This window comes from Fictibacillus nanhaiensis (assembly GCF_023715445.1).
Taxonomy (GTDB): domain Bacteria; phylum Bacillota; class Bacilli; order Bacillales; family Fictibacillaceae; genus Fictibacillus; species Fictibacillus nanhaiensis_D.
In genome coordinates this window covers 1-115343 of sequence record NZ_JAMBOD010000001.1, presented here as the reverse complement: position 1 = coordinate 115343, position 115343 = coordinate 1, and the positions used below count along the sequence as shown (strand labels likewise).

135 protein-coding genes, 1 tRNA gene, 1 other RNA gene and 1 pseudogene (1 of these 138 running past the window's edge) are annotated in these 115343 nt (G+C 35.7%); 25 read left to right on the top strand and 113 right to left on the bottom strand.

Annotation, left to right across the window (positions count from 1 at the left end; translation table 11 throughout):
- The 3 genes from M3196_RS00685 to M3196_RS00675 form a co-directional block, all read right to left on the bottom strand.
- Positions 1-777: the 5' portion of a CvfB family protein gene (locus tag M3196_RS00685; protein ID WP_251320345.1), read on the bottom strand. The gene continues 84 nt to the left of window position 1, outside the view; 777 of the gene's 861 nt are visible here — the first part of the coding sequence; its start codon is at positions 775-777; its stop codon lies beyond the left edge, outside the window.
- 80 nt (positions 778-857) lie between these two features.
- A complete protein-coding gene (locus M3196_RS00680) occupies positions 858-1007 on the bottom strand; it encodes a YycC family protein (RefSeq protein WP_251320344.1) in 150 nt (49 codons plus the stop codon).
- Positions 1008-1064: 57 nt separating this feature from the next.
- Entirely contained in the window at positions 1065-2753 is a 1689-nt protein-coding gene (locus tag M3196_RS00675; protein ID WP_251320343.1) for a formate--tetrahydrofolate ligase, read from the bottom strand.
- A gap of 166 nt (positions 2754-2919) precedes the next feature.
- On the opposite strand from M3196_RS00675, the gene M3196_RS00670 reads away from it, so the two are divergent.
- Complete coding sequence (locus M3196_RS00670) at positions 2920-3249, top strand: 2Fe-2S iron-sulfur cluster-binding protein (RefSeq protein WP_251320342.1); 330 nt, start codon at positions 2920-2922, stop codon at positions 3247-3249.
- Between the two features lie 171 nt (positions 3250-3420).
- On the opposite strand, the gene M3196_RS00665 is transcribed toward M3196_RS00670, so the two are convergent.
- From M3196_RS00665 to M3196_RS00655, 3 genes are read right to left on the bottom strand one after another with little or no spacing between them, the layout of a single operon-like run.
- On the bottom strand, positions 3421-4065 hold the full coding sequence (locus M3196_RS00665) for an HD domain-containing protein (protein WP_251320341.1): 645 nt from the start codon (positions 4063-4065) through the stop codon (positions 3421-3423).
- A gap of 3 nt (positions 4066-4068) precedes the next feature.
- Positions 4069-4368, bottom strand: coding sequence for a DUF6123 family protein (locus M3196_RS00660; RefSeq protein WP_251320340.1), 300 nt, complete (start codon positions 4366-4368; stop codon positions 4069-4071).
- A 52-nt stretch (positions 4369-4420) separates the two neighbouring features.
- A complete protein-coding gene (locus M3196_RS00655; RefSeq protein ID WP_251320339.1) occupies positions 4421-5089 on the bottom strand; it encodes a reverse transcriptase-like protein in 669 nt (222 codons plus the stop codon).
- Positions 5090-5162: 73 nt separating this feature from the next.
- On the opposite strand from M3196_RS00655, the gene M3196_RS00650 reads away from it, so the two are divergent.
- The gene (locus tag M3196_RS00650) at positions 5163-5564 is read left to right on the top strand and encodes a reverse transcriptase-like protein (RefSeq protein WP_251320338.1); all 402 of its coding nucleotides are present in this window, start codon (positions 5163-5165) and stop codon (positions 5562-5564) included.
- The gene (locus tag M3196_RS00645; RefSeq protein ID WP_251320337.1) at positions 5561-6490 is read left to right on the top strand and encodes a DMT family transporter; all 930 of its coding nucleotides are present in this window, start codon (positions 5561-5563) and stop codon (positions 6488-6490) included. The genes M3196_RS00650 and M3196_RS00645 overlap by 4 nt, the downstream gene beginning before the upstream one ends.
- Here the strand turns inward: M3196_RS00645 and M3196_RS00640 are convergent.
- The 3 genes from M3196_RS00640 to M3196_RS00630 all read right to left on the bottom strand — a co-directional run bounded on the left by M3196_RS00640 (position 6487) and on the right by M3196_RS00630 (position 7811).
- Entirely contained in the window at positions 6487-7374 is an 888-nt protein-coding gene (locus M3196_RS00640; RefSeq protein WP_276531188.1) for a 5'-3' exonuclease, read from the bottom strand. The genes M3196_RS00645 and M3196_RS00640 overlap by 4 nt on opposite strands.
- Before the next feature lie 82 nt (positions 7375-7456).
- Positions 7457-7641: non-coding RNA, 6S RNA (gene ssrS / locus M3196_RS00635), on the bottom strand.
- A gap of 29 nt (positions 7642-7670) precedes the next feature.
- Positions 7671-7811: a hypothetical protein gene (locus M3196_RS00630; protein ID WP_251320336.1), complete on the bottom strand. Its 141-nt coding sequence runs from the start codon at positions 7809-7811 to the stop codon at positions 7671-7673.
- A gap of 104 nt (positions 7812-7915) precedes the next feature.
- Here M3196_RS00630 and M3196_RS00625 point away from each other — a divergent pair, with 104 nt between their 5' ends.
- On the top strand, positions 7916-8164 hold the full coding sequence (locus tag M3196_RS00625) for a DNA alkylation repair protein (RefSeq protein WP_251320335.1): 249 nt from the start codon (positions 7916-7918) through the stop codon (positions 8162-8164).
- 33 nt (positions 8165-8197) lie between these two features.
- On the opposite strand, the gene M3196_RS00620 is transcribed toward M3196_RS00625, so the two are convergent.
- From M3196_RS00620 to M3196_RS00555, 14 genes are all read right to left on the bottom strand, one after another.
- A complete protein-coding gene (locus M3196_RS00620; RefSeq protein WP_251320334.1) occupies positions 8198-9652 on the bottom strand; it encodes a hypothetical protein in 1455 nt (484 codons plus the stop codon).
- A 33-nt stretch (positions 9653-9685) separates the two neighbouring features.
- On the bottom strand, positions 9686-11128 hold the full coding sequence (locus M3196_RS00615; RefSeq protein WP_251320333.1) for a hypothetical protein: 1443 nt from the start codon (positions 11126-11128) through the stop codon (positions 9686-9688).
- 125 nt (positions 11129-11253) lie between these two features.
- On the bottom strand, positions 11254-12561 hold the full coding sequence (gene gabT / locus M3196_RS00610; RefSeq protein ID WP_251320332.1) for a 4-aminobutyrate--2-oxoglutarate transaminase: 1308 nt from the start codon (positions 12559-12561) through the stop codon (positions 11254-11256).
- On the bottom strand, positions 12558-13820 hold the full coding sequence (locus M3196_RS00605; RefSeq protein ID WP_251320331.1) for a peptidase: 1263 nt from the start codon (positions 13818-13820) through the stop codon (positions 12558-12560). Before M3196_RS00605 ends, gabT begins: the two co-directional genes overlap by 4 nt.
- 20 nt (positions 13821-13840) lie before the next feature.
- On the bottom strand, positions 13841-14503 hold the full coding sequence (locus M3196_RS00600) for a 3-oxoacid CoA-transferase subunit B (RefSeq protein ID WP_251320330.1): 663 nt from the start codon (positions 14501-14503) through the stop codon (positions 13841-13843).
- Positions 14446-15177: a CoA transferase subunit A gene (locus M3196_RS00595; protein WP_251320329.1), complete on the bottom strand. Its 732-nt coding sequence runs from the start codon at positions 15175-15177 to the stop codon at positions 14446-14448. The genes M3196_RS00600 and M3196_RS00595 overlap by 58 nt, the downstream gene beginning before the upstream one ends.
- A 14-nt stretch (positions 15178-15191) precedes the next feature.
- Positions 15192-16559 (bottom strand): aspartate aminotransferase family protein, encoded by a 1368-nt coding sequence (locus M3196_RS00590; RefSeq protein WP_251320328.1) that lies wholly within the window; start codon positions 16557-16559, stop codon positions 15192-15194.
- A gap of 75 nt (positions 16560-16634) precedes the next feature.
- On the bottom strand, positions 16635-16907 hold the full coding sequence (locus M3196_RS00585) for a YokU family protein (protein WP_251320327.1): 273 nt from the start codon (positions 16905-16907) through the stop codon (positions 16635-16637).
- 14 nt (positions 16908-16921) lie between these two features.
- A complete protein-coding gene (gene ablA / locus M3196_RS00580) occupies positions 16922-18349 on the bottom strand; it encodes a lysine 2,3-aminomutase (RefSeq protein WP_251320326.1) in 1428 nt (475 codons plus the stop codon).
- 168 nt (positions 18350-18517) lie between these two features.
- Complete coding sequence (locus tag M3196_RS00575) at positions 18518-19918, bottom strand: sigma-54 interaction domain-containing protein (protein WP_251320325.1); 1401 nt, start codon at positions 19916-19918, stop codon at positions 18518-18520.
- 58 nt (positions 19919-19976) lie between these two features.
- Positions 19977-20837 carry a putative beta-lysine N-acetyltransferase gene (ablB, locus tag M3196_RS00570; RefSeq protein WP_251320324.1) on the bottom strand — a complete coding sequence of 287 codons (861 nt, stop codon included), beginning with the start codon at positions 20835-20837 and terminating at the stop codon, positions 19977-19979.
- A 100-nt stretch (positions 20838-20937) separates the two neighbouring features.
- Positions 20938-21534 (bottom strand): trimeric intracellular cation channel family protein, encoded by a 597-nt coding sequence (locus tag M3196_RS00565; protein WP_251320323.1) that lies wholly within the window; start codon positions 21532-21534, stop codon positions 20938-20940.
- A gap of 73 nt (positions 21535-21607) precedes the next feature.
- Positions 21608-22438 carry a PHP domain-containing protein gene (locus tag M3196_RS00560; protein ID WP_251320322.1) on the bottom strand — a complete coding sequence of 277 codons (831 nt, stop codon included), beginning with the start codon at positions 22436-22438 and terminating at the stop codon, positions 21608-21610.
- A gap of 49 nt (positions 22439-22487) precedes the next feature.
- On the bottom strand, positions 22488-23327 hold the full coding sequence (locus M3196_RS00555; protein WP_251320321.1) for a sulfurtransferase: 840 nt from the start codon (positions 23325-23327) through the stop codon (positions 22488-22490).
- Between the two features lie 94 nt (positions 23328-23421).
- Between M3196_RS00555 and zwf the strand changes: the two genes are divergently transcribed.
- Positions 23422-24921 carry a glucose-6-phosphate dehydrogenase gene (zwf, locus tag M3196_RS00550; protein ID WP_251320320.1) on the top strand — a complete coding sequence of 500 codons (1500 nt, stop codon included), beginning with the start codon at positions 23422-23424 and terminating at the stop codon, positions 24919-24921.
- Between the two features lie 4 nt (positions 24922-24925).
- Positions 24926-25537: a cyclase family protein gene (locus tag M3196_RS00545; RefSeq protein WP_251320319.1), complete on the top strand. Its 612-nt coding sequence runs from the start codon at positions 24926-24928 to the stop codon at positions 25535-25537.
- Between the two features lie 42 nt (positions 25538-25579).
- Here the strand turns inward: M3196_RS00545 and M3196_RS00540 are convergent, their stop codons facing one another.
- Positions 25580-26839, bottom strand: a complete 1260-nt coding sequence (locus M3196_RS00540) for an MFS transporter (RefSeq protein ID WP_251320318.1) — start codon at positions 26837-26839, stop codon at positions 25580-25582.
- A 172-nt stretch (positions 26840-27011) separates the two neighbouring features.
- Here M3196_RS00540 and M3196_RS00535 point away from each other — a divergent pair, with 172 nt between their 5' ends.
- Entirely contained in the window at positions 27012-28169 is a 1158-nt protein-coding gene (locus M3196_RS00535) for an aminotransferase A (protein WP_251320317.1), read from the top strand.
- 128 nt (positions 28170-28297) lie between these two features.
- Positions 28298-29749 carry a UDP-N-acetylmuramoyl-L-alanyl-D-glutamate--2,6-diaminopimelate ligase gene (locus M3196_RS00530; RefSeq protein ID WP_251320316.1) on the top strand — a complete coding sequence of 484 codons (1452 nt, stop codon included), beginning with the start codon at positions 28298-28300 and terminating at the stop codon, positions 29747-29749.
- A 46-nt stretch (positions 29750-29795) separates the two neighbouring features.
- Here the strand turns inward: M3196_RS00530 and M3196_RS00525 are convergent, their stop codons facing one another.
- From M3196_RS00525 to M3196_RS00510, 4 genes are all read right to left on the bottom strand, one after another.
- Entirely contained in the window at positions 29796-33332 is a 3537-nt protein-coding gene (locus M3196_RS00525) for a dynamin family protein (protein ID WP_251320315.1), read from the bottom strand.
- 106 nt (positions 33333-33438) lie between these two features.
- The gene (locus M3196_RS00520; protein WP_251320314.1) at positions 33439-33990 is read right to left on the bottom strand and encodes a GNAT family N-acetyltransferase; all 552 of its coding nucleotides are present in this window, start codon (positions 33988-33990) and stop codon (positions 33439-33441) included.
- 60 nt (positions 33991-34050) lie between these two features.
- A complete protein-coding gene (locus M3196_RS00515) occupies positions 34051-34551 on the bottom strand; it encodes a metallophosphoesterase family protein (RefSeq protein ID WP_251320313.1) in 501 nt (166 codons plus the stop codon).
- A 75-nt stretch (positions 34552-34626) separates the two neighbouring features.
- Positions 34627-36159, bottom strand: a complete 1533-nt coding sequence (locus tag M3196_RS00510) for a DEAD/DEAH box helicase (protein WP_276531187.1) — start codon at positions 36157-36159, stop codon at positions 34627-34629.
- Positions 36160-36651: 492 nt separating this feature from the next.
- On the opposite strand from M3196_RS00510, the gene M3196_RS00505 reads away from it, so the two are divergent.
- The gene (locus tag M3196_RS00505) at positions 36652-38061 is read left to right on the top strand and encodes a Na+/H+ antiporter NhaC family protein (RefSeq protein WP_251320312.1); all 1410 of its coding nucleotides are present in this window, start codon (positions 36652-36654) and stop codon (positions 38059-38061) included.
- Positions 38062-38072: 11 nt separating this feature from the next.
- Here the strand turns inward: M3196_RS00505 and M3196_RS00500 are convergent, their stop codons facing one another.
- Both M3196_RS00500 and asd read right to left on the bottom strand, forming a co-directional pair.
- Positions 38073-38699 (bottom strand): uracil-DNA glycosylase family protein, encoded by a 627-nt coding sequence (locus M3196_RS00500; RefSeq protein WP_251320311.1) that lies wholly within the window; start codon positions 38697-38699, stop codon positions 38073-38075.
- 50 nt (positions 38700-38749) lie between these two features.
- Complete coding sequence (gene asd / locus M3196_RS00495) at positions 38750-39607, bottom strand: archaetidylserine decarboxylase (RefSeq protein WP_251320310.1); 858 nt, start codon at positions 39605-39607, stop codon at positions 38750-38752.
- A gap of 148 nt (positions 39608-39755) precedes the next feature.
- Between asd and M3196_RS00490 the strand changes: the two genes are divergently transcribed.
- Positions 39756-40052: a HesB/YadR/YfhF family protein gene (locus M3196_RS00490; protein ID WP_251320309.1), complete on the top strand. Its 297-nt coding sequence runs from the start codon at positions 39756-39758 to the stop codon at positions 40050-40052.
- Between the two features lie 4 nt (positions 40053-40056).
- Here M3196_RS00490 and M3196_RS00485 read toward each other — a convergent pair whose 3' ends face one another.
- The 5 genes from M3196_RS00485 to M3196_RS00465 all read right to left on the bottom strand — a co-directional run bounded on the left by M3196_RS00485 (position 40057) and on the right by M3196_RS00465 (position 41922).
- Positions 40057-40353 (bottom strand): hypothetical protein, encoded by a 297-nt coding sequence (locus M3196_RS00485; RefSeq protein ID WP_251320308.1) that lies wholly within the window; start codon positions 40351-40353, stop codon positions 40057-40059.
- On the bottom strand, positions 40353-40775 hold the full coding sequence (locus M3196_RS00480) for an acyl-CoA thioesterase (RefSeq protein ID WP_251320307.1): 423 nt from the start codon (positions 40773-40775) through the stop codon (positions 40353-40355). The genes M3196_RS00485 and M3196_RS00480 overlap by 1 nt, the downstream gene beginning before the upstream one ends.
- 85 nt (positions 40776-40860) lie before the next feature.
- A complete protein-coding gene (gene tlp / locus M3196_RS00475) occupies positions 40861-41097 on the bottom strand; it encodes a small acid-soluble spore protein Tlp (protein WP_251320306.1) in 237 nt (78 codons plus the stop codon).
- A 66-nt stretch (positions 41098-41163) separates the two neighbouring features.
- Positions 41164-41673, bottom strand: a complete 510-nt coding sequence (locus M3196_RS00470) for a hypothetical protein (protein ID WP_251320305.1) — start codon at positions 41671-41673, stop codon at positions 41164-41166.
- 105 nt (positions 41674-41778) lie between these two features.
- Positions 41779-41922, bottom strand: a complete 144-nt coding sequence (locus tag M3196_RS00465) for an acid-soluble spore protein N (RefSeq protein WP_251320304.1) — start codon at positions 41920-41922, stop codon at positions 41779-41781.
- A gap of 148 nt (positions 41923-42070) precedes the next feature.
- Between M3196_RS00465 and M3196_RS00460 the strand changes: the two genes are divergently transcribed.
- Positions 42071-42199, top strand: a complete 129-nt coding sequence (locus M3196_RS00460; protein WP_251320303.1) for an FbpB family small basic protein — start codon at positions 42071-42073, stop codon at positions 42197-42199.
- A gap of 41 nt (positions 42200-42240) precedes the next feature.
- On the opposite strand, the gene acnA is transcribed toward M3196_RS00460, so the two are convergent.
- Complete coding sequence (gene acnA / locus M3196_RS00455) at positions 42241-44967, bottom strand: aconitate hydratase AcnA (RefSeq protein ID WP_251320302.1); 2727 nt, start codon at positions 44965-44967, stop codon at positions 42241-42243.
- Between the two features lie 284 nt (positions 44968-45251).
- On the opposite strand from acnA, the gene M3196_RS00450 reads away from it, so the two are divergent.
- A complete protein-coding gene (locus M3196_RS00450; protein ID WP_251320301.1) occupies positions 45252-45440 on the top strand; it encodes a DUF378 domain-containing protein in 189 nt (62 codons plus the stop codon).
- A gap of 80 nt (positions 45441-45520) precedes the next feature.
- Positions 45521-45691, top strand: a complete 171-nt coding sequence (gene sspO / locus M3196_RS00445) for a small acid-soluble spore protein O (protein ID WP_188402550.1) — start codon at positions 45521-45523, stop codon at positions 45689-45691.
- Here sspO and M3196_RS00440 read toward each other — a convergent pair.
- The gene (locus M3196_RS00440; protein WP_251320300.1) at positions 45688-45945 is read right to left on the bottom strand and encodes a hypothetical protein; all 258 of its coding nucleotides are present in this window, start codon (positions 45943-45945) and stop codon (positions 45688-45690) included. The two genes, sspO and M3196_RS00440, sit on opposite strands and share 4 nt — an antisense overlap.
- 77 nt (positions 45946-46022) lie before the next feature.
- On the opposite strand from M3196_RS00440, the gene M3196_RS00435 reads away from it, so the two are divergent.
- On the top strand, positions 46023-46163 hold the full coding sequence (locus M3196_RS00435) for a small acid-soluble spore protein P (protein WP_251320299.1): 141 nt from the start codon (positions 46023-46025) through the stop codon (positions 46161-46163).
- A gap of 78 nt (positions 46164-46241) precedes the next feature.
- Here M3196_RS00435 and selA read toward each other — a convergent pair whose 3' ends face one another.
- Both selA and M3196_RS00425 read right to left on the bottom strand, forming a co-directional pair.
- Complete coding sequence (selA, locus tag M3196_RS00430; protein ID WP_251320298.1) at positions 46242-47624, bottom strand: L-seryl-tRNA(Sec) selenium transferase; 1383 nt, start codon at positions 47622-47624, stop codon at positions 46242-46244.
- A 55-nt stretch (positions 47625-47679) separates the two neighbouring features.
- Positions 47680-47916, bottom strand: a complete 237-nt coding sequence (locus tag M3196_RS00425) for an Rdx family protein (RefSeq protein ID WP_338082915.1) — start codon at positions 47914-47916, stop codon at positions 47680-47682.
- 93 nt (positions 47917-48009) lie between these two features.
- Between M3196_RS00425 and selD the strand changes: the two genes are divergently transcribed.
- The gene (gene selD, locus M3196_RS00420) at positions 48010-49065 is read left to right on the top strand and encodes a selenide, water dikinase SelD (RefSeq protein ID WP_251320297.1); all 1056 of its coding nucleotides are present in this window, start codon (positions 48010-48012) and stop codon (positions 49063-49065) included.
- Positions 49066-49089: 24 nt separating this feature from the next.
- Here selD and phnC read toward each other — a convergent pair whose 3' ends face one another.
- The 5 genes from phnC to selB are packed head-to-tail and all read right to left on the bottom strand — an operon-like array spanning position 49090 to position 54411.
- Positions 49090-49827 carry a phosphonate ABC transporter ATP-binding protein gene (gene phnC, locus M3196_RS00415; protein WP_251320296.1) on the bottom strand — a complete coding sequence of 246 codons (738 nt, stop codon included), beginning with the start codon at positions 49825-49827 and terminating at the stop codon, positions 49090-49092.
- An 8-nt stretch (positions 49828-49835) separates the two neighbouring features.
- Positions 49836-50594, bottom strand: coding sequence for a phosphonate ABC transporter, permease protein PhnE (gene phnE / locus M3196_RS00410; RefSeq protein ID WP_251320295.1), 759 nt, complete (start codon positions 50592-50594; stop codon positions 49836-49838).
- Between the two features lie 9 nt (positions 50595-50603).
- Complete coding sequence (phnD, locus tag M3196_RS00405; RefSeq protein WP_251320294.1) at positions 50604-51497, bottom strand: phosphate/phosphite/phosphonate ABC transporter substrate-binding protein; 894 nt, start codon at positions 51495-51497, stop codon at positions 50604-50606.
- Between the two features lie 13 nt (positions 51498-51510).
- A complete protein-coding gene (locus tag M3196_RS00400; RefSeq protein ID WP_251320293.1) occupies positions 51511-52518 on the bottom strand; it encodes a glycosyltransferase in 1008 nt (335 codons plus the stop codon).
- Positions 52519-52521: 3 nt separating this feature from the next.
- Positions 52522-54411 (bottom strand): selenocysteine-specific translation elongation factor, encoded by a 1890-nt coding sequence (selB, locus tag M3196_RS00395; RefSeq protein ID WP_251320292.1) that lies wholly within the window; start codon positions 54409-54411, stop codon positions 52522-52524.
- A gap of 714 nt (positions 54412-55125) precedes the next feature.
- Here selB and M3196_RS00390 point away from each other — a divergent pair.
- Positions 55126-56112, top strand: coding sequence for a tyrosine-type recombinase/integrase (locus tag M3196_RS00390; protein ID WP_251320291.1), 987 nt, complete (start codon positions 55126-55128; stop codon positions 56110-56112).
- A gap of 31 nt (positions 56113-56143) precedes the next feature.
- On the opposite strand, the gene M3196_RS00385 is transcribed toward M3196_RS00390, so the two are convergent.
- Both M3196_RS00385 and M3196_RS00380 read right to left on the bottom strand, forming a co-directional pair.
- Entirely contained in the window at positions 56144-57769 is a 1626-nt protein-coding gene (locus tag M3196_RS00385) for a hypothetical protein (protein WP_251320290.1), read from the bottom strand.
- Positions 57770-57820: 51 nt separating this feature from the next.
- The gene (locus tag M3196_RS00380; protein WP_251320289.1) at positions 57821-58633 is read right to left on the bottom strand and encodes a hypothetical protein; all 813 of its coding nucleotides are present in this window, start codon (positions 58631-58633) and stop codon (positions 57821-57823) included.
- A 223-nt stretch (positions 58634-58856) separates the two neighbouring features.
- Here M3196_RS00380 and M3196_RS00375 point away from each other — a divergent pair, with 223 nt between their 5' ends.
- The gene (locus M3196_RS00375; RefSeq protein WP_251320288.1) at positions 58857-59084 is read left to right on the top strand and encodes a hypothetical protein; all 228 of its coding nucleotides are present in this window, start codon (positions 58857-58859) and stop codon (positions 59082-59084) included.
- 101 nt (positions 59085-59185) lie between these two features.
- On the opposite strand, the gene M3196_RS00370 is transcribed toward M3196_RS00375, so the two are convergent.
- The 12 genes from M3196_RS00370 to M3196_RS00315 all read right to left on the bottom strand — a co-directional run bounded on the left by M3196_RS00370 (position 59186) and on the right by M3196_RS00315 (position 70531).
- Positions 59186-59779 carry a hypothetical protein gene (locus M3196_RS00370; RefSeq protein ID WP_251320287.1) on the bottom strand — a complete coding sequence of 198 codons (594 nt, stop codon included), beginning with the start codon at positions 59777-59779 and terminating at the stop codon, positions 59186-59188.
- Positions 59780-59808: 29 nt separating this feature from the next.
- Positions 59809-60051 (bottom strand): hypothetical protein, encoded by a 243-nt coding sequence (locus M3196_RS00365; protein ID WP_251320286.1) that lies wholly within the window; start codon positions 60049-60051, stop codon positions 59809-59811.
- Positions 60052-60100: 49 nt separating this feature from the next.
- On the bottom strand, positions 60101-60409 hold the full coding sequence (locus tag M3196_RS00360; RefSeq protein WP_251320285.1) for a hypothetical protein: 309 nt from the start codon (positions 60407-60409) through the stop codon (positions 60101-60103).
- Positions 60410-60562: 153 nt separating this feature from the next.
- The gene (locus tag M3196_RS00355) at positions 60563-60844 is read right to left on the bottom strand and encodes a hypothetical protein (protein WP_251320284.1); all 282 of its coding nucleotides are present in this window, start codon (positions 60842-60844) and stop codon (positions 60563-60565) included.
- Positions 60822-61043 (bottom strand): hypothetical protein, encoded by a 222-nt coding sequence (locus tag M3196_RS00350; RefSeq protein WP_251320283.1) that lies wholly within the window; start codon positions 61041-61043, stop codon positions 60822-60824. Before M3196_RS00350 ends, M3196_RS00355 begins: the two co-directional genes overlap by 23 nt.
- A gap of 377 nt (positions 61044-61420) precedes the next feature.
- On the bottom strand, positions 61421-66580 hold the full coding sequence (locus tag M3196_RS00345; protein ID WP_251320282.1) for a phage tail tape measure protein: 5160 nt from the start codon (positions 66578-66580) through the stop codon (positions 61421-61423).
- Positions 66577-66864 carry a hypothetical protein gene (locus tag M3196_RS00340; RefSeq protein ID WP_251320281.1) on the bottom strand — a complete coding sequence of 96 codons (288 nt, stop codon included), beginning with the start codon at positions 66862-66864 and terminating at the stop codon, positions 66577-66579. Before M3196_RS00340 ends, M3196_RS00345 begins: the two co-directional genes overlap by 4 nt.
- A gap of 143 nt (positions 66865-67007) precedes the next feature.
- On the bottom strand, positions 67008-67730 hold the full coding sequence (locus M3196_RS00335; RefSeq protein ID WP_251320280.1) for a DUF6710 family protein: 723 nt from the start codon (positions 67728-67730) through the stop codon (positions 67008-67010).
- On the bottom strand, positions 67715-67981 hold the full coding sequence (locus tag M3196_RS00330) for a hypothetical protein (protein WP_251320279.1): 267 nt from the start codon (positions 67979-67981) through the stop codon (positions 67715-67717). The genes M3196_RS00335 and M3196_RS00330 overlap by 16 nt, the downstream gene beginning before the upstream one ends.
- 153 nt (positions 67982-68134) lie before the next feature.
- Entirely contained in the window at positions 68135-68341 is a 207-nt protein-coding gene (locus M3196_RS00325; protein ID WP_251320278.1) for a hypothetical protein, read from the bottom strand.
- Positions 68342-68642: 301 nt separating this feature from the next.
- Entirely contained in the window at positions 68643-69479 is an 837-nt protein-coding gene (locus M3196_RS00320) for a hypothetical protein (RefSeq protein WP_251320277.1), read from the bottom strand.
- A gap of 188 nt (positions 69480-69667) precedes the next feature.
- A complete protein-coding gene (locus tag M3196_RS00315; RefSeq protein WP_251320276.1) occupies positions 69668-70531 on the bottom strand; it encodes a hypothetical protein in 864 nt (287 codons plus the stop codon).
- A gap of 1308 nt (positions 70532-71839) precedes the next feature.
- Between M3196_RS00315 and M3196_RS00310 the strand changes: the two genes are divergently transcribed.
- Entirely contained in the window at positions 71840-72709 is an 870-nt protein-coding gene (locus M3196_RS00310) for a PIN domain-containing protein (RefSeq protein WP_251320275.1), read from the top strand.
- A gap of 62 nt (positions 72710-72771) precedes the next feature.
- On the opposite strand, the gene M3196_RS00305 is transcribed toward M3196_RS00310, so the two are convergent.
- Positions 72772-72954 carry a hypothetical protein gene (locus M3196_RS00305; RefSeq protein ID WP_251320274.1) on the bottom strand — a complete coding sequence of 61 codons (183 nt, stop codon included), beginning with the start codon at positions 72952-72954 and terminating at the stop codon, positions 72772-72774.
- Between the two features lie 133 nt (positions 72955-73087).
- Here M3196_RS00305 and M3196_RS00300 point away from each other — a divergent pair, with 133 nt between their 5' ends.
- Positions 73088-73948: a TIR domain-containing protein gene (locus tag M3196_RS00300; protein WP_251320273.1), complete on the top strand. Its 861-nt coding sequence runs from the start codon at positions 73088-73090 to the stop codon at positions 73946-73948.
- A gap of 45 nt (positions 73949-73993) precedes the next feature.
- Complete coding sequence (locus tag M3196_RS00295; protein WP_251320272.1) at positions 73994-74176, top strand: hypothetical protein; 183 nt, start codon at positions 73994-73996, stop codon at positions 74174-74176.
- A 53-nt stretch (positions 74177-74229) separates the two neighbouring features.
- Here M3196_RS00295 and M3196_RS00290 read toward each other — a convergent pair whose 3' ends face one another.
- Together M3196_RS00290 and mutT are read right to left on the bottom strand one after the other, a co-directional pair.
- Positions 74230-75069 (bottom strand): HNH endonuclease, encoded by an 840-nt coding sequence (locus M3196_RS00290; RefSeq protein ID WP_251320271.1) that lies wholly within the window; start codon positions 75067-75069, stop codon positions 74230-74232.
- Positions 75053-75451 (bottom strand): 8-oxo-dGTP diphosphatase MutT, encoded by a 399-nt coding sequence (gene mutT, locus M3196_RS00285; protein WP_251320270.1) that lies wholly within the window; start codon positions 75449-75451, stop codon positions 75053-75055. Before mutT ends, M3196_RS00290 begins: the two co-directional genes overlap by 17 nt.
- 177 nt (positions 75452-75628) lie before the next feature.
- Between mutT and M3196_RS00280 the strand changes: the two genes are divergently transcribed.
- Positions 75629-75725 (top strand) — tRNA-Sec (locus M3196_RS00280).
- Between the two features lie 26 nt (positions 75726-75751).
- A complete protein-coding gene (locus M3196_RS00275) occupies positions 75752-76177 on the top strand; it encodes a DUF2621 domain-containing protein (protein ID WP_276531185.1) in 426 nt (141 codons plus the stop codon).
- Between the two features lie 36 nt (positions 76178-76213).
- Here M3196_RS00275 and M3196_RS00270 read toward each other — a convergent pair whose 3' ends face one another.
- From M3196_RS00270 to M3196_RS00230, 9 genes and pseudogenes are all read right to left on the bottom strand, one after another.
- On the bottom strand, positions 76214-76678 hold the full coding sequence (locus M3196_RS00270) for a CcdC family protein (RefSeq protein ID WP_251320269.1): 465 nt from the start codon (positions 76676-76678) through the stop codon (positions 76214-76216).
- Positions 76679-76680: 2 nt separating this feature from the next.
- Complete coding sequence (locus M3196_RS00265) at positions 76681-77136, bottom strand: Na(+)/H(+) antiporter subunit B (RefSeq protein ID WP_251320268.1); 456 nt, start codon at positions 77134-77136, stop codon at positions 76681-76683.
- A 27-nt stretch (positions 77137-77163) separates the two neighbouring features.
- Entirely contained in the window at positions 77164-77874 is a 711-nt protein-coding gene (locus tag M3196_RS00260) for a cytochrome c biogenesis CcdA family protein (RefSeq protein ID WP_251320267.1), read from the bottom strand.
- A 106-nt stretch (positions 77875-77980) separates the two neighbouring features.
- A complete protein-coding gene (locus M3196_RS00255; protein WP_251320266.1) occupies positions 77981-78844 on the bottom strand; it encodes a M15 family metallopeptidase in 864 nt (287 codons plus the stop codon).
- A gap of 145 nt (positions 78845-78989) precedes the next feature.
- Complete coding sequence (locus tag M3196_RS00250) at positions 78990-80801, bottom strand: ABC transporter ATP-binding protein (RefSeq protein ID WP_425310961.1); 1812 nt, start codon at positions 80799-80801, stop codon at positions 78990-78992.
- The gene (locus tag M3196_RS00245) at positions 80798-82549 is read right to left on the bottom strand and encodes an ABC transporter transmembrane domain-containing protein (RefSeq protein ID WP_251320265.1); all 1752 of its coding nucleotides are present in this window, start codon (positions 82547-82549) and stop codon (positions 80798-80800) included. The genes M3196_RS00250 and M3196_RS00245 overlap by 4 nt, the downstream gene beginning before the upstream one ends.
- A gap of 106 nt (positions 82550-82655) precedes the next feature.
- Positions 82656-83711 carry a tRNA 2-selenouridine(34) synthase MnmH gene (gene mnmH, locus M3196_RS00240; protein WP_251320264.1) on the bottom strand — a complete coding sequence of 352 codons (1056 nt, stop codon included), beginning with the start codon at positions 83709-83711 and terminating at the stop codon, positions 82656-82658.
- Between the two features lie 90 nt (positions 83712-83801).
- A pseudogene (locus M3196_RS00235) lies at positions 83802-83882 on the bottom strand (YneF family protein); the annotation flags it as partial.
- 115 nt (positions 83883-83997) lie between these two features.
- A complete protein-coding gene (locus M3196_RS00230) occupies positions 83998-84213 on the bottom strand; it encodes a hypothetical protein (RefSeq protein ID WP_251320263.1) in 216 nt (71 codons plus the stop codon).
- Positions 84214-84392: 179 nt separating this feature from the next.
- Here M3196_RS00230 and M3196_RS00225 point away from each other — a divergent pair, with 179 nt between their 5' ends.
- Positions 84393-84620, top strand: a complete 228-nt coding sequence (locus tag M3196_RS00225; protein ID WP_251320262.1) for a helix-turn-helix domain-containing protein — start codon at positions 84393-84395, stop codon at positions 84618-84620.
- A 185-nt stretch (positions 84621-84805) separates the two neighbouring features.
- Here the strand turns inward: M3196_RS00225 and M3196_RS00220 are convergent, their stop codons facing one another.
- The 5 genes from M3196_RS00220 to M3196_RS00200 all read right to left on the bottom strand — a co-directional run bounded on the left by M3196_RS00220 (position 84806) and on the right by M3196_RS00200 (position 87649).
- Positions 84806-85444, bottom strand: a complete 639-nt coding sequence (locus M3196_RS00220; RefSeq protein ID WP_251320261.1) for a hypothetical protein — start codon at positions 85442-85444, stop codon at positions 84806-84808.
- A gap of 282 nt (positions 85445-85726) precedes the next feature.
- Complete coding sequence (locus tag M3196_RS00215) at positions 85727-86224, bottom strand: hypothetical protein (protein ID WP_251320260.1); 498 nt, start codon at positions 86222-86224, stop codon at positions 85727-85729.
- 105 nt (positions 86225-86329) lie between these two features.
- Positions 86330-86986: a DUF2845 domain-containing protein gene (locus M3196_RS00210; protein WP_251320259.1), complete on the bottom strand. Its 657-nt coding sequence runs from the start codon at positions 86984-86986 to the stop codon at positions 86330-86332.
- A 138-nt stretch (positions 86987-87124) separates the two neighbouring features.
- Positions 87125-87319 carry a hypothetical protein gene (locus tag M3196_RS00205; protein WP_251320258.1) on the bottom strand — a complete coding sequence of 65 codons (195 nt, stop codon included), beginning with the start codon at positions 87317-87319 and terminating at the stop codon, positions 87125-87127.
- A gap of 12 nt (positions 87320-87331) precedes the next feature.
- On the bottom strand, positions 87332-87649 hold the full coding sequence (locus M3196_RS00200) for a hypothetical protein (protein WP_251320257.1): 318 nt from the start codon (positions 87647-87649) through the stop codon (positions 87332-87334).
- A gap of 165 nt (positions 87650-87814) precedes the next feature.
- Here M3196_RS00200 and M3196_RS00195 point away from each other — a divergent pair, with 165 nt between their 5' ends.
- Entirely contained in the window at positions 87815-88099 is a 285-nt protein-coding gene (locus M3196_RS00195; RefSeq protein ID WP_251320256.1) for a hypothetical protein, read from the top strand.
- Positions 88100-88173: 74 nt separating this feature from the next.
- Complete coding sequence (locus M3196_RS00190) at positions 88174-88386, top strand: hypothetical protein (RefSeq protein ID WP_251320255.1); 213 nt, start codon at positions 88174-88176, stop codon at positions 88384-88386.
- 12 nt (positions 88387-88398) lie between these two features.
- On the opposite strand, the gene M3196_RS00185 is transcribed toward M3196_RS00190, so the two are convergent.
- The 38 genes from M3196_RS00185 to M3196_RS00005 form a co-directional block, all read right to left on the bottom strand.
- Positions 88399-88659 carry a hypothetical protein gene (locus M3196_RS00185; protein WP_251320254.1) on the bottom strand — a complete coding sequence of 87 codons (261 nt, stop codon included), beginning with the start codon at positions 88657-88659 and terminating at the stop codon, positions 88399-88401.
- A gap of 5 nt (positions 88660-88664) precedes the next feature.
- Entirely contained in the window at positions 88665-89201 is a 537-nt protein-coding gene (locus M3196_RS00180; protein ID WP_251320253.1) for a hypothetical protein, read from the bottom strand.
- Positions 89202-89299: 98 nt separating this feature from the next.
- A complete protein-coding gene (locus tag M3196_RS00175; protein WP_251320252.1) occupies positions 89300-90112 on the bottom strand; it encodes a peptidoglycan recognition protein family protein in 813 nt (270 codons plus the stop codon).
- Positions 90112-90516 carry a phage holin family protein gene (locus M3196_RS00170; RefSeq protein ID WP_251320251.1) on the bottom strand — a complete coding sequence of 135 codons (405 nt, stop codon included), beginning with the start codon at positions 90514-90516 and terminating at the stop codon, positions 90112-90114. The genes M3196_RS00175 and M3196_RS00170 overlap by 1 nt, the downstream gene beginning before the upstream one ends.
- A 90-nt stretch (positions 90517-90606) precedes the next feature.
- On the bottom strand, positions 90607-90837 hold the full coding sequence (locus tag M3196_RS00165; protein ID WP_251320250.1) for a hypothetical protein: 231 nt from the start codon (positions 90835-90837) through the stop codon (positions 90607-90609).
- 15 nt (positions 90838-90852) lie between these two features.
- Positions 90853-91248, bottom strand: coding sequence for a hypothetical protein (locus M3196_RS00160; protein WP_251320249.1), 396 nt, complete (start codon positions 91246-91248; stop codon positions 90853-90855).
- A gap of 12 nt (positions 91249-91260) precedes the next feature.
- The gene (locus M3196_RS00155; RefSeq protein ID WP_251320248.1) at positions 91261-92370 is read right to left on the bottom strand and encodes a hypothetical protein; all 1110 of its coding nucleotides are present in this window, start codon (positions 92368-92370) and stop codon (positions 91261-91263) included.
- Positions 92371-92409: 39 nt separating this feature from the next.
- The gene (locus tag M3196_RS00150) at positions 92410-92946 is read right to left on the bottom strand and encodes a putative phage tail protein (protein ID WP_251320247.1); all 537 of its coding nucleotides are present in this window, start codon (positions 92944-92946) and stop codon (positions 92410-92412) included.
- Positions 92936-93970, bottom strand: a complete 1035-nt coding sequence (locus tag M3196_RS00145) for a baseplate J/gp47 family protein (RefSeq protein WP_251320246.1) — start codon at positions 93968-93970, stop codon at positions 92936-92938. Before M3196_RS00145 ends, M3196_RS00150 begins: the two co-directional genes overlap by 11 nt.
- On the bottom strand, positions 93971-94390 hold the full coding sequence (locus tag M3196_RS00140; RefSeq protein WP_251320245.1) for a DUF2634 domain-containing protein: 420 nt from the start codon (positions 94388-94390) through the stop codon (positions 93971-93973).
- Entirely contained in the window at positions 94387-94641 is a 255-nt protein-coding gene (locus tag M3196_RS00135; protein WP_251320244.1) for a DUF2577 family protein, read from the bottom strand. The genes M3196_RS00140 and M3196_RS00135 overlap by 4 nt, the downstream gene beginning before the upstream one ends.
- Entirely contained in the window at positions 94641-95558 is a 918-nt protein-coding gene (locus M3196_RS00130; protein WP_251320243.1) for an XkdQ/YqbQ family protein, read from the bottom strand. Before M3196_RS00130 ends, M3196_RS00135 begins: the two co-directional genes overlap by 1 nt.
- Complete coding sequence (locus tag M3196_RS00125) at positions 95555-96175, bottom strand: LysM peptidoglycan-binding domain-containing protein (RefSeq protein WP_251320242.1); 621 nt, start codon at positions 96173-96175, stop codon at positions 95555-95557. Before M3196_RS00125 ends, M3196_RS00130 begins: the two co-directional genes overlap by 4 nt.
- On the bottom strand, positions 96176-97861 hold the full coding sequence (locus M3196_RS00120) for a hypothetical protein (RefSeq protein WP_251320241.1): 1686 nt from the start codon (positions 97859-97861) through the stop codon (positions 96176-96178).
- Between the two features lie 18 nt (positions 97862-97879).
- Positions 97880-98026 (bottom strand): hypothetical protein, encoded by a 147-nt coding sequence (locus tag M3196_RS00115; RefSeq protein ID WP_251320240.1) that lies wholly within the window; start codon positions 98024-98026, stop codon positions 97880-97882.
- Between the two features lie 14 nt (positions 98027-98040).
- On the bottom strand, positions 98041-98427 hold the full coding sequence (locus M3196_RS00110; RefSeq protein ID WP_251320239.1) for a phage tail assembly chaperone: 387 nt from the start codon (positions 98425-98427) through the stop codon (positions 98041-98043).
- Between the two features lie 3 nt (positions 98428-98430).
- Positions 98431-98868 (bottom strand): phage tail tube protein, encoded by a 438-nt coding sequence (locus M3196_RS00105; RefSeq protein ID WP_251320238.1) that lies wholly within the window; start codon positions 98866-98868, stop codon positions 98431-98433.
- 15 nt (positions 98869-98883) lie between these two features.
- Complete coding sequence (locus M3196_RS00100) at positions 98884-99948, bottom strand: phage tail sheath subtilisin-like domain-containing protein (RefSeq protein ID WP_251320237.1); 1065 nt, start codon at positions 99946-99948, stop codon at positions 98884-98886.
- Positions 99948-100367: a phage tail terminator family protein gene (locus tag M3196_RS00095; RefSeq protein ID WP_251320236.1), complete on the bottom strand. Its 420-nt coding sequence runs from the start codon at positions 100365-100367 to the stop codon at positions 99948-99950. The genes M3196_RS00100 and M3196_RS00095 overlap by 1 nt, the downstream gene beginning before the upstream one ends.
- A complete protein-coding gene (locus M3196_RS00090) occupies positions 100364-100789 on the bottom strand; it encodes an HK97 gp10 family phage protein (protein ID WP_251320235.1) in 426 nt (141 codons plus the stop codon). Before M3196_RS00090 ends, M3196_RS00095 begins: the two co-directional genes overlap by 4 nt.
- Positions 100789-101373: a hypothetical protein gene (locus M3196_RS00085; RefSeq protein WP_251320234.1), complete on the bottom strand. Its 585-nt coding sequence runs from the start codon at positions 101371-101373 to the stop codon at positions 100789-100791. The genes M3196_RS00090 and M3196_RS00085 overlap by 1 nt, the downstream gene beginning before the upstream one ends.
- A complete protein-coding gene (locus M3196_RS00080) occupies positions 101370-101639 on the bottom strand; it encodes a head-tail connector protein (RefSeq protein WP_251320233.1) in 270 nt (89 codons plus the stop codon). The genes M3196_RS00085 and M3196_RS00080 overlap by 4 nt, the downstream gene beginning before the upstream one ends.
- Before the next feature lie 17 nt (positions 101640-101656).
- Positions 101657-102763, bottom strand: coding sequence for a phage major capsid protein (locus M3196_RS00075; RefSeq protein ID WP_251320232.1), 1107 nt, complete (start codon positions 102761-102763; stop codon positions 101657-101659).
- A gap of 46 nt (positions 102764-102809) precedes the next feature.
- Positions 102810-103397: an HK97 family phage prohead protease gene (locus M3196_RS00070; RefSeq protein WP_251320231.1), complete on the bottom strand. Its 588-nt coding sequence runs from the start codon at positions 103395-103397 to the stop codon at positions 102810-102812.
- Positions 103397-104638: a phage portal protein gene (locus tag M3196_RS00065; protein ID WP_251320230.1), complete on the bottom strand. Its 1242-nt coding sequence runs from the start codon at positions 104636-104638 to the stop codon at positions 103397-103399. The genes M3196_RS00070 and M3196_RS00065 overlap by 1 nt, the downstream gene beginning before the upstream one ends.
- A gap of 188 nt (positions 104639-104826) precedes the next feature.
- Complete coding sequence (locus M3196_RS00060; RefSeq protein WP_251320229.1) at positions 104827-106410, bottom strand: terminase large subunit; 1584 nt, start codon at positions 106408-106410, stop codon at positions 104827-104829.
- A complete protein-coding gene (locus M3196_RS00055; protein ID WP_251320228.1) occupies positions 106407-106793 on the bottom strand; it encodes a P27 family phage terminase small subunit in 387 nt (128 codons plus the stop codon). Before M3196_RS00055 ends, M3196_RS00060 begins: the two co-directional genes overlap by 4 nt.
- Before the next feature lie 132 nt (positions 106794-106925).
- Positions 106926-107327, bottom strand: a complete 402-nt coding sequence (locus tag M3196_RS00050; protein WP_251320227.1) for an HNH endonuclease — start codon at positions 107325-107327, stop codon at positions 106926-106928.
- Positions 107299-107532 carry a hypothetical protein gene (locus M3196_RS00045; RefSeq protein ID WP_251320226.1) on the bottom strand — a complete coding sequence of 78 codons (234 nt, stop codon included), beginning with the start codon at positions 107530-107532 and terminating at the stop codon, positions 107299-107301. The genes M3196_RS00050 and M3196_RS00045 overlap by 29 nt, the downstream gene beginning before the upstream one ends.
- 54 nt (positions 107533-107586) lie before the next feature.
- A complete protein-coding gene (locus tag M3196_RS00040; protein ID WP_251320225.1) occupies positions 107587-107769 on the bottom strand; it encodes a hypothetical protein in 183 nt (60 codons plus the stop codon).
- A 73-nt stretch (positions 107770-107842) separates the two neighbouring features.
- Complete coding sequence (locus tag M3196_RS00035) at positions 107843-108559, bottom strand: hypothetical protein (protein ID WP_251320224.1); 717 nt, start codon at positions 108557-108559, stop codon at positions 107843-107845.
- Between the two features lie 75 nt (positions 108560-108634).
- Positions 108635-109108, bottom strand: a complete 474-nt coding sequence (locus M3196_RS00030) for a hypothetical protein (protein WP_251320223.1) — start codon at positions 109106-109108, stop codon at positions 108635-108637.
- A 33-nt stretch (positions 109109-109141) separates the two neighbouring features.
- Positions 109142-109552 carry a hypothetical protein gene (locus M3196_RS00025; protein ID WP_251320222.1) on the bottom strand — a complete coding sequence of 137 codons (411 nt, stop codon included), beginning with the start codon at positions 109550-109552 and terminating at the stop codon, positions 109142-109144.
- Between the two features lie 212 nt (positions 109553-109764).
- Entirely contained in the window at positions 109765-110214 is a 450-nt protein-coding gene (locus M3196_RS00020) for a type II toxin-antitoxin system PemK/MazF family toxin (RefSeq protein WP_338082932.1), read from the bottom strand.
- Between the two features lie 210 nt (positions 110215-110424).
- A complete protein-coding gene (locus M3196_RS22160) occupies positions 110425-110616 on the bottom strand; it encodes a DUF5659 domain-containing protein (protein WP_425310960.1) in 192 nt (63 codons plus the stop codon).
- Positions 110531-111283, bottom strand: a complete 753-nt coding sequence (locus M3196_RS00015) for an HNH endonuclease (protein WP_251320220.1) — start codon at positions 111281-111283, stop codon at positions 110531-110533. Before M3196_RS00015 ends, M3196_RS22160 begins: the two co-directional genes overlap by 86 nt.
- Before the next feature lie 249 nt (positions 111284-111532).
- Positions 111533-114145, bottom strand: a complete 2613-nt coding sequence (locus M3196_RS00010) for a hypothetical protein (protein ID WP_251320219.1) — start codon at positions 114143-114145, stop codon at positions 111533-111535.
- Between the two features lie 265 nt (positions 114146-114410).
- The gene (locus tag M3196_RS00005) at positions 114411-115178 is read right to left on the bottom strand and encodes a hypothetical protein (protein ID WP_251320218.1); all 768 of its coding nucleotides are present in this window, start codon (positions 115176-115178) and stop codon (positions 114411-114413) included.
- Between the last annotated feature and the right edge of the window lie 165 nt (positions 115179-115343).

The window sequence follows — 115343 nt, the reverse complement described above, 5'->3', positions numbered from 1 at the left end:
TTTACTCATCTGAAATGTTTCTTTTATTTCCTCTGGAGATGATTTATCAGTCAAAGGCATCTGGCCTTTATTCTCACGTAAATATTGATAGATCCGTTCTGAATCTTCAACATAAGCAACTTCTTTTCTAGCTTTCATAGATAAATTAATTCTTCCATCTTCCCTGACGAATGCAACCCTTGCTCCTAATTTTTGACCAAGACGTGGCTTGACCTTTAATTCGTCGTTATGAATAAACCCTATATGCTGTTCTTCAGTAAAAACCAGTGCACCAGATTCATTTATCTTGTAAACATAACCAGACGTCTGCTTGTTAAAAGCTTCTTCAGTTGCGGTTTCTGCTTGTTCAACCATCTCTTCTTCTGTAGCTAAGTCAGCAAAGAGACGTCCTTTCTTATCAAGCTTCATCCCTGAATATAATTTATCGCCAATATGCGGCCACTCATCCCATGAATCAGGAAGATCATCTTTTGATAAAAGAAGATCCTTTTTGATTCCGATATGCAAAAATACACCTAACTTATGATTTACACCTGCAACTTCAAGCCAGGCTAGTGAATCAAGTCTTACTTTAGGAATCGTCTCAGTAGCAGCCAGTCTTCCTTCATGATCTTGATACAGGAAAACCTCTGCACTGTCTCCTTCTGCGTATTTGCCTTTCGCTTCTGCTTTGTGCAATAGTACTTCTTTCCCATCTTCAAGATCTAACACATAGCCCAGATCTGAATCTCTTTTAACTTTTAAAGTGTACACTAAACCAGGTTTTTTTGAATCCATATTTTCATTCCTTTTCTGTATAAATCAATTAAGAAAAAAAGAAAAACCTACATAGTAGGTTTTCGCCTTCTTGTTCTTATTTATTCATCTTTATTTTCTTTCTTTGCTTCAAGCTCCATGAGTTTTTTGACTAGAATATGCTGTGGCATGTGCATTAGCTGCTCAAGCGGTACATTTAATTCTTTTGCTAATTTAACTGCAGTTTCAGCAGATAATTGTAATGGTTTCATATGTTTTCCTCCAACATAAAGTATAACAGATGAAAATCCGATCTAAACATTTGCTGTTTAGAAAAGACCTACTGCTTTACCGTCTTCTGAAACATCCATGTTATTGGCAGCAGGTACTTTCGGGAGTCCAGGCATCGTCATCACGTCACCTGTAAGTGCAACAATAAAACCAGCTCCAATAGAAGGTTTTAATTCGCGTATCGTTATTGTAAAGTTTTCGGGGCGGCCCAGTTTTTTAGGGTCATCAGAAAACGAATATTGTGTTTTTGCCATACAAATAGGAAGGTTGTCCCATCCGAACTCAGTAAATTGTTTCATTTGCTTTAATGCTTTAGGTGAAAACTGTACTTCGCCAGCTCCGTATACATTTTTGCAGATGGTTTCAATTTTTTCTGAAATCGATAAGTCTAGTTCATATAATGGTTTGTACTCATTTTTCTCGTTCTCTATAGCCTCTAATACTCTGTTTGCCAGCCCTTCTCCGCCTTCTCCGCCTTTAGCCCAAACATCTGCTTCTTCAGCAGCAACACCTTTTTTGCTGCACCAATCTTTAATAAAGGCGATTTCTTCTTCAGTGTCTGTAACGAATTTATTGATCGCTACAACTACTGGTACTCCAAAATGCTTTAAGGTTTCCAAGTGTTTCTCAAGGTTAGGCATTCCTTTTCCAAGTGCAGCTACATCTGGTGTTTTGAGATATTCTTTTGCCAATCCACCATGCATCTTAAGTGCTCGAACTGTTGCAACGATTACAACTGCACTTGGAGTAATTCCTGCGTATCTTGCTTTAATGTCCAAAAACTTTTCAGCACCTAAATCAGCTCCGAACCCAGCTTCTGTTACTACCATCTCACCTAGTTTAGACGCAAGTTTAGTAGCGATTACACTGTTGCAGCCATGTGCAATATTGGCAAAAGGACCGCCATGAACAAGTGCAGGTGTATTTTCAAGTGTTTGAACAATATTAGGACGGATTGCATCTTTTAAGAGCAGGGTCAATGCACCTTGGGCATTTAAATCCCCAGCTGTTATTGGTTCGTTATCATAATCAAAAGCAACTACCATTTTTGATAATCGATGCTTTAAATCTTCAAGGTCATTTGCTAAACAGAAGATTGCCATGATTTCTGATGCAACAGTAATGTCAAATCCATCTTCACGCGGTACGCCTTGTACAGGTCCGCCTAAACCGATAACAATCTTTCTCAGCGCACGGTCATTCATATCCAGGGCACGTTTCCAAACAATACGGCGAGGATCGATATTTAATGCGTTTCCTTGATGAATATGATTATCAATAAGTGCAGCTAAAGCATTATTAGCTGTCGTTATTGCATGCAGATCCCCTGTGAAATGAAGGTTAATGTCCTCCATAGGCATTATTTGAGAGTATCCTCCTCCGGCTGCCCCTCCTTTAATTCCCATGCTAGGTCCTAATGAAGGTTCACGTAAAGCGATAATCGTTTTCTTTCCAACACGATTAAGTGCTTGACCAAGTCCGACAGTAACGGTAGATTTGCCTTCTCCGGCTGGTGTTGGACTTATAGCTGTAACTAAGACTACTTTTCCTTCTTCTATATTTTGCAGCTTTTGAAATAAATCTAATGATAGTTTTCCTTTATATCTTCCGTAAGGTTCCCAATCATCCTCATCAATTCCCAGTTGTCCTACAATCTCTTCAATTCGCAGCATTTTAGCTGATTGGGCAATCTCGATATCACTTTTAAACGTAACCTTTTCTAGCATGCTGATTTAACCCTCCAAATGTAAAATTGTCTCCACTCTCTATTGTATATGAAAGAAGTATGTGATGCGATTAGTTTTTCTATTACAACTTGTACCCGTTTATTTTACTTATGTATAGGTTAACGTATAATAAGAATGGAAAGATATTCTAAGAGGAGGCAGCTTAATGGCGAAAATTGATGTGCAAGGATTTGGAACGTATAACATTGAGAACGGAAAAAAACTCGTATTAGCACTTGAAGACAACGGTATTGATATTCTTCACCGCTGTGGAGGAAAAGCGAGATGCACAACTTGCCGTGTTGAAGTTTTATCAGGAGATTTAGGACCTATTGGAGATAAGGAAGCAAATATTATTGAAACAAAAGGTTTATCAGGGAACGTAAGACTATCATGCCAAATCTGTGTTAGCTCTGATGCATCTATTAAACCGGTTCTTACAGTCAGTTCAGAAGGATTAGATGCTGGTCCGCGGCCAACTGATGAATGTGAATAAAAAAAGGGGCCGATAGCGGGCCCTTTTTTCTATGTAAGTCCTTTGTGGTAAATTTTTGTGGAATTATGTTCATTTTTCGTGGGATTAACTGAGATTCATGAGATTAAACCCCATGGAGGTATTCCTTAAAAAGTCTCCCGCACCGAAACTTTGTTATTTTTTTTGTGAATATTATTTTTCCCCTTCCCACTCACTAAAAAACTGATCTAAAAAGCTCTCTAAGAATGCATGACGTTCATCCGCAAGCTTTTTTGCATAGGAAGTATTCATTGTATCTTTTAATTTTAATAATTTTTCATAAAAGTGGTTTATTGCAGTACTCTTTTCATTTCGGTACTCATCTTTTGTCATTTTTTCTCGAACAGGGATTTCAGGGTCATACATCAATTGCCCTTTTGCCCCAGAATAGGCAAAAGTTCTACCAATTCCGATAGCACCAATAGCATCCAGACGGTCGGCGTCTTGAACGACCTTCCCTTCTAGCGAATTCATACCAGACTGAATTCCGCCCTTGAATGACATAGTACTTATAATGTTAAGAATATGTGTTATGTATTCATTTTCAACGGATAAAGACTCCAACCATTGCTTTACTTCTTGAACCCCTTTTTCTTCAGATCCAGCTATTTTTTCATCTGCAATATCATGCAGCAATGCCGCCATTACACAAATGAAATAATCAGCACCTTCTTGCTCGGCGATACTTTCCGCCAGCTTTTTTACACGATAGATATGGTACCAGTCATGACCGCTGCTATCGTTTTTTAATTTTTCTTTTACAAATTCCTCTGTTTTATCTATCATTAATTGGCTCATCTATTACCCCGCTGTATAAGAGTGACTGTTTTCTCTGATTGATTGAAGACGATCAAGTAAATCATATGCACGTTTCTTAGAACGGACATTTTCTTTTACAAAAGACTCAAGCAAAGCAATAAAATAACTTCCATCAAATGATAACTGTTTGATCAGCGTTACTTCTAAAGCAATTTTAACCTGAGATTCTGTTGCCTCCGTATAATGTTTTCCAAAATCAATGAAATGAAGATCCCCATCAGAAAGGCGGAATCCTTTAGAAGCTAACAATGCAACGTAATCTTCTAAAATACTTTCTTCCATTTTATCTTCAACCCCAAAATCAAAAGATTCTAGTAAATTGTACCAGTTATAATCAGAAATTATCAACGACTTCTTTTTTGGCTTTGATTATTTTTCCATTTAACGCCTGATTAACGAGATGGTCTGCTTCTTTGTTTTCATTCCTGCCGATCCATTCGTAAACAGGTTCAATCTGAAGCTTCTTAAAAAGTGTTTCGATTTTGTCTCCCCAGTTCTGGAGGTTTGATTCATAACAAGGCCATTCACCCTTCATTTGTTCAATGACAACTTTAGAATCACCATGGAATACTACTTGCTCATAGTGGACCCCGAGCTCCTCCAGTTCTTTTGCTGCAATCCATAATGCTGCATATTCCGCTTCGTTATTGGATTCGATGTTTGTAAAACTGGCATTTTTCTTAAGCCGGTATTTTAAGCCGTTTTGTGAAAAGAAAATAATGACCCCTTGCCCGCTTGAACCAGATTCAGATTTGAACCCTCCGTCAAAATAAACACTGATCTCTTTAGGTTCTTCCTTTTTTACTTCCGTAAGCTTTAACAATTCTTTTTTATTCCATGTTACACCCTTGCTGTCTATAAAGGTTAACTCAAAGATCCTTCCTGTTTTTTCAAGATCATTTGCAGTAAAAAGAGCTTCATTTAATGAAACAGGATCGGAAACAAAACGAATTTTCAATTGTGATTTTGGATGTTTGTACATATATTCTATGGAGAAGTTCATAGCAATCTCCTTTTTGTTTTATTTAAAGTGCATTATAATACGAATATAAAATTATATAGAGGAGAGTCTCCAATTGATTGAAGTCTACATAGACGGTGCTAGTGCGGGTGACCCCGGCTTATCAGGTGCAGGAGTATATGTGAAAGTCGGTGACGGTACAACACACTCTTATCGTTTCCCAATAGGTAGCATGTCTAACCATGAAGCAGAGTTTCATGCTCTAATTCATGGACTCGAACTATGTATTGAAAACAACTGGCGAATCGTTTCTTTTCGAACAGATTCACAGGCCGTAGAAAGTGCTGTTGATAAAAGATACGCCAAAGATAAAAGGTATACTTCTATGTTAGAAAAAGCTTTATCTTTAGCGGATCAGCTCGATCTATTCTTTATAAAGTGGATACCATCAAAACAAAATAAAGCTGCGGATGAACTAGCAAGGCAAGCCATCCAGTTGAATCGAGGTCTAAAATGATAAAAAAACCATGGTTTGCTGATTTTAATTTAGTGCTCGTTGCATTTGTCTGGGGAACAACGTTTGTTATCGTTCAAAAAGCCATAGCTTTCCTTGAACCTTATTCCTTTAATACCATACGTTTTTCCTTAGCCGCAGTTATATTATTATTCATCATCTACTTTTTTAAGCGTACATCGTTCAATGGCTTTAAAAATAAAAATCTGTTAAAAAGCGGTTCAATCCTCGGATTTTGGCTGTTCTTAGGGTATGGATTCCAAACCGTAGGACTTTTGTATACCACTTCTTCTAAAGCAGGATTTATTACAGGGCTAAGTGTTGTCCTTGTACCTCTCTTAAGTTTTATGTTCTTAAAACAAAAACTTAACTGGCAGATCGGATTAAGTTCATTCATTGCTGTAATCGGTCTTTACCTGCTGACCATTCATAATAGCTTTTCATTGAATATCGGTGATGGTTATGTACTGCTCTGTGCATTTTCATTTGCATTGCATATTGTTTTTACTGGCAAATTCGCTAAATCATTCGATGCATTGTGTCTGACCGTTGTACAGCTTATTACCGTTTCATTGTTAAGCTTTATCACAGCGCTTTTTACGGAAAATTGGAAAGAGATATTCGCCGCAAATATGGTTTTTAAGCCTGAAGTGATTACTGCACTACTAATCACCTCATTATTTGCAACTGCATTGGCTTTTTTAGCTCAAACTTATTTCCAATCCTTCACAACACCTGCAAGGGTAGCCTTAATATTTGCTATGGAGCCTGTATTTGCTGCTATCACTGCATTCATTGTACAAGGTGAAATACTAGGGACTAAAGCGCTGACTGGTTGTATTTTGATTTTGTTCGGAATGATTTTATCAGAGATAAAATACAGTGATCTGTTATTTAAACGTAAACAAAAAGAGTGGGATGTTCGTTAACCCACTCTTATTTGTATTTCCAGATCCATTAGAGCTTCTCTCACTGATTCTTTATTAAGAATATATCTGCATTCTTCTAGATCTCTTTCGATAAGATCAGGCACATCAGTAAAAATCGTGCACAGGTCTTTACTTAGTACAGCCATCTCTCTTCCTGCTTCAAGCTTCTTTAAATAACGCTTAAATTTAGGGTCAAGATTTTCAAAGTTCTCATATATCTGTTCAACTGCTCCATATTGCTGTATCAAAGGCAAGGCGGCTTTATCACCAACTCCAGCCACACCTGGTATATTATCACTTTTATCACCTAATAGAGCTTTTACATCAATCCATTGAGCAGGTGTAATTCCATACTCTTCTTGAAAATGATTTAACGTATATTTTAACTCGTCGCGCTTTACAGAAATCAACTGTGACGTTTTTTCGCATAAAAGCTGTAAAAGATCCCGATCATTGCTGTAAATAATACATTCCCCGTCTCTTTCAATACGCCATCGGTTTACCAATGTTCCGATGATGTCATCTGCTTCATATCTAGGGATTGTCAGCTGGGTAATGCCAATCGTATTAAAAAGTTCAACAAGTGTTTCATATTGTTGAATCAATGGTTCGGGCAACTCGTTCCTTGTTCCTTTATAATCAGCAAATTTTTCACGTCTAAGGGTTTCATCACGCTTCACATCCCATGCAACGGCAAGATGGGTAGGCTCATGTTCTCTTACAAGCATTAATAATTTTTGTATCGTTACACGGATAGCATTTGTAAACTGTCCTTTTGAGTTCCTTGGCAAGTCATGCATCTCCTTGCCATATGCTGTAGCAAAATAACATCTGCTAAGCAGGTTGAAACCATCGATCAAAAGTAATACTTCTTTCTTCTCCATTCCAATATCCCCCGGTACTAAATGTTATGTTATGAAAAAAGCGCATTTTACAGTGATGTAAAATGCGCTTGTTGTCGGTTTAAGTAAATCCGCTCTGCCGTGACTTTATATGCCTTTGGAACCTGATCTCTCAGGTGGGTATCCGCAGCTGCCGTTACAGCCTTCCAAGTCGAACGCAAGGCTTGACTGCCTGACAGATCATGTTGGATTCCCGTTATTAGCACATAGGTTAAAGACATGGAAAAGCCACTAACATCGCAGATTTTTATTATACTCTGTTTTGATTTAGAAGTAAATTACTTTGTTTTTTTGCCGTGATGCATTTTTTGAACTTCCAACTCAGCATAAGAAGCAAATTCTGTTTGGTTTTCTGCTCCATTTTCTTTTACATTGTTGTTTCGCTGTGCATTTGCATTACCTTTTTTCTGTCTGCCCATGTTTTATCCCTCCTTGTACTTACTATGGCTAAATCTTAAAAAAATAAAACTTACATAATTTTTCCTTAACTGGTTAGCCTATTTACAAAAAGGGAGGTCTAATCATGGCAAATCCTTATCTATGCCCCAATTGTAAAACAAACCGAACACGTTTCAATGTGATTGAGCAGCACCCTGTTGCTGTTAAACTCGATCCTTCAACAGGTGATGTTGTCCAGCAATATGAAGATGATCAGCTGGATATGTTCCATCTTCCTTACAAAGGTTCCGAAAGATTGATTCAATGCGGGGCTTGCGGAATTGTGGGCGAAGAAGAGATGTACATTAAACGTGCTCAAAGCAATCCAAGATAGTAAAAGTAAAAAGACTGCCATACCTAGGCAGTCTTACTTGTTTGATTTATCTTTCAGTGCAGGAGAGTTTAATGGAACAGTTACTGATTTAGTTAATGGTTCAATTTTGGTTAAGTGTGAAAGAGTGATAGTAAGGTCATCTTTTGGTAAACCATTATAAAAATAAATTAAGAAAGAAGATTTCTCATCTTGATATATTTGAGTAATATCATAGTCTTCCAGCTGATTACCTGAAGAATCCTTAACAGAGACAAGGTTTCTCACATATCTGTCATCATCATGCCCATGACTGAAATGATAACCTGGCCTAGGATAAAAAAAGAAATGCTCTAAGTTATCCTGTTTTTGAGGAATTTCCATTGAAAATTTGATTCCACCTTGATTGTTTGCTTCGTCCCATTCCAATCCTTCATAAACTACTTGTAAATCCTTATCATTTACGATCGTTTCATTCTTTTTTAAATCTGCTGTTTGATTTGCTGAGTACTTTTCCAAGTCAGCTCTTGAAACAGAAAAAGAGTAAGCTTTATTTGTACGATGTACGGAATGGGTCAGTGTAAAATTACCATCAATTGATTCTTCTGTATTTAATAGCTCATACAGTAAGCCGTCAGTTTGTAAATAATGACCTAACTCGGTATTTCCCGTTATTTCGTACTCAAATGGTTTGTTGATATTGTTATTTATTTTCAGATCACCAATAAATGATATCAAATCTTTGTCAATGTCGTTATCTAACATAATTCTAGACCCGATCTTAAAGAATTCCAGAGTTTTTAGTCGAATATCTTCCCCATTATTCAATTTTAATGTTTGATTTATCGGGCTTGATGCAATAGCTTTTGGAATACCAGACATTTGTGCAGGATCAACTTGGAAAATAATGGGTTTAAGATTCGAAACACCTTTTTTTGATTGAATAGATATATCACTAAATTCATAGCGGGTACTGGTCATTAACTCTTCCCAATCTTCCTGCTTATAAGTATTATTATTAAAATTAGGATGAACCATTATTGATCGATATAAGCGGTGTTTATACACATAGCTTTTTGCTGCTGTTTCGCCTGGATATAATTCAGCTACGCCTTCAAATGGTTTGTTTTGTTCTGATGTTAACCTGATTCGATCCACTTCCAGCTTCGGAATATCTCCTTCATCCTTATCTCTTTCCTTAAGATCCACACTATATAGAACGTAAAACTGATATCCATAATTCCATGTCTTTTCTATCCTTAATGTGCGTTGTTCACTGGATAGAGGAATGGAGACTGGGCTGTCTTTAAATAATTTAAAATGGTCTACGAACCTTAATTCACTATACTTCATTTTTTCCAGATCCATTAACTCTTCCCAGCTATCTAACACATGAAAGTTTTCTGTATTTACTTTCCATGCGGGTTCTGCACTCTTTTCGTATTGTGTGTAAATTACAAAGCCAATTAATAAAACAGCTCCAATAATCATTTTTCCCCATATGCTGTTCAAACCAATTTCCCCTTTGCGAGTAAATTCAACTGATTATTTTTTTAATGGAGGTACAGTATATTTAATGGTTACAGGTGAGGACAAAGGCTTTGAATGCACCAAGTCAGACAAGGTAATCGTTAGATTTTCTTCCGGAATTGGTATAGGGTTAATGGCACCATCATTAATATCTTCTTTGTAAAAATGAATATAATACGTTGTTTTTGATTCTGTTTCGTCGATTAACATATCAAAGTTGCCAAGTTTTTCATTCTTTTCATTCATTATCGTGACAAGATTTTTTTGGAAGCTGCGTTTGTATTCTTCTGGAATATCATTTCCTCCATAATAACTTTCAGGAACAAATCGAAGTATATTCGGGCTATCCCCGGCAGTTAGAACACTAACCTTTATTGTCGGTCCTCCATTATATTTTGATAGACCTTCATAGATGATTTTAACGCTGTTTTGATTAAAAACTTCCTCACTTTTTATGAAGGGCTGATTGGGATTCTTGTTGAAATGACTAATAACTTCTTTTGAAATTGTAAAAGCGTATGATTGATCACTTTTATGAATAGAGTTATTGAATGTGATGGATTTTTCCTCATTTTCATTTTGAGCTAAATCTCCATAGAACGGAAGGTAATACCCTTGTGATTCTGTACCTATGATGTCCCATGTAAATGGCATGTTTTGATCGTTCATATAACCAGAAAACGCAACAAGGTCTTTATCGTTATTCGGAATATCAAGAGAAAAACGTTGATCGTACAGCAATACGTCATAGGAATTAATTTCTACTTTTTTGTTATTTGCGTATGTGAATTGTTTATTTATTGAGGAAGACTCTAGTACCTTTAAATATAAATTTTCCGAAGAAATTTTAAATGCCATATTTTTAATGGGTTTGACACCATTCTTATCAGACATTTCAACTTCTTGTAATTCAATTCTGTTCGTCTTTGTCAAAAGGTCCCAATCCATTTGATCATTATTGATGATCTTAGGTACAACCATTATAGATCGATAGAGCCTGTGTTTGTATACGAAACCTTCGTCTCTTGTTCCTGGGATACCTGTGTTTTCACTTGCAGAAAAAACTGCTTCATTCCCGTCTTTAGCAGAGAGCTTCATTTTCTTTATGGTAAGACGCGGGATGTCCCTTTCATCCTTGTCGCGTTCTTTAAGATCGACGCTGTAAAAAACGTATAAACGTCCTTGCATGTTCCAGATCTTTTCGAATTTTAAAGTACGAAGCTCATCATTCAATTGAACTGTTTTGTTTGCTTTTTGAAGTAATCCATATTTATCAACAAGTTGTAATTCCTCAAATTTCGAGTACTCTCTATTCATTCCTTCTTGCAGAGTCTTTACAACCGTAAATTCTTTGTCATCTACCTTCCAAACAGGTTCTGCATTTTTTTCATATTGTGTGTAAAAAACAAAGCCTGAAAAAAGCAAAGTTCCGATAATCACTTTTTTCCAATTATTCAAGATTTCAACCCCTCGTTTCTTTCACTCCCTTATCAAATAATACCATAATATTTTGAATATTTATGAAGTAATCCTATTTTTTGGAATTAAAAAACCTTGCTAAAATCAGCAAGGTCAATCATTTCTTACATGGATACTGTTTCACTAATATGATTCAATTGTGCCTCCATAATGCTAAGTCCTTTTTGAAGTTGTTCTTCTGATATAACAAGGGGAGAAAGTATTCGAATTACATTGCTATAAAGACCAGCACCCATAATGGCGACACCGTTAAGATTGCAAAGAGCTATGATTTTTTTCGCTTTATCTGCATCAGGTGTTTTAGTCGTTTTATCCTTAACGATTTCGAGCGCACACATTGCTCCGATACCGCGAACATCACCGATAAATTCATATTGTTCTTTCCATTTATTAAAGGTATTGAGTATGGTTTCCCCAATTTTATTCGCTTTAGATAACAGCTGTTCTTCTTCAATCATAGCGATTACTTCTAAAGCAGCTACACATCCTAGAGGACTTCCGCCATATGTTCCGCCAATCTCTCCTGGTGCAGGAGCATCCATGATTTCAGCTCTTCCTGTCACCGCTGAGATAGGAAGCCCTGCAGCAATCGCTTTCGACATTGTCATTAAATCAGGTATTACATCAAAATGCTCCATTGCGAACATTTTGCCTGTTCGACCGAACCCAGTTTGTATTTCATCTGCTATTAATAAAATATTGTATTTATCACAAATCTGTCTGAGACCTTTTATAAATGTTTTTGAAGGGACTACAAAACCACCTTCACCTTGTACTGGCTCAAAAATAATAGCTGCAATTTCTTCAGGAGGAACTTCACCTAAAAAGAAGTCTTCAAATTTGTTTAAAATGGCTGCATCCGTTTCTTCTGTATTACGGTCATCTCTATAATAATAAGGATATGGCATCTTATAGGTCTCAGGAGCAAAAGGTCCGAACTCAAACTTGTATGGTTTTACTTTGCTTGTAAGTGACATGGCAAGAAGTGTTCTTCCGTGAAAGCCGCGTTCAAATGAAATAATTGCTTTTCTTCCAGTAAATTTACGGGCTATTTTAACGGCATTTTCAACCGCTTCAGCCCCGCTGTTTAAGAAGAATGTTTTTTTATGATGAGTCCCTGGTGTGATTTCATTTAATTTTTCAGCGAGCTTGATATACGGTTCATACATCATGACATGAAAACAAGGATGGATGTATTTATCGACTTGATTCTTTAAAGCTTCTACGACTCTTGGCGGACAATGTCCTACATTTAGCGTTCCGATTGCTCCGGCAAAATCAATATATTCGTTACCGTCGACATCCGTCATTGTACTGCCCTCTGCATGATCCAGAAAATTCAATACAGTATTAAAAGGTCCTCGAGGTACATTCAATTCTTTTCTTTTTAACAAATCATCAGATTTCTTCATTCGTTTCTCCCCCCGCACCAGTCATAAATGGTTAAAGCAATGATTTCTGCAGTTTCTATAATCTTAGAAATCTCAATATACTCATTTGGATAGTGAGCTACAGCAGTTACACCCGGACCAAAAACAATAGAAGGTGTATTTCCTGCTAGTGATAGAAGCCCTCCATCCGTCCCCCAAGGTGAAGCTTCTATAACAGGCTTTTGTTTTTTAACATGTTCAAAGTTTTTGATGAGGGAGCTCATAAGTGGATGATCGGTTTCAATAGATCCCGGCAGCCATTGAGCGCCAAACCATTCTACTGCAACAGGATGCTCTAACAACCAAGAATCCTGAATACTAGAAAGATAGTCTTCTAACTCCTTTTTCACATCTTCTAATGTTTCATTCGGAGCAACACCAATTCTACCTTCAACTTGAACTGTATCAGGAACTGATGACGGCCAATTGCCTCCTGATATTTTTCCTACATTAATAGGTACCGGAATCGGTATATCCCTATATAGTGGGTCAGTAATATTTTTGTTCCGTTTTGTTTCTAGTTCTTTGATCGCCTCCAGTACAATAGCTGTTTTATCAATAGCACTGACCCCTTCATAACGAGTACCGCCATGTGCTGCCTTACCTTTTACCGTAAGTTTAAACCACATGGATCCTTGTTGAGCCGGGAATATTTTCATATTTGTCGGTTCCGGTATTATGGCTGCATCTGCAGTGTACCCTCTAAGTACAGCAGCAAGTGTACCTGCCCCTCCGCTCTCTTCTTCTATTACACTATGAAAAAACAAATCTCCATCTAAAACCGTTCCTGTTTCTTTTAACGCTTGAATAGCAAGGAGAAGCGAAAGATTTCCGCCTTTCATATCGGTAGACCCGCGCCCATATAGTTTTCCATCGATGATCTTCCCGCTATAGGGATGGTCATCCCATTGTTTCAGATCCCCCTCTGGCACGACATCAATATGACCATTAAGTACAAGAGAACGCCCGTTTCCTCTGCCACGCCATATGCCTACAACATTTGGACTGCTGCTGAAATCAGTTCGGCTGGCACAAAAGTAAGGATGGTTTGCAAGCTCTTCTCCATCTGGATACCACATATCCACTTCTAATCCCATTTCTTCAAGCTTTTTGGCTATCAACTGTTGAACGCCTGTTTCGTTTCCTGTAGTACTGGCTTCTTGTACCGTTTTCTGTAAAAAATGTATTGCACTTTCTTGTTCTTTTAATAGCCAATTTGAGATTTTTTCTTTAAGAAGCATAACTGACCTCCTTTTCACACTTATTGAAATACAGAGACTTTCTCATCAACAATAACTGCAGCACCAGTCGTTCTTAAAACGTCATCTACTGAATATGGATTCATTATTTCTCTTAAAAACAATTGGCCATTTACACACTGAAAAACCGCTTTTTCGGTAATGATCATATGCGCCCCTTCTTTTACGGTTAAAGGAAGAGAACAGTTTTTTACTATCTTTGGATTTCCAAACTTATCGGTATGATTCATAAGAATGACGACTTTTTTGGCTTTTTGTGCAAGATCAATGGCACCACCCATTCCGGGTACACGCTTACCAGGAACAATCCAGTTTGCGATATCACCTTTCTCACTGACTTCAAGTGCTCCTAATATTGTGAAATCAAGGAGTCCTTTGCGGATAATTCCGAATGCTGTAGCACTGTCAAAGTAAGATGCACCTGGATGTATTGTAACCGGGTAACCACCTGCATTAGATAAGTTACCGTCTTCTTCTCCCTGTGCGGGTGAGCCGCCCATTCCTAATATTCCATTTTCAGTATGAAGCATTATATGTAGATCTTTGGGGATATAATCTGCAACAAGTGTTGGAATTCCGATACCCAGATTTACAGTCATTCCATCTTTTATTTCGAGTGCTGCCCTTCTGGCGATTCTGTGCCTCGTTTCAATTCCCAAACCCATTTCCAGTCCACCCCTTTACTTTGAATGATGAAGTCAACAAATACTCCTGGAGTAACGATTTCTTCGGGATTCAATGAACCAGTTGGCACAATCTCTTCTACCTCAGCAATCGTAATTTGCCCGGCAGTGGCCACTAAGGGATTTGTGTTCCGGGCACTTTTGTCATAAATAAGGTTTCCATACCGATCTGCTCTTTTTGCATAAACAATTGAAACATCTGCGGTTAAAGCTGTCTCGATCATATATTCTTTACTGTTAACAAGTACTTTTTCTTTATTTGCTTCAACAACTGTACCCAGACCTACATCTACTAAAATACCGCCGAGTCCCATTCCACCTGCTCTGATTTTTTCTGCTAGTGTTCCTTGAGGGACAAATTCTACTTCCAAAAATCCTTCCTGCATTTGCTTTCCCGCCTCAGGATTTGAACCAATATGTGATGCAATCAGCTTTTTTACCCGCTTTTCAGTTATCAGTTTGCCAGGTCCGATCCACGGAAACCCAGTATCGTTGCTAATGAGAAAAATATCTTGAATATTCTTTTCTAAAATAAGATTAACTAAAGAAGGAGGAGCACCTACCCCTCCAAATCCACCGACCATAAGTGACATTCCGTTAAAAAAATATTGAGATGCACTCTCTAAGGAAATTTCTTTATTCACCTTTTGTGCCATCTCCCACACCTCTTTCAGCTCGTGGCTTCTGTAATATAAACACCTTCAGAAATTAATTCATTTGTTAATTGACTAATTGACTGGTCAAGCATATCTATGATGTCATTGATCTGTTCCTTTGTTACCGTTAATGGCGGAGAAACAAGAATAGCATCTCCAGAGAAACCAGTTACCCCACCGACCGCTGGGTATACAAGCAAACCTTTTTCAAAACAGATTGAAATCAATCGTTCAGTAATTTTATTAGTAAGCTCAAAAGGTTCTCTTGTCATCGGATCTTTAACAAACTCAAGTCCGCATAACAGTCCTTTTCCCCTTACATCACCAATCAATGAATATTTCCATTGTAGACGCTGCAAGTGGTTTTGCAGATAATCTCCCATTAGAGCTGCATTTTCCTGCAGGTTGTTTTTCTCCATATAATGCAATACAGCAAGACAGGCTGCTGCTGACTGAGGATTAGCGCTAAATGTATGGCCGCTCATCACAATTTTGCTTCCAGATTCAATGGCAATCATAATTCTGTCTGAAACAAGGGTCGCTGCCATAGGTGTATACCCTGCACTCATCCCTTTTCCGAGCGCAATGATGTCAGGAATGACTCCCCAGTGTTCCATCGCAAACATTTTTCCGGTTCTTCCCATTCCAGTCATTACTTCATCAGCAATCATTAATATGTCATACTTATCGCAGATCGCTCTAATTTTTGAGTAATACTCCTTAGGGGGAACAATGGCTCCTCCTGAAGCGCCAATAACAGGTTCAACGATAAAAGCAGCTATCTGCTCTGCACCAATTGCCTGAACGATGTTTTCGAGTTCATCTGCACATCTGACACCGCATCCGGGATACGTATCTTTTAATGGACATTGATAGCAATAGGGTGCCGGTGCAACAGGGAAATCTTCCAGGAGTGTTGTGAATCGCTGTCTTCTGAGCTGATGCCCTGACATGGATAAAGCTCCGAGTGTTATACCGTGATAGCTGGTCCATCTTGATAAGACTTTTGTTTTCGTGAAAATTCCTTTTTCCTGAAAGTATTGAACCGCAATCTTTAATGCTGTTTCGGTCGCTTCAGAACCACTATTAACGAAGAAAACTGAATTCAAATCTCCTGGTGCACATTCAGCAAGTTTTTCAGCAAGCAGTTCTGCAGCATCACTGGTAAACTGTGACCTGTAAACGAAAGATACGTGTTTTGCCTGATTCCACATGGCCTCGGCGATTTCATCCACACCATGCCCAATATTTGCTGTTATAGCGCCTGATGATCCATCAATATACTGCTTTCCTTCCTTGTCATAAAGATAGATTCCTTTACCATGACTGATAACAGGGTAATCGTTTCCTAGAACCGGTTTAATGAGATGTGATTTTCTCATAAAAAAGGCTCCTTCCTCGTGAGGTTGAAAAGGAAATGCCAATGTGTAAAAGACATTTCCTTCCTCTATGTGATGTTAAAGCTTAAAATAATTCTTCTTTAAAAATCTTGGAATATTCATGAGATCCGAATAAGATATTGAAGAGTCCATTTTCTTTGTATCAATAAGCATGAGCTGATCTTCAATTTCATCAACAACTTGGTCTTCTTGGTACTCTATGCCGCATGAAGAGCAGGATACAGAAGGGATCACAGTTATTTCGACTGCTCTTGAGCCATCTGGAAGTTCCCAATATCCAGTACGCGCTGTCTGTTCGGCATTATTATTTTCACACCATAAACACTTCATGTTGTCCTCCATTCTTATGCATTCTTTTGTTCTTCAGACGGCAAAGAAACTCCTGCGTTTTTTTCTTGTTCGAATTTAAATTTTTTCTCTTTCAATACGTCCCGTTTATCCCGTTTATCTTTTAATGAACTATGTTCAGGATTTGCCCCATAATCTTCTCTTCTTTCTAATCGCTTAAGTCCTTGTGGAACCAGGTTGAACGCTTCATCACGCATAAGTGCGGATACACCAATCGCAGGTTTGATGTGATTCGTTCCCATTACTTCATTAAAATAAGCATCTGCTCTTCCAGCTTGATAATTTTGTGGTTCAGGATAGGATGTTATAACACCTTCAAAATTTCTCAGAACGACTTTTTCAGGAGATTGAGAGATTAAATAATTCGGCTGAACAGCAATTTTCCCTCCGCCTCCAGGAGCATCAACCACGAATGTTGGTACAGCATATCCCGATGTATGCCCTCGAAGTCCTTCTATAATTTCAAGACCTTTTGATACAGGTGCGCGGAAATGCCCAATTCCCTCTGATAGATCACACTGATAGATGTAATAAGGCCGGACTCTTATTTTTACAAGGTCATGCATTAACTTCTTCATGATCGGTACACTGTCATTGATTCCTGCTAGAATTACAGATTGGTTGCCTACAGGAACCCCGGCGTTAGCCAGCATTTCGCAAGCTCTTTTTGATTCTTCTGTAATCTCTAAAGATGTATTAAAATGCGTGTTCAGCCAGACTGGATGATATTTTTTCAGGATATTGCATAGATTTTCAGTAATTCTTTGCGGGAACACGACTGGCGCTCTTGTTCCGATCCTGATAATTTCCAGATGCGGAATTTCTCTTAGGTTCTTTAGAATATATTCCAAAATATTGTCATTGATTAATAATCCGTCACCACCAGAGATTAAGCAGTCTCTAACTTGCGGATTATTTCTGATATAATTTATTGCGGCATCAAGCTGTTTTTTAGGAACACCCATCCCTATTTGTCCTGAAAATCTTCTTCTCGTACAATAACGGCAGTACATGGAACATTGATTTGTAACTAAAAACAGAACACGATCAGGATAGCGATGCGTAAGTCCAGGTACTGGTGAATCCTCATCTTCATGCAGAGGATCTTCTAAATCATATTTCGTCTTTAAGATTTCTTTTCCAATAGGTACAGATTGCATGCGAATCGGACATCTGGAATCGTCTTGATCCATTAGCCATGCATAATAAGGAGTAATGTTTAAAGGAATTGTCATAGTAGAAATTTTTACTCCCTCTTCTTCCTCAGGTGTCATGTTAATGACTTTTCTTAGATCGTTTAAATTTCTGATTGTGTTGGTCAGCTGCCATAGCCAATCATTCCATTGCTCTTCAGTCACATCTTTCCAAAGTTCGTACTCTTTCCAATGTTTCTTAGGTTTAAATAATCCATTTACAACCGGCATTTAAATGACCTCCTTTATTTCTACACCTCAAACTTAATGCAAGATCCGTGCCAATTTATCTGAAGTTTCCGAATACTAATAAATATGGTATAGTTTATGCATCTTAAGCCGGTTTTGGGCCTAACTACAAAATTGAAGACAAAAATAGACCGCCGAAAATTCAGCGGTCTATTTTTGTCTCATTTTATATTGAAGTGTTTGTCTTGGAACTTGCAAAATCTTAGCGGCTTGCTGTATGTTACCTGAGGTTTCTGTTAATGCCATTTGAATGATCTGTTGTTCGTAATTATGTAAGGCTTCTCTTAAAGGGGGGATAGACGAATGTTTTGGAGGTTCGTTTTCTCTGATATTTCCGTTTGATGACCGAACATGTTTTGGCAACAAATCGATTCCTATTAAAGAATTGGTTTCTGCGAAATTCATACTGTGTTCAATGGCATGTTTGAGTTCCCGAATGTTTCCGGGCCAGTCATAATGATGAAGAAATTGTTCTGCTTCTTGCGTGAGTCCGGTTACCTCTTTGTTAAAAGAATCATTTAACTCCTTAATAAAATGAGAAGATAAATAAATAATATCTTTTTTTCTCTCACGTAATGGAGGCAGCTCTATAAAAACGACATTTAACCTAAAGAATAAATCTTGCCTTACTAGTCCTTCCGATAAACATTTTTCGGGTGTTTCATTTAGAGCGGATATAATTCTGACATCTACTTTACGCGATACGGAGCTGCCAATACGCTGAACTACACCTTCTTGGACGGCACGGAGTAATTTTGCCTGCAGCTCAATTGGCATAGAATTGATCTCATCTAAAAATAACGTACCTCCGTCTGCCAGTTCGAAGACTCCTGCACGATCAACCGCACCAGTGAAACTTCCCTTTGCTGTTCCAAATAATATTCCTTCCAGCAGCGGGCCTGGAATAGCTGCACAGTTTTGAACAACGAAAGGTTTATCGGCCCTTGGAGATTCATTATGAATGGCTTGCACAAACATTTCTTTCCCAGTTCCCGTTTCACCATATATCATAATAGGAGAATTTGTTCGGGAAGCTTTATAGCATTGCGTTTTAACAGATTTAAGTGCCGGATCTACCGTTAAAATATCAGTGAATTGATAGCTGGAAAAAGTTCGTTTATTCGTTTTCTTCCTTTTATTCTTGATTTTTGCCTGCAAGTCAAGCAATTGATCGGAAAGCTGTTTTATTTTTGAAATATCTTTTGCTATCTCAACTGCTCCAATCAATTCACCATCCAGCCAGAGCGGAAGAGTTGAATTTACTGTATCAATCTGTTTTCCTTTTCGATTCGTGTATGCCTGATGCTGATTATATATGGGTTTCCCTGTCTGTATTACTTTTAATAAAGTGCTTGTTTCTCTTGTCAACGATGGAAAAGCATCTAAAACGTGATATTTATGCACTTCTTCAGGTGTTAACCCATCTAATGAAGCAGCAACCGAATTATAAAAGATCGTCATTCCATTCGCATCTACTACATGGATTCCTTCATCAATTGTCTTTAATATTGCGTTTAAAGTTTCAGCTGTTTCCATTGAACTTGAAATCATGAAGCAACACCGCCTTTTGACGCCGAATATTTGTCAGCAGGTGCCAGAAAATTGGCACTTACATGCTGCTGGATAAATCTTTCACCCATATATTCATATCTTCAAATTTATTAAAGATTTTACAATTGTTCGCTAATCTTCCTTTGTATTTATAGCCCCTTTGATGAAATACAGCATTCATGCCAAATGAAAGTGCTCTCGCAATAGAATAGGAACAATATATTTTTCTTTGAAAAAGTTCTTTTTCTAGCTGATCGATAAGATGTTTCATGAGACCAAACTTCCGATGTTCAACTAAAGTGGCGCAATCAGTCAATTCTGCATTATGATAACCAGGATTAACATCTGCCGAAGCTGCACTCACTATTTTATTTTGATAAGTTATAACACAGAATAATGTTCCAGATCTAGTCATTTTAAGCACATACCCAGGGTCATCCATGGGAGTTGGATATACCTCAAAAACTTGTCCATATAACTCTGCAAGTTCTTTTGAATCTTGTTCATCTGCCATTCTCAGCTCATATCCATTTGGTATTGCATGTGTATATGGCTGGTGAGGCAGGTTTAAAACATCATTTAATATATTATCTTCTTCAACCCAATAATTGCTGGCTCTTCTTTCATTTCTTAAGAACTTGCACATCGATAGAGCAGAAGCTCCATTGAAAAAACCTGTAAACTCTCCCTCATATATAAAACCATGCTCCAGCCATAGAGAAAAATCGTCATAACGCGATTTGATAATAATTTTAAAAAATTTGTCTTTAACAGCTATTGTGTTGAGCCATTTTACAAGTACACTTACACTTCCACGATAGTCATCAATTCGGATTCGTTCGTTGTAATAATCAAAACAGACGTCTGCTGTAAACTTAGGCTGTTGAATCCTTTCGTTTTTATAATAGGTTGTATGCATGATAAGCCCCCCCAGTCTCTTTTTACATAAGTTCCATAAGCACTAAAAAATTCCTGCAAAAGAAAACCACCCGTTAGCTGGGTGGTTAAAAATGATTTACTTATAAAGTTCTATGAGGCAGTTTCCAGTTGAATTTAAGAGACAGCATTCTAAAAACAACGAGACCAATAAAGAGAATCATATATTCGACTGTTCCATTAACGATATTCAAACCTACAATCAGTCCTCCCAGTAAAGCCCAGACCGCATATATTTCTTCGCGAAGCACAACTGGTTTTCTTCCTGCAAGTATATCCCGAATAATGCCACCGCCGATTCCTGTTAAAATAGCGGCAACGATAATTGCACTCATAGGATGTCCCATGCTTGATGCAGCAATTGCTCCTTGTATGGCAAACGCAGATAGACCGATTGCATCAAAGAAATGCAAACTTCGTTTTGAAAACTGTATCAAATTTTCCGGCATAAAAAATACAATTCCCATCGCAACAAGAGCAGACTTAAGCAGCAAACCTTGTTCCCATATCGTATCTACAGGGAGCCCTATCAAAACATTCCGTATGATTCCTCCGCCAAATGCGGTTACAAGACCTAATATAAATACACCCAGTATGTCATAATCTTCTTCCATTGCAACTAATGCACCTGAAATGGCAAATGCGATCGTTCCAATAATATTTAATAAATCCCAAGTCAAACTTGTACTTCCTCTCTGTATTCAATCACCCTTCGAATTGAATCTTATAAGGAATTGAGTTAACTGGCAAGATTTATTTACAACATTTTTTTAGTAAATCTAAAGTATCTAACGGAACAGAACAGCTTCCGATATCTCCGTGAAAAACTTCTCCGTTTCGAAATCCATGGAAATCACTGCCTGCGGTTTTTATTAAAGCGTGTTTTTCTGCGATTTCCTCATAATATTTCACTTGTTCAATTGTATGATCAGGATGGCAGCACTCGATTCCTGCTAAGCCGTTCTCACTCAGAATTGGAATCAGCTCATCAGCATCATAGATCCCGGGATGCGCTAAAACCGGTACCCCTTTTGCCTCCCGAATTATTTTAACTGCTTCGATCGGTGAGATCCGATCAGGTATTGCGTATGCAGGTTTTCCTTTTCCTAAGTATTTCTCAAAGGCTTCAGGAAGAGAGTTAACCATTCCTTTATCCATCATAATTTCAGCAATATGTCCTCTTCCCACATTTCCTTCACCATGTCTTTTAGCTTCGAGTTCTGATTCTTCAATATTAATGCCGAGTCCATTTAAATTTTTCAAAATCATTTTATTCCGCTGATCTCTTACAGATGAAAGCTTATTTAATGTGGAAAGAAACTTTTCGTCTTTATAGTCAATAAAATATCCTAAAACATGTATATCCTGGCCTTCATATAACGTGCTTATTTCAATACCCGGCACACATTCAAAGTTATCATGTTTATTTGCTTCTGCCATGCCTTCCTCTATACCCTCTATTGTATCGTGATCAGTAATGGCAATAGCATTTAAACCTTTCTCAATCGCTCTTTTGATGTTCTCTGAAGGTGAAAATGTACCATCTGAAGCAGTGGTATGAGTATGTAGATCGCCTTGTCTCATTTTTTTCAATTCCTTTTATGATTTAATGTACGGTACGTGAAATTTTATTTTATATTTCTTTTGCGATTTCGTGATCACTGTAGCTTATCCAATCGCTCCAGCTTCCAGCATATAAAAGAGGCATTTTCATCCCTGCTTCATTCATGGCAAGTATATTTACACATGCTGTTACTCCTGAACCGCAATACACTACTGGTGTTCTATCTTTCACAATAATCTCTTTGTATATTTTCTGAAGTTCTTCTCTGTCTTTCCACCAGCCAGGACTCTGAAAATGGGTCTCCCATGGTACATTAATGGCCGTTGGAATATGGCCTGCTTTATCATCAATAGGTTCAAATATTCCTTTGTATCTTTTCGGCTCCCTTGCATCTATGACCACTATTTCATAATCATTCCCTAAATGAGCAGCCAGCTGATCTCTTGTAATCACCAGATTCTTATTTAATGCAGGTTTGAATTCTGTGGGCATCTTATTAGGCATTTTACTTGAGATGGCATACCCTTTTTCTTTATAGTGTGTGTAGCCGCCTTGCATAACATAAACTTGTTCATGTCCTGCAAATTTCATAAGCCACCACAATCGGGCTGCCATAGTTCCTGATTGATCGTCATAAGCAATAATTATTTTTTCGGAGTCTACTCTACAACTGCTCAAAAATTGTGATAGTATGTTTACGGAAGGTAAAGGATGACGGCCGCCATGTGTTGATAATGGACCAGATAAATGTTTATCCATGTCAGCATAATATGCTCCTTCGATATGGTCTTTTTTGTAAAGCTCAAACCCTTTTTGGGGTTCTGCCAGTGAAAAGCGGCAATCAAAAATAACGAGATTATCATCCTTGACTCTTTGGTTCACCCATTCAGGTGTGACTAGATTGGACATAATAAAACCTCCTATTAGTGAAGTATTACGTTAATTTATCTTCATCTAGGGAAAACTGTAATTATTAGAACAGATAGAAAGAAGTGACTGCAAAATGATACATAGTATACCAAACGCTTCTATTGTTATTTTTGGAGCAACAGGTGACCTTGCTCACCGTAAACTCTTCCCTGCTCTTTATCAATTGTATCAAAAAGGACATGTGAGAGAGAACTTTTCAGTAGTTGGTGTTTCGAGAAAGGAATATACACATGAAGAATTTCAAAAAGAAGTTTATGAAGCTGTAATCGAACATACACCCAACGCAGAAATTGAAAAGGTGAAAAAATTCGTTTCTCATTTTTATTACTTAAAGATGGATGTTACTAGTGAGCCAAGCTATCATGAGCTTGAAGAATTGTTAAATGTACTCGACAGAGACTACCAGACAAACGGCAATCGTCTCTATTACTTAGCTATGGCACCTAGTTTCTTTGGAACCATTCCGACATTCTTGAAATCAGAAGGAATAACAAATACAGAAGGGTGGCAGCGGATCGTCATCGAAAAACCATTCGGACATGACCTCCCTTCTGCCACAAAACTTAATGAAGAAATTCAGCAAAGTTTTAACGAAGACGATATTTACCGGATTGATCACTATCTTGGAAAAGAGATGGTCCAAAACATTCAGGTTATCCGATTTGGAAATGCGATTTTTGAATCGATCTGGAACAATAAATATATTGACTCTGTGCAGATTACTTCAAGTGAGACTCTAGGTGTTGAAGACAGAGCTGCCTATTATGAAAAATCAGGGGCTCTTTTAGATATGGTCCAAAACCATATGCTTCAGATGGTCATGATGGTAGCAATGGAACCGCCTGGAGAACTAAAACCTGAACATATCAGAGATGAAAAAGTAAAAGTACTTCGTTCATTGCGTTTCTTTAATGAAGAAGAAGTAAGAAAAAACGTAATCCGCGGCCAATATACAAATGGAACTATTAATGGCGAACCCGCTCCGAGTTATCTGGAAGAAGAAAATGTTGATCCAGAATCAAAAACAGAAACCTTTGTTGCGGCAAAACTATTCATAGATAATTTCAGATGGACAGGTGTGCCATTTTATATTCGTACAGGAAAACGTATGGCTGTAAAATCAACTGAAATCGTTATCCAATTTAAGCAAGGTCCTATGGCTCTTTATCATGCGAAAACTGAAAAATACCAGCCTAACTTGCTAAGAATTCACATTCAGCCTGATGAAGGTGTAAGTCTCACTTTGAATGCTAAACCAAAAGGAGACACTTCAGATCTATTGCCTATCGATATGACGTATAACAATAAATCAGCTACTGATATGAATTCTCCTGAAGCATATGAAAAGCTTCTGCACGATTGTTTATTGGGTAATTCCACATATTTTACACGCTGGGATGAAGTTGCGTTAAGCTGGGAGTTTATTGACCGAATCACAAAAACTTGGAATGGAACAGGAGCACCAATTACTTATTACAACTCAGGCAGCATGGGCCCTGCAGAAGCAGAAAAATTATTAAACGAAGATGGCCATTCCTGGTGGGAACCGACTAAAGTAAGAGAGGAATGTTAAACATATGAAGATTTACGACGTTTCATTACCGATTTACGAAGGTATGCCTGTATATAAAAACAAACCTGAAAAACAGCCGTCATTTGACACTTCACAGAACGGCCATGTTACCGAAACGAGAATAGCCATGGATGTTCATACTGGTACTCATGTTGATGCTCCCCTTCACATGGTGCCAGGCGGTGATACGATTGAAACTTTGCCGTTAGAGAAGCTTGTAAGAAAAGCTAAAGTTATCGATCTTACCAACGCGGAAGATTCAATTAATGCGGAAGACCTTGCTGGGAAAGATATTCAAAAAGGAGATTTTGTACTGTTTAAAACAAAAAACTCCTGGGATAAAGAATTTAACTTTGAATTCATTTATGTAAATCATGAAGCTGCTAAAACACTTGCTGAAATCGGAGTTTCAGGTGTCGGCATCGACGCTCTCGGAGTAGAACGTGCTCAAGAAAACCACCCCACTCACAAGCAATTGTTTAAAAATGAGATCATTATTATTGAAGGCCTCCAGTTAAAGGATGTACCGGAGGGCGAATACCTGATGGTAGCTGCTCCATTAAAAATTAGAGGTCTTGATGCCTCGCCAGCACGTATCGTATTAATTGAAGAATAAGTAAAGAAAAACAGCGGTTAATCCCGCTGTTTTTTTAATATTCTATTCTATTGCAGGCTTTAACTTTTTCGCAGATGGAGATTCTTTGCTGCCTTCGTCTCCCCCGCCCTTTTCTTTTTCAGGTTTTATCGCAAAAAAAGCGGCAATCGCAGCAAGAATACTGACACCTGCTGATGTATAAAAAACCATCTGATGAGATGATCTCATGAGGATCGCATAAATTGGCGGCCCTAAAGCAACCCCTACAAAACGCATAGAACTATAGATGGAAGTAATGGTCCCCCTTGCTTCTTTCTCAATTCCTTCCGTTATTAAGGCGTCCAAACATGGCAAAGCAGCCCCAATACCTATTCCCGCGACGAATAAGGCACCTAGTAAAAAATAAACATTTTCAGTAAAAGTAATTAGAAAAACCGATCCACCGAGAAGTACCATGGATAAGAACGTACACCACTTCATAATCACTTTATTCTGTTTTATTTTTTTACCAGCGATATAAGAACAAATAGATAATGCCAATAATGGAACTGCTAGAACTAGTCCTTTCATAACGCCTTTTATTCCGTATTTTTCTTCCAATATGGTTGAGAGGTAAAATAAGATACCAAAAAGCACAAACATAATTATTCCACCAATAATAAAAATAGCCATCAGCCATCTGCCTTCATTATGAAAAATCCGTTTAACATTTTTTATAAATTCTTTAAAAGGCTTCTTTTCTTGTTCTTTTTTTGGCACTTTAACTAAAAAAAGAACGAATAAAATAGAAAGAGCACAAAATACAGGAATGAGCCAAAAAGGTAAAAACCAAATAATTGTGGCTAAAAAGGCACCTAGAATCGGACTTATTACTTTTCCAAACGTGTTAGATGTCTCAATAAGACCTAAACCAGAACTAACTTCTTCTTCGTTATTAAACATGTCTCCTACAAGTGGCATAACGACAGGAGCTGCCCCTGATGAGCCGACTCCTTGAAGAAATCTTCCGACTAAAATAAGCATAAATGCATTATCGGCCTGCCAAGCTGCCCAGCCGGAAATTAATCCCCCAACACCGGCAATAAATAAACTGGGAATTATAACTTTCTTTCGTCCATACCGGTCAGAAAGATACCCCGCTATAGGAATTAAAAGAATCGCAACAACCGAATAAACGGTAATTATCATCGAAACTTGAAAGGAAGTAATCCTAAGCTCCTTCCCGATTTCGGGCAAAACGGGTATTAGCATTGAATTCCCCAGCGTCATGACAAGAGGAATTGATGCGAGTGCAAGTAGATCCCACTTTTTCTTTGCTTCCATAATATCCTCCACATAAGTACTATTACTTCTTTAGTATTGTAATATCTGATGAAACCATACAAGAAAATCAATCCATTGACTATAGAAACCAAATAAAGCTACACTTAGTGCAAAGAAAATTATTATAAACTACGCAGATAAACATGTGGAAGATGAAAGGAAGTAAATTTTTGTGGAACATTTATTGAACAGCAGAGCAAAATCCATCCAAATATCAGGAATTCGCAAATTTTTTAACGAGGTGGCACAATATCCAGATGCCATATCCTTGACTTTGGGTCAGCCTGATTTTCCTACTCCTCTGCATGTAAAAGAAGCAGCGATCGATGCTATACATAATGACCAGACCGTATATTCACATAACGCAGGATACGAAGAATTAAGAAAAGCAGCAGCTTCTTTTTTATATGAAAAATACAATCTTCAGTATGATCCACTTAGTGAAGTAATCATAACAACTGGGGCAAGTGAAGCGATTGATATTTCATTGCGTTCCATATTATCGGAAGGCGATGAAGTTTTATTGCCTGTACCCGTTTATCCCGGATATGAACCCGTAATTACGCTTTGCGGTGCGAAAGCTATATATATAGATACAACAGCTTCCGGCTTTAAAGTCACTGCTGACTTAGTTAAAGAAGTAATCACAGAAAAAACAAAAGCCATCATTCTTCCCTACCCTTCTAATCCTACAGGTGTAGTGCTTGAAGATGAAGAACTAGAGGAGCTTGCTGCATACTTAAGCACACAAGACATATTCGTCATTTCTGATGAGATATACAGTGAACTTCGTTATAACGGAAAACACAAGTCTATAGCTTCTTTTAATGGGATGCGGCAAAAAACATTCGTAATCAACGGACTTTCTAAATCGCATAGTATGACAGGCTGGAGAATCGGATTGCTTTTTGCCCCCAGAGAAATCATTCAGCATGTGTTAAAGATCCATCAGTATAACGTTACCTGCGCTTCGACAATTTCTCAGGCAGCAGCTATTGAAGCATTGACAAACGGAAAAGATGACGCTTCTGTAATGAGAACAGAGTATAAAAAACGTCTCGATTATTGCTCCACCCGTTTACAGCAGATGGGTATTTCTTTTGAACAGCCGAATGGTGCATTTTATCTTTTTATTCCTGTAAAAAGATTCGGATTAAGTTCTTATGATTTTGCACTAAAGCTTCTTCAGAACGAACAGATTGCAGTCGTTCCAGGTGATGCGTTCTCTCCCCTCGGAGAAGGATATATCCGAATCTCTTATGCAGCATCATTAGATCAACTCAAAAAGGGTATGGATGGTATTGAAAAATTTATAAAAACAATTTCTTAAAACTGCCTTAAAACAGGCAGTTTTTTCGAATAGTTTACATAACCATATTACGGTTAAATATAGGTTCGTGCATAAGAACTCAAATTAGAAAAACACTACAAATACTTTAATTAAAGGATGACGTTTCCGTGAATTTAAAAGCATTATTAAGCCACTTGCACATTGCGGCCACAATAACAGAAGACCCTATTATCACCGGCATTACTTCTCATTCAAAAAAAGTAAAGCCGGGTTATTTGTTCTTTGCTATTTCTGGTGTGCAAGCGGACGGACATCAATACATACAAGAAGCTTATGAAAATGGTGCTGCAGCTGTCATTGGCGAATATCGTGAGACTGCGGATTCGGGTCTTTACTTTTATGCAGAAGATACAAAGCGATTATTAAGCCTTGCTGCTTCCTATTTCTATAATGAACCATATAAAAAGCATAAGATGACCGGCATAACAGGAACGAACGGCAAAACGACTACTTCCTTTTTATTGCAGCATATTCTAGTATCACATGGCATCACATCTGCACTGTTCGGAACCGTTCATCATTATATCAATTCAAAAGTTGTGAAGAGCTCGCATACTACCCCTGACCCAGTCACCCTTCAAAAAATGTTAAATGAAAGCGTGGACGAAGCAGTTGTTATGGAGGTGAGCTCCCATGGTCTGGAACAAAAAAGAATTGAAGGTATAACTTATGATCAGGCAATATTCTTAAATTTAACTCATGATCACCTGGATTATCATGGGACAATGGAGTCCTATTTTAAATGTAAAGCAAAGCTGTTCTCCTATCTTAAACGAAAAGGGACAGCGATCATATGCAGTGAAGGAGAATATGGAAAACGATTGGTCCATGAATTATCTTCCAAGAATGAACTTCAGATATGGACATACGGAAAAAGCAAGACAGATCATTTCTATATAGAAGATGTAGGCAAAAGCTTCTTTAATCTCGTGCATGAATCACTTCAGGTTACAGTGCCTCTTCCCCTTCCAGGTGAGTACAATGCCTTAAATACGACTGCGGCTATCGCTGCTGCACTTGATTATGGAATTCCGATCAAGACTTCTATCTCCTATCTGAATAGTTTTAAAGGCATACCAGGGCGGTTTGAGGAACGTACCCTTTTTAATGGTACAGAAGTAATCATTGATTATGCCCATACTCCTGATGGGGTTTCTCAAGTATTAGAAGCAGCCAGAAAAAAAGCAGGTACGAGACCGTTTTATCATGTTTTTGGATTTAGAGGAAACCGTGACGTAACGAAAAGGTCCGAAATGATCAGTATTTCATTGGAATACAGTGACGAAACCATTTTGACTGTAGATGATCTGGACGGTGTCACTGCTGAACAGCTTATCAATGAAACGAAAAAAGCGATTCCTCAAGGCAGACATACACCTTCACTCATCCCTGACAGAACGGAGGCTATCTTTTTTGCACTTAAAGAAGCTCCTCCAAACAGTGTTGTAATCATAACAGGAAAAGGTCCAGAAAGTTATAAAGAAACATACCATTATCCGTCAGATTCCGATTTATCTACAGTAGAACTATTTCAGTCATTAAATAAAGCAGCTTTATAAACATGCATAAAAAAACAGCACCCCGTTAAGAGAGTGCTGTTTTTCTTTATAACAATTGTTCCATCTCATTCAAACAATTTTCGAGGGCTTTTATCCGTCCTGTTAAATCACCAGGTTTCTTCAATTCATTAAAATATACTGTGATTTGATTAAACAAGCTTTCTTTTGAATATGCTTCGGATTTTTTAATCACTGAATCGTAATGCCGATCAAGTACTTGTTCTGCATTACCCATCCATTGTTCCACTTCTTTTTCCACTCTTTTAGCTAGTTCATTCTTCAGATCATTTGAACCGCCTTGTTCAAAGAAATGTTTAGCGCTCTTAAAATATGAAGTCCACTCTTTATGATCTTTTCCGGCATGATCACTTAAGCTGGAAGTAAGTGAAGGAGTGGAATAAACTTCAGCATTTTCTGCAGGAATTTTTAAGTTCACCTGATCATCCAATGCCTTTGACATAACAAGATCTTCTTTTTCACTCCTATTTTTTTGAACCCATTTATCCAGTCGCAATGAACAAGCTCTGAATTCCTGTTGAAGATCATGGTCAAGCTTCGCATATAATTCCGAAATACATATATTTAATTCTGCTTTAGATGATTGAACAGCTGCTGGATGAATCGTTTCTTTATAAAAATCATGATAACGGATCAGCACTCGTTGCTTTACATAGAATAAAAGCTCCTTCATTTCTTGGTCAAACTGTTTTTTCGATATGGAGATGTTATTCGTACAATAATTTTGCAACTGTTCTTCTCTTATTTGTACAGCTTCCAAATAAACGTCTTCTTGCTGCAGCCGTAGTTTCGTTTCAGCGATCATATTTTGAACGACATTTTTGGCATGGCTTTCATAAGTCTTTGCACTTAAAATCATAGCATGTTCTAAATCGTTTTCTACATAATGAAAAAGACTAGATGTAAATCCTTCAAATCCGCTCTCAGTACGATCTGATCCCTGAAGCTCTTTTTTACTCGATACTGAAAACAGTCTAGGATTGCGTATCCCAAATGATTGAAGATTTCCTTTGACATGGTTTACAACATCCTTTTTATCTTCTTCACTGTTGGCAAGATCTGAAGCATTTATCGCAAAGAACATCTTATCTGATGTAAACGTATCTTTTATTCTTCCTAATTGGATTAAAAATTCTCTGTCTGCATGTGAGAAGGCATGATTAAAATAAGTCAGATATATGATAATATCTGCATGCTTCATATATTCAAAGGCTACTTCAGTATGGCGTGAATGTATTGAATTCGCTCCAGGTGTATCAACGAGAACAAGTCCTTTTTCAGTAATCGGACAGCTGTAATAGACTTTTATTTTTCGGATGAAGCAAGCGTTTGATTCGACTGCTGCATATGACTTGATCTCAGATAAATCGGTTTTAATTGATTGACCCAGCTGCATTTTTGCGGCTTGATAACCTTGAATAAATGCTTGTATAAGCTTACTTTGATCGTCTGCAGACTCATTTTCCAAGATAGATAGGTCATCGTGTTGTGCTTTAAGAATGGCATTGATTTCTTTAAGGACTTCTTTTTCAGATTTCATTTCGATGATAACAGTACCATGGTGATTCGAAGCGTCCGGTTTGCGTATTTCATTAATCGCAGCAGTGGTCGGATTCGGTGAGGACGGAAGAATTGATTCACCAAATAATGCATTCGCAAATGAAGATTTACCAGCTGAAAACGCACCAAATAAAACAGCCGTATACGAGCGCTCTTCAAGGCGTTCGGCAAGTGCATTCATTTCCTCTGATAAATTCGAGAAACCTGATAGAGGCTTTAATAGAGACGATGCTTTAAAAAGTCTAGTTGTTTCTTCTGCCAATGACCCAGCCGATGCTCTCTCTTTTTTCTGGATTTTTGTATTTTCATTTACATGTTCTACAATGGGATTTTGTGATTTTTGTTTATAGTTGTTTTTAAACTCCTCGATAGAGATCTCCTTATATTGAGATCTAAACATTTTTTCATATCTATCTACTGAATATATTTTATATAAATCCGAGGATATAATATTTAGCAGCTCATGTTTTTGCTGATTCCAAATTAAAGCTTCTTCTTTATCTTTATTTAAAACTGCTATTTCGTTATTAATCTGCAAGGTTTTATTTTTATGAATCAAAGAAATTTCTTCATTTTTTTCATTTAAGACATTCATCGCAAAAGCGATTAACTGGCTCATTTGCTGCCGCGCCAATTTTTTCACTTCTCCAGCAATGCTTTCGCAATAATTTAGCAATCCTTGTCCTTGTGAAGACAATCCAGATTGAACATGTGAAAACAGAGTCTCTTCCGTTAACGTTACAGGTTTCCATTGCGGAAATTCAACATTAAATTCTTTTTGCAAAACGTTTAAATAATTTTGTGCATGCCAGTTAATATGAGCATCAACTGATTCTTGCAGTTTTTCCTGGAAAGCTGCTTTTCTCTGATAACGTTCTTGTTCTGTCTTATTTTTTGAAAAAAATAATCCTACTTTAAAGTCTTTTTTTGCAGCCTCAATAAAGAGCCCCGCTTTTTCTCTTGTATCATATGGCATCAATTGGGCTGAATCGATAATCTTTGTAAACTGAATGCGAATTTCCTCTTCTTTGGATTTCTTGTTTTGTTCCATTTTTTCAGTCTCTAATTGCAGTGCATTCTTTTCATTGTTTAGATGGTTAAGTTTTTCTTCTATGTTTTGAAGATTGAGTTTATCTTGTTCGGAATCCTCTATAAAATCAGAGACTAAATATTTCAGCTGGCTGTTCGTCTTCTCTATTAATAGGTGATCTTTATTCAGCTCAATCTTTTTGATGTATGCAATTAAAGCAGATAGATCATTATAGGAAAGTGCTGGAGCTTTTACACTTGTAAAAAAGATTTGTTCTTTTTTTATGCCAAAAGATTCAAACGAAGTGAAAACATTCTCTTTAAACGAGTTGAATGAAAGCTCACTTTCCTGATGCTTATCGATTTGATTTATAATCAAACGCACTGATTTTCCCTTTTGGGACAAAGATTGAATAAACTCAATATTTGTTTCAGAAAGAATATGATTATAGTCCATTACATAAAAAATAAGATCCGCTAAATGGACAACATTCTCTGTCGCCTTTTTATGCGCCGGATCTGTAGAGTCAATACCAGGCGTATCATAGAACGCAATGTTTGCCCCTTTTCCTCCTGAAGCTTCATAATAGATTTCAATAGAATCTACACGATCAGCATCCTTACAAAGATCTTTAATTTCCTCAATGTTATATGGATGTTTAAAGGTTACAACATCTTTATTCTTTAGATGAACGACCGCTTTAGGATTTCCTTTTTTCATCTTTACAATATTAGCACTTGTAGGAACAGGACTTGCCGGCAAAATTCCCGTATTAGATAGAGCATTGATCAGACTGGATTTTCCTGCAGAAAAATGTCCGCAAAATGCTACTGCATATTCTTCCTGTGCGAGCTTTAAAAATAGTTCACTTAATTCTTCTTCCTTTTCCCTTTGATCCATTAAATGAAATGTTTCATATAATGCGATTACACGCTGTTTTTCAGTATAGAGCAATTCTTTTTCAGTTGATTTCATTCGTATCCACCTTGTCTTCAATCATGTATCACTATTCACTTTACCATATATATGATAGCGATTTCACCATTGTTTATCATTATGAACACGCATAATCGTTAAAATGTCACATTTCCTGAACCGTTTCAAAAAAATAAGCCATAAAGATTTCATCTTCAAATTGCCCATCGATAATCACTTGATTCTTTTGTATTCCTTCTATTATGAATCCCACTTTCTCGTATACCTTTACTGCTTTCTCATTTCCGGAAAATACAGTCAGCCATAATTTATGTAGGTTGTTGCTTTGTCCCCAGCTCAAAGTATATTTCATGACCTCTTTACCTATTCCCAGCCCTTGACTGTCGGGATGAATCCATGTCCTGAAAATACCTGTATGTTTTTTCATTTGAAGTTCGCCTTTTAAAACTCTGGCGATTCCAACGACTTTTCCGCTTCTTTCAACAGCAGTATACATATTCCCTTTACTTTTTACTTCATTTATAAATTGAACTTCTTCTTGTAATGAATGTGGTTCTTCTTTTTGCAAATACCTGCCTGCTTTAACAATCGTCTCGACGTGTCTGATTATATCCTCTGCATCTTTTTCTTCAACCGGCCGTAAAAGGATTTCTTCTCCATTTTTAGCCTTAAATAAAAAATGGCCCCCACTCTGCATCCTGATATTCCTCCATTCTCAATATTTTCTTATTATGTCACTTAAAAATACTGTCATTCATTAAGAAAAATAGGAATGGTTTATTTCAAATCCACTGGAATCAATGGTGAGAATACCATATGAAAATTGTTTTTCCCTTCGCTTATCGGTAGGTGAGCCGGGATTAAATAATAGGACACCATTACGCTTTTCTTTGTATGGCATATGGGAGTGTCCAAAAACGATGAGATCCACTTCATCCTCACAACAAGCTCTAAAGGCTCTGTCCGGTGTTGATTTTCCTTTACCAAGATGCCCATGAACAATAGCGACCTTTATTTTCTCAATTTCAACAATCTTTTTTTCTGGAAGCTCTATAGCCCAATTATCTGTTTCTATATTTCCCTTTACTCCGTGTACGGGTGCCCATCGAACTAACTCATCATAAACCGCTCTTTCAGTCCAGTCACCTGCATGAATGATGTAATCTACACCATCTTTAAGTATAGAAAGAACAGGATCAGGAAGTGCACTCCCCTTTTTCGGCATATGAGTATCAGAAAGAATCAGCACTTTTTTCATCAGATTTCCCCTTTTCATCATATAAAAAAAGCAAAGGGATCTATTTTGCAGGTCCCCTTGCTTTTCATTCAATATTTAGCCTCTGTTTTTAAAATCTTCGCGAACGCGTTTTTGTGAACGGTATGACTGGTCACGTCCTCCGCTTCGGCTTCCGCCTTCACGAGATCCGCTTCTTTCACCTTTTGAGAATCCAGAACGACGGTCTCTTCCGCCTCCACCTTCTCTTTTGCCTCCAGAACCAGAACGTCTGCGGTCAGAGAAACGATTGTTTGGACGGCGCTTTTTAACAGATAAAGGCGGCTCGTCTGTTAAGTTGATCGGAGTAGTATCAGGCTCTTTTGTAAGAAGTTTTAAAGCAGCTGCTAAAAGCGTAACAGAATCATTCTCTTCCAATAATTCAACTGCTGTTTGCTTATAACCGCTAAAGTTATCTTCTTCAACAACTTCCATCAACTTTTCAAGTGTAATCTGCTGTTGTCCTTCCATTGCTTCAGAAACTGAAGGAATCACTCGTTTAACCATTTTACGATTAGTGATTTTTTCAATCGTATATAAGTGATCGATCTCACGTGGAGTAATAAACGTTAATGCATAACCTGTTTTCCCTGCACGTCCAGTACGTCCAATACGGTGAACGTAGCTTTCAGGATCTTGAGGGATATCAAAGTTATATACATGAGATACACCAGAGATATCAAGACCGCGTGCTGCTACGTCTGTAGCAACAAGTACTTCGATCGTATTGTTTTTAAATGCACGCAATACTTTATCACGTTTTGCTTGAGGAAGATCACCATGGATACCTTCAGCTGAATATCCACGTTTACTCAACGCTTCAGATAGTTCATCTACACGACGCTTCGTACGTCCGAAAACGATCGCAAGCTCTGGAGAGTGAATGTCCATGAAGCGGCAAAGCGCATCAAATTTTTGACGTTCTTTCACTTCAACATATTCTTGTTCAATGTTCTTAACTGTCATTTCAGAAGCTTTTACTTTAATAAGTAAAACATCTTTCATGAATTTTGCAGCAAGATTTTGAATTTGTTTCGGCATTGTAGCTGAGAAAAGCATCGTGTGGCGTTCAGTCGGAACGTTTTCTAAGATCTTTTCGATATCTTCAACAAACCCCATGTTCAGCATTTCATCAGCTTCATCCAATACTACTGTATGAACACTGTCCAGCTTCAATGTTTTTCTGTTGATATGGTCTTGAACTCGTCCTGGCGTTCCCACTACGATATGAGGACCATTTTTTAATGCTTTAATTTGACGGACAATGGATTGTCCGCCGTAAATCGGCAGTGTTTTAATTCCTTTAAATTGTCCGATTTTATTTAATTCTTCTGCTACTTGGACAGCCAATTCTCTAGTAGGTGCTAAAACGATCCCTTGCACGAATCTTGATTTTGTGTCCATTTTTTCGATTAGCGGAATACCGAAAGCAGCTGTCTTACCAGTTCCGGTCTGTGCCTGACCAATTAAGTCAGTTCCCTTTAAAGCTGTTGGGATGGTGTCACGCTGAATCGGTGTCGCTTCCTCAAATCCCATATTGTTGATGGATTGAAGCAACTCGGGACTTAGTCCCAATTCTTGAAATGTTGTCAATGTTCTATCTCCTTTTCTTGACGAAAAAGGTTTTTACGATAACCTCGTGGACCTGACATGAAAATAATCTTTTAAGAGCTGTCAGCCAATTTGTTTTCAAAATACATCATGATTTGCACATAAAATAACATTTCCGTGGTTTTTTTGTTTACTGGAAATGCTTAGCCATGTGAATATGCGTAAAAATTAAAAGTTAATAGTTACAAGGCTATCCGTAATTCAAACTTGTTCCGTCCATATATATTCCGTTGTTAAACTTATCACGTAACCATAATAAATGCAACTCTTTCCATTATAGGAAGCATTGAATTATTTTACGGATAATTATTTAAATTACTTGTGTTTAATGGATAACGGTACTATTTTATCCAAAGCAACTCGAGTTGAAACATAAAAATTGATCCATAAAAAGGGTATTCATTACATCTGCAGAATAATTTTTTGAAACCATCACACGCTAACGTTATGACTCCTATGAAAGAAGGACCTTATATGGAAAACAATTGGGTTTCAGTCATACCGTTCTTAGTTGTTATACCCATCGCCATAAAAACTAAACAAGTGTTACCCGGATTGATTGCCGGACTTTTAACCGGTTCATATCTGCTGCAGCCCACATTTGTAGGCGGTCTTGAAAAGATGGTTCAATTTCTGGTAAAAGGACTTATAGACCCTAAAAATATAAAAATTTTAGTATTTTTATATGCTTTTTCCGGATTGATTTCGATGATTAAACTATCAGGCGGCATCCGCGGATTTGTAGAAGAAGCATCCAATAGGATTCAAACGAAAAAAGGCGCACTCTTTTTAACTTATGCCTCTACAATCGGAACATTTGCAGCACCCAGTTTCAGATTTGTAACGATTGCCCCGATTATGAGAGCTTTATTAAAAAAGGTGAAAATGTCGACACAGGAACTTGGTTTTGTTATCGAAACAACTGCGACTCCTATCATTGTATTAATTCCAATCGCAACAGCTTTTGTTGGTTACATGACATCGATCGTGGATATCTCTTTAAAGAATGAAAATTTAGGCGGAGATCCTTACACTTTGTTTATTCAAAGCATCCCTTATAACTTCTTTTCATTCGTCATGATTATTGTTGGGGTTTATTTAAGTTTTTTTCACCATTCAAAATCAACCGAAGAGAGTGATCCGAATGCAGTTGGTGAAAAGGAAGAAGATGATTGGCATAATTGTGATCCAGCCGTTGGGAGAGATCTTCCCAACAAACCATGGAACTTAATCATTCCATTAATATTAGTTGTATCTCTCACCCTTCTTCTTACCTGGTGGGACGGTTATAAAGAAACGGGAGGATTTCTAAAGGCATTTATTTCTGCAGATGTAATGGATGCCATGCTTATTGCACTCCTGTTTACTTCCATTTTTACATTTCTCTTTTTAAGATTTCAACATATGAAAACAGGAGATTTACTAAACGGTTTTATATTTGGCGGAAATGAACTAATGAGTGTTATCGTCCTGCTTGCAGTGGTTTGGGGGTTATCTTCTGTTACCGAAGAGCTTGGGTTTTCAGCCTTCGTTACTAGCTATGCGGGCTGGATACCTGCTTCGGTTATTGTTCCGCTTCTATTTTTATTCGGAAGTGCGGTTTCGTATTTTATTGGTTCAGCATGGGGCACATGGGGGATCCTAATGCCTCTTGGGGTTTCTATGGCAGGGGTTGCAGACGTTTCCCTTCCTCTTGTAATTGGCGCTGTATTTGCGAGCGGCACATTTGGAGCTTTTGCTTCTCCTCTCAGTGACGATACGAACACAATTGCGCGCATATTGAACTTGTCAGTCATCAAATATGCCCGTTATAAACTAAAACCCGCTCTGATTGCTGCCGGAATTACGGCAGTCATGTACGGAGTAACAGTATTCTTTTTTTGAACCTCCTGAATTTAGGAGGTTCGTTTTTTTCCTTGGTTCCTGACATTTTGGATAACGTCTTTATATCGTTCTCTTGCCCAGGAATTATAAGAGGGATGCGGCACACCCGTAATTATATTTAGCTTGTCTTTTATGGCTATTTGATTTACATACTTTTCAGCGAATTTTCCGCACGGTACGATAATGGTATCTTCTTCTATTGCTTTTAGCAGCCTGTTTTGAAAATCATTGATCAACAACTCATGAAAAATCGCTTTATTATCGTCTTTAAATGTATTCGCTGTACTCCGTCTGACCGCTTCTGCAATTTCGAGTTCCCTTTCGTAAATACGGACAAATTCAGCATCAGGATAGGCTGTTTTTTGAAGTGGGAAAGGACAAACATTAACGATTCCGTAAATGGCCTGTTTTTTATCTTCCGCAAGTTGTTTTAAATACTTACCCATTGGAAGGATATCTTCTTTCAAAAAAAGTTCTTTAGCCATCGATCTCCCTGAGAGTCCTGCAAGAGGAACTCCCGCTTTTAGTTCTTCTTTATGAGGGGATTCTAAAATAAAAATAATCATTGAATGACTAATAATATCATCTACATTAAAGCGTACTTTTGCTTCGTCAAAAAATTCTCTAATCTTAAGCATTTCTTTCTTCTCCTTATCATAATAAAAATCCGGCAAACAATGTCTGCCGGTTATATGGTAGCTGAATATTTTTTTTGTTTGGAAGAAGCAGGATGTTTCCCAATAATTTCACCCATGCGTACAGACTTTCCGACTGCAAGAGAATCGTCAAATGAAAAATCCTTATCTTCAAACAACAATATTACTGTTGAGCCGAACTCGAAGTGACCAATTTCGTCCCCTTTATCGTACGTAACAGGTGAAACTTTCGATTTCATGATTTTCTTCCATTTGCGGACTTTGTCATCATATTTAACCTTTACACTTCCGACAATAAAAGCACCAACTTTTACGATCGCGAGCTTGCCAAAGTCTGTATCAGCAAACGTTACAACACGTTCATTCTTAGTGAAGAGGCCTTTAACATGATTAACACCAATATCATTTACCGGAAACAGACGTCCTGGAATATAAGTCGAACTATAAACTTCGCCTTTTACAGGCATGTGGATACGATGATAATCTTTAGGGCTTAAATATATGGTTATGAAGTGACCACTTTCGAAATCGATATTATCTTCATCTGCCAGCAGTTTTTGTACAGGATACGATATTCCTTTTGCTTGAATAATCGTTCCCTTTTCTATACGTCCCATCTGCGTAACAAGCCCATCAACGGGTGAAATCGCTTCAGATTCTTCACCGCAAATCGGTCTTGCATTACTTTTAAGTTTTCTTGAGAAGAACTCAGTTAGATGGGCATACTCATGAATGGGTTTCTCGATTTCAGATAAATTAATATTAAAATGTTTTGCGTACTGTTTCACGTAGCGCTTACTTAGCTTTGAACGTCCTGCTTTACCGACGATTGATGAAATTTTATTTTGCGGCAATAAGGTTAAAACCAACCTTGCAACTTTTTGTTTCATTTAATTTCCCCTTTATATTGTAAATCGGAGCTATATCATTTATTATAACCATTTTAACATAGAAGAAAAGGCATTTTAATTGTTTATTAAATAAGCATATGTCACAATAGCACCAACTAAAATTAAGCAATCATAAGGAGTGTTTCATTTGAAAATTCACATGAGCGAAGAAACAGCAGCATTCATCATAAAAGACCTTCAAGCAGTTCCAGGTAATAAAATTCGTTTTTTTGTCCGTCTAGGAGGCTGCAGTACAGTTCAAGATGGTTTTTCCTTAGGAATTAACAAAGACACTCCAAAACATCCAACATCTGTATTAGAACTAAAAGATCATCAATTCTTTATTGAAGATGAGGATGAGTGGTTCTTTGATCAAAGTGATTTAACTGTATCCGTTGAAAACGATGAAATTAAATATGAATTTAAACTCAATGAAAATAAATAGCTGATTATAAGAACTTTTGAAGCTCTTCAATCCTGCCTTCCTGTTCCATTATTGTTCTTTGCTTATCCCCGATCAGATCAAAGTGGGGATAAGTAGCCCTTTCATGAATCCACTCTGCTTTCAACCCATATTTACTTCCCCATAAAATTAATTTTTGCAGATTACTGCAGCCCACTTTTGTAACACTCTTCTTATCTGGAAAACGTGAATCAAACCAAAAGTGAGTAATAAAAGCGATCTGACCTGCCTCAACGTCGGTTTTCCATTTTGTAAGCTGAGATCTTTTAATACCAAACGCCATTATTGTCCACTGCTCGCTTTCACATAGGCATCATGCCACTTCGGAAAATACTTTTTTATGGAGATAGGACGGAAGTTTTCTTTCTTCACACAAACATGAGTAGAGTGGCCAGTTACGCATAACTCCTGATTTTCGTTAAAGATCTCGTAAGCATATACAACTTTTATCCCTGTATATTCTTTTATTGCCGTTTTGATACTTGCCTGCTGTCCATATGTTAATGGTCTTTTATAAGAAGCCTGAATGTCGGTTACAGGAGAAAGGATCCCTTGTGCCTCCATGTCAGCATATTTAAATCCAAGCGATTCAATAAGTTTTGTTCTGCCGATCTCAAACCATACTAGATAGTTTGCATGGTATACAACACCCATCTGATCGGTTTCTGCGTATCTGACGTCAACGGCTGTTTCTATAAAATTCATTTGTATTAAGTCCACCCTTTTGATCTTTTTCTTTTCACTTTATTAGAAAACGCAAAAAAAGACCAGCAAAATGCCGGCCTTTTAATTATTGGAGCTCATTGCCTTCTCTATAAGCTTTTTCTTCTTGAATCTCAATCTGGAACTGTTCGATCGATTCTTGCCTATGCTGATTCTTCTCTTTAATCTGCTCTTTTTGGCTGGCAGTTAAATTCATGTTATCAGCTGTCTCATTAGCTTCTTGAATGTTTTGTTGTGTATTCTCAACCATTTGCTCTAAGCGCTCTACGTTATTGCTTCGGTCGTCTCTGTTTGGTTTTTGCATGGTGTATTCTCCTTTGTGTTTGAATTGAATTCACCATAGTGTTTGCAAAAAACTGAATAACTTATTCTAATTTTTTTGAAGCAATATCGGACTCATGTTCTCAATACTGCTTTTACAAAGATCAGTTAGATACTTCCAATACTCAATAACACTTTCATCGTCCGAGTTCTTCATCGTAATTTCAAGCCAGGCAAGCTCTTCAGCAAGTCTGATAGAGGAACCGATCCAGTATTTTTTATTCTTAACCGTGATTTGAAATGGTTCTTCAAATCGGAATGGCAAATAAAACCCTTCCGTATTTGGATGAAGGATGATGTGCTGATAAACAGTTCCTTTTGTAAGCTTTGCATAAAATAAAAATACTCCATCATTTTTTGCCGCAGCTTTTTTTAGCTTTTCTAACGTTTCAACATTTCCTAATTCCATGGTTGTAACTTCTTTATCCCAGTTCAATTCTTCACGAAATGGCACAAGATGCCCTAATCTTTGCATTTCAATTTCTAGCTGCCGGTATAAGTAATCCTGATCATCTTTATTTTGTGATACAGGTAATGGTTTGACAGATGCCGTAATCAAACGTACCCCTCCTAATTCTTTCACTACATACATTTTTTCGACAAAATCTTTAATATATGGGAGTCCATGTGAAAATTAGAAGAGGTAATATTTACATTTTTATTTTTATTTACCTTTTGGAGGAACATAATCAGCATGATCATTTGTTTTATTTGCCATTTTCTTTCCGTTGTTGCTATCTACATCTCGCGGCTGAGTGTCTATGTGATTTGGTACAAAATCTTGTGGAAAGCGTTTTGGATTACTCAAAGGTCCTAACCCCCTTTCGTCTTCTTTACTTTTCCTTTAATTAAATTTCTCTATTCATCATTGCTTTCGAAGATTTTTTCTCGAAATTGATTATTCTGACTTTTATAAGGCAATATTGGTAATAATCTTATTACTTGAGGTGTATCTTATGAGAAAAAACAGAAAAATGAGTTTTCGTGAACTTGTAAATGAAAACAGACGGCAGCTTTTAAAGGATGAATCCTATCTTGAAAAGCTTGAAAAAAAGCTGGATGAAAAACATACGAGAAATGGCTAAAAAAAAATCCCTTGCCAACAATGGCAAAGGATTTTTTTATATTAATTTTGTGTTTGAGAAGAATGTGCCAGTTTATTACGAAGTACCATTGGTAGGATTCCGCCATGACGATAGTATTCAATCTCAACTTCACTATCGAAACGTGCAACAACTTCAAACGACTTTTCAGTTCCGTCTTCGAAAACAGCTGTTACTTTTACAAGGTCACGAGGTTTAACTGTTTCATCAACTTGAACAGTGAAAGACTCTTTGCCTGTTAAACCAAATGTTTCAGCGCTTTCTCCATCCTTGAATTGAAGAGGAAGAACACCCATTAGTACTAAGTTACTGCGGTGTATACGCTCGAAACTCTCAGCAAGTACGGTTTGAATACCCAGTAAAGTTGTACCTTTCGCAGCCCAGTCACGGGATGATCCCATACCGTAATCTTTTCCTGCGATAACCATCAGGCCAGTGCCATTCTCTTTGTATTTCATTGCAGCGTCATAGATGCTCATTACTTCGTTAGTTGGCCAGTAAGTCGTCCAACCGCCTTCTGTGCCTGGAGCAACAGCGTTACGAATACGAATGTTTGCAAACGTTCCGCGCATCATTACTTCATGGTTTCCGCGTCTTGATCCATAAGAGTTAAAGTCACGCGGCTCAACACCATTTTTAATTAAATATCTTCCTGCTGGAGTATCTTTACCAATTGCACCCGCTGGAGAAATGTGATCTGTTGTTACAGAATCACCAAACTTAGCAATTAGCTTCAGATCTTTAAGAGGTTGAATCTCTTTAAGTTCTGCAGAAAGTTCTTCAAAGAATGGAGGGTTTTGAATGTAAGTTGAAGCAGTATCAAAACCATATAGCTGATCTGCAGAAGTCTTCAATTCATTCCAACGCTCGTTCTCATCGAATACTCTTTCGTATTCTTTCTTGAACAATTCAGGAGTAACTGCTTTTTGCATTGCTTCATTAATTTCCTCTGCAGTCGGCCAGATGTCCTTAAAGTAAACCTCGTTGCCTTCTTTATCTGTTCCGAAAGAATCAGATTGAAGATTGAAGTTCACTGTCCCTGCAAGTGCATATGCCACTACTAATGGTGGTGAAGCTAAGTAGTTTGCTTTTACAAGCGGATGGATACGACCTTCAAAGTTTCTGTTACCAGAAAGAACAGATGTTACTGTTAAATCATTTTTAGCGATTGCATTTTCAACTTCAAGAGCTAATGGCCCTGAGTTACCGATACATGTCGTACAGCCGTAACCTACAAGGTTAAATCCAAGCTGATCCATGTAGCTCATCAAACCTGCTTCTTCTAAATAGCGGGTAACAACTTTAGATCCTGGTGCTAATGATGTTTTCACATATCCAGGAACTTTCAATCCTTTTTCCACTGCTTTCTTAGCAACTAATCCTGCACCTAACATAACGTAAGGGTTAGATGTATTTGTACAGCTCGTTATTGCTGCGATCGCAACAGCACCTGTTTTCATTGTAGAAGTTTCATTATTAGGGTGCTTAACAACCACTTCTTTATTGATCTCATCTGGAGTTAATCCAAAACCTGCATTTCCTTGAGGAGCAACAAGTGCTTTGTTAAAGCTGTCTTTCATTTGAGATAACGGAATCAAATCTTGTGGACGTTTAGGTCCGGACAAGTTTGATTCGATCTCGGAAAGATTGATTTCAACCACATCCGTAAATTCCGGATCTGCATCACCTGCAGTATAGAACAATCCGTTCTCCTTGCAATAAGCTTCAACTAGCTGGATTTGTTCTTCCGTTCTGCCAGTTAGTCTCAGATAGTTAAGAGCTTCCTCGTCTACTGGGAAGAATCCGCAAGTAGCTCCATATTCAGGAGCCATGTTAGAAACCGTTGCACGGTCAGCAAGAGGCATCTCTGCAAGTCCAGGACCAAAGAATTCCACGAACTTCCCTACCACTTTCTTTTCCCGCAATACTTGCGTTACTTTAAGGGCAAGGTCTGTTGCTGTTGTTCCGTTTGGAAGGGTACCTGTAAGTTTTACCCCGATAACTTCTGGAACCGGGAAGTAAGAAGGCTGTCCTAACATACCAGCTTCTGCTTCAATTCCGCCAACACCCCATCCAAGTACACCAAGACCATTGATCATGGTTGTATGAGAGTCAGTACCTACTAGTGAATCAGGGAAAGCAACTGTTTCACCTTCTGATTCGCTTGTAAGTACAACTGGTGCTAAGTATTCTAAGTTAACTTGGTGAACGATACCTGTTGCAGGAGGTACTGCACGGTAGTTATCAAACGCAGATTGAGCCCAGCTTAAAAGCTTATAACGCTCTTCGTTGCGGGCAAATTCAAGATTCATGTTGAAAGCAAGAGAATCTTCAGTTCCTGCTTTATCAACTTGTACAGAGTGGTCAACTACAAGATCAACTGGAATTTCAGGGTTAATCTGTGAAGGATCTCCACCCATGTCTTTCATTGCTTTACGAAGTGATGCCAAGTCAACTACAGCTGGCACCCCAGTAAAGTCTTGAAGGATTACACGTGAAGGCTTAAAAGGAACATCAATATCTTTCAGTTCACTTGTACCCCACTTAGCAAGGTTTTCAACGTGCTCTTTGTTAATTACTTTTCCATCGTACTGTCTCAATACTGATTCCAATAATACTTTTACAGAGTAGGGCAACTTAGATACGTTACCGATTCCCGCTTCTTCTAACGCTCCTAAACGGTAATAGCTGTACTCTTTACCGTTAACATCAAAAGTAGAACGGGCATTAAATACATCATTATTTTTCATGTTCCACTCTCTCCCTTCAGTAACAATCATACACGATTATGAGAAAAATTGTCGAAAAAATGTGCTCAATTCCCTAGTAAATCACATAAAAACTTTTTTTCCCTCTATTATCATATGTAAAACCCTTTCATAAGTAAAATAGTTAATCGTTATCAATCGACATAAGTTTTACTTATGAAAGGGTTAGCACCTTTGTCTTGTTTATACATATATTGAATTATGCAATACCATTTGTTTTATTTTTTCCTTTACTTTTATGCCGTAATAAGATTGGAGGGAATAGGATGGATTGGTTAAAAAAATTAGCAGCATTCCTTGTTTTAATCGGCGCTTTAAACTGGGGACTCATCGGTCTTTTTAATTTAAACCTTGTAGCAGAAGTTTTTGGAAGCGCTACCACGGTTACAAAAGTTATCTACAGCCTGGTCGGCTTATCAGGTTTATGGATGCTTTTATCAAAATATAAATCGTGAATATGTGAAGCACTCCTTTTTTTGGAGTGCTTCTTCTTTTTTTATTTGGTAAACACTAAGAAAACGGAGGTGATTTTATCATGGGGAGAAATAAAGCAAACCATATTCGTCCCGGCATGAACGCCGCTAAAGCTCAAGGCAAAGGTGCTGGATACGAAACCGAATTTGGAAACGAAGCTCTGACATTGCCAAATGAAAAACTGAGTGAAGCTGAACGCCAAAACAATAAGAAGACAAAAAAACGCCATTAAGGTTTTGGAAATTGGCTTTGAAGCTGTTCAAGCTCATTTAAGTAATTCTTCAATTGTGCATTCTGATGTTCAGATGCTGTTTCTAATGCATTCTCAATCTGTTGGCGGGCTTTTTCGTGTTCCGTCATGAAATGGGAATAAAAAACACCATATTCACTATTTGAAGAATTTAACTGCTTTGATACTTCAATTGCATGATGATATCCCTGCTCTGCTGCCTGGTATGCTTGCTGCTTATCTTTATGATATGGCATAATAACCTTCCTTTTTTGGTTTGATATACCTTTAAGCTTCCATTTTAAAAAATAATTATTCAAAAGGAGGCAATTTTATGGGAGAACGCAACACATTCAAAGATATTAGAAAAAATGCCCCTAAAGGCGAAAACCCTGGACAGCCTGCTCCGATGAGCGGATCTAAAAAAGTTAAACAGAGAAACCATACAAGACAAAATCATGGTGATGGAAGTTAACCTTATATAAAACAAAAAGGCTGTCCACTTAAGGGCAGCCCTTGTATTTGGCATAATCTTCTATTAAAGGCTAAATCCTTATGCAGTAACGGAATTTATGGCTTCAATTAGAATCTTTTCTTCATCATCAGTTACTGTTCTTAAATCCAGTAGTACTTCATCATCTTTAATTCTAACAATAATGGGTACTTCATGATCTCTAAAATGTTTTGCTAAATAAGCAGCGCCTTTTTCATGCTTCAGGGCAAGACAATAGGTTGGTAATTGTACATCTGGCATCGTCCCTCCACCTACTTGAGAAAACTCCTCCAAAATGTTCATGGACAAATGAGGTTCATCTTCAATCTTCCTCATTAATGTATAAACTTTTATTTTAATCTCATCTGAAGTTTTTAGAATATCCCTCACTGTCGGTATGGATAAAAAGTCTTCATTTAGATAGGCAGTTAAAGTCTCATTCAGTGCAGCTATCGTAAATTTATCAACACGCAACACACGTGCCAGCTGGTGCATCTTTAAAATATCTATGTATTTCTTTTTACCTGCGATAATCCCCGCTTGAGGTCCGCCTAGCAATTTATCCCCACTGAAGGATACTAAATCGATTCCATCTTTAATAACTGAAGAAATCAAAGGTTCCTCACCAATTCCACCCTTTTGGAATGGATATAGTGCACCGCTTCCCAAATCCTCATACATAATAACATGTGGAGTTGCTTTTTTTAGACGCATCAATTCTGATGATGATACACCTTTAGTAAAACCAATTATTTTAAAGTTGCTCGTATGTACTTTTAAAAACATTCCTGTATTTTCATTTATCGCTTTTTCATAATCCGCTAGATGCGTTTTATTCGTGGTTCCAACTTCTTTTAAGATGGCTCCGCTTTCTTCCATTATAGAAGACACTCGAAAAGACCCGCCAATCTCGACCAGCTCTCCTCTGGAAACGATAACTTCTTTATTTTTCGCAAGTGCTTTTAAAACAAGATAGACTGCTGCCGCATTATTATTAACAACAATTGCAGCTTCAGCTCCAGTTACCCGTTTAATTAATTCTTCAGTCAGATCATGTCTGGATCCTCTTTTTCCTTTTTCGAGGTTGTACTCCAGATTAGAGTACATCTGAGCTGTCTGAGTCATTCTTTCAACTGCTTTTTCACTGAGTCTTGAACGCCCTAGATTGGTATGGATTACTACACCGCTTGCATTTATAACGGTACGAATCTGATTATAGGAACTCACTAATTTTTTTCTGGCAGTTTCTTTTATAAGTTTTTGAAGGTCAGCATTCAAGTCAATGGTATTGGATCCGGATAAAATATTGTTTCGCCAATAACCCACAGCTTCCTGAACAGCACGCGTGATTTCTTTTTCAGGTTTACCATTCATTTCAAGACTGATTTCTTTAACAACTTCATGAACAGCGGGAAGCTGCCTTAAAAGGTCTGATTTTGCCAAATGAAACTCCTCCTAAAAGGCTTAAACAGAAATCCTTAAAGGAGGATCGATCCATTTAAGCTTTCAATTTTTCTAGTTCTTGAATAATCCAATCATGATCCGGAAATTCACCGGTTTCTTTTTTAGAATAAATATTGCTGCCATTCACATTTACTTCAAACACACCGCCTGAACTAGGAATAAGCTCAAGAGATGGAATTTGTGAACGGAAATGGCTGAAAAGGTCCTCCGCGAGACTCGCGGCTTTTGGTGCAAAGTTTCACATCATGCAAAATTCGATCGTTAGCTTCATGATACAACCTCCTTTTTTAAGACTATTTTAGTATATCCTTAGGCAATAAACAAAAAAATTGTTTATACTACATGTAGGAGGTGCGTTTTCCAAATGACGAGCAAAGATAAAGTACGACTTACCCACCTGTCATCAAAAGGAGGCTGAGGATGCAAAATTGGTCCTGAAGACCTGGCGCAAGTTTTGCGCCATTTACCAGAACGAGAATACGATCCTAACCTGTTAGTTGGTTTGGATACATCAGATGATGCAGGTGTTTATAAACTGACAGAAGACCTGGCAATGATTCAGACAGTTGATTTTTTCACCCCGATCGTTGACGATCCATACATGTTTGGCCAGATTGCAGCAGCAAATTCGCTGAGTGATGTATATGCGATGGGCGGCAGACCAACAACCGTAATGAATATTGTGGGCTTTCCAATTGCTGTTCTGGGTCACGATGTGCTGGCTGAAATTCTTAAAGGGGCTGCAGACAAAGTAAAAGAATCCGGTGCTGTGCTTGTAGGCGGGCATTCAATCGATGATGCTGAGCCTAAGTTTGGTTTATCTGTAACTGGGCTGGTACATCCTTCAAAAGTATTCAAAAATGTGGGTGCAAAGCCTGGGGATGCGCTTGTTTTAACAAAACAGATCGGTGTTGGAATCCAGACCACTGCTATTAAAAAAGACAAACTCACTCCGGAACAGCTCCAGCTTGTGAGTGATACAATGGCAGAATTAAATAAAACAGCAGCAGAATGCCTGGAAGGATTTTCACCTAATGCAGTTACTGATGTTACAGGCTTTGGTTTGCTTGGACATGCTGCTGAAATGGCAAAAGGGACCGGCAATATTACCATACACGTTAATTTTGATGATGTACCTTTACTCCCTGGTACAAAAGAACTGGCTAAAGAAGGCATTGTACCTGGAGGCTCAAAAGCTAATCATCGATGGATCAAAGAAGATGTAAAATACGGTGATCATCTAGAACAATGGCAGCAGCATATCTTATGTGATGCAGTAACTTCCGGAGGACTTTTGGTCAGTATGCCTAAAGAGGAAGCAGAAGAATATATCAAAAGGCTTCATGATAAAGGCAGACAACACGCAAGCATTGTCGGACGAGTTACAGAATTGAATGATAAGCCTATCATGGCTAACTAAAAAAACTCCGGGTACGGAGTTTTTTTAGTGATTATAGATTTCTGAATAAACTTTTTCGTCAAACTTATCGGGTGTGTCATCAAAAACGAGATTACCTTTTTTAAAAGCAATGATTCGAGTTGCATATTTTTTTGCAAGTACAACATCATGAACATTAATAATGGATACTAAGTTTCGTTCAATATGTGTTTCCTTTAACAGAGTAAATATCCTCTCTGCCGTACCAGGGTCTAAGCTTGCTACGGGTTCATCTCCTAGAAACACTTTAGGATTCTGAATGAGTGCCCGAGCGATTGCTACCCTTTGCTTTTGTCCCCCACTCAAATTCTCTACTCTTCTTGTAGGCTCAACGGTTAGTTCAACCTGTTTAATCGCCTCTAAAGCAGACTTTCTTTCATTTGGATTAAATAACCCAAGGAGATTTTCGTAAGATTTTTTATACCCAAACAATCCAGTTAATATGTTTTGAACAACGCTCATTCTTGGTATTAAGTTAAAGTGCTGAAAGATCATACCTGTTTTACGGCGGATTTCTAAATTCTCCTTAGGGGTCATCTCGGATAAGGATTTTCCATCCCATTTTACATTTCCTTCTGAAACCGGCTGCAAACCGTTAATACAACGGATGAAAGTCGATTTCCCAGCACCGCTTCTCCCTAAAACACAGACGAATTCTCCCTGTTCAAAACCAATGCTTACATTTTTTATGGCAGGTTCTTCAGTACCAGGATATAAAACTGATACATTTTCGAATTTAATCATCTTACCACCTAAATAACCTTTTCCCGTATTTTTCCGCCAATATAGTCCACCAATATAACCATGAGCATGATTAACAGAACATCTACAGACACAAGCTGATATTGAAACGTTTTAAAATGGATAAATAATTGCTGCCCGATTCCGCCTCCTCCGATCAAACCTAAGATAAGCGAAGTTCGAATAGCAACTTCGAACCGGTAAAAAAATTGAGACAGAACATTCGGCCAGATTTGGGGAATTATCGCAAACAGATTTCCGATCCAGCTTTTAGCTCCAACAGCTGACATCGCTTCTATCGGACCATTGTCAGCCGCCTCAATCAGTTCGGATATTAATTTCCCCAATACCCCTATGTTATGAAGCACAATTGCAATTACTGCTGGAAATGGCCCCAGACCTAATGTGGTTAACAAGATTAATCCAAAAACAAATTCAGGCACCGATCTTAAAAAACTGAGATAGAAGCGGGTTATGGCGTAAATGATACGATGACCGCTTGTATTCCGTGCTGCCAGAAAGCTTAAAGGAAGCGCAATGATTAGACCAAATAAACTTCCTAAAAAAGCAATAGATATTGTCAGTAGACTTTCTGTAAATAAATATGGAAGACTTTCCGTATTCATAGGAAACCATTTTGATAGAAAGTCTGCCATATTTTCAAAGTCCCGAAATTTTGAGAAATCAAATTCTGTCAGTCTCATACTGTAAGCTGCAAGTACAGCTATGAAGAGAAAGACAAAGAACTGTCTCCTTTTAAACCAAACCATTATTCCCCTCTATTCTTTAATCATACCTTCTTTTATTGCAGCCTTGCGAATACTTTCATAATCTTTGTTATCCGCTTTCGTAAAGCCAGTTGCCCCGAATGCATCAAGAATTTCTTTATCTTTGATCCCTAAGAAAATATCTTGAAGCTGTTTAATCGTTTCTTTGTCTGTATTTTTTGCTACAGCCCAAGGATATTGAAACAGTTTTTCAGACTTCCATATTACTTTGAACTGCTTGCCGTCAATCGATCCCTCTTCAACAAGCTTGTCAAAAATAGCGCTGTCGATTGCCCCTACATCTACTTGTTTGTTTTGCACGGCCAGTGCAGTTGCATCATGAGAACCGGTAAATCTGACATTGTTAAAATCATTTTCTGATTCACTCTGATAAACACCTTCATCTTTCAGTTTTATCCCAGGAATTAAAGAACCAGACGTTGATGATGGATCACCAAAAGCAAACTTCACATTTTTTACATCTTTAATCATATCTTCAATACTTTCATACTTGCTGTCTTTGTGGGAAATTAAGTATGAATAATAAAAGGGTTCACCTTTAATTAGCTGGGTTACGATGGCTTTTGCCCCGCTTTCCTCATGAGCCACAACATATGTAAGAGGACCGAAATAGGCCATATCTATTTTTTCATAGTTCATCGCTTCAACTACACCATTATAATCAGGATAGGAAGTTATTTTTACTTCACGATCCATTTTTTCGCTTAAAACATTTTGAAGCTTATCAAGTGCACCCTTCATCTCGCCTTCTGTTTGTGCTGGAATCACTCCGATTGTAAATACTTCATCTTTATTGTTCGCGCCTTTTTCCTTTTGCTCTTCCTTTGTACCGCACGCAGCTAATATCATTGCCAGTACTGCAAACAGTAGTGTTATTTTTTTCATTTTATTCTCTCCTTTATTGTGAATACAAAGTAATGTATGATTTTATCTCTTGTTCAATTGTGTGATTTTCTCTTACGGTCTTATACCCGTTATTTATTAGTTTTTGAGAAAAAGCTTTATCTGATACTAGTTGTTTCAAAGAATCATACAATTCATTGATGTCACGAAAAATCAATCCGTTCACTCTATGCTTTATTATACTTAAATTACCATCGTTTTCTTTTGCTGCTACGGGTCTCTTTTCAATCATGGCTTCCAACAAGGATGTAGGCTGACCTTCTGAAATGGAAGTATTTATTACTACGTCAGCCCAATTGTAAACTGCTTTCATCTTCGATAGATCAACCTCTTCCATATAATGAACCCAATGATAGCAATTAACTGCTCGTTGAACTTGATCATAAACATTCTTATCTAGGTTTGCACCTAAAATGAGAAATGCGATATCCGGATAATCAACTCTTAATCTGTTAATAGCCGGAAGTGCATAAAGTACATCTTTAACAGGGCGCAGTCCAGCAGGGAGTAATATTTTTGGATATCCAAAAGGAAGCTTGAGATTGGATCCATCCTTTTCAGGTAAATAAACGCTTTGGGGTATAACATGTATTAAATCGTCTGAAAATCCAAAGTCATTGACTAGGGATTCTTTTGCCTGATCTGTGAAAACTGTAACCGCTTTTGCTTTAGTTAATAAAGAGACATAAGTTTGTGCGTTCTCTTTTATCGAGTGGTTAATATCAGTCCCGCCTGATGTGATAATATATGGTTTGTTTAAGGTAACGCTATGGTTTAAAGACCATCTTGCAAAACGTGCAAATTGCAGGATATGAATGACATCAGCGGTTTTCATTTGCTGCTGCACCTCTGGAGTAAATTCCTCTTCTTCATACGCATAAACAAAAACTTCAATGTTTTCTTTAACTAAACCATGCTCAATTCTTCTTGCTGTTGTTGAATTTCCGCGATTTTGATGATAATACGGAGTGAAAAAAAATACCTGTAATTCACAATCATTCAATCCTTACACCCATTTCCTTAAATTAGCATCTCTCACAGTATACCCTTTTGAATCCATACATTCCAAAATCGGTATCAAAAACTTCCTTGAAGTATTAAGAACCGTTTTCGCTTCTTGTACACTAAAACTAGGATCTGTATGATTTTTTAATCGGTTAACTGCAGATTCAAAAACATTCTTACTTATTAAAATGTCATCCTGCAAAACAAGAGCTTTTTCATTTTTGATTAAGTAATATTTAAAATCACTGTACAGATCTTCAGGCAATTGCTGATTTTGATAGATCGTAAATAATTCTTCAGGTTCAAGATCTTTTTCTTCAAGAATATGAATGGCTTGGGACATCCGCTTTTCCCATTTTTTCGGGAAGTGCGGTGTAAAAGCAGGCAAATGAATAAATTGGTCTGTCAGTCTGATAGCTGAATACTCCACCATCATCTCAATAAGTCCATTAATTACTTTTTGATGAAGTTCACCTTTTAAAGACTGTACAACCTCTGCTTTAGGAATACCTTGACGCAAAGGATGTTGTTCATGAAAGGCAGCCAGCTTCTTGATTAGTTCACGTTCTAAATGTCTGAATGTTGTTTCTGCCATATAAAACTCGTTTATAAGATAAACAGCCTTCTCATGTATAAGCTCTTGCAGAACCTCATCTAATGTATGATTACCTATTCCTGTCAGCTTCTTTAGTTCTCCGGCCATTAAAGAACCATTTTTTTGCAATGTTTGTATAACCCGCTCACCAGGAGTGCCTTTATATTTTTCTTGAAGCATCTGCACGGTTTGTATACCGAACTTATAACGCGATGCGTTTGGATCAATAACTTCACCGCCTCCTATCGTCTCTTCAGGAGAAGGACGTCTAATAATAAAACGGTCACCACGTTTTGCGACAATTGCTTCATTCAACCGTACCTGGCAAAAAACCAGATCCGAAGAGCCCTCAAGGTCATTTCGGTCAAAGAATATTAGTTTCCCCATAACTTCAGCTGTTCCCGTATAAAATTTCACTGAACTCCTCTGTTTTAGCTTCCCAGACCATTCTTTGCCGGTTGTTAATACAATATCAATCGTTTCAGTTACCGTAAAAACGTCTGGTGTCAGCAGGACATGACCTCTTTTCCAATCAAGCTTTGAACCGCCGGAAAGGTTTATCGCTGCCCTTTGACCAGCTTTTGCGTTATGAACGTTTTCTTTATGGACTTGCAGTTTACGGACTTTCACTTTTTCGCTGCCAGGCTGAATTTCAAGCTCATCACCTTCATGAACCTCTCCCTCGTAAACAGTTCCTCTTACCACTGTTCCTTGCCCTTTAACCGAAAAAATATGGTCGATGGGCATACGGAATGGTCCAATCGCCGATCTTGTTTCTGTGTCTTCTAACTGCTTTGCGATTGATTTTTTTAACTGATCAATACCATTCATTGAAACACTGTCCACGTAATGGACAGGGAACGATTGAAATACCGAATCTTTAGTAAGCTCAAGTATATCCTCTTCGATGAGCAGTTTCATTTCATCATCGACCAAATCAGATTTTGTAACAACAATCATGCCTTTATGTATTTTTAAAAAGGACAATATCTCGAAGTGTTCTTTTGTTTGCGGCATAACACCTTCATCAGCAGCAATCACCAATAATACGAGATCAATACCCGCTACCCCGGCTATCATCTGACGAATGAGTCTCTCATGACCCGGAACATCTACGATTGATGTATGAATCTTTTCAGTTAACGGAAAAGGAGCAAATCCGGGCTCGATTGTAATCCTGCGGGCTTTTTCTTCTTTTAAGGTATCTGTATCAACACCGCTCAGCGCTTTTGTCAGGGTTGTTTTTCCATGATCGATATGACCAGCCATACCAATCGTGTAAAAGTTTATAGTCATTTGTTTATACCACCTATAAGAAAATACTCTTTTTCACTTTATGAAAACATCTCCTAAAATACAAGATTTATGACTCGTTTAACTCCATAGTACCAAAGGCCATTGGTCAAACAAAATTATTTCCCAAGTTTTTATGCACGGGTGTATAAATATTCACTTATGGATACACACAGGTTATCCACAAGAAAAGTTATTCACAGTTGTCCACAGGTTAAACTGTTATAGCGTGTATTACCTTCTGTTATACCGTTCAATCTGTTATAGTCTAAAACGCAATCTGTATCACTTTAGTTTTAAATTTGGTTTCCAAATTATCTATTATCACTATTTAAAGAAAATCACAAACTGAAAAAATACTTATGACTCCCTTCCCCTATTGCTTATATTTTGCTAAACTTCGTGCAATGTACTTGGATTTTAAAATTTAATAGTCTATACTAGTCATTGTGAATAATTGATACACTCATGAATTTATTCACCTTCATGGGGCCAGATGTGTAGCTGGTGCTTGCCTGGGTCTTCAAAACCTTTTGGGAGGCGCGTGCCTGATTTAGCCCATGAAATAAGGATTTTTCAACTTTTCTAATGTAAACAATCACTAGGTCTTATATCGGTTTTTATAATGGTTCATTTGGGACCTACCTGATAAAACCTTGTGCATATATTCTTAATCCAAAGTAACTTTCTACTATTAAAATGTAGGAGGTTTTTTTAATGTCCAAAAACTTGTTCAACACTCGTAAGACAAAAAGAAAAGGTATAAGGAATACCAACTCCCCTACCCCACGACATAATTTTTTTGAAGACCTGACCCTCAAAGAAATGTTCCAGAGATTCATGAATTACAAAAAAACTGAAAGCCTCACCAGGACAACGATCAATGACTATCATATCCATTTCGGTTACCTACTCGATTATCTTGATGGAGATTTATATAGAGAAGAAATAACTTTGGAGGTTTTTCGAGGATACATTGGTCACATGTTACACGACAAAGGTTTATCTCCTGTAACTGCTAATGTCAGAATCAGAACTATGAGAGCATTTATTAGATACTGTTTCTTAGAAGGTTACATTGAGGAAGCTATTCACGATCGATTCAAACCAGTAAAAACTCAAGAAGATACTTTGGAATCCTTCTCCCCTACCGAAGTAAAACTACTAATGTCTGTTATTGATGAGTCAACTTATGTTGGTTTTCGGGACAAAGTGATGATGCTTGTTATGTTAGACACTATGGTTCGTGCTTCCGAATTATTAGCAATTAGAAGATCAAACGTTGATCTGAAAGCTGGAGAGATAAAATTAGAACCTCACGAAACAAAAACTAAGCGCGCAAGGATTGTTCCACTTTCTTTGAAATCAATTAAACTACTCGAAGAATACCTCGTTGAAACTGAAGATTTTGGTGAGGAAACTTTATTCCTTACTTATGATGGAAGGCCGATTGCGGGAAACACTTGGAGAAAGCGATTAATGGAGTTAGGAGATTTTGCAGGTATAATAAACAAAAGAGTTTCACCACACACTTTTAGGCATACAGGAGCACTCTTCTATATACTTAATGGAGGCGATCCTTTTAGTTTGCAGAAGATTTTAGGCCATACGGATATGAGCATGGTAAGAAAGTATATTCAGATGACTAATTCTGATGTAAAGAGACAACACAATTCGTATTCTCCTTTAAGAAATATTTTGTAATAAAAAATACCCCTGTGTAACTTAACAGGGGTTACTCATTTTTGTAAAATTTCATTATCCACTTTTTTAAATTTATGAACTTAAAAATTAAGATGATTATTATTGTAAATAGAGTTACAGTTGAAGCATATGAAATCAGTAACTTCGATGTGGTATTAATCTTATTGTTAAATATTATATCCCAAGCTGGAACAACTAAGTCTTTTGAGAATGACACTGCCCCTAATAACCCAAATATGATAGTAATCAAAATACCTATCTTCTGATAAAAATCTTGTTTAATTATGTTATTACGTTCTTTTTTAATTTCAAATAATTGATGTGATCTTTCTTTAAGATCATTAATACCCAGTTCACTTTCGGCAAAATCAAACATTTTCCTTGTTTCTCCAAATTTAAATAACTCTTTTTTAAAAATATATTCAATTTCAAGTAAATACAATCTGTTATCAATAATATCTTCTACTTTTATATTTTCTAAAAACACAGAGGAATCGAATAGTTTTCTACTAATTATGAAATAATAATTGATCATTTCTATTTGGATTTGCTTATCATAAATTAAATGCCCATTGTTAGGGTCAGAAAATTTGCTATCTATAGCTAATCCCTTTTTACTCATTATAGATAAAGCAACTGCTTCATTGAAATAAAAAAAATAATCATTAAATGCTCTTAGATTTTTAATAGATTCATTTTCCATATAGCCATTTATTGTTGTTCTGGTTAAGATTTTTTTGAAATCTATAAATTGAGCTTCACTTATACTACTTGTATCTGCTGGCATATCTTCAAAATCAATCAAATGAATTACCGGCATGCCCTTCCATGTCTGACTGCAAGTAATTTTTTCTTGACTTTTGAAAGGCTTATCATTTTTCATGTTTAGACAAAAAAGGATACAATCTATGATGCCATCAAATAAATCTTTTGTATTATATTCTGTTGTTGAAGTTGGTAATTTAGTAACTCGGAATTTAAATTCATCACTACTCTCAACAGAATCACTAATAACCTTTTCTTTAAGTAACGAAAATGCTTTTAATTGTTTTACTGAATTCTTTTTATAAAACTTATAACCGAATTCTTTTGCCAACTGAATAAAAAAGAATCCGCTCGGTATCCAAACATCTTTAAATGAATGGTTAAAGAGATTAACATATTTATTTATAAAATTGTCTATATGTATTATTTCTTTTCCATTTCCAATTCTTCTAAATATAACTTGTACGATCCCATTTTTATATATCTTTATTTGTGGATAAAAAGATATTACTACTTCACCTTCTTGTAAATAAATTGGTGCGAGATAAACCCTTATATGGTCAAACAAATCATTATACATATAATCACGAAATAATAGATTCTCGTGAAACTTCATTTTTACTGCTTGATATAAATACTCTAATTGACCATCCGTAATAATGGATTGATCCGGTATTGTAAAAGAGTAACTTTGAAAATCTCCTTTTATTTTTGGATCGTAAGATATAACTCTATCTTCATTCACCCAAAATACCATATTATCAGGAGAATGAAATATCAACTCCCCAAGTCCTGTTTGAAGAATATTATCTTTTAATTTTATCAGATCAATATTATCTGTATTTAAATATGTTGAAAAGTTATACCAAACATCAAATTTATTTATTATCATTTTACCCACCTAAAAACCATATATTAGTTATTTATAAATATCTAACGTTTATTACACCTTTGGTATTTCGTCAATGTTTAGGGTAACTTTCAATCTAATTGGACAGTTTGGGTCTCTGAGTTCTTCAGGGATTTCATATATAATTAATGGTAATTTACTAGGTAATTTTTCAAGTAATATTTTTAATATATCCTCACAAAATCCTAAAGTGTTATAAATAAAAGTTTCCATATCATTATGAACTAATCCCATTTCCTCATCATCAATCTTCCAAGTTGGTGGGTTAAAATATGGTGGATTATCTTTATTAAAAAGCATTATATCCTTTATGAATAACTCACCCGATCTTCCCCCTGGATGTTCTACTGCATTTCTCATTGTAACAATTCTTCTTATCCATCCATCATGATCTTGCTTTAAAGTAATTGATAAAATATCTTCTTTACCGAATTCTTTTTCAGCCCATTTATATGCTTCGTCAAACCTAGCTTCTTTAAATTTCTTTTCATAAAAAATATCGAAAATACCGATGAAATCACGTAAGGTAGACTTTGCCTCATAGAGAAAACTTTCGCATAAATATCTTAGATTATTTACGCAAGGGGTATAAATTGCATTATTTTTAAAAATATCATCTTTTTGGATAGAATTAATTCTTATTAATTCACCCATTATTTTTTGATGTATTTTATAGCAATTTACTAACCTATCTCTTACTTTCATACCTAATAACCCAAATAATTGTTCCTTTTGCTCATTTGTTAAGGGAAACATTTTTGTTAACTCGTTTGTTTGAAGTGAAAGCCTTGCAACTATTGGATTACTAGTACCTACGTCAGATAACTGTTTTAATTCAAACCCCAATTTCAAACATCTCCCTCTCTGAAACAAACATTATCATTGATTCTATTATCACTTAAATTGATTGGTAAATAAAGTTATTTTTTAAATATATGAAGCAAGCAATTATGTTAACTGTTACACCATTCTTATATATCTTAATTAACTATTTAAAAGGGTAATTGTTAATCTTGTAAGTTATAAAATGCATTTCTTACACTATAGAAAAGTGAAAGGAGATGTTTTTATGAAGTATCAACGAAAGAGAAAATCAATGAAAGAAAAGTGGAAATGTCATTTTGTTGGAGAAGGTCAAGAAGATATTAGAGATATTATTAAAAGAACCTTTGTTCAATGGTTAAACGATCAACAACAATATCCAGTTATTTCGCTTAGGGAAGATTTGATAAAAGAGTATGGTCCAGACATATATAAAAAGAAAAAGCCTGATCCCCGCAATAGAGAATCAAGCTAAGTATAGATTAAATTACGCTTATCGAATGATGAATGCTTAAAAGAAGGGAGGGTTTCACCTACCTTTCAATTAAATTTTGGTTCGATAAGCGTTCACTTAATCTATTTACCTATATAGATGTACTCTTTATAATCAATACTTGTGCCACTACATATTTCGATTCCTGCTTTTTTGATATCTGCTTCTCTTTCTTCTAATAACTCCGCTAGTTCAAATTTTGGTATCCCGAAGTTAACCGTTCTGGAACTATCTCCTACATTGATATTAATAACTGGTTGTAACGCATTCACATGCAATTTCCCGTTACTTTTCACGTAGTAAATAAACTTATTTATAACTGACTTTTTCTTCTCTTCAACTTCATCACCGACAAGGTTCAGATCGTAAAGATAGACTTTACCATACTTATCTTCTGCGCTAACATTAAGTTTCTTTAATTCGTCGAATAATCTTTTCTTTTGATACCAATCTTTAGCAAACCCTCTAACGTTCGAAATTCGCAATCCTGTTTCGTTTAAGAAATGATATAAGTTTTTATTTAAGTCTGATGCAAAATCTATTTCTTTCCATTTCCCATTGTAATCTGACTCATGTATTCTCATCCAATTAGCTAATCCCTTTGCAAAGTTCTTTATCGGTATATTGTTTCCATGATTGTAATTCCATTCTAAGATTTCACAGTATACTTTCCTCAATATAATCTTCTCCTTTATTTTTGAATGTTTTATAGTCCTGCTAACCAATTTGTCTCTTTATCTGCTTGTTGGTAGTTCTTTTCTTTAGGTGTTTCTATTCCGTTCAAAAAGGAAACTCTCACTTCCTGAACCTTCCCTTTAATATCAAGCTGTTGTGAAGAAGCTTTAACTTCAGATTGCTTTTTATCCTCTATCCTTTGTTTTGCTTTTTCACCGATTTCTTTCAGTGAGTATTTTTTCAATGGTCCCGCAATACCAATTTCAAATGGCATTTAATTTCACCACCTTTCAATTATCAGTCGCCTTTACCAGTAGAAAGCTTTAAGTGGATTCCTCTTGGCTATGACTTTCAATACCCTTCTTTTTCAGGAAATCAGTTTCCTTAACTTTAAACACATGCCCGGAATTGCCACCATTGATCATTTCAACTCCGTAGTATTCAAGTTCTTTTAAGAAGAAAGCATCCGTGTAATAATGACGGAATGCTTGTCTAGTAATATTGAATAGCTTTCTAATCTCATGTGAAGCAGTATCTTCGTTTTTGATTATTTTTTTAATGAAAACCTCTTTAGCTACTTCTCTTGCAAACAACCTTTTATTCTCTAAAGCTTTCACTTGCTTATGGTTCAATCTTTTACCCCCTTTCATCAGAAGAGTAAATATACAGCCAAAGCTAACACGATTAAGTTTTGCCTTAATGATGTTTTAGCTTCAATTTTATTGTTGATTACCTTCCATTGCCCTTTCAACGGCTCTCACCACTTTCATCGGGTTAATATTCAATTAGTTATCTCGCTTACATTTACTTATTTTTGCACGAACAAGATTATCGACATATCTATACTTGTACATTAACTCTTTGACATCGATTGTCATTTTATTGTTTTCAATATCATTCTTGATACTCTTAACTAGCAGTTTTGATTCTTCGGGGTAACTTACCTCAATTTCGATATCTGATCCATTTCCATTTCCTTTTATCCTCACCAATCCTAATTTTGAATCCTTTACTAATGCCAATATGCAAGAAGCAAAGACCTTATCATTGATTATCAGTAGCTTCATGCTTCCACCAATCCCTCTCCTTTAATTCCGTGTATATATTAAGTGGTTTCAATATTTTCATAACCCGATCAGCATATTTCTTATCAAAATAAACAACATAGACATTTACATCTTCGATAAAATGAGTTTCCATTCTAGCTTTTGGAATATTTTTCGAAACTGCTAAAGCGGAAATATAACTACTAGTTAACACATGCATATCGCAACCTCCTTTCACTTTGTATTACACTGGATTCCTTATGTATCAAGGGTAAAAGCCATCTTTGTATGTCGCGATGTATGTCACTTGCAAACTCCTAAAAAAAGAGGGATAAAAAGTTACCCTCAAAGGAGAAGAAATTGGAGGGGAAAAGAGGTTGGCTGACCTCTCACCCGTGAATTCTTAACAGACGAATAGGTATTCGCTATGCAAGAAAAGGATTTAAATGAGGTAGCATTTATCCCTTTCTAAATACATTAGTACCTCCTTCTGAATACTTTTTCTCACCTTAAAAAAGATTATTTTTACACGTTATCTTTCACAGAAAATAAATAAGAGAAGGACCTAATGATCCCTCTCTTTGTCATGTGATTTTATTAACTTCTTCCTTCTTCCTCTTCAATCAATTCTTTGATATGCATAGCAAATTCCCTTGCTTCTGATCGAGAGGCAACAATAACACCCGCATTAACATTGTAAGATACATAACGATTGGTAGTTGAATTTGCCTGATACGTTCTTGTCTCATTTGTGGAGGAATCCGTTGGAGCAGATGCGGTTGTTGTTTCTATAGTTGCATTCACCGTAGGCTTGTATGCTTCTACAGCGCGAGAAAGTTGATCTAGGATAGGTGAGATCGTTGCGGTAGCTCCACTTGTGAGTGCCATAGCCTGAACAGCTTCTATTTCATTTCTGACTTGCTCATAAGTGTCCATGATCATTTGACCTTGCTCCGTGATCATCTTTGTATTACCTTCAGCATCCCGGACGATATTGCCCCATCTATCAGTGAATTCACGGCGACTTACGATAGTGTTATCTAGCTGATTCTGAAGATTCTTGTATTCATTCGCAAGTGCTTCTAATTCGGCTTTGTTTTCTGCAAGAGTTTTATTTCCGTTAGCGATTGAATTCTGAAGCTCTTTATATTCAGCGTCGATCTCCGCCAGTCGATCCTTCAATGGTTGTTGAGCTTGTGCGATCAGATTAGCATCAGTGACGCCATTCTTCGCGAATTCGGCTCTAACCGCGTTCATTTGGTGAACCAAGTCGCCTTTCAGAAGGTTAAGCTCTTGAAGTCTTGGAGCTAGGTTGTCATCGTTCAAACGGTACTGGATCAATGCAGATTCTTCGGCTCTTGCTTGGATTTTATTCTTGATGTCATCCATTTTTCTCTGCAATGCTTCGGCAGGATCGACTTGTTCCACCATGCCTAATTGAGCCATAAGGTCTTCAACGTATTTACCGACGAAAGAATCTTTTGCCTCTTCGACTTTACGTGAGTTAATCTGATTACTGATATCAACCATATTCTTGACGCCCTGACTAGCTTCAGTGACTTTCTTGTTGAAGTTATCCAACCAAGAATTTGTCTTTTCGCTAACCACCTTGAGAGTGTTTTGTGCAACGTTTTCTAGGACCTTCTTAAGCATGATCGCTTTATCGGTAGCATTCAAAAACACGTTAGCTTGATTAAAGATTTTCTTGGCTTCGTTAGCGTTAGAGAATTGTGACAGCTCATCGTAAACCATTTTGTTGTAATCGTGGTTTTTGCCAGTCATGCGATAGGCTTCACGATATTTAGAAGTCGTTAAGTTACGAACACGGTATTCAGAGTTGCGGATACCGATGTGCATAGCGTGATCGACATTAGCCTGACCTGTGCTTAAATACGCTTCAGCTTCATCCTTGTTCTTGAACATAGGTTTCGGCTTTGGAGGCGTAACAGGTTTCGGGCTAGAAGATGATCCCGGAAGACGTAGCGTTTGACCTGCGAAAATTCTGTCAGCATCCTTGATGAACGTATTTAATTTCATCAGATTTGATACAGTCGTCTTAAACTTGACAGCTAATTCAGATAGAGTGTCTCCCCACTTGATCGTGTAGTTAGCTCCACCCATACCAGTGTAAGTGTCGTTTCCGTTCTTGCCGTTCAGCATATTAAAGAGATTCTTTTGTTGGTTTTGGTTAATAACCATTTCACCAACCTGAAGGCGAGCGTCTACTTCGTTATTACGAGGCTTTTTAGAAACTATACCGCCACTATGGTAGTAAGATGTAGGGTTGATCGCTCTACCGCCACGACGAACCTCAAAGTGCAAGTGACTTCCAGTTGAATCACCAGTCGATCCCATATTCGCGATGTGAGCTCCGGCAGGAACAAACTGTCCCGGAAATACATGATTTGCAGAGTTATGCGCGTAACGGTACTCAAGCCCGTTTGTACCTTTGATAATTACGATGTTACCGTAACCACCCATTTGACCTGAATATTGAACCACGCCACCCTGACGAGCTCTGATAGCGGTACCCATAGGACCCGCAAGGTCGATACCTGCATGGAATTTGGTTTTACCAGTAATCGGATGTTTTCTTGTACCGAATCCGGATGTAAATGTCAGTCCGCCAAAACCTCGACCCGCGATTGATCCTCCACCTGAAGACATGATCGCATCTTTCATCTTATCTCCATCGATGCTACCACCGGACCCGAACAATCCGCCGAAAATACCCTTAATTGAGATTTCAGCGAATCCCTTGATCTTGTTTTTAAATACTTCTTTCAATCTCTCCCAAGCAGATTTTGTTTCATCAGTCTTAGATTTAACTTGTTTAAGGTCTTCAACAGTATTTTCTCTCATGCTATCAACTGACGACGAAGCTCCGAACGATGCTTTTTCAACTGCTTTTTTGAAGTCTCGGAATTTATCTTCTGTAGATTTGACTTCAACTTTTTGATCTTTAAGCTTCTCTAAGATTGTTGATGTAGATTTTTTAACAACCGATTGAGCACCACCATTAGCTTCTTCCATTACTTTTTCATACTCGAATAATTTACCCATTTTGTGATCGTAAGCTTTGCTCATTATAGTTTTAGTTGATTCATAAGCTTGCTTCTGTCTATTTGCTGTTTTTTCGGTATTTTCTGCGGTTAGGAGCTGTTGTGCTCGAGTCTTATTTTCCACTGTCCAACCATTTTGAGATGCTTCAGAAGTGAGTTTCATCAACTCTTCCATTTTGTCCATCTTATCGTTGATCAAGGAAGGGTCTTTCTTTAATAATTCTTGATTGATGCCGAATGTTTCAGAAAGGTTTTTTACTGCTTGATCATATATTTGAGTCTGAACAGTATCTTTGTTTTTGACTCCTAAAAGTAATTCGATTAATGCTTGTTGTTCTCTCATGGAATTAAGCCATCTATCGGCAAAGCCAATAGCATTTTCCATAGCTGTAGAATTCTCATCAATCTTTTCAGTTAAATTAAAATAAGCTTCGCCTGTAGGTACTATTGCCTCCAACCTTTGTTGTTCCATAGCATCTTTCGACTTTTGGAGCAATTCGGTATTAATTTCTGATCTCTCACCTAATCTTTCTTCTAAAGTGAGTAGATTTGTCTTTGCTGTCGTTTTAATACCTAGTTGAGCAAGTTCCTCTAATTGCTTCTTAGACAATACATCATGTACTTTAGTACGTCGTATGTACTCTTCAGTAAGCTCTTCTTCCGATTTGTTTACCATCTGAACATTAATTCCAAGATTACTATATCCGTGAGAATTGCTTTGAATTGATTTGTAATTTTCATCGATATTACCTTTAAGCTTTTTCTCATTGTCTGATAGTTTTTCGATCGAAGTATTCAAAGCTTCAACTTGATAGCTGTCTACCTTTCCATTTGCAATAGCGTCTTCAAACGCTTTATATTGTTCAATTGCAACTTTCGTTGTTTCATTTAACGCTTTCTGTTCTTCTTTAAGTTTCTTAAAATGACCAACTAAAGCAGAGATTCCGATCACTGCTCCGGCTATCCAAAAGAAAGGATTAGTTACAAGCGCCATTGCCATCCCTCTTAAACTGTTAGTTACCATTCCAATCGCACCGGACATCCTACCTAACAGACCTGTTCTATCTTTAATAGTCTTGTTATGATGTTCCATATAAGAGATACCTTCACTAGTCATGGTATTATTCATTGCTTGAGCTCTTTCGAAGTCTTGAGTAAGCTTTGTCATGTTTTTTGTTTCAAGGTTATAGTCTTTCATTTTAGCGATTAAAAGTCCTGTAGCTCCAACAGCACCTAACATAGCCCAAGTCCATTTACCCATCGCATCAAAAATACCCGTTAAGCCCTTCATCAATGTAGATAATGAATCCATCGCGAAACCTAAAGCTTGTCCTAAGCCATTTTCCCCAATAGCTCTCGATAAGTCTTGGAAGGATTTAACCATAGAATCTAACTTTTTCTGAAGTTTATCAGTTACTTTTTCAGCCTCTTTGCTCGCTGTACCCCATGATTCTGTTGCGATTTTGGTGTATTTTAACGCATCATCATAATCGTTCATGAGGGCTAAGAATTTTGCTAGGTGATCTCTGCCTGCGACTTTAACGCCAATTTCTTGTTTCTGTCGATCAGATAATGAATCCCATTTCGCCCCTAACTCATCAAAAATACTTCCAACATCTCTAGCATCACCTGTAAGTGGATCAAATACAGTTACCCCTGCTTCTTCTAATGCTCTAAAGGCACCGGGCATTGTTGTAACACGTGAGTAGATAGTTTTTAGTGCATTGCCTATAACTGATCCGCTAAGTCTTGTTTTCTCTTGGATTGCAGTAATATGACCTGACATTTGATCAAGACTTACACCGAAACTATCTGCCACTGAAGCACTTCTAAACATCGCATCTGCCAAATCATCAACACTAGCTGAAGATTCATCAGCAAGAAGATTTAAGCGATCCACAATTGAAGTTGCATTTCTGGCATCAACATTAAATACGTTCATTAAAGCGGACATCGTTTCTGTTGCCTTTGTTGCATCTATGTCACCTACAGTTTGTAATAAAGCCGTAGCGTTAGTTAACCTCGCGATATCTTCTTCTTTAAGCCCTTGTTTACCAAACTCGATCATAATATTGTTAACATCAGTTAGTTTCAATCCGAATTGTTCTGCTATTCTCGAAGACTCATTCATGTACTTATTTGCATTTTCAAATGTCCTTGCAAACAACCTTTCAAAGTCAATCAACTGTGAATCAAGCTCGATAACTGTTCTTGTGATCTCTTGAAAAACTCTAGCTGTCCCATAAATTCCAGTCGCGGCGAGTGACCATTGTAACATCCTCTCTCCTGCAATTCCTGTAGCATCAGCAAAAGATAATGTGTATTTATTTAGTCCTTTCATACTCTCTCTAGCCCCAACAATTCTGTTATCAACCGTTCTAATTGATCTTCCTGCTTGATCGATCTGTTTTGAATTAAAGCCCTTATCGACTGTCTTCTGGAGCTCTTTCACGCTCTTGGTTGCGTCCTGATTAGTTTTTACCATACGATCCATAGCTCTTGAGTATTGCTTTTGGGTACGTTCAACCTGACTAAGATTATTCGAAAGAGAGTTGAAATTCTTTGAAGCCGCTTCAACATTTCGAGTGAGTTGATTCATTTTATTTTGGACTTTATTCATTGTGTTCATTAATTTTGCTAGTTCACGATCGTCTACACCAAAACTAATGTTTATTCTTCTGCCGTCTGTACTCACAATATCTTCCTCCTTTCTAATTGATTATTTTTTAAACAACTGTCATCGAACGAGAAATAAATGACTTTGAAAACCTTCTTGGTTGTAATTCCACTTTGGTCTAATATTTGTTTGATTTTTTCATTGTTCATATGATAAGAGATGTTTTGTTTACTACATCGTAATGTTCTAGATAACTCTTCTAAGCTCGTATCCTTTTGATATAGAAGATGATTTCCGGCTGTTACCTTCGCTATTGCACGAGCCATTTCGTCATAAGACAATTGATTTTTACTACTCGTCATTTAATGTCCTCCTTTTTATGCCTTCATTACATAAATACCGTAAAGTGGAGGACTTTTCGCATAGCTCAAATCCTTGATATATCAACCCTTATAAGACATTTCAATTGTAAAGTAGAATAAAAAAAGCACCCTGATTAAGGATGCTAATAAGTAATATTGTGTTTGGTCATTAATCGTCCGATTTCAAAAATAGCCGCTATCTCAATATTTTTTACTTCTCCAATAATCGACTTATCAAATTCTCTAAAATAATACATCCCATCACAAGTGACATAGTTATATATTTCACTAATATCGTTGACTGCTTCTGTTGAGATCGTACCATTTCCTTGTAATATCCCTACAGATAATGAGTGATTTCCACTCCAGACCCAATAAAGGCCAATAGGTAACCATAATTCAAGTGAATGATTTAATTCATCTTCTTTCCAAGGCCCTAACTTTCTACATTGACCTATATTAGTTATTGCTTTAATTAACCGTTGTCTTTTCCAGGCCCAAGGTAGAACAGTATCGTTTCTAAGATTAGCCTTTCTCTTTATATCTAACGTACTTATTAAATCTGAAAATTGTCTACCGTCTTGTGTTAACATTGTATTTTTTTCAAACATGAAAGGAGGAAGTATGGATTTTAAGTTGGATTCGTCTTCTACCTTTAACAAATTCACCATGTAATCAGATTGAATTTTTCTTCCAAGTATATAAATCACTTCAAAAATAGGATGTTTTGCTCCACTTGATTCATTCCAATCAGATTCCTGAAATATCTCCTCCGCGAATTTCATAATATTATTGAATTCTTGTTGTTGGGTTAGCTTTGTACCTCTTTGAATCTTTTCTGGATTCTTTTTTAATTTAAAGAACATATCATACCCCCGAAGGAAATGTAATAAAATTCACCTTTATTTTCATCATAGTAGATGTCTTTTTTATTTATTACCTCTTTATATAATTGATAGTTCTTAATAACTTCTCTTTTGGTTGTTTTAAACCTTTTTGCAACGTCCTCCGTAGAAAGCCATCGATCTAGAAGTTCTTTTGTTCCAATCGTATATACTAGCAAGTGTCCAACGAATTTTTGTCGAGGAATCATAGGTTTCTTTCTATCAGTAGGCATAATTACATCAATCTCCTTTATAGTTATTTTCGAGTCGCCTTTACCAAGATAAAAGGTGAGGAAGGTTTGATGAGAAGGAAACGGTTAATAACAAGCTTGTCTCCCTCTAACTCCCTCCCTTTATTCCACTGGAGAAGGCTTACCGAAAGTCGCTCATCCTAAACGTCTGCCTGTTTTAAGAACGTTATCGCGCATAAGTTCAAAGACCAACTGACCGTCTTGTATTGCTGTATTGAATTTATCGTTTAATTGATAAACTGGAGTTGCACCTTCAAAACCAATCGGATTAATTCCAACTGTTTTTAAAAATATGTTGATATAATCATCCGTTACTAAAACTTTAGATCCTACAATTTTCATAAAGCAATCTATCTTTTCAGAATTTAATTATTCAGCAGGTACATATGCGAGCGTCAGTGAAGCATTACTGTCGGTAGACGATTGGATGTCCTCATCGCCGGACGGCTAGTGTGCTAATCGCCCACAATTACACATGGTTAAACATTTCGGAACATTTAACTTTCCTAGAGTTTTAACTTTGCGGAACACTAACAAAGACAAAGAAGAAATATTAAAACGAAAGAGACTAAAACCCACGTCCCTCTAAGGTTAAAGTCACTTTTCAAGGGGTTACTTTTTTACCTGGTATCCCGTTACCTTTTTACCTGGTATTTTTCTTAGGACTGTACGGAGATGACAAAAACATGGACTTTAACGTGTCATCCGGATAACCTTTTTTTCTATAAAAAATATAAGGATTAACGTAATATTGTTTTTCTCGCCTATCTGAAGTTGAACCTTCAAATAAAATTCTCTTCTTGTGGCATTTATTCAGGAATTTTCTAGCGTTATCTACATCTATTCCAATCACTTCAGCTACCTCTTTTTGGTTCAAAAACTTGAAGTTAGCCGGATCACTTTCAAATGGATCAATACAGATTAAGTTAGTTTGATAATGAACGTAAGGTAAAACCTTGTATAAATAACCTAATTCAGCAGGTTTTAGGTCGTTGGCCAACTTATCTAAAGTTGTTTTGAACAATTTAATTAATTCATTTCCGGTTATAGTACCGCTTATATGAACATCAGGGTTAATTTTGTAGCCGATTTCATCTAATTCTAGTGCAGAAGCATCCATTAAAGCGTCAATAATGTTATTTCTTGAGCTAACTTTACTAACACCTAACCCTTTTGCTAAATCTGTTTTTGTCTTCATTACCGATCCTTCCTCCTTTATTAGATATCCGGTTCCACATTGCATGTAAGGTATTAATCTCATAATATATCCGCACTTCTTTGCGTCTAATTTTTGTGAGATTTCCTTCATTCGTTTCATTTTCCCGAAAGCAAAGTGGCGATTATCTGGTTCGGCCTTACTCTTGTATGCTTCAGATTGCTTTTTGGAGATAATTTTGTCTCCATCTTTCAGTTCGCGGATTATTTCTCCAGTTTCTTTATTTACTATTGAAAACTTCCGGGCATTGTTGCTCGTCTCCATTTCATTAACCCTTTCTTATGACTGTTTTATCATTCTCCGATCCATCCCTTGTTTTGGTAGTCCCTTGTTCTTCCCGTACATTCTTCATTGTTGCGAGAAATTAAACAAAATTGCTTTAAACTTTAATTAAATTAGGATCAGGAGACAATAAGCACCCAATCCCTTAACCTTTTCCCTGGCCGAGGCGATCAGGATATATTGCTTCCAATCCTCGCTTCCAGTTCTTTAAGTTTTGCAATAAATTCTTGTTTCTTTTCCTTATTATCTAGGTATCTATCCATGAACTCATAGACACTTAACACTCTTACGTTATCGTAAGCTTTAATTCTATCTCCTTCTAAGTAGACGATAGTTAAAACGTCAGCTTCTTCTTTGTATTTATTTATTGTTCTTAATGTTGAATAACTATCAAACCTTAACTTTGCATCAATGAAATGACCTTGAAAATTATTTATCACAAAGTCAGGTATACACTTTCCAAACTTTTTGTTTCTAATAACTTCTAACTGAACTGCGTCAAGTATCTCGCTAAGGATGTTTTCGAATTCTAAACCTAGTCGGGAGATTTTAAGAGCGTCGCCTCTTATTTCCTCATAATTCAATCCTGCTTCTGTTATGGCGCTTCTCCATGACCCGAAAATATAAACAGCTGTACCATATAAACCACCGTGATTTATATTCATGTAACTATCTGTTAAACTTTCATTTGATCTGTGACGATCCTGGATAAATTTAATAATGTCTGCTTTAGCCCATTTATTTTGAGGTTTATAGTTTGGATTCGATAAAGACTTTTTTAATTTCGATCTAACACTAATTAATTTTTTGTTGTTTTCGTAATACTTTTTTGAAGCATTTTTATATACAGCTTTATTCTCACGTTGATATTTTAGTTGACACTGCTTGCATTTAGGTTGTCTACCACCTAATCCTTTTTTGTGAATTGAATATTCATCTAGTAACTTTAATTTATTACAGCTAGTACATTCCTTTCCGACAAACGTTTTCCCATCAAGCTTTACTTCAATGAGCTTTTTTCTTTTACCATACAAATTTCCCACTACTCCTTTTATCAATTTTCTCGACCTTAAACTCGAATGATTATCGAGTGCTTGTCGAGTAACTTTCTGCTATTTAACTCTTCTCTTTACCATAAGTACCTGCGTTCAAGTTATTTTTCTCATGTTAAATATCAATAGTTAAAATCTAATTTTTCGTTGATATTAAAAGGGTTTTGGAAATTCAAGATAATAGTTTAGGGGAAATTAAAAGGAGTTAAATATGTATAGTGAAGTGCCAGTCTCTCTCTTCTGTTAATAAATTTTTAGACCTACCTTTAGTACCTGGTACTAATTATATGACTAATCTGTAAAGTGTAAAGCCTTGACATTCCAATTTCATATAGTATACAAAATGTGCAATTGGCTTAATATCAACGTTCTCTAACTGGGGCTACAGAGTGCATATCTTCCGTATACATTTAACTGCATTCAATATACACATTAAGTAGCTAGGTTTCAGGAACCTAGTCAGTTAACAATCCAGTATTATTAAGGGTTTGTTACATTTTTCAATATGCACCATTTTATACATCCACGTATTTTCAGTGTTTAACCAGTCTTTATGTTCGTCTACTATAATGATCAATGCATAATTAATACCAACCTTTTTTCTATCTTCTTTCACAAATGCTAATCTTCTTGTGATTATTCAACATTAATTAATAGTCAATGAGTAGTTAAAAGAAATTTGATTACTGCTGTCGTTAGATGAAGCAAATGCTTGATAAATTAAGTGATTAGTCGTGGTAAAGGTCGATCATTGTCCGGTGCTATCGGTTGCTCCGTTCAATCGTAAATAGATAATAACGCACATATTTATGAATAAGCTCTATTCTGCCTCTAACGAATAGAATTAACGTGCGGAGGGTTTTTAATAACTGGCATTAAAATCCCTGTAAGAAGCTCTTAAGCACCTTAAAGATGATCAAATTAAACTTGAATTTGTTTTCCTGAAGGTGAATTTTTTAAACAATCAGCTCTCAAACGCTTCAGAATGATCCGTGTCATTCGTTAGTGGTTTAGGGAAGGTGTTTCGTCTAGGAGAAGTTACTAAGGGATAGGGGGTGTTTACGAAACTTTTTGGAAGAAAGTTGAATGGGAGGGGAAACTACCCATCTCTCACTCCAGGCATCTGATAGGGGCCATGTTTCAATGCTACCCTACATCCAGGGGGCTAGGTTAAAAGCTTTATATATAGAAAACGTTACAGATTTTCTTTTTTAAAAAAATAGGAGGAATTTGTTTCAAATTGTAGAATAAAGTAAGTTGCTAGGAATAGATCAATTAAGGAGAAAAACTGTGAGTGAAATTCGTACAATAGATAAAGTATGTCTTATTATAGATACTTGCGTTTGGCTAAACATGGGCAAAACATCAAAAGAATTAATTGATAAACTTAATTATGTGATGTATGAAAATAAAGTATTTTTGCTTATTCCTGAACAAATCAAGACAGAATGGAATAGACATAAACACTCAAAGATTGTGACAGATATTGAAAATAACATCAAAGGCTCTATTAAAAATTCTAAAAAGATTCTAGATCACGTAAGTAATGATGATGAAGCAAGAGTGTTTTTAGAAATTATTAAAAAAGTAGAAGACCGAAAGGATTCAATCATCCAATCCATTTCTGAAGAAAGTATTTTTAAGATTGATTTAATGATGGCCAGTTCGAGACACTCACATACAATCCTACCTACGCCAACTGTTATTGAACAAGTATTGGATTGGGGTTTATCACAGAAAAAGCCTTTTCAGCAAAATAAAAACAGTACTGGGGATGCATTAATAATCCTTTCAGCATTGGAGTATCTTAAAGAAAATCAATTTACAAAAGCGATTTTTGTTACAGCAAATTATAGAGATTTTAGTAGCCCTGACCCAAAAATAATCCATTCAGACCTTGAGCCACTTTTTAATGAAGTAGGATTAGAATATTCAATTAATATCGCAGAAGTTATTAATGAAATTCATGAGAATGCACTTAGTCAAGAAATCGTAAATGATATGTACCCTAGATATTATGGAGTAAATTCTTTTGAATGTCCCGAATGTAAAATAGATATGAATGGTTATTATAGATTAGGTCAATTCGGATTAACATATCACTATCAATGCCCACAATGCAGGAAACTTATTGATACTGGTGAAGAAATGGATGGTTAATTAAGTTAAAATTATGTTTTCCCTAACCCAGCCAGGCTAGGGATTTTTTTGATTTGATTAAATTAGCGTTTGTGCTTAGTTTTATCGACTTGTTTCCATTGGTTCCCTGGTTTTGATGTTGGAGGCAAAGGTTTTCTTTCGATTCCAGTTACTTCTGTAGTACCCTTCTTGCCCCCACGTGGCCCAACTTCAACAAACTGACCTGAATCCTTTGGACGTTGACCCGGCTTGTATGTGTTTGACATATTTCTCACCTCCTTTTTTACAAATTTCGGCATCAATAGAGGAAAATCCTTCCTATTAGAGAAGGAGAAAGTAAAATATTGTAGAAATTATATCTAAAGTACAGTTAATAATTTTTTTGGAGGTTACATAAGAATGAAAGTATTTTTAAGTTGGTCTGGTGAATTAAGTAAGGATATTGCAAAGGTTTTTCGGGAATGGTTACCGCAGGTAATACAAGCTGTAGAGCCATATGTATCTTCTGAAGATATTAGAAAGGGAAATAGATGGAGTTCTGAAATTGCTACGGAACTAGAAGTGTCAAATTTCGGAATTGTATTTCTTACACCAGATAATATTGAAGCACCGTGGATAAACTTTGAATCAGGTGCTCTTGCAAAAACCGTCAGTAATTCAAATGTATCACCTTTTCTTTTTGGGTTGAAAAATTCAGACATAAAAGGACCTTTGACACAATTTCAGGCCACTTTATATGAAAAGGATGAAGTTGAAAAACTTCTATTAAGTATAAATGATGCTTTAGGAGAAAGGTCTTTAAATGAAACAGTACTTAAAAAAGTATTTGAAGTTTGGTGGTCCTCATTAGATGAAGAATTAGATACTTTAAGAAGCCGATTAGGAACAAAGGTTGAAGAACCACCTAAAGAAGAAAAAAATGATGAAGTTTTAGAGGAATTACTCGAACTAGTAAGATCACAACAAAGAATTTTAAATGATCCGGAAAGCGTTTTACCTCCGAAGTATTTAAGGAGCATTATTAGAAAAGCTGGAATGCCAGAAGTAAATCATGATACTCCACATCTAATCCGTGATTTAGAGATTATACAAATGGAATTACAAAACATTTTAGAATCTACTTCTATCGAGACCTTTGAAACAGATATCCAAATAATGAAAAAGCTTGTAGATAGATTAGATCGGCCAAGAAAACACCTAAATAGAAGTATTAGAAGAATTCCAATAAGATTAAAAGATGCAGTGGGAGATTTCGAATAAATTTAATACGGATGCTTCTACAAGTATATTTTTAAAGGAGGATTCATGGATTTTGTAAGTAGATTTCTATCAAACTATGTTCATAACAAAATGTCCCTTGATGAAGCAAAATCAGTTATCTTAGGATCGTACGCTATATTAGCATCTGATTTTAGATCGGATGAACAAAAGGTGAAAATGATTGAAGACATCTATAAAAAAGTTTTCTTTAATCAAACTCAGAAATAAGCATCCATAGCGGGTGCTTTTTTGTTTAATAAAAAGAAAACCACCTTGTCGTGTTAGGTGGTCGCTACATACTCTTTTTTAGCTATAACTTGTAACTTTTCAACATCTTCTTTTAGATTCAGTGAGTGCATTTTTCGATGACAGTTTGGACAAAGAGCTACTGTATTTTCAATAGTGTCTTCTCCCCCGTTTGCTAACCAAATAATATGATGGTTTTCTAAATAAGGATTTCCCTTTTTATCATTAAAAGGAGCAGGTTTTTCGCAAAGTTGACATTTACCGTTTGCTCTTCTTTTAGCTAATTCAGATATATAAGCATTTCTTTCATATACTTTTGTTACAACATTTCGTGAACCTGGTTTGTCTGGAGCAAAATTAGCTCTTTCAGCAACTTCCTCGTCTGATAGCTTCCTTACCTTCTTTTCTTGGGTTATTGCTCTTGAGTTAATAGCATCTACATCAATTAATGGTTCCTGCTGTCCTTCTTTTAACTTTAGTGGAAACACCCAAACCAATCGCAGTTTTTCGTCGGCATCATGTTGAGATTCTTGGTATGGTTCCCCTGCAAGATAAACTTCACCCTGATAGATATAATTATTTGGCTTGAATACTTCAAATAGATATACTGTAACTCCCAAACTATCCGAATTGTTTAAAGTTTTATTATGTGAATAGTTTAGATTCTGATCACCTTTTTGGCCCATACCAGTATAGTGGAAAACATCTTCAACCCACCTATCATCATATAATCCATTTGTGTGATCAGATATTAATACTAAAGTTCCGTTTTTCTTTGACGGTCTCATTCCACCCGATGCTGAAACCTGGAATGTTTCTATTAGTTCCCTATGAGTAAGTACATGAGATGGATTTAAGTTATGCTGAAAACTCATTTTCTTCCCTCCTAAGTCTTTCTACAATTGGAATATCAGCCGGAGCAAAATTAAAGTTATGTAGTTCTCCGACTGTAACCCATTTATAATCTTCATGCTCGGTTGCACTAATTTTCCCATCAATCCAACTTGCCCAATATACGAGCAAATGGATAGAACCGAATTCATATTCATAAATACTTTCGTCATAATACTCTTCAACTTTAATTGTTATTTGAAATTCTTCTTTAATTTCTCTCGTAAGACATTCTTCAGGAGTTTCCCCTTGTTCTATTTTACCACCTGGAAATTCCCAAAGGTTACCTAATTCTCTTTGTTCATCTCTTTTTGCGATTAGCAATTTTCCATTATGTTTTAGTAATACAGCCGTTACTTTCTTCATTTCGTCCTCCGAAAAACGTCTTTTTATTTATTGTAATACAATATAGACTCATACGTTTGTACAAATTAATTTTCCGTTGTATAATAAATCCTAGTGAGTTACTGATGGATTCTAGTGCTATATGCAGAGGAAACCTAGTGATTGAACTCTAAAAACGTTGATATATCAACATATCTTGGGGCCAGATGTGTAGCTGGTGCTTGCCTGGGTCTTCAAAACCTTTTGGGAGGCGCGTGCCGTCTCCGGTGGGTTCGATTCCCACATGGTCCCGCCAAATAAAATACATATGAGGTGGACGCATTGTCTGGATGGTTCATCACCTTTATTGTTCTATGGTCCGTTTTCTTATTTGCGATGTTTGCTATTGGCGGTTATTTTATGTTCCGGAAATTTTTAAAACGGCTTCCAAAAGAAGATGGCAAATCGATCTTGGACTGGCAGGAACATTATATAAAAGAAACGATACATTTATGGAACGAGGATCAGAAGAAACTTTTAAATGAATTAGTCGCACCAGTGCCTGAACTTTTCCGTGATGTTGCAAAAGAAAAAATAGCAGGTAAAATCGGTGAGCTGGCATTAGCAGAAAAAGCGAGTTCAATGACAGAGGATTTAATCATACGAGGTTATATTATCGCTACTCCAAAACGTGATCATAAATGGCTGATTAAAACACTACAGAAGAAAAATATCGATATTAAACCTTATCAATCATTGCTCGCATAGAAAACCCCTGAATACACGTATTCAGGGGTTTTCTCCTTATAAAGCTATTTCGTTTTTCTTTTTTACAAATAAAAACAGCATGGCCAGCCTCCAAGGCAGGATCATTCCAAACGCAACGATAAAAAATAAGGAGCTCGTTTCAAAGATTGAAATCGATGAACCTATATACCATTTCAGCCCAAGCCTGATCGCAAATAGACCAATAATAATAAAGATAAACGCTTTAGATCTTACGAGGTATACATGTTCACCTCTAATTTCAAATTTGCTTGTCATGATCAGAAAGATCGAAAACATAATTCCGACCAATACGGCCTCCCCTGCTTCTACCCACGAGATGTGAAAAACAGGAAAAATGAATTGAAGAAAACCAGTACTCATTGCCAGTGGGGGAAGTATGATCTTTTTGAAAGTAACAGGTTCTCTCGTTTCTTTCATACGAAAGTTAAATATGATGACAGCCATGATAATGGCAAATAAAGTACTTGCTGCAAAGAACACGATCAGTTACCTTCCTCTTCCACTTTTTCAATTTTATCTTCTGCAATGGAAAGGATAATCGTCATCGTTACTCCGATAACCGTTAAATAAACACCTAGATCAAATAGCATCGCAGTAGCAAGTTCTGTTTTTCCTAATAGCGGAAAATAGAAATATCCAAATGTATGACTTAAAAAAGGTACACCTAAAACAAATGATCCTGCACCCGTCAGAACAGCTGTAAGAAGTCCTGCAGCAATCATATGGGTGAAATTGATCGGCAAAATTCTATGTACTGGCTGAAGACCGTATGAAATATACAAAAGCAAAAATGCCCCTGCCCCCATTAAGCCTCCGATAAAACCTCCGCCTGGAGCATTATGGCCTGAAAATAACATATTTACTGAAAAGGCCAGAATTACAAATACGATGATATTTGTGGTTGTTTTTAAGATAAGATCATTTGAGCGTGATCGCATGATGTACTTCTCCTTTCGTTGTTACTCTTAAAAACCTTGAAAACCCCCAAAAACCCTATTAATTAAAAATGAGGTCAATTGGGTCATCCAGTTAAAATAGAGCAGGACACCCATGATTACCATTAGACTGCCGCCAATTTTCATAAATTGACGATTAAATTTCTTGATTGGTTTTAGTTTGTCCAAAAAGAAACTTAAAACAAAAAACGGAACAGCAAATCCTAATACATATGCAATCATGTAAGTTAATGATGCAGCGGGATTTGATACCCCCAGCGCAATAACACCCGCAAGAATCGGTCCCATGCATGGTGTCCAGCCAGCAGCAAAACCTATCCCTATCAATATTGATCCTAAATAGCCCGTCGGTCTTGATTGGAACTTCATCTTTTTATCTTTTATTAGAAAAGTGGGAGATATGAATCCCATAACTACCAGACCAAAAAAGACAATAACGATGGCTCCAATTTGTCTTAAGAATGATTGATATTCAACAAAGATCTCACCGATAATCGTCGTGGACAGACCAAGAACGATAAATATGATTGAAAAACCCAACAAGAAAAACGCAGTGTGCAGCAGTGCTCTTTTCTTAAGCATAGCTTGTTCTTCTTTTAGCTCCTGAACCGATATACCCGTTATGTAAGATAAAAACGCTGGATATAACGGCAAACAGCAAGGTGAAATAAAAGACAGCAGCCCAGCTCCGAAAGCAAGCCAAATATTTAAATCGGTCATTTAGCAGAAGCTCCTTTATAAGTTCTCTCTCTATCTTAATGAAAATACCCATTTTGTTCAATCATAAAGAAAGACAGCCTAATATTCAGGCTGTCCTATACTATACTTATGGTTTTTGTAAATATTCTTCTAAAGTTATACCGCGTTCATGAATTTCTTTTGCATGTTCGACGCCAACATATCTTAAATGCCAGGGTTCATACTGATAGCCTGTAATTTCTTCTTTGTCCTTAAGGTATCTGATAATGAAACCATATTTATGAGCATTTTCAGCAAGCCATTTTCCTTCTTTTGTTTCACCGAATTCTTCAACAAGTTCATAGTTTACTTGAGGTGATGTAACATCCAGTGAAAGACCAGTCTGGTGCTCGCTCTGGCCAGGCTGAGCGCTTGTTTGATTGGCTTTTTCCTCACCATATTGATCCGCGTTGTAAGCGAAGATCGATACCTGCGTATCATAAGAACGATATCCGGACTGAGCCAGAAGTTCTAATCCTTGTTCTTCCGCCGCTTTAAACAGAACTTCTACTGACAAGGCTGCTTCCTTTCTTAATTTCTTTTTTGGAAGATCTTCCTTAAATGGAAAAGGAACATTTGGAGTTACCAAGTCTGCCGGCACATAATCTTCGGGAAGATTCCTTTCTTTATTCGCGACAATAAGCATATCATCTAAGTTTTGAACAATTGCTTTTCCATCACCTGAAACCGTCACGGTCTCATTTAACCAAGGAAGATCTGTTTCTTGGGGGTTTTCTGGTTCACCTGTTTCATCTGTATCTGATGGCGGTTGATCTTGCTGACTTTCGTTCGGTTTGGAGTCGTTGTTTTCTTTTTCTTTATCTTTTTCTGATTCTTCTTTGGAATCATTAAATGCTGAGTTCCATTGCTGTTGAGCCCAATCTACTGGCTTGCATGCAGATAAGACTATCACGCTTCCGATAAGCACTGATGTTATTACATATTTCTTCAAAGCACTCTCATCCTTTAGTTCAGTTTGTTTGTATGCTATCTTATCATAGGATAATTTGCAAATAAGTCAATGCCATAATATATATATTCATATTTCCGAAAATTTTTAGACAAAAATAGGAACCGAAAATTCCGGTTCCTCACAGCTAGCTAACTTCATCTATTGTATCTGTTCCGTGCTGCAACAGGAACATCTTATGATATAATCCCCGCTGCCTCAAAAGATCCTGATGTGTACCTCTTTCAACAATTTCTCCCTTATGAAGAACCAAAATCAATTCAGCATCCTGTATGGTGGAAAGCCTATGTGCGATTGCGATAGTAGTTCTGCCGCTTCTCATTTTGTGAAGGGCGAGCTGAATTTCTTCTTCTGTTTCTGTATCTATATTTGCTGTGGCTTCATCTAATATTAATACTCGCGGTGTAAACGCCATTGTTCTGGCAAAAGAAATAAGCTGTCTTTGTCCGCTTGAGAATGTAGAGCCTCTTTCCCCCATTTCCGTCCCGTATTGATCTGGTAATCTTTCAATAAAGCCTGAAGCTTGAACAAATCGTGCTGCATCCTTTATTTCTTCATCCGTTATCTTTTTGTTATATAGTCTGATATTTTGAGCTATGTCCCCTACAAACAAAAATGGGTCCTGCAGGACAAGTCCTATTTTTTCCCGCAGCTCACTATTTTCAAAATGAGACAAAGGAACATCATCGATTAATATCTCGCCTTTATTAATTTCATAAAACCGCATTAGCAAATTGATAATGGAACTTTTTCCGCTTCCCGTATGGCCCACTAGTGCAACGGTTTGGCCAAGGTTTGCTGTAAAGGAGATATTTTTCAATACTTCTGTTTCACCATCATACGAAAATGAAACATTCCTAAATTCAATTTTCCCATCATTAATAGAAGGGTTGTTAAGATCAACTCCCTTTTTTACAGGAGCAATCTCTGTTTCATCCATGATTGTAAACACCCTTCCAGCTGAAACCACAGCTTGCTGAAAGATAGAAAGCCGCATCATCATCATGTTTACCGGTTCAAAAAAACGATCTAAATAGTTGATAAAAGCATAGATCACACCGATTTCTACACCAGAATTAAACGATTTTATCCCAAAGAAAGATAAGATCAATAATAGAGCAAGCATATAAACAAGATCTACCGCAGGCCTTAATAGCAGACCGTTATATTTAATGTTTTTCATTTGCGCTTCATTGTGTTCCATGTTGATGTCTGCAAATTCTTTACGCAGCCGTTTCTGCTGATTAAAAACTTGAACAATAGCCATGCCCTGCAGTGATTCGTTCAGCTTAGCGTTTAGCTGGCTGAGCTTTTCTCTCATTTCATAGAATGATTTTGAACTATATTTACGATACAGCCACATGATACTTACAATAAACGGCAAAATACCTAAACAAAACATAGCTAATTTGACGTTTAGATAAAACATAAATCCAAATATCCCGATAAGAACAACAATATTTTGTACGAAAGTCGAAAGTACACTTACATAAAGATCTTTTACTGCTTCAGTGTCGTTTGTAATTCTGGAAACAAGGCTTCCGACAGGGGTACGGTCAAAGAATTTTAATCCTAATGAATGAACTTTTGAGAACACCTGGACCCTCAAGGTTTGAATGATATCTAAGGCTACCGATTGAAAAAGAACAAATTGAATATAATTCACTGCCGCTGAAACCAAAATTAATCCAATATAACTGCAGCTTAGGATCATAAGTGCTTTCTGATCAAAAATACGTGGAGTCAAATAATCATCGATAAAGGTTTTTACTAAAAGCGGCCCTGTAAGTTCTGCCGCTGTCGCCACCAATAAAAGTGAAAAGGCAATCGCAAGCCTCTGTTTATGCATTTTCGTATATGCCATCAACCTCTTAAAGACTGTCCATTGGTTCATCTGACTCAGTTCTTCAAGCGGTTTTGCACTGGTTGGATCATTCATCGGTTTCCACCTCCTTGTGCGATCAATGTTTCAAGAGCCTGCCTCTCATAAGTCTCTTTATACCAGCCCTCTTCACATAATAATGACTGATGTGTACCGCTTTGGATAATAGAGCCATCATCCATAACGATTATAAGATCGCAATGCGCAATCGAAGAAAGCCGGTGAGCGGTTATAATCGTCGTTTTGTTTTGACGTTTTCTCTTTAATTTTTGAAGAATTTCTTCCTCTGTTTTGGCATCTACAGCTGACAGAGAGTCATCAAGGATCAAGATCTCAGGATCCATTAACAAAGCTCTTGCAATAGATATTCTTTGTTTTTGTCCACCGGATAAGGTTACTCCCCGTTCACCTACAACCGTTTCATATCCATATTTAAATTGAGCAATATCTTTGTGAATGGATGCCGTTTCTGCAGCATCTTTAATATCAGGAAAGGGAGAACTTATTTTTGCAAACGCTATATTTTCTGCAATTGTTGCTGAGAATAAAAAATGATCTTGGGGCACATAGCCAATTGCGGCTCTTAAAGCATCCAGCCGGTAATCACAGATATCCTTTCCATCTATCACAATATCATCTCTTTTTATGTGATATTCACGAAGCAGCAATCTGCATAGTGTCGTTTTGCCGCTCCCCGTTCTGCCTACTACTCCTAGTGTCTGCCCTTTTTCAAGTGTAAAGTTAATGTCTTTTAAAACTCGTGTACCAGCCGAATAGCAAAACTCCTCAAGCTGAAAATCTATTTTCCCCCTTGGTATGGTATTGATTAAACCGTCATCATCAATCTCTTCTTCTACAGCTAGCAGAGTTTCTATACGATCGTATGAGGCCCTTCCCCTTTCAACGATATTAAACAGCCATCCAAATGCAAGCATAGGCCAGATTAATAGACCGAGATAACTAGTAAACGAGACCAGCTCACCAATTGTCAGTTCATTTTTAATAACAAGAGAGGATCCATAGCTCACAGCTAAAAAAAATGAAAAACCAATAATCAGCGAGATAGTCGGATCAAACAAAGAATCGATGCGGGCAACCGCCATATTCTTTTTAACTGCATCCTTTGATAATGCTGTAAAACTATGAATATCTTCTTCTTCCTGACCAAACGCTTTAATGACCCGTGTTCCTGATATGCTTTCTTGTACTTTATCGTTAAGAGTTGAAAATGCTTCTTGCGCACTATGAAATCTTTTATGAAGCATCGTTCCATATTTATTTGTTGCCCATGCCATTACTGGCAACGGCAGCAAGCTGACTAACGTTAATTTCCAGCTGATTGTTGATGCCATTGCTATTAAGGTGAATCCTCCCATCATTAATGAATCAACTAAAGTTAAGACACCATCCCCAGCTGTCTGCTGAATCGCTTGAAGGTCATTAGTGGAATGAGCCATTAAATCGCCTACACGTCGTTTTTGATAAAATTCCTGCGATTTCTTTGTGAAATGCTCATATAGGCGGTTTCTTAGAAGCATCGCAAGCTTCACAGCTGCTCCGAAGATTAATATTCTCCATATATATCTGAGCACATAGATTCCAACGGCAATTGTTATAAGTAATCCTCCATATTGCCATAATAGTTTATCCGTTAACGTTCCTTCTTTAATGTGGTCGACGATAAGACCTACCATTTTAGGCGGCACTAATAATCCCAGCGAAACTAAAGCCAGCATCGCTATTCCACCTATATATCGCAGCTTTTCTTGCTTAAAATACCACATCAACTGCCTAAAAACTTTCAACGCCAGTTCCCCCTTGTTCGTTACTCAAAACAAGTATAGTTTACCAATATATGAAAATTCGGAAAAGAGAAAAGTTTCATAAAAATAAGACCTCATAATTGAAGTCTTAAGTATTTAGCAAAAGCTGCGCATCTATTTTATTTTTAATCTGATCATAGAGATCATCAAAAGATTCTCCATACACTTTAATTGATTGACTTTGATATTTTTGCTCTGCAAATTCATATTTTGGATCATAATAATTTTCAAGCAGAAATGAAACCACACTTTCATAATCTTGTTCGACAAGTGCATCTTTTATTTCTGTCATGATAGCAGGCTGAATTCTTTTCGTAAGTTTTATTACTGCCTCTTCAATCTCATCTTTATGCAACAATGGATCGTACACTTCACAAATATACTTTACCCGTAAATAAAAGGGCATGTCTATATGAATTCGAGTACCTGTGTACTTTCCTTCTAGTAAAAAATCAGGTACTACAACCCTGCCGATTCTTTTGCTTTCAGATTCGATAATTAATGCAGGAGAATGTTCAAGCTCTTTTAACCGCTCAAAAAGTCTGGATTCAAACTTTTTTTGCGAAGCGGGATCTTCTCCGATCCTTCCAAAAATAGATCCCTTATGCCCTGCCATTTCTTCAAGATTTATAACCGGGTATCCTTCCCCAAAAAGTTTCTCCAAAAATTTAGTTTTCATTGTCCCTGTATAGCCTTCAATTACTATTATATTTTTGCGCGATTGAACATAACTCTCAAACATTCTTTCAATCTGTTTTCGATACGAACGAATACCGCCCTCGAGCTGTAGATTTTCAAGACCCATCATAGCCATCGTTTGTGAAATGCTCTTTGAACGCATGCCGCCTCTGGCACAATAAATGACTACTTGTTTTTCCGGATTTTCTTTTATGGCGGTTTTTATTTCTTTAAAAAAATCAGGCAGTTTTGGAGCAACGATCTCCAGTCCCCGTTCCATTGCTTTTTCTTTGCTGATTTGTTTATATATCGTTCCAATTTCGGCTCTTTCCTCATTTGAAAAGATACTTAAGCATTTTGCGCCAGGGATATGATACTCTTCATATTCCTTAGGCGATCTGACATCAAAAAGCAGATGTGATTCAGAATCTATTTTCTCTATAGAGATTGTTTGTATATTGTTCACAACCATCATCCTTTGCTGGCACAATTAGCGTATCCATAAACAACTAAGAACGAAAACAAGCACCCGATTTCACTCAGGGTGCTTGTACAATTACTTCATTTGTTTGTTCATAGCCTGCATCATTTGATTGATTTTCTTTTGAGAAGGCTTTTGACCCATCTGCATCAAAACGTTGATATATCAAGCTTTTCAACTGTTTTTTCACCACTTTTTCTATTGAGAAAAATATACCATTTTTAATAGAGGTTTGTCTAGTTTTAATAGAGTTTTATCAAAGAATGGTTAATTATTCTTCTTCACTGGATTCCCAAGTTATTTCAAAGTCATGTGCCTTAAGACTATGTACGTTACCCACCGTCGTGAGCAACGATAACTCTTGCATAATAATATTGTAAGAGTTAATCAATCCTTCTACTTTCTCCATCGCCTGTCCTTCTGAATCAGCACTAATTTTAAGCTCCACTGGTAATACTGCTGTTCCCATAACTGAATACTTTTTCACCTTTTCATTCCCCCAAAAATTGTTTTAGTTTTATAAAAAAGTTCGACTTGTTGTACTAAATATATACTATAGTGTATTTAATTGTCAACTAAAAGTTCTATAAATTATACAATAACTATAACTTCTGAAACTTTTTATATAAAATTATGTATAATATGTTTAAAGGGAGAGTGGATAATTTGAGACTTAAAGCAAGTTATAAACCAATGGAAATTACCTTAATTAAAAAGGACAAAACCAGAACAGATCTAAAAAGAGATTTAAAATTATCTCCATCAACACTTGCAAAAATGTCTAAAGGTGAAAATGTGGCACTTTCAGTTATTATCAGTATTTGTGAATACCTCGAATGTAAAATTGAAGATGTCGTTGAATTAATTGAAGACAAAGAAAAAGACTCTCAATAAATGAGTGTCTTTTTTTTCTATTAGTTTTTATATATCTCGGTAAAAAATATTAAACCCTTTATAGCTTCCTTTTTCTTTTAAATTTTGAAAAGAGAATTCTATTTTAAATTCTGAGTTGGATACTTTTTAAGTACGAATTCATTTTCAGTTGGGTACTCTATATTATATAAACAAACTATCGTCCCTCATTTATTAGTAGTTTTCAATTTTTCTCTGTACTGCAAGTATTCAACTAAAGCCATAAGAATAGCGTTTGAAATTAAGTAAGGTAAAAAAATAAAATTGATTCCAGTAAGAAAGGCAGAACGTGCATCAAGATTGAATTCTTTTAATGATAGTAAAGTATCTTCTGGGAAAATGTGTGAAAAATCATTTGTTGAATAAGCATAGTATATTGTTGATGATGTTAGTATCAAAAAGAAAGCATTGTTTACTCTAGTAGAAACTTTAACTCTATCTAAAAAGAACTCATCATTTTTAAAAAGTAAAATAAAACAAGTAGAAATCAGTAAAATGAACACAAATAAAATTTTATACTCTTGTTCTACAAATTCATTTGCTATTTGTTTATTTACATCGGTTGTAATTTCTATTATTAGTGTCCCTAAAAATCCAAACGAAATTAATGGAGCTAGAATTAAATAACAGCAAATACTCCAAATATGCATAGCTAAATCTTTCGAAACTAAAAAAAAGTAAATAATAAACATAATAAAAATTATAATGTTTGCTGCAACAGAAGATACTTTCCCAATTGTAGCTGAAACCAAAATTACAGAAAGTGCTAATACAACCAATTTATTTTTTTTAGCTATTTCCAACATAAATATCATCCTCCGAACTGTATATCGGTCGGAATAATAAAATATAAACAATAAAGACCACCAAGATTTCTTGGAGGTTTTGTTTCATCTATATAATTCAGTCCAAAAAATTTCCATCCCTTCTTTTGCTATTTTATTTTTCTTTGAATCCTTACTGAATGAGAAATGAACTTTATTCTTTCTATCGGATTGATCTGTAAAGTAAATCCTCTCTGAATCCTGAGTTACGTGATATTCTATGCCATTAAGGATGTACTTACCCATTTCTCCTTTTTCCCTCCCTTAGTCTTTATTTTTGTATTCACTTACTATTTCATCAATCCTTTCCTCATAATTCGGTACTTGTTCTCGGCAAAAAGAATAGAATTCAATGTCGAAAAACAACCTAAACAACTTTTCATTGTGTGGGTAATATGTTTCTTCCAAGAATTTTCTATATTTTATTCGAGCACTTTTTACAAAAACATTTGTTGCGTGTTCTACAAAGCGATTATGAACTTCTTCAAATGTAAAACCTTTTTCACAGGGGAAAATTGCTGAAACTGGATGAATCTGCTCTGAACCAAAATGTCTTGATTTTTTTACCCATCCTCTTTCTTTTTCATCGTAATAGCAATCCACTTCTTCAGGTTCTCTTTTTAAACCCAAGTTATTTGCTTTTTTGAGGATTTGTTTTTCTGTTTTATTAGCAAGTAATACAATAAACTTTTCCCACTCCATTTCCTCAAAACAATTATTCAATATTAAAAGCTCTTTTTTATTCCAATAGTTTTTTGCCATGACAACCTCCTTTAACAGTTGCCATTATAAACACATAAATTTTTATTTGTCAAAATGTTCAGTTATTTAAACAAATTATTAAAATAAAAGAGCCTAATTCGGCTCTTAGTTTTGAATTGAGGTTAATCTTCCATCTTCAAAATATAGGTAACGAGTCAAACCGTATACCCATTGTTCATTGATAGATAAAGCAGTTTTTGTAGTATTTATATCCGATGGATTTTTCCAAGTAGTTTTTAATACTTCATACCTAGTCATTCCAATAGTAGGAACACCATTACCTTTATCTTCAGGATTTTTAGCATTATAAACCCATTGATAATTTCTTTGTCCATAATCCAGTAATTCATCCACTTTTGGTTTAATTTCATTAGGAGTTTCTTTAAGAAATTTTAAGTTATCAACTATCACATTATAATCATTTAGTTTATCAATATCTGAGTAGTAGGTATCTGAATCATGTTTCGTTTGTACTTCTTTAAATTTTTGAAATGCAGTGGCAATCGAATGCATATCTCTTATAAAGTTTGTTTCTTGATTTCCAGTTTCTTTGTACAAAGTATTGTAATCTTCATCTTGAAATAAAGTAATAAATCTTTCTTTCTGTCGATCAACTTTTTCAGAAGTATCTTCATCTAATTCTACTTTTGCAATATTAGTAGTGGAATTGTTTGTTTTCAAATAATCAAGTAAGAAATCAGAACTAATTAGCAAAGTAATTACTATACCTAAAATTATCAATACCTTTTTACTTATGTACATAGAAAACCTCCTATAAGTCTTTATAACCAGTATATTTGACATATAGGAAGTTCTTTCCTTTAATTGTAAAATTAAAAGATCAACCAAATATAAATGACCTTTATAAATGTAAAAATTCAACCATACAACTTTTATTCTTTAAGCATCTCTACCTTTATCGCCTGTTTCGTAAATATAATCATCAACTTCTTTTTCTTTAGTAGTCTTATATCTGCCCTTTTCAATAGTTTCGGAAATATACTCTTCTACTGATTGTCTTCCTTTACCCTTATTACCTGTTTCTTGAATATACTCTTCTACTGTATTCGTATCATCTTTATTAATCAATACCATACCCATTCCTTCTTACTTTCTTTTATTTACTGGTTCTATTATCAGCTTATGTTTTTTATTTTCTTCACCCTCTGGAAACAATTGAAAATGATTAAAACTATACTCAAACGGTTCTTCATACCATTCAATCTTTGTAACTTGAAATAATGAATATGTTGTTTTTCCTACTGTTAGAAAACCATTAACATTAATCTTTCCTTCGGTTAAATCTTCCCAAAGTTTCTGAGAATAATCTGTTGGTAATTCAACTTTCTCTTTATTAGAAAAATGCAATCTTGCTACCCTGCTCAATTTTTCTTCATTTTGATCAGATGTATTTATTTCCGCCATGTTATACCTCCTCATTTTTCTTATTTATATGTGGTTAGTGAAATTAATTATGTCATTCAATATACAAGATATTCATAATCAATCATTTACATAATTTGTTTTATTTGGTACAAAGAGGTTAAGTATTTGTAATTTAATAAGATAGATTAGAAGGGATTAAAGACTATGTGGCAAAAAATATTACTACGTGGTGTGTGGGTAGTTGCCTTTATAGGTGCATATTTCATTGTAACTGGTACTATTGATTATTTTAAAAATGCCGAACCAGCTAATTCAGAACCTAAAATAAGTATTGAAGAGTTAGAAGATAAGATCATTGATTTAGAGGTAGAACTAATTGAACTACAATCTGACTATGACTCTGTTTTAAGTGAAAATGATTCGTTAAAATCAAGTTTAGAAGATATTGACACAAGAGTTAGTGATATTGAGTGGGCAATATTCGAGTAAGAAATATATATCTTTTACACATTCTTTTCGATAGAATAAGAACAAACATTCGCAAATAAAGGAGCGTGTTTAAGATGAGATATGACATTATGTTTGCTGTAAAGAATCATGGATTAAGGAAGATATCTGTTATGGATTTTAAAATGGCTAGAATAGTAACTTTGGAATATCCAACAGAAATTGATTCAGAAGAAGTTGATGAAGAATTGAAAGAGGTTTTATTAAAGAATAGCAAAAAGATTAATTCTGGTTATTTCGATTACACTGGTACACATAAACCTAAATAAAAAACGCTTTCCTTAATTGGAAGGCGTTTGCTTTTGGTTGTTTACTATTCGTAATTTTGTTTTAATAATTTCTGAAATCCCTAGCAGCACACAACCGAGAAATATACCAATTGCAATTGTAATTAGACCATAAAGTACCTTTAATGGATGAGGATCATAATAAGTAACCCCATATTCCACTACTGGTTTTGTTAAATATAAACAGAGATAAGTTCCAATGATTAAACCAGAAATAATAAACAACCAACCGATTAAACTTATAAATTTTCTCATGTTATTCAATCCCACTCATTTGGATAAACACTAATATTAGATTCATTGAATGTTTCATCAAAGTTAACTTCAAATCCATAATTATTTTCTTCTACAGTTGCATTCTCAAAACTAATCCCTAAAGCTTCAGCAACTTCTTCTTGGCTTTTTTCAGTTTCAAACTGAATATCAGATAACTTGCCCTCATGAAAAATTGCTAGTGCGTATACAAATAACTCATTTTCACCATAAGAAAAGTAATCTGCATTAATTGTTGATCCGTCTGCCAATTCAAATTTCCCATTTTCATACTGTTCTTCTTCTACTTCAAACTTAAACTTTTGATTAAACTCATCTTTTGTAATTTCAGCTTTAACAGGAGGAACTGAAGTTTCTGTTTTTTCTTTTTCCTCTTCTTTAACATCCTCAGTTGAATCAGCTTCATCTTTTACTACTGGTTTTATTTCCTCTTGATTATCTGAAGATGTATCTCCTTCACTTGAACATGCAGGAATCAATAACAGTGTTAAAATTAATACTAATGTTCCTAACCATTTCTTCATAAATAAACCCTCCCAATTTTACATCTTCTCAATTATACATTTTTTTACTGGGAATAGTTTCATAAAAGAAGAAAAGCCTACCTCTAAATAGAGATAGGCTAGTTGTTTAGTAATTTATTTAATGCTGCTCTTGATTTAGTTCCATAAATTCCATCTACAGGATTACAGTGAACACTTTGAAATCTTTTTAGTGCTTGTAAAGTATCCTGTCCAAAAATACCGTCTACTTTACCTTTAAGTTTAAATTTCACAGCATTTAAGGCTGTTTGTAATTGCTTAACTTTTGTACCTTTGTCACCTAATTTTACAATACCTGTCGGTAATGTATATTTCTTAATAGCTGGTTTAGTTGTAGGTTTCTTTATAGGTTCTACAACCTTATCAGACTGTTTCATTGCAGATGCTATATCTTGTTTAAATTTTTCAAATCCTATAGGATCACTTACCCAAAAAGCAGGACAGTTCTTACCTGTTATTTGGAAGTGCATGAAATTGTGTTCAATTGGATCTAAGTTAAATTTTTTCATTAAAAAAGCACCGTGCAGGACTGCAAGTGCATAAGTTTCTTTTTGTAGTTTTCCATTTTTATCAATACAAAGTTCTACACCAAGAGTCGTGAAATTCGCATTACTTCCATAACGTCTTCGATCAAGTCTTTGTCTATTTCTATCATGTGCATGATAAGCGATTCGATTGTATTTAATCATGTTAATAACTTCTTTTGCATCAATTACATCATGTGCTGAAGCGTATCGTTTATTAACAATACATGTTCCGTTAAAGTATTTTGCTATGTTCTCGGCTGTTGCTCCTGGAGATGCAGTATAATGCCATACCACGCCTCTTACTTCTGTAATAACTATATCTGGATTAGTATATGGGTTTACCTTTAAATACATTTCTCTTCCCATTACTTCTTCTCTCCTTTACTTCCTTTCAAGACAGCAATAGCATCTTTAATTTTCTGCGGAATCGGAACGCCAAGCTTTCCACCGTTCTCCGTAACACTTATAAATTCGTTAATAATATAAGCAACACATACGCCATCACCCAACATACCTGTTTTAAATGTTGTCATATCTAACATGTAACAAAGTCCTACAAGAATAATCACAAATACCTTTCTCATTAGACCTTTTCTAAACTCTGAGCTTTTCACTTCTCCGTTTTGCCATGAAACCATTACACCTGTGACAATGTCGGCAATTAGCATAATTAATAAGGTTACAAATGCTAATCCTAGTCCGCCCACTAGATAAGAAATGAAAGATCCCACTCCTGCTGATATAGTTTTAAATATTGTTAGTTTATCCACTGTCCAACTTCCTTCCAAAATAAAAAAGAGGACTAAAATTAGCCCTCCAAACTTCTATGTATTCATTTTTCACTGTGACGCATCATGATCCTACTCCGTCACAACTATTGCTGTATAAGCTAAAGTCTCTTCAAACTCTTGTTGAGTGATGAATCCTTTGGCTAATGCATTATCAATTTGCTCTTTTGTGAAATTCGCTGCTGTATATTGTTTAATTTCCTCATGGTAAGTAGTTGCCGTTCCTGCAAACGTTCTTGTACCGTCAATATAAATAGCCCAAGCATACATTCTTACCATTCGTTGTCTAAATGTTTCTGCCATTGTAATGCCTCCTATTTACACTAAATTATTCGATGCTAATACTTCCATGATGAAAATTTGATCATCCTGCATTGCTGCATCACGTTCTCTCAACTCTGCAATTTGTACTGTGAGTGGCTTTTCTGGAATAATCGGGTTTGCAGGATCTTCTGGATTTAAGTATTCAAAGATTGGTAGTTTAGTTTCAATATCTATTCCGATTAAGCGTCCCTCCGCAAAATCTTGTGCATACGCCCCGAATGGTAATTCGAGTACATCAAAGGTTTCACGGTTGCGGTCAGATAGTGCGGTGAAGGTTACTATGTCTTCTTCAATAGTGGTTTCGGTAACTGACCCTTGCATTTCACCTACAATTTGAATAATCTTTCCATTTGATTTATCAAAATAAACTTTCTTTCCTATTTGTTTCACAAGTTAACCCCCTTATTCAAACGCCCACCATTTAATCGCTATACCGCTTCCCATATAAGAATGGGCGTAAGTAAACATGGTAAAGCCGTTAGCAGTCCATGACGATTGGTTTGAAGCGTTGTCTGTTGTTCTTTCAAATAGTCCTGACATACCAGTAGAATTACCATGAACTACACCAAACCCTTTAACTTCACTCGAAAACTGATAGTTAGAAAGAAATTCATTCTTGAAAAGGACTTTGTACCATGACTGACTATCTGCGGTTGAATTCCGTTGTGCTATTACAATCGAAGGTGTAAAGGCTAAACCACTTACCGTAAATTTATAACTACTATCCAAATATGCAATACCCGTTGCATATCCTTTTCCCTTAACCAAACTGCCTGCAACATTAAATATATTTTTACCGCTTAATATATTTGCGGCTATTAGGTCGGGGTCACCCAGAACAATACCACTACCATTGTGAAAACCGTCAGGAATGACTTGATTTGTTGTTCCTGGTGTAATCGTCATAGCACCACGGTTTACCATACTACCTGTTATTTCTCCTGCATCTGTTGTCGCTGTTTTACCAGAGAGAAGGTCAGATGCAATTGCGTTACCAGACGCTCCTTCACCCTGTAAGATAAAAGCCCCTGTGCCACCATCGGCAGAAGGGTTGTAACGAACAGTATATATTCCATTAGCTTTCAAGTTAGAAACAGCGGTTCCGTTCGCCTTTAATATTTTCTTTGCACCTATTCCGTTTACATTAAGTGTCGCAGCTCCTGTAGAATCGGCGTTGATCGTAACTACTACACCCATGCGATTCACATAAGAAGTCGGCGCAGGGGACAAAGTAACTGAATATGCATTACTTGAATTAGTTGTTGTAGCTTCTCCAGAATGTTTCACATAATCCGCCTTATGCGCCACAGACTCTTGTTTTATTTCGTTCGTAGCATTTACTAAATTGGATTTATCTGTTGTTTCAAGATTGGTTAGAACGCCTGTTTTATCCGAATTACCTTTTATTTGAGCATCTATTGTGTCCCAGTTCTCATTAAACTCAATTCGTTTGACATTATCTGTTCCAATCCATTTATGAAGATTTAGATTAGTTGTCTTTTGACTGGACATAAAATTCCTACCTTTCTTTTCAAAATAAAAACGACACCGTTAAAGTGTCGCTGATTCTAATGAATTCCAAGTGTATGTATCTAGGGAATCAAAGGATAATATAGAATTTTCAAGTTCGTTCCATACGAGATAAGCATAGGTATAAGTGACTTTTATATGAGCAGGAATAATTGTACTTATTGCTTTTTTTGCATCTTCAATATTAGGTGGTATCCCTCTTACAGAAACAAATTTAATTTCCACTTCATAAGTAGGCGATTTTTCAATAACATCTACATCACCATTTGTAAATGCATCCGCAGTCCTTTTGATCTGAGCTGCATTAACTACTCCTATTCCCCTCATCTTTGCTTTAACTGTTGATATCCTATCTGCTAAAGGAACACTTGGTCTAATTGGCAATCCAAAGATTTTTTCCCATCTTGCAATCTCATTATCAGTTGTTCCAATAAACGACTGATTGATCATTGAAGTTATGGATGATTGAACGTCAACTATCTCTTTATCTTCAGCGTCCCATAATACAATCATGGTGTTACAATTTTCATAAAATGATGGAAACTTATTACGTAACATTTACTGTCCCCACCACCGCTACTTCAGTATTTAATACGCTAACATTTGATGTTGTTCCATTTAAAGTAAGATTCTGATAATCAAGTACACCAGCAGAACTTAATATTTTTGAACCCAACATAGCATACGAGATAGAACTAGTAGTTAAAGCTATTGATTTTAAATACTCTGTTAGAACAGTAGTGATATTCGTTGTCACTTGAGTTAAGTCGTAACCTGATGCAAACGTAACATCTACGGAAACATTTATTGGTAGTTCAGTAGCACTTACGTAAGAAACTGTAGCTCCAATCGGACGTTTTGATTCTACGCTTGTTTGTACAGAAGAAATCAATGTACTGTCTGCTGCTCTTTTACTACTGTTTACAATGACACACTTAACCGTTCCATTTCCATTCCATAGAGGAATTATTGTTGCACCACCTACACCATTAACCTCAGTACACCAATTTTCATAGTCTTGTACATTACCACTTGCAGAAGGTGTTTGAATGACATCATAAGCCCTCTGTCTTAATGTTTCATCATCTTCAATGTTAGTTCCATTTGTAACTGGATTAGGATTTGTAACAGAAGTGATACCGCTTAATGATCCTTCAATATTTACAATTGTATTTGCAGGAACATTACCAAGTGTACCTTCAACTTCGCAAGTTACATTCACAGATGCAGTACCATTTGTAATTGTTACTTCTTCATCTGACACAAAATAAACATCATTTGAGTAGAAGCGTGTTTCTGATGGAATTACAGTTCCGTTTGTTCCATTGATATTAAGTACAGTCGTTGAAGCAGTGGCTTGTTTTCTATACACACCATACTGATCTGTAATTCTATCTAAGTATTCATCATAAGATGTATCCAAAAATGCTCTATTTAAAAACTCATCCATCTCTAAATATCCATCTTCTAATGCAATAGCTACAGCAACAACAGCATCATAAATAAATGACCCTTCAGATTTATCATAAGAATCTGGGATTACACTAAACATTCTTGTCATAATTTCTTCTTTAGTTGACATTTATACACTCACCTCCGTATTCCCATAAACTGTATCAAGTGAGAATGAAATATTTAAAGAATCACCATCAGAAGTAACTATTAAATTGTCGATTCCAACTATATATGCGCTGTTCATTAATGCTTCACCAATCATTCGTTTAACTTCTGATTCAATTGCTGCGCTTGTGAAACCCGAACCAATTAGACTATTGATTTCAGAACCATATTCCCAAGAATAAACAGTGTGTTTAAATCGGTCTGTTCTTAATGCTTTAAAAGTCCAGATTTTAACTGCCTCTAAACCCTCTACAATAAAGAGTTTACCGTTATTTAACTTGAAATCATTTGATTCAAAGTCCCATGCCCATTCTCTTGCTATAGGTAATTCTTCATTACTTGTAAATTCATCAACGTTATCCAAAAAAGGGAATATACTCATGAAACTCCCTCCAATTTTCCAACAATAATAAATACAGCACCCTGTCTCACCAACAATACTTCGTTGTTAGTTTGAAGAGTGCTAAATATTTGTTGTTTGTTTATAATTTTTAATTGATCATTATCTAATTCAATTTCATTCGTTCTAACTTTCAATGGTGAAACGGAACTGATTTTTCCTACATAAAATAAAGTAGGTACACTCTTAGATGATTGTTCATTTAATACTTGTATTAATTTTGAAACACCCATTATTCATTCTCCTCAACATTTTTGAAGTTTAGTTGAAGGGACATGCTATATTGTCCATTTTGCCATGTATGAGTATCCTCATCGATGTAAAACAACCCCGTCAGATTAGTAATAGGATCTTTGACAGAAACAGCTTTACCTGAGATACATTTTGTATTTCCTAAAGCTTCAATCGAGGCTTCTCTGTCCAGTCCATGTAATAATTCTTTAGCTTCTGTAGTCGCATTTTTACCATCTTCTTTTTGATAGACTCCTTGAAAAGTTCCCCAAGTAGTCAATCCTTCACCTGTAACCTGACCTATTTTTGCACCATTTTCATCCACAATAATAATCTTGTTCTTTACATTTTCAATTGATTCGCTGTATGTAGAATCTTTTAGATTAATACCATTTAACAAATCAAAATTAGAAACCTTTTGACCTGCTACAATGATGCTTAACTTTCCGTTTTCAATAACAGGCATGTAAACTTTTTTAGTCTTCTTTTTAGCTTCTTTACATGCTGTCATTAATACCTCATATAAGTTCTCACTAATCATAGGCTCAAGTTTAATAGATGTTCCAGAGTCTGCAATGTTACCTACAGGGACTTTTACATCTGCTGCAACACGTTTAACTACTGTACCAAGCGTTGTAGTTTTGAAATTATAAGCCCCTTCACTCTGTAAGAAATAAATTAAAGGATCATAAGCTGTGATACTCATTTCATTTGATTTATGATTTTTTTCTTTAATGAAGACTGTTCCTTGAAACAGTTTTGTAGTTCCATCAAATAACGTTACAGTATTCCCTGCAACAACCGAATAATATAAATTTGATGGATACGTGTAACTTATTTGTCTGGCTGCATTGTATTTAGATCCTGACCAATCTAATGATGTATATTTAATTTCCTGGTTATTAACTACTAATCTCATGGTAATCTAAGTACCTTTCCAATTTGTAGTTTTTTAGGATCATTTACGCCATTCGCTTTTGCAATATCTGTCCATTTAAAAGGATTATTATAGAATCTCCTAGCAATATCCCAAAGCGTATCACCCTTTTTAACTGTGTATGTTTTAGGTTGTACAGGTGTAGTTGGCGGTCTTTTACTTGATGGTGTAGGTGTAGGACTTGGTGGAGATGCTTTTGGAATTGGTTTGTATTCAACTAAAGATAGTTCAAATTCTACATCTCTACTTCCTGCTCGCTCTCCATAAGTAAAATTTTCAATAAAAAATTGCTTGTTAATACTGGTTTCAGTAACAAGCAATCTAATCGGTAATTTTGAGTCTCTCCAACTGTTAATTAACTTTACACAATCATAAGGTTTTGAGAAATTCTTGTACTGACAAAATGAATAATATGTAACAGGAAAAAATGATTTAATAGCTATTCTATCTAATTTCTTTTCACCTTTAGATGAAAACTCACCAAATTCATTTATTTCTTGAATTGGAATATTTTGTCCGCTTTCATTATAAAAATCTGGTGGTGGAACTGGTAGACGAAGTTTCTGTTTCCCTGTTCCATCAATTAACCAAAACTCCATCTACATTCCACCTCCATAGTTCAATTTTGCTCTTTGAATTTTTGTAGCTAACTGATCAGCTACCTTGTCTATATCTGCTTCTTCTCTTATTACCATTTTTGCTATTTGTACAACTACACTTGATCGGTCTCCACTGAGCTTTTGTGTATTTACTTGTTGTTTTGTTCTTATTTCTTCCCCTTCATGTAAAAGGGCTGGATAGTTATCACGTGGAACTCGTGACATTCCGATAGCTTTTTTATTACCACCGAAAATATCTCTAGCTTTTCTAACCCCTATTTTCACCAAATCATTAAATCCTCTTGGGGATAATGGAGCACCTGGATTTCCTATTCCTACTGATTTAACTGTATCTATACCTGTTTTTAAATTTAGCTTTGGTACTTTACCTTCAAGCGCAGCTTTTGCAAGTGTGTTTTCAGTCACTGCCTGTGCAATTCCAGCTGCAAATGCTCCACCAACTTTTAATCCAAGTTCAGTGATTCTAGGCAGATTGTTTTCAGTGGCTACAATTAGAGTATCAACTAGACCATTACCAATTTTATATAATAATTGCTTTCCGTCTTTTTCATACCAACCATCAATAGTTGTATATACTCTATCCAAGACGAACTGAAATTTTTGTTCGATAGTGTCTAGTCTTTGAAAAGCAGGATCATTTACAATTCCATCAATCCAACCTCCAACACCTTTTGCAACCTTTACAAATCCTTTTGCAATACCACTTGCCATGTCTTGACCAAACTTTATATAGGGTGATAATTTACCAGATTGTAAAGCTCTATTAGCATCATCTAAGAATGGTTTAATAATTTTAACAGCAGGATCACCGACTTTTCTTAAAGCAACTTGGATAGTTTCTTTAATCTGATTCCACGTTCCTAATGTCGTATCGCCCATTTCTGTAACAAGCTTTTTAGTCATACCCATCTTGTTAAACAATTTATCAAGTGCCTTTAACTGTTTATCAATTGGCAACTTTGCAATTGCATTAAGTTCTTTCTTAGGCATTTCAAATCTTCGAGCCATACTGATTGCATCGCCAGAAAATAGCTCTCGTAATGCAAATACCGATCCTTCTACACCTTGTGTTGGATCAACAGCTAAAAGTCGTTCACTTAGATCCCACATCTTACTCAATTCTTCTTGATTCTTAGACATAGCGATAAATGATTTTGAATTACCAAAAATATCTTGTGAGTTTAATAATGGAGAACCGATAGCCATTTTCTCCATTTCCTTCATGTATCTGTCAGATTTTTTCTTGTCATTAAACATTGCTTCAATTGTTTTTGCACTCATTTCATACTGAGCAGCAGGTAGAAAAGTATTATCGAAAACTTGCTTACCTGCATATAAACCGCCTAATGCACCTGCACCACCCAGTAACATTGCAGGATTTAAACTACCTAATCCCGAGAACACGCTACCTGTTTTATGTGCTGCTCGTTGTACATTTTCAAAAGCTTTTTGTAAATTGAATAATTGTTTAACAGCAGTTTTGGTTTCAACTTTAGGCTGTTCAATTTTCTTTTTAGATTGGTTTCTAACTTTCTCCATTGAAGCTTTCAATCGTAACAGTTCGTTATTCTGTTTTTGCATTGTTTTAGTTATTCGATCTATTTGTTTACTGGCTTTGTCCTCAACTGAAATCGTTGCATTAAGTTGCTCGTTTCGTCTTCCCATTTACCACCACCACTTTCACTATGAGAGATTTTGAGAATCTTGTATTTCTTTAATTTCCAATTCATAAAATGCTCGAATAACAGTTAATTCACCTTGCGGAAGATTATAAAAGAATGAGGGACGGATTCGACCATGTACCCAATACCAGTACATCATTTCAGTCATTCCGTCCCTCTTTACTAGTTTTTTATTTCTTCAATTGCATCTTCACCATATCCACTTAAATTAGAAATTGTCTCATATAGAGAATCTAATTCACCTGGAGAAAACAGTTTTTTAATTAGGTCATGAGGAGTAACTACACCAAAGTTTTTCATAAGTGAATCGTCACGAAGACTAGGAGACACAACTCCAGCTAATACTGTACCTAACTTGATTTCAGTGAAATCAATATTGTTTTCCTTTGTAGCCATATCTCTAATGCTATCTAAAGTTTCAGCATCTAACCCTTGTAGAGTAAAGATTGCTGGATTTTCAGGTTGACTAAAACGTTTGATTTCTACATCTTTCTTTGGAAGCTCTAACTTTTTAGCATCCATTTTTAACAAGAGGTCTAAAGTATTCATTTATTACGCTCCAATCGAATCAATTAATGTTGGCATTTCACTAAATGTGAATGGTTTTTCTTCTTGGATAATCTTATTAGACTCCCAATCTGCCAATGTAATATCATCAAAAGTACAGTTAGGAATGGAGATACGTTCAGCTCCCATTGCTGCTGGATCTGCAACTTTGCTAACAATTGTTACAACAAGTTCTTTACCTTGTCGTAAAGCATCTAATTGTTGCTTTAACAGTTTAGAATTAATTTTATTAAAACGTACTGTGCCTTTTCCTTCCCAACCCATTTGCTTTTTGCCTCGTCCTGAATTTACACCACACATTGGGACGTCTTCTTTTAAAATATCAATCTTTGCTTGGAGACCAAAAATCTCAGCAAATTTTTCTCCATTTATCCAAGCCTCACCATGAGTACCAGAAATAGCTTGTTCTGCTTTAAATCCCATTATTTTATCCCCTTCCTATAGTTGTACACTGATCGAAATGTCTTCCATTGCATCGAGTACTTTAATTGATGACTTGAGGAAAACTTGATCACCTGTATTTGCAACTTTAATTTGGTCATCTGTTATTTTAGAGACATCAACACCTAAACCAGACAAGTAATTTCGTTGAGCATCAATATCGATACCAATCGTATTTACATCTGTGTCTAACAATTGATCTGCTTCAAGTTGCTTGTAATAAGCTTGAATAGCAGTAAGGATCAAAGCCTTATTGTCGTATGAATTCGGATATTTACCTATGTAATTATCAGCAATTGTCTTTGCGATATCTGTGTGAATAACATCTAGGATATCTACAATCTTAATCTTCTTGAAGCTTGCACCTTTATCAGCATTAGTTGTCTTAAATGAGTTTACACCTCGAGCAACTTTAACTTTTTCGCCATCATGGAAGATAACAAATTCTCCATTATTAACAGCAGTATCAAGTTGTGCTTTTGTGTAAGATTGAACAGAATCAACCTCAGATAGTGGTTGAAATGTTGTTGAAATGTTTAATGGTGTTCCTGCTATTAATCCTGCAACACGAGAACAGTATTGTGCATTTGTATAAGTAACTCCTGCAACTTCAATACTATCTGTCGTAAAGTTAATAACGTATTCTTTGTCAGCAGATGCATCAGGCAATACTGCCTTTACTTTCTTACCGTTTGTACGTTGTTCTCCTAACCAAGAGTAAATCCCAGTTAAGTCAGTAGGTAATACATCAGGAATTGCTAAATAGTCAAATTTAACCGTTTCTAACCAATCCATACCTACTGTCCAGTCTAATTCCGTTGCAGAGTCTCCAACACGAACGATAACCTTTAAAGGTGCATTAACTCCACCCATCAAACTAAGTTCAATCTGTATTTTATTAGCAGCAGATAAACCTGTTGGAATATCTATAGCACTAAAAATTTCATAAGTACCTAATGCAGTTGTATCTTTTAGTAATAAAGCAACAATTCCACGCTCTCCTCTTTGGATAGTACTTGCTGCTAATGTTTCAAATAAAATATTTACTTGTGGCAATCCCATTAAATAGCCTCCTCGTTCAAATTAATGTTTCCAATTAAATCAATTTGTTCCTCTTGTTTACCGATAACAATGAAATCTAAGTCAAATAAGTAATGCAAAATACCATCTACAATATCAAAACGTTCATTTGAAACTTTTGCTTTGAATTCACCAAACTCAATAGTTGTAAATAACTGTCCAAGTGTCTCAGCCATTTCGAGATTCTTAAGTTTGGTATCTTCAAGCGACATATACTGTACGTCAATAATCATAGACCTTTCTTGCATGTTCGGACTTAGTTTCACTATGTCAATCGGTATTAAGTCAATAAAAAAACAAGGACGTATTAGCCCTTGCGTTACTTTCTCACCATAAAGTTTGTGATTAGGAAAGTTTGCTTTCAAAATAGAAATAACTTCATTTCTAATATCTATCATCATAATTTACTCACCAACTCATCAAACACTTTTCTAAGTCTTCTAGGAATCTGACGATTCACTGTTTTAATACTAGTTGTGAGCATGAAAAAGCCATCAGCTTTACCTACTACTTCACCTTGTTTGTTAACAACTTTGTGTCCAAACTCAACGAATGGTGCTAAAGGAACTTCTCGACCTTCATACTCAGTTGTAGCATCGTTATAAACAGTGATATACATTTTATCTCCATCCCTTTCAATACCACTAATCTTCCATCCTTCTTTTAGCTCACCAGTTAATTTAGGTGTACGTTTTAGAACAGCACGATTAAGTGATTTTGAAACATCTAAAAGAAATTGTTCCAACTCACTAGGGAAGTTCTTCTTAAGATGAAGTAATTGTTCTTCAAATTTCTTAAAGTTTTTAAACTCCAGTCTGATCATTAAGCTTCACCTTCTAATTTGAAAGTTACTTCTTGATGAGTATGGAATTTAAAACTTTCTTCTACACGTCCTTTATAAATGTCGCCTTTGTGATTAATTTCTACAGCATCTCCAACTTTAAAAGTGTATTTATTCTCAGTGTAGAAGATATAATACTGTGAAATTTCATTGTGTTGATCTGTTTCATTTGCTCTAGCATTTTGAATCTTAATTAGCTCACAGGCTATATCAATATGTACGGGTGTAAGTTGAATGATTGTTTCACCATAACTAGTTTCCGTTTCTTGAAAACGACTAATTGTACAAGTATCATAGAATGAATGTATTTTACTCTTTTCGCACTTGAGTTTTAAATAACCCTTCTCAAATTCATCGAAAGTTAGGACTACAAACCATTCGTTTTCACATTGAATTAATAAATATGGCTTAATACCGCTTCTTTTCCTAATGACAAACTCATAAGATTCCTCATTTTGTTCATCATCTCTTCGTTTCGTACGAATGATTTTACTTGCCCAAATAGTTGATAATAAAGTAATGTCATCATACAGTTTTACACGTTTATTTAGTTTTCCTGGATTCATACTGTATCGCTACTTTCAAAAGAAATCTGAAAGAGGATTGAATCAAGACTGTAGGCTAGTTTATAAGCTTTTCCAACTGATTCACGGTTTTCAAACCAGTGAACTACAAGTAAACTTACTGCTAATTTATGTAGATCATTTAAATCATCAACATCTTTACCAGTTGCATTCTTTATAAAAGTTTTTGCAGCCAAAATTAAAGAATCAAGGAGCGAATTATCGTCCGCTCCGTCAATTCTTAAATATTCTTTAACATGCTCCAACATGGAACATCACCTACCTATTAAAGTTCAACAAAGAAGTTAGCTCTGTTGTCACCTTTTACAGTGTCAAAGCGACCAATTACACGAACCAAAGTTTGGTTATAAGTGAAACCAGCTTCGCTTGATTTAGCAATTTCATAGCCTTTACGGTCAAAGAATTTAACAAGTGCGAAAAGGTTTACAATGTAGAAAGGTTTCTTTCCAACTGTAACTTCAGGAAGGTCAGCATTGTCAAGAACTACTACTTCACGACCTTTGAATACTTTTCCACCTTCTACAGCTAAAGAATCAATAAGAAGTGGACGACCAGTTGTATCAGACAATCCATCTAAATAATCGTATCCATCCATGTTAGTAACAATTACAGTTCCTGCTTTTAGAGAAGGTAATACTTTAGTGTTTAATGTTTTAACAATCGCTTTGTAGTCAGTACCAGCAGAACCAGCTACAGCGTTGTCTTTAACAATTTTGATAATTTCAGCGTTCTCAGAGTTAACTTGACACTCAGCAACGTCAGGAGCGATTAGACCATTGATGATTTCAACAGCAGAATCTTCCATAGCACTGTTATCTACAGGGTAAAGTTTACCGTAGTCTTCAACAGCAAACTCAACTGGAGAAGTAGTGATCATTTCTTTAACCATTTCTGTATCTACTGCAAGTTTAGCAAGTTTACGAACCGCAGAACCGTTAGAAACAGGCATTTTACCAGTGTTAGTTGTTACAGGAATTACATGAGTGTAACCTTTGAGTGCAGGGAATCCTTTTTGTAGAACTTGTAGTTGGTTAACAAATCCTTCAGGAAGAATAGCACCATTATTTGATACGTTAATACTTGCACGTTCTTCAGCAGTCATTTCTTGACCAAGAAGGTGTTTAGCGATTGCACGATATTGCATTTCTTCTGAATTAACTACCTTTACTTCGTTATTACGTTTTTCCATTTTATTTTCCATCTCTCTTTCTTCTTCTTTATCTAATTCCATTTGGATTTCAATTTGCTTTTGTAAACCACGCACTTCTTCAAGTTTCGCAGAAGCTTCTTCAACTTTCTTTGCATCATTAAGTGAACGAACTTCCTCTTTCTTTGCAGCTAATTCTTGTTTCAATTCATCGATCTTTTTCATTAATAAATGTCCTCATTTCTATAATTTTTGGCAATAAAAAAAGAGCCTACATTAGCTCTAGTTCAATAACTATTTGTTTTTGTCTTAACTCTAAATCTTCTTTGGCTTGTTTATCCTGTATGTAATTATCGTAACTTCTACAATTCGCTTCACTAGATGTATAAGCAGGAAATGGAGTTATTGTAACCTCAATTAATTCAATATCCTTTAAAACACGTAGTTCAGTACCATCTTCACGAACTGTCCACTCATCATCTAGAACGTAGAATCCAAAACTACAACCGTCAACATCACCTGATCTAACTAACTCATAAACATCTTTTGCATAACTAACATTTGGATTGATTTTCAAACTAAATCTTAATCCAACTTCATCAGTATGTAATTGGAGGCTACCTGTTTTAGTTGAACCTAATACTTTTGCAGAATCATGGTTGTATAATCCCATAATATTATGACCATCTGACAATGTACGATTGAAAGCATTTCTATCCACTTGTTCAAAGAATCCCATGAATTGTGAATCAGAATTGAATTTATTAATATAACCTTCAATTAGATTTTCTTGTTCATCAACGGAACGAATTTCAATACTATCAATATCAATGTTACGAAGTTCTTTCTGTTTACTCATTATTTATCACCTCCCTCAACAGGGGGCTTGTTTTTATAATAAGCTCCAACTTCAGTAAGTTTCTGCATATTGCCATTACAAATTAGTTCATTTGCACCTTCAAGTTTTGGTCTGTCTTCAAGTTCTCTCACTTCATTTGGAGTTAAGAAACCTTTATCAATAGCAATTCCATAAGCATCATAACGTTCTTTTAATGAAGATCTTAAAATAGAATCTACATTGAATTTTAAAAAATGACCACTTTCAATCTCTGAAGAAGTAAGAAGTTTAAAGGAGAGCTCTTGTTCATACATTGTCAAAATAGCTTGTAGTGTATCAATATAAAATTCCTTCTGCATATGTTCAACATTACTATGAGTTGCTCTATCCAAATTGTTAATTTGATGCATTTTAATCCCAAATGCTGCTGCGATTTGTTGGATTGTCAGTTGATTCAACTCTAAAAACTGTGCATCTGCCATTGTTGAATTAATCGTTTGGAATGAAAATCCTAGTGGCACTGGTAGTATTCTACCTGCATTTTTTAGTCCATTAGCCATTCCTTCAAAACGTTGTCTCATTAGTTCCTGTTTTTCAGGGGCGATATCACCTGTATATTGCATCAATCCTTTAGCAAATAAACCATTTTTAAAGTAATTATTCATGTAATCTTGTGAGCTTTTGGCATTATCAACAATGGTTTTTAAGTATTCCTTAATCGGCATACCAGTAGTACCATCAGCAGTTAATCCAAAGAAGTGAAGAACTTTATCATGTTTGATTTTCGTTTCTTTGCCCTCTTCAGTGTTATAAACATACCAAATAGCATTTTTCTTACCGAATAAACCAACATCATCCACCCAAATTTTTGTTACTTTTGACATATCAAGTGGATATAATCCTTGTATTTTGCCTGCATTTTTCCCACTTTTTACAGTATCAATGTAGACTAAAGAATATCCCCACTCATTTCTTTGGAATTCAACCACTTTCCAAAATGTAGATGAAGACATGAGTGGATTCGGTCTAAGTTTTAACATATTGTATAGATAGTGAGTGTTAGCTTTGGTAGTTCCATTATCTGTTTCAGAAAACAACTTTAAAGGTAATTTACTCACAGTATCACTTAATATCCGTAAACAAGTAAAATAGGTAGCTTCTTTGGCTTTTTCACTTGAAAGACCATTTACTCTGAATACTTCAGTCCATTTTGCATCTGCAATAGACACTACTTCACTTCTCTTTTCAAATCTAAATAACATTTATTCACCCCCTTTTTTCATGTGTTGAAGGTGGATTTAATGAAAAATAAATTCCAAATAAAATAAAAAAGACTCCAATTACATACAATCCAGCAACAAAACTTAAAAAGAAAGTCGCTATCATTACGAATAATGAGCCTAAAACAATTAGTAAATCCTCTATGTAATTAAGTAACTTCTTCAATTCTTCACCATCCTAATTCATCAAGGGTTTCATCATTTATATTTTCACCTAAATTCCCATATTGCAAATTGGTAAAAGCCCTTGAAACACCCATTAGCATTGCTATGATACCATCAATTCTATACTTCGCTTTTCCTTTGTCATATTTAACATTACCTGCTGCATCTTCAGTTGCAATTACATTACCAGCCATCCAATTCATAATAGGATGATTTCCATGTTGAATCTTTTTATCAAACATTAACTCTTCAAAATGTTTTATTGCCGGACTCATTGATCTGTAACCTTGCCCAAAATCTACAACAATAAATCCATCTTCAGTTAAATCAGAAACTATTCCTTGACTACCTAGTCTGTCAAAAGCTATTTCTTGAATTTTGTATTCTTTTCCACATTCATTAATTATTTGTCGAACATATCTAAAACTAACATAGTCTCCTTCAGTGGCATGAAGTAAAGGTATTCCATTCCAGTTTTGTTTACTCCATGATGAATAAGGAGTTCTATCCAATTTTTCATGATCTAACAATGTACCAGAAGGCTTAAATAAATGAGGCACAATATAAAACTTATCATCGATTGGGAAAACCATTACAAATGCAACAATATCAGTAGTTGTTGCAAGGTCTAATCCTGCCCAACACTTTTTACCCTTTAACATTTCAAAATCAAAATTTTTCCCACATAATTCCCATTTATAAGGATTGATGGCTTGTTCATTTGATAGTCTTACATGCTGATTTAAATATAATCGTCTAAATTTAGCCTCTTCAGATGGAATTTCCTTTGCTCTATACGCTAGACTTTTAAGCTCATCAAAGTTCCTGAATACTCCTAAAGCAGGATTACTACGATACCATTGACTTTCATCTACTAGATCACAGTTATCTTCTGCTTCATAGATCGCAGAATAGAACGTATCGTCTTTTACTTCACCTGATTGCACTTTTTTTGCATACAAGTATGTACGATATTCTAAATTTGCTTCATTAGTTCCATTAGATGCAGTAGTTATCGTTAACATTAAAGGCTGCATACGAGTTCCCATTGATGTCTTTAACTTACTATATAGTTCATCATTAGGTGCTTCATGCGTTTCATCTTGGCAAACTATGTAGCCGTTATATCCATCTGCTTTAGATGCATCTGAACTAATTACTTGTAAAAAACTATTCGTTGCTTTCCTAATTATTTTCTTACGGGAATCAACTATTCTACAGTATTTTCTAAGTGTTGGATTCGTTTCAATCATGTTTTTTACAGTGTCGAACAAATGCCCCGCTTGATCACGAGAGTTTGCTGCAATTATATATTCAGCTCCATATTCATCATCACAATATAAAGAATAGACAAATATACATGCTATTAAAAAACTTTTACCGTTCTTTCTCGGTAAAAACACGAATCCTTCTCGATGTTTACGAGTTCCATCAGGATTTTTCCAACATAGTAAGTCACAAAGTATTTTCTTTTGAAAATCAAGCAGTTTAATTTTTTGACCTTTTTTACCTTTATCCAAGTTTAGTTTTTCAATGAATCTAATTATTTTCTTTTCTTCTTCATAGTCATACCAAAAATTTTCAATCATTTTACAATCAATCCTTCAAGTTCTGGATCAGAGTCATCTTCATTTCCATCACCATCTAGAACTGTTTCTTTAAGTTTGATTCTTTCTCTAGGCGTTAAACTAAATTCTTTAATGAAAGCTAACATGTTCTTCATTGCATTATTTGCAATAGATATTTCAGGAATTTGCTGCCTATATCCAGTTTCAGTTTCAAAGCATAAGTCTTTATTTTTCTTTATTAATTTTTCCGCTTCTACCCAACGTTGATAATTAGCCAATAAACCAGAAAGAGCAATTTCATCGCCAGATTTCCATTTACCCTCTGACATGAATTGCTCTGCAATATCGTAATATTTCTGTTTAGCATCAGCGTTTAAGAAGCTTGGTGGTTTTGGGATTTCCAATAATCCCCCCTCCCTTCTATTTTGATAAACCGCCCCACTTGTAAAAATTCTAAAAGTTGCACGCTTGAGGGGGGCGACGGTGCAGGGAAATAGTCTGGGAAATTATCACATCTCCCCTGCCCTTTTATTTCCTCAAAATTTCTCTTTATTTTCTCTTTCCTTTTTAACTTTTGCAGTCTTCTCATTATGATGTCTATGGCATAATGTCTTTAGGTTACTTATATCTAGCCTCAAGTCCCAGTTATCTTTGATCTCAATAATATGGTCAACTACATCTCCAGGTTTTATCTTCTTTTCTTCTAAACAATCCTGACATAAGCCATTATCTCTTTGAAATGCTACAGTTCGTAACTTTATCCATTCTTTACTTTTATAAAATTTTGCACTCTTCTCATCTCTAGCATACAAGTCATATAATTTATTAGCTTCAGCCTTATCAACCTTCACTTGTTCTGTATGTTTACTGCAATACTTCTCATTAGTTAACTCAGGACAGCCCATCTTGTTACATGGTTTCAGTGGTTTTACTGGCATACTTATCGTTCCATTCCTTCAAATCCTTATCAATCTGCTCACAGGACAAACGAATCTTTTCATAACTGTCTGCTCTTAACCTCTGATCAAACTCTATTCTTGATTGCTTCCAATCTCTAAGCCTTTTATTCTCTTTATACAAAGTAATAAGTAAATCAATACAGAAAAATAAAACTACACTTACTACAATCAAAGCAATAATCACTACATAATCCACTCCAATAAAAAAACACCCTCAAAAAGAGTGCATTTTGTTAATTTATAAAGTATTCATCCACCACAATAATCCTACAGTCCAACTTACACCTAATATTAATAATGTTCCTAGTTTCGGTAAATTTCTTGTTGTAATGATAACAACTAAAGAAATAACTACAAATATTACTAACAGAAAAAATATTGGTGCAGCTGGCATTAATGATTCCAAGTTTAAAATTTCCATCATTTCACCTCATTCCATTTATCGGTTTGAGGTTTCATTATTTAATAAACAAGTCCTATTTTATATGGAGACACTAGTTAGATTCTTTATTTTCATAATACCCTTTTGAAAGTTCATCTTTAATACAGTTTTTTAATTCAATCACCTCATTGTAGTTACGCTGAATTATTAATTGGTCTTCAACCGAATAATTATATTGATCTTTTTTTATTATTTCCATCAATTCACGAACAATAATAAATATTTCTTCAAGTATAGTTGATACATTCGCTGAGAAATATAAATCGTTATCATAGCAGTAATCATGAACAGAGTTAATTAATTCAAAAACTTCTAGTAGTTTAGCATCCTTTATTTGTTTTTTATAAACATCTATTGTTCCTGTACCATTCTCATAAAGAGTAAGTAATAATTCTCTTCGTTGATCATGCATTTTTTTACTGTCTATAAAATCTATGAACGAATTCTTAGAAGTAAGAAAACTTTCATGGAATGTTGAATTTATATAAAAACCTCTTATTTCTCTATGCATTCTTAATATTTTCCCATATAAAATAGGATAGTATTCGTGTCTTTTACCACTATACAATCCAAAATCGTGTATTTTCCTTTGATAATCAAAACGTGTCTGTTCAGTTATTAACGATAAATCATGTTTATGGTTTTCTAAGGCAGTGCTAAAATAGTTATTAATCTTACTTTTGATTAAAGCTCTTATAGAAAACAAAAGTATCCCAGATAATACAGATACACTTGCAATATAACCTAATACTTCAAAGATTGTTTTCATTTATTCACCCCTCAACAATATTCTGTCAAAAGGTGGTATAAATGGCAATATAAAAAGCACCCGAATTAACGGGTGCTAGATGTTATCTTTTCTTCTTAACTGTCTTGCGATTCTTTTCACTTCTTCTTCATGTTCCTTAACTTGACGATTAATTGCTTGTATTGGATCATTAAATTTACTATTTGCTAAAATCTTTGTCAAATCAAATGAACCTTTAATTTCTTCTATCGTCTCCATACCAAAATGAACATATAATTGTTCTATTGGTGTTGTAATTTGTCTATTTAATACATCAATTGATTTAATCATAATAATTCTAAACTTATCAATCTTGTGCTTTTGTATAAAGACAATTCCAGTATCCCAAAGCCATTGGTGAATTGAATCTTCATCTAATCCACACGATTGATTAGCCACAGCAGTACCAGAAACTCTTATATCTAGTATTGGTAATTCGTTATGATTAATTACTAATCTATAATAGTCTCCAAATGGAAATGCTTTATAACCTTTTAGTCCATCCAATTCTTGAATTAATTCCCTTTCCATTCTCCACAACTCCCTTCTCTAAAAGAGGCATGACTATTCATTACTCAAAACGTATAATTCACTACTAAACGCTTCACTTAAATATCTATCCATTAATGCTTCTAATGACTCAAGGTGACTAGAATACACACTTACTACTTTCCTTGAACCTACTTCATCTTCTTTAATCTCAAGCCTATCCACTGTATTAACAACAGAATCATTTTTTAAATTTCTAAGATAAACGTAGATACAATCATCTTCTTCTACGAAAAACAGCTCTTTATTTTCAAAAGTAATACTATACTCATCAAATTCAAGGTTATCTGCGTATTCCAATACATCTGATAAATCTTCCTCAAGTTTCTCAATATACTCTTGGATAGAGAAGAGTGTATTGTTCAAAGTCATTTGATTTCTATATTTGTTATTAATGGTGTTAACAAAATTACTTCTAAAATCCATAAGAATTCCCCTTTCATCGTTTGTATAATATTTCCACACGAATCAAAGGGAATCCTGCAATAAAATGTAAAATAATCTCCCCACAAAACACGAAAAAGACCCCAATCCTAGGTGGAAGGGAGTCTTCTTAACACAAGTTGACAACTAAGTCAATTTAAAAATCAAGTTGGCAATTAAGCCGAAATTATTTATGTAACCCAATATTATAAGAATTATTTTCCAATGTCAACAGTTTCTACTTGTTTTTCTTTAATTTTTATTTTTTGTTTTCCTAATGTAGAAATTGTTTGGAAAATTACGCCCATTTGATCTTCATCTAACGTCATTGTATAATGCTTGTTTTCTTCTTTGACGTAATAATCTGAAAGCCTTTGTTTACTTACTGTTTTAATTTGATTTACCATAGCATAAACTGGTTTTTTATCTTTTGGCATATCGTCAATTATACCAATAGGAACCACCAGATTTCCCGCACTTTTCCATTCTGCATCATTATCTTTTTCAGTCGATAAGGGAACGACTATAGCAGTATAATCAAATTCTTTTATTACAACACAGAAATGAAAGAAGTTAAATTCAGACCCAATATTCACCCCGAAATCTAGGCAGTATACATTTTGTCTCGGTCTACTTTTCTTCTCTTTTGCTTTACCACTTTTAATTTTTAAATTTCTTTCTACAATTGTGTATAACCATTTTTTTAATGAATTAACATATTCGTTTTTATTTTTGAACTGTAGACTATCAAACTTTTTAATCTCTTCAGGTAACTTTCTTTAAATTATCATCTAATATCCCCATATTAAACCTCCCATTCTTATCTATATTTTACCATAAAACGACAAGATTGAGAGAGTATGCTATTTTAAAACCTATTTAATCAATCCACTAAACAAACTCTTAAGCTCTCTAAAATTACTTGTATATTCCTTAAGAAACTTATCACTTTTATATTCATTTATCGCATGAGCTACATCCTTAGTTTGAGGAAACACTACGTAAGCTTTCTTCTTCCCATCCTCTTCTAACACTCCAGTTTTGATCCATTTGAATCCTCTGGTCATCAAGTAGGATGCTAGGTTGATTGATAACACTCTCTTCTCTTCCATTGTCATTTGCACCCTTTTCTTTTTTCTTTAAATACTTTTCTACACGCTTATATAACTTTTCTTCAACAAGAATCTTCTCATCTTCAGTAAGTAAGCCTTTATCTTCAATACCATTAAGAATAGGAAACTCTCCACCGAATATAGGAGCAATTAGATCATAAGCATAGGCAGCTTGTTCAGCAGCCTGGTAGCTTCCAAACCACTCTTTTTTCTTATTAATCCTCATTACTACACCGTATTCATCATTTCTTTTGACTACATTTTTATAACCAATAGTATTAGTCTTTCTCATTGCGTTCAATTGATTTTGAGCAGCAGTACAACCTCTTAAATTAGATTCTAAATTATTTAATGGATTTGAGTCCTTATGATCAACTTGAATATATCCTTTTTCATCAGCATTACTTATTAATCTATGTAGATATACTGTCTTCTTTAATTCCTTGTCCCATGATAATACATGACCAGACTTTTGCATTGTCCAGTTGTATTTTTCATTTACAAGATTATGTTTATAGAAATCATCTAAACTAACAATAGTATACTTTCCATTCCCTTGCTTTCCGTTAAGATGTATTGCTACAACATCGTCTTCAATTTTGAAACAGTTTATTCTCTTCATTATACTTCCCCCCATTTTGTATGATTTGATTTAAAAAATAAAAACTTGCACTATCTTAAATTGCGTGTTATTCTATAATTACGGAATCGTATATTCAAAAAATAGTTAAAAAATAAAAAGGGGAGTTACTGGTTATTTCGATCCATAAACTCTGTGTACTCTCCCTAAGAGACTATTATTTAAAATACAAATAAAAAACCTGTAAACCCTTGATACAATTGGGATACAGGCTTTTACTATGTGTTTATGTTACGCTGAAACCTTCATTCTCATCTTCTTCATTCTTAATCTCGTTTTCTCTTTATCTCTCTTCTTCTGACAACCTTCACATCTTACTTGACGTTTCTTAACTACTCTTGTCTTCGTGGTGCAATCTTCACAATCTATTGCTTCCTCAAGGTTCTTTTCAAGATTTTTTAGAATCACATCTCCAAAGGATTCCCACAATGTTGTTTTAAATGGACTGTTTTTACTAAATAAGTGTTCAATAAGCACATCAGTCACATACTTTTCATCTTCATTAATCATCAACAATTCATCTTTAATTTTCTTGTAAACATATAACTTTGTTTTCTTCTTAGAAGTAGTGTCAATATTAATTAGATCCTTTTTGTTCTGGTCGAAATATGTGTAAGCTTCAACGATATCCTTATACTTTTCATCTCGTTCAATCTTCTTTTCGTTCATCAACAACTTATAATCAAATGTGCCACCAGCAACTTTTCTGAAATAGATATTCTTTGTTGGAATTATATCTTCAAGTCGATTAATAGTGGAATTATTCTTTTCAGATACCTTTGTCTTTTTGACTACTTTACCCTTCTTATCTTTTTTAATTTTTCTGTTGTCGTATTGAAAGAAGTGAGGCAATCTCGCATGGACATATTTTTTCAATCTTTCATCAATCTTCTCAGTATTTAATTTGAATAAAGTTTTTCCAAAATCAATCTCAAAATTGTTGACCATACAAGCGAACTTGATTAATTCTAAATCCGGTTTTTCATCTGACCACATTTTTGAAATGTTATTTGAAATTTCTCCGATATTAGCCTCAAAACTATAGATTAGGCTTTTATAGATATTTTGTGGAGTAATGATACTTGGATTAGCTTTCTCCATCTCATAATACAATGGTACAATCTTGTCATTATCCATATTTCTTTGTGCTACTTCTAGGAGTGTTTTGTCCTTGTGTTCAGAAACTACCAAAACTTTATCGCCGTCCCAGTCGCACTGGATTAACTTTGACAAAAGACTTTCATTTGAAATATATATTGCATCTGTTGTGAATACTTCCTTCATTTGCTCAGTATGTACATTATCTTTCAAACCCCATTCCCTGGATAAATGGGGGGAGCGAAGAATCGCCACTCTTCCTTCTTCATGCCTTTTGTAATACACTTCATTCTTCTGGAGTAAGCTTTTAGGTTTTCCGTTAAATAGAAACTCACTAAAACTATACAAGTCGGGAATTATAAAATTAAATGAACCATTTACATTCAATCTTCCTGTTCTTGCGTCATTAATTAGTGATCTCTTTTTACTTTTAATTGTTTCTTTTGAGTGCGGATCATTTAACAACTCAGGATACATTAGTAATGATTTTTGTAAATTGTCTTTTCTTTCGTTGGATTCTGTTGCTCCAAGAACCTTTAACATAACCTCTTGATTTGAACCGAGCTGCACAATATCATTAATTGTTGATGAAGCTATTTGGCTTAATTCTTCATCTGTTACATCTGTAAATACTTGTAATGTCTGATATGTAAGTTTTCCATCATTGTATTCATCTTCTTCCTCATTCAACTTAGCAGCCTGACAGTTATTTTCTTTAAATTTCTTTTTGTATTCGTCCCATGAATTATAGTAAGACTTCATTTTCCACTGTGAAGTTGTAAAGATAATTCTTACGTCCTCTTCCTCAATGTCCCATACTCTTCCATCTACATCCGTTACAAACTTTCCATGTTTAGAAAAATCGTAAACCGCTAGAAGTCCTTTCAGCCATGGAAGTCTAACCATAAAGTTTTTCTCTGATACCGTTGGGAGCATCATGCCCACACCATCAGTTACAGTTAAAGGTACATCCATCTTCTTTCTTTCTATTTCAAATGTATCCCTGTTTATGTAATCAACCTCATCATTGACCGTTAACTCTAAATCATCTACAACAATACAGTGATCAATATTAAAATCTGACCATTCCTCAGAACTCGAATTAATTAAAGCTTTGTATGAAAGATACTTGTTAATGTTGCAACCTTTTTTAGTACTATTGTTAATGTCTTCAATGTCCAATCCACAAGTTAATGAATTCTTATGTTTATCCCATAAATCCTTACGTACCCAGATACCCTTTTTCTGTCTAATCTGACCTGCACTGGAAGAGAAGTAGATGTAATGATGATTTCCATGTTTGAAACCTTCTTTTATTAACCCTTCTAAAACTTGTTCATGATAAGACTGAACGACAAGAATCTTTTCAGATAGCTTATTAGTTTCCATATCAAGGGTTCTTGTTAATACTGATTCAAATAATCCAATAACATTATTATTTGTTAACTCACTTATTCTAAGTTCACGAACACCCACATGTTTATTGAAAGCTTCTTGCAGATCAACTTTTAACCTTTTTAATTCTTCATTAACTTGTTTAATTCCATCATTTATTTTCTTTGATTCAATTTTAAGCTTCTTCTTATCCGTCTCTTCCTTTTTCAGCTTTACTTTTTCTCTTTGCAATCGTTTCTTATACCCTTTAAGATTTACACTTTTCTTAAATATTTTATTCTCTTCCTCATTATGAAAAGAGAAAGTTCCTAAAGAATAGATATATACTTGATTCTGTAAACTATTTGCCATTTTATATTCCTCCAAATTTTATATGTGATTGATAATCGTAAGTCCGAAACGTACTTTCTCGGACTTACAGGACTGAGCGTTCTTTGCGAAGTCCCTATCTTTAATACCTTGGGGGAAAGTCGATTTTGAGCAAAGATCGCTCAAAACCTCCTTTGCATTTCCCCCACACCCCCATTGCGGTTGTCCATTTTAAATATTGCGGTTTTTAGAATACCTATAATGTATTTATAGTTTTATATAATAGGTAGTCTGAGAACCGCATTTTTTATCCAAGCATTTCTTCACACCAAGAATCTAATAATTCTTTTTGATGAGTGATTGTCGGTATATCAATATTCCTTAGTTCATGTAAAAAGGAAGGTGTATCAATACTTATAAGTAGATTTGCTAACCGTTTAATATCTTCTATGTATGTATCACTTTTTCTAACTGAACTCATTTTCCGTTTAGTGTCACCCCAAAATTCTAATTCCTTGGTTCGTCTCTTCTTTGCATTAGTAATTAAATTTTCATAAACAGTTGAATTGAGTTCATTCTTGTACTGATTTCGCTTGAATTCTTCAATTAACAAGTCAGCAAGTATGTTTCTTTCCTGTTCTATGTATTTTTCATTTATTGTGATGTCATACGCAGTGTAGTAGTATTCGATGTCACTATATTCATTCAAATACTTTTTAACTTTACTTTTAAACTTCTTCCAGTCCTTTGAGACTCTTACAGAAGATATTTTGGTGTAACCCAACTCTTCAAATATTTTAGTTTCACAGTCCATAATTATAGCTCGTTCTATCTGAGAAGCTGTTCTAGGAGTATAGGTATCTTTCTCACGTACTTTTATTACAGTGTCAAACATAATTACACGCTTATCCATGAGGTTCTTTAAAGCAGATTCTATAGTACTCTTGAAGTTACTATTACTGGTGTTAAAGAAGTCATAAATAACTTTTTCATCCATTTTAGTGTGTTTGGATAAGTTCTTAACATTTTCACTACATTCACTGTAGTTACTATTTGTCATACCGATTGAAAGCATCAACTTACTTCTACTAATGGAGATGTGACCTCCGCATTTGTCAACAGCGGTTTAATTTTCCCTATTTTCAACGGTCCAAAATTCCCTATTACTAATTAACTGCCGGTTGTATGCCGGCTTTTTGCTTTTCACGAAGTCTAAATGATTGTCCTTTGATATTGAAAG

Excerpts from the sequence above, each read along its gene's own strand:
- M3196_RS00680 (WP_251320344.1), bottom strand. The coding sequence starts at position 1,007 with ATGAAACCATTACAATTATCTGCTGAAACTGCAGTTAAATTAGCAAAA.
- M3196_RS00675 (WP_251320343.1), bottom strand. The coding sequence starts at position 2,753 with ATGCTAGAAAAGGTTACGTTTAAAAGTGATATCGAGATTGCCCAATCA.
- M3196_RS00670 (WP_251320342.1), top strand. The coding sequence starts at position 2,920 with ATGGCGAAAATTGATGTGCAAGGATTTGGAACGTATAACATTGAGAAC.
- M3196_RS00665 (WP_251320341.1), bottom strand. The coding sequence starts at position 4,065 with ATGAGCCAATTAATGATAGATAAAACAGAGGAATTTGTAAAAGAAAAA.
- M3196_RS00660 (WP_251320340.1), bottom strand. The coding sequence starts at position 4,368 with ATGGAAGAAAGTATTTTAGAAGATTACGTTGCATTGTTAGCTTCTAAA.
- M3196_RS00655 (WP_251320339.1), bottom strand. The coding sequence starts at position 5,089 with ATGAACTTCTCCATAGAATATATGTACAAACATCCAAAATCACAATTG.
- M3196_RS00645 (WP_251320337.1), top strand. The coding sequence starts at position 5,561 with ATGATAAAAAAACCATGGTTTGCTGATTTTAATTTAGTGCTCGTTGCA.
- M3196_RS00640 (WP_276531188.1), bottom strand. The coding sequence starts at position 7,374 with ATGGAGAAGAAAGAAGTATTACTTTTGATCGATGGTTTCAACCTGCTT.
- M3196_RS00630 (WP_251320336.1), bottom strand. The coding sequence starts at position 7,811 with ATGGGCAGACAGAAAAAAGGTAATGCAAATGCACAGCGAAACAACAAT.
- M3196_RS00625 (WP_251320335.1), top strand. The coding sequence starts at position 7,916 with ATGGCAAATCCTTATCTATGCCCCAATTGTAAAACAAACCGAACACGT.
- gabT (WP_251320332.1), bottom strand. The coding sequence starts at position 12,561 with ATGAAGAAATCTGATGATTTGTTAAAAAGAAAAGAATTGAATGTACCT.
- M3196_RS00605 (WP_251320331.1), bottom strand. The coding sequence starts at position 13,820 with ATGCTTCTTAAAGAAAAAATCTCAAATTGGCTATTAAAAGAACAAGAA.
- M3196_RS00600 (WP_251320330.1), bottom strand. The coding sequence starts at position 14,503 with ATGGGTTTGGGAATTGAAACGAGGCACAGAATCGCCAGAAGGGCAGCA.
- M3196_RS00595 (WP_251320329.1), bottom strand. The coding sequence starts at position 15,177 with ATGGCACAAAAGGTGAATAAAGAAATTTCCTTAGAGAGTGCATCTCAA.
- M3196_RS00590 (WP_251320328.1), bottom strand. The coding sequence starts at position 16,559 with ATGAGAAAATCACATCTCATTAAACCGGTTCTAGGAAACGATTACCCT.
- M3196_RS00585 (WP_251320327.1), bottom strand. The coding sequence starts at position 16,907 with ATGAAGTGTTTATGGTGTGAAAATAATAATGCCGAACAGACAGCGCGT.
- ablA (WP_251320326.1), bottom strand. The coding sequence starts at position 18,349 with ATGCCGGTTGTAAATGGATTATTTAAACCTAAGAAACATTGGAAAGAG.
- M3196_RS00575 (WP_251320325.1), bottom strand. The coding sequence starts at position 19,918 with ATGATTTCAAGTTCAATGGAAACAGCTGAAACTTTAAACGCAATATTA.
- ablB (WP_251320324.1), bottom strand. The coding sequence starts at position 20,837 with ATGCATACAACCTATTATAAAAACGAAAGGATTCAACAGCCTAAGTTT.
- M3196_RS00560 (WP_251320322.1), bottom strand. The coding sequence starts at position 22,438 with ATGAGACAAGGCGATCTACATACTCATACCACTGCTTCAGATGGTACA.
- M3196_RS00555 (WP_251320321.1), bottom strand. The coding sequence starts at position 23,327 with ATGTCCAATCTAGTCACACCTGAATGGGTGAACCAAAGAGTCAAGGAT.
- zwf (WP_251320320.1), top strand. The coding sequence starts at position 23,422 with ATGATACATAGTATACCAAACGCTTCTATTGTTATTTTTGGAGCAACA.
- M3196_RS00545 (WP_251320319.1), top strand. The coding sequence starts at position 24,926 with ATGAAGATTTACGACGTTTCATTACCGATTTACGAAGGTATGCCTGTA.
- M3196_RS00540 (WP_251320318.1), bottom strand. The coding sequence starts at position 26,839 with ATGGAAGCAAAGAAAAAGTGGGATCTACTTGCACTCGCATCAATTCCT.
- M3196_RS00525 (WP_251320315.1), bottom strand. The coding sequence starts at position 33,332 with ATGAAATCAACTGAAAAAGAATTGCTCTATACTGAAAAACAGCGTGTA.
- M3196_RS00520 (WP_251320314.1), bottom strand. The coding sequence starts at position 33,990 with ATGCAGAGTGGGGGCCATTTTTTATTTAAGGCTAAAAATGGAGAAGAA.
- M3196_RS00515 (WP_251320313.1), bottom strand. The coding sequence starts at position 34,551 with ATGAAAAAAGTGCTGATTCTTTCTGATACTCATATGCCGAAAAAGGGG.
- M3196_RS00505 (WP_251320312.1), top strand. The coding sequence starts at position 36,652 with ATGGAAAACAATTGGGTTTCAGTCATACCGTTCTTAGTTGTTATACCC.
- M3196_RS00500 (WP_251320311.1), bottom strand. The coding sequence starts at position 38,699 with ATGCTTAAGATTAGAGAATTTTTTGACGAAGCAAAAGTACGCTTTAAT.
- asd (WP_251320310.1), bottom strand. The coding sequence starts at position 39,607 with ATGAAACAAAAAGTTGCAAGGTTGGTTTTAACCTTATTGCCGCAAAAT.
- M3196_RS00485 (WP_251320308.1), bottom strand. The coding sequence starts at position 40,353 with ATGGCGTTTGGTATTAAAAGATCTCAGCTTACAAAATGGAAAACCGAC.
- M3196_RS00480 (WP_251320307.1), bottom strand. The coding sequence starts at position 40,775 with ATGAATTTTATAGAAACAGCCGTTGACGTCAGATACGCAGAAACCGAT.
- tlp (WP_251320306.1), bottom strand. The coding sequence starts at position 41,097 with ATGCAAAAACCAAACAGAGACGACCGAAGCAATAACGTAGAGCGCTTA.
- M3196_RS00460 (WP_251320303.1), top strand. The coding sequence starts at position 42,071 with ATGAGAAAAAACAGAAAAATGAGTTTTCGTGAACTTGTAAATGAAAAC.
- acnA (WP_251320302.1), bottom strand. The coding sequence starts at position 44,967 with ATGAAAAATAATGATGTATTTAATGCCCGTTCTACTTTTGATGTTAAC.
- M3196_RS00450 (WP_251320301.1), top strand. The coding sequence starts at position 45,252 with ATGGATTGGTTAAAAAAATTAGCAGCATTCCTTGTTTTAATCGGCGCT.
- sspO (WP_188402550.1), top strand. The coding sequence starts at position 45,521 with ATGGGGAGAAATAAAGCAAACCATATTCGTCCCGGCATGAACGCCGCT.
- M3196_RS00440 (WP_251320300.1), bottom strand. The coding sequence starts at position 45,945 with ATGCCATATCATAAAGATAAGCAGCAAGCATACCAGGCAGCAGAGCAG.
- M3196_RS00435 (WP_251320299.1), top strand. The coding sequence starts at position 46,023 with ATGGGAGAACGCAACACATTCAAAGATATTAGAAAAAATGCCCCTAAA.
- phnC (WP_251320296.1), bottom strand. The coding sequence starts at position 49,827 with ATGATTAAATTCGAAAATGTATCAGTTTTATATCCTGGTACTGAAGAA.
- phnE (WP_251320295.1), bottom strand. The coding sequence starts at position 50,594 with ATGGTTTGGTTTAAAAGGAGACAGTTCTTTGTCTTTCTCTTCATAGCT.
- phnD (WP_251320294.1), bottom strand. The coding sequence starts at position 51,497 with ATGAAAAAAATAACACTACTGTTTGCAGTACTGGCAATGATATTAGCT.
- selB (WP_251320292.1), bottom strand. The coding sequence starts at position 54,411 with ATGACTATAAACTTTTACACGATTGGTATGGCTGGTCATATCGATCAT.
- M3196_RS00390 (WP_251320291.1), top strand. The coding sequence starts at position 55,126 with ATGTCCAAAAACTTGTTCAACACTCGTAAGACAAAAAGAAAAGGTATA.
- M3196_RS00385 (WP_251320290.1), bottom strand. The coding sequence starts at position 57,769 with ATGATAATAAATAAATTTGATGTTTGGTATAACTTTTCAACATATTTA.
- M3196_RS00375 (WP_251320288.1), top strand. The coding sequence starts at position 58,857 with ATGAAGTATCAACGAAAGAGAAAATCAATGAAAGAAAAGTGGAAATGT.
- M3196_RS00365 (WP_251320286.1), bottom strand. The coding sequence starts at position 60,051 with ATGCCATTTGAAATTGGTATTGCGGGACCATTGAAAAAATACTCACTG.
- M3196_RS00355 (WP_251320284.1), bottom strand. The coding sequence starts at position 60,844 with ATGAAGCTACTGATAATCAATGATAAGGTCTTTGCTTCTTGCATATTG.
- M3196_RS00350 (WP_251320283.1), bottom strand. The coding sequence starts at position 61,043 with ATGCATGTGTTAACTAGTAGTTATATTTCCGCTTTAGCAGTTTCGAAA.
- M3196_RS00340 (WP_251320281.1), bottom strand. The coding sequence starts at position 66,864 with ATGACGAGTAGTAAAAATCAATTGTCTTATGACGAAATGGCTCGTGCA.
- M3196_RS00335 (WP_251320280.1), bottom strand. The coding sequence starts at position 67,730 with ATGTTCTTTAAATTAAAAAAGAATCCAGAAAAGATTCAAAGAGGTACA.
- M3196_RS00330 (WP_251320279.1), bottom strand. The coding sequence starts at position 67,981 with ATGCCTACTGATAGAAAGAAACCTATGATTCCTCGACAAAAATTCGTT.
- M3196_RS00325 (WP_251320278.1), bottom strand. The coding sequence starts at position 68,341 with ATGAAAATTGTAGGATCTAAAGTTTTAGTAACGGATGATTATATCAAC.
- M3196_RS00320 (WP_251320277.1), bottom strand. The coding sequence starts at position 69,479 with ATGGAGACGAGCAACAATGCCCGGAAGTTTTCAATAGTAAATAAAGAA.
- M3196_RS00305 (WP_251320274.1), bottom strand. The coding sequence starts at position 72,954 with ATGTCAAACACATACAAGCCGGGTCAACGTCCAAAGGATTCAGGTCAG.
- M3196_RS00300 (WP_251320273.1), top strand. The coding sequence starts at position 73,088 with ATGAAAGTATTTTTAAGTTGGTCTGGTGAATTAAGTAAGGATATTGCA.
- M3196_RS00295 (WP_251320272.1), top strand. The coding sequence starts at position 73,994 with ATGGATTTTGTAAGTAGATTTCTATCAAACTATGTTCATAACAAAATG.
- M3196_RS00290 (WP_251320271.1), bottom strand. The coding sequence starts at position 75,069 with ATGAGTTTTCAGCATAACTTAAATCCATCTCATGTACTTACTCATAGG.
- mutT (WP_251320270.1), bottom strand. The coding sequence starts at position 75,451 with ATGAAGAAAGTAACGGCTGTATTACTAAAACATAATGGAAAATTGCTA.
- M3196_RS00265 (WP_251320268.1), bottom strand. The coding sequence starts at position 77,136 with ATGCGATCACGCTCAAATGATCTTATCTTAAAAACAACCACAAATATC.
- M3196_RS00260 (WP_251320267.1), bottom strand. The coding sequence starts at position 77,874 with ATGACCGATTTAAATATTTGGCTTGCTTTCGGAGCTGGGCTGCTGTCT.
- M3196_RS00250 (WP_425310961.1), bottom strand. The coding sequence starts at position 80,801 with ATGAATGATCCAACCAGTGCAAAACCGCTTGAAGAACTGAGTCAGATG.
- M3196_RS00220 (WP_251320261.1), bottom strand. The coding sequence starts at position 85,444 with ATGTTGGAAATAGCTAAAAAAAATAAATTGGTTGTATTAGCACTTTCT.
- M3196_RS00215 (WP_251320260.1), bottom strand. The coding sequence starts at position 86,224 with ATGGCAAAAAACTATTGGAATAAAAAAGAGCTTTTAATATTGAATAAT.
- M3196_RS00210 (WP_251320259.1), bottom strand. The coding sequence starts at position 86,986 with ATGTACATAAGTAAAAAGGTATTGATAATTTTAGGTATAGTAATTACT.
- M3196_RS00205 (WP_251320258.1), bottom strand. The coding sequence starts at position 87,319 with ATGGTATTGATTAATAAAGATGATACGAATACAGTAGAAGAGTATATT.
- M3196_RS00200 (WP_251320257.1), bottom strand. The coding sequence starts at position 87,649 with ATGGCGGAAATAAATACATCTGATCAAAATGAAGAAAAATTGAGCAGG.
- M3196_RS00195 (WP_251320256.1), top strand. The coding sequence starts at position 87,815 with ATGTGGCAAAAAATATTACTACGTGGTGTGTGGGTAGTTGCCTTTATA.
- M3196_RS00190 (WP_251320255.1), top strand. The coding sequence starts at position 88,174 with ATGAGATATGACATTATGTTTGCTGTAAAGAATCATGGATTAAGGAAG.
- M3196_RS00185 (WP_251320254.1), bottom strand. The coding sequence starts at position 88,659 with ATGAGAAAATTTATAAGTTTAATCGGTTGGTTGTTTATTATTTCTGGT.
- M3196_RS00180 (WP_251320253.1), bottom strand. The coding sequence starts at position 89,201 with ATGAAGAAATGGTTAGGAACATTAGTATTAATTTTAACACTGTTATTG.
- M3196_RS00175 (WP_251320252.1), bottom strand. The coding sequence starts at position 90,112 with ATGGGAAGAGAAATGTATTTAAAGGTAAACCCATATACTAATCCAGAT.
- M3196_RS00165 (WP_251320250.1), bottom strand. The coding sequence starts at position 90,837 with ATGGCAGAAACATTTAGACAACGAATGGTAAGAATGTATGCTTGGGCT.
- M3196_RS00155 (WP_251320248.1), bottom strand. The coding sequence starts at position 92,370 with ATGTCCAGTCAAAAGACAACTAATCTAAATCTTCATAAATGGATTGGA.
- M3196_RS00150 (WP_251320247.1), bottom strand. The coding sequence starts at position 92,946 with ATGTTACGTAATAAGTTTCCATCATTTTATGAAAATTGTAACACCATG.
- M3196_RS00145 (WP_251320246.1), bottom strand. The coding sequence starts at position 93,970 with ATGTCAACTAAAGAAGAAATTATGACAAGAATGTTTAGTGTAATCCCA.
- M3196_RS00140 (WP_251320245.1), bottom strand. The coding sequence starts at position 94,390 with ATGAGTATATTCCCTTTTTTGGATAACGTTGATGAATTTACAAGTAAT.
- M3196_RS00135 (WP_251320244.1), bottom strand. The coding sequence starts at position 94,641 with ATGGGTGTTTCAAAATTAATACAAGTATTAAATGAACAATCATCTAAG.
- M3196_RS00130 (WP_251320243.1), bottom strand. The coding sequence starts at position 95,558 with ATGAGATTAGTAGTTAATAACCAGGAAATTAAATATACATCATTAGAT.
- M3196_RS00125 (WP_251320242.1), bottom strand. The coding sequence starts at position 96,175 with ATGGAGTTTTGGTTAATTGATGGAACAGGGAAACAGAAACTTCGTCTA.
- M3196_RS00120 (WP_251320241.1), bottom strand. The coding sequence starts at position 97,861 with ATGGGAAGACGAAACGAGCAACTTAATGCAACGATTTCAGTTGAGGAC.
- M3196_RS00115 (WP_251320240.1), bottom strand. The coding sequence starts at position 98,026 with ATGACTGAAATGATGTACTGGTATTGGGTACATGGTCGAATCCGTCCC.
- M3196_RS00110 (WP_251320239.1), bottom strand. The coding sequence starts at position 98,427 with ATGAATACTTTAGACCTCTTGTTAAAAATGGATGCTAAAAAGTTAGAG.
- M3196_RS00105 (WP_251320238.1), bottom strand. The coding sequence starts at position 98,868 with ATGGGATTTAAAGCAGAACAAGCTATTTCTGGTACTCATGGTGAGGCT.
- M3196_RS00100 (WP_251320237.1), bottom strand. The coding sequence starts at position 99,948 with ATGGGATTGCCACAAGTAAATATTTTATTTGAAACATTAGCAGCAAGT.
- M3196_RS00095 (WP_251320236.1), bottom strand. The coding sequence starts at position 100,367 with ATGATGATAGATATTAGAAATGAAGTTATTTCTATTTTGAAAGCAAAC.
- M3196_RS00090 (WP_251320235.1), bottom strand. The coding sequence starts at position 100,789 with ATGATCAGACTGGAGTTTAAAAACTTTAAGAAATTTGAAGAACAATTA.
- M3196_RS00085 (WP_251320234.1), bottom strand. The coding sequence starts at position 101,373 with ATGAATCCAGGAAAACTAAATAAACGTGTAAAACTGTATGATGACATT.
- M3196_RS00080 (WP_251320233.1), bottom strand. The coding sequence starts at position 101,639 with ATGTTGGAGCATGTTAAAGAATATTTAAGAATTGACGGAGCGGACGAT.
- M3196_RS00075 (WP_251320232.1), bottom strand. The coding sequence starts at position 102,763 with ATGAAAAAGATCGATGAATTGAAACAAGAATTAGCTGCAAAGAAAGAG.
- M3196_RS00070 (WP_251320231.1), bottom strand. The coding sequence starts at position 103,397 with ATGAGTAAACAGAAAGAACTTCGTAACATTGATATTGATAGTATTGAA.
- M3196_RS00065 (WP_251320230.1), bottom strand. The coding sequence starts at position 104,638 with ATGTTATTTAGATTTGAAAAGAGAAGTGAAGTAGTGTCTATTGCAGAT.
- M3196_RS00060 (WP_251320229.1), bottom strand. The coding sequence starts at position 106,410 with ATGATTGAAAATTTTTGGTATGACTATGAAGAAGAAAAGAAAATAATT.
- M3196_RS00050 (WP_251320227.1), bottom strand. The coding sequence starts at position 107,327 with ATGCCAGTAAAACCACTGAAACCATGTAACAAGATGGGCTGTCCTGAG.
- M3196_RS00040 (WP_251320225.1), bottom strand. The coding sequence starts at position 107,769 with ATGGAAATTTTAAACTTGGAATCATTAATGCCAGCTGCACCAATATTT.
- M3196_RS00035 (WP_251320224.1), bottom strand. The coding sequence starts at position 108,559 with ATGAAAACAATCTTTGAAGTATTAGGTTATATTGCAAGTGTATCTGTA.
- M3196_RS00030 (WP_251320223.1), bottom strand. The coding sequence starts at position 109,108 with ATGGAAAGGGAATTAATTCAAGAATTGGATGGACTAAAAGGTTATAAA.
- M3196_RS00025 (WP_251320222.1), bottom strand. The coding sequence starts at position 109,552 with ATGGATTTTAGAAGTAATTTTGTTAACACCATTAATAACAAATATAGA.
- M3196_RS22160 (WP_425310960.1), bottom strand. The coding sequence starts at position 110,616 with ATGACCAGAGGATTCAAATGGATCAAAACTGGAGTGTTAGAAGAGGAT.
- M3196_RS00015 (WP_251320220.1), bottom strand. The coding sequence starts at position 111,283 with ATGAAGAGAATAAACTGTTTCAAAATTGAAGACGATGTTGTAGCAATA.
- M3196_RS00010 (WP_251320219.1), bottom strand. The coding sequence starts at position 114,145 with ATGGCAAATAGTTTACAGAATCAAGTATATATCTATTCTTTAGGAACT.
- M3196_RS00005 (WP_251320218.1), bottom strand. The coding sequence starts at position 115,178 with ATGCTTTCAATCGGTATGACAAATAGTAACTACAGTGAATGTAGTGAA.